Genomic DNA, 107,496 nt, shown 5'->3' with positions numbered 1-107,496 from the left:
ACACGCACTGGAGGGCCGAACCCACGCCTGTTGAAAAAGTCGGGGATGAGCTGTGGCTAGGGGTGAAAGGCCAATCAAACTCGGAAATAGCTGGTTCTCCGCGAAATCTATTGAGGTAGATCGTCTGGTATTACCCCGGGGGGTAGAGCACTGGATGGGCTAGGGGGGCCCAAAGCCTTACCAAACCTAACCAAACTCCGAATACCCGGAAGTATGAGCCAGGCAGACAGACAGTGGGTGCTAAGGTCCATTGTCGAGAGGGAAACAGCCCAGACCACCAGCTAAGGCCCCTAAATCGTGGCTAAGTGGGAAAGGATGTGGGGATTCCAAAACAACCAGGAGGTTGGCTTAGAAGCAGCCATCCTTTAAAGAAAGCGTAATAGCTCACTGGTCTAATAGAAACCCTGCGCCGAAAATGTAACGGGGCTCAAGCCACGTGCCGAAGCTGTGGGTGCATACTTTGTATGCGCGGTAGCGGAGCGTTCCGTAAGTCTGTGAAGGGGACGGGGTGACCCTCCCTGGAGATATCGGAAGTGCGAATGCTGACATGAGTAGCGATAAACAGTGCGAGAAACACTGTCGCCGAAAGTCCAAGGGTTCCTGCGCAAGGTTAATCCGCGCAGGGTGAGCCGGCCCCTAAGGCGAGGGCGAAAGCCGTAGTCGATGGAAACCGGGTGAATATTCCCGGGCCTGCCAGAAGTGACGAATGCAATATGTTGTCGGGTCTTATCGGATTGACCCGGCTTTTGGAGCATTCCAGGAAATAGCTCTGGCATATAGACCGTACCCGAAACCGACACAGGTGGACTGGTAGAGAATACCAAGGCGCTTGAGAGAACGATGCTGAAGGAACTAGGCAAATTACTTGCGTAACTTCGGGATAAGCAAGACCCGTCCGTGGGCAACCACAGGCGGGTGGCACAAACCAGGGGGTAGCGACTGTTTAGTAAAAACACAGGGCTGTGCGAAGTCGAGAGACGACGTATACGGCCTGACGCCTGCCCGGTGCCGGAAGGTTAAGAGGAGGTGTGCAAGCACCGAATTGAAGCCCCGGTAAACGGCGGCCGTAACTATAACGGTCCTAAGGTAGCGAAATTCCTTGTCGGGTAAGTTCCGACCTGCACGAATGGCGTAACGACTTCCCCGCTGTCTCCAGCATCGGCTCAGCGAAATTGAATTCCCCGTGAAGATGCGGGGTACCCGCGGTCAGACGGAAAGACCCTATGAACCTTTACTGCAGCTTTGCAGTGGCATCAGAGACATTCTGTGTAGGATAGGTGGGAGGCTTTGAAACCGGGGCGCCAGTTCCGGTGGAGCCATCCTTGAAATACCACCCTGACTGTTTCTGATGTCTAACCGAGACCAGTAAGCCTGGTCCGGGACCCTGCATGGTGGGCAGTTTGACTGGGGCGGTCGCCTCCCAAAGTGTAACGGAGGCGCGCGATGGTGGGCTCAGGTCGGTCGGACATCGACTGTTGAGTGCAATGGCATAAGCCCGCCTGACTGTGAGAGTGACAGCTCGATCAGAGACGAAAGTCGGCCATAGTGATCCGGTGGTCCCGCGTGGAAGGGCCATCGCTCAACGGATAAAAGGTACTCTAGGGATAACAGGCTGATCTCCCCCAAGAGTCCACATCGACGGGGAGGTTTGGCACCTCGATGTCGGCTCATCACATCCTGGGGCTGGAGCAGGTCCCAAGGGTTCGGCTGTTCGCCGATTAAAGTGGTACGTGAGCTGGGTTTAGAACGTCGTGAGACAGTTCGGTCCCTATCTGCCGTGGGTGTTGGAGACTTGAGAGGATTTGTCCCTAGTACGAGAGGACCGGGATGAACATACCTCTGGTGCACCGGTTGTCGCGCCAGCGGCACAGCCGGGTAGCTAAGTATGGAAGGGATAACCGCTGAAAGCATCTAAGCGGGAAACCCACCTCAAAACAAGGTCTCCCCAAGGGCCGTGATAGACCATCACGTCAATAGGCCAGGTGTGGAAGCGCAGTAATGCGTGCAGCTGACTGGTCCTAATCGCCCAATAGGCTCATTCACACAGCCACTCAACGTGGAAAACATACATGCACAGCAGTCATCCACCCACTCTATCCTCTCAGCACCAACCTCCCACACAGTCCCTCAGGACTGACTGGATGATCTGGTGGCCATGGCGGGACGTGCTCCACCCGATCCCATCCCGAACTCGGACGTGAAAAAACCCAGCGCCTATGATACTGTGCCTTAAGGCACGGGAAAGTCGGTCGCCGCCAGATCTTCCAGTCAGCCCTGAATGAAAAAACCCTTTCCATATTTTATGGAAAGGGTTTTTTTGTTGTGATGGGGAATATTAAAAAGCTGTTTGAAAACTCAGACCCAATAACAAACCAAAATCATAAAGGGTTTTGGTGAAGCTTTTTCTAAAAAGCTTCAGAAGACGCCGCCTCTTTGAAAAAATATTTGCTTTCAAACACTCTCTAAGCAAACCGCGTAAAATACGCGTCATGGGCATTACAGAAAAACACCAGAAGACAGAAGATGCGGCTTCGACCAAAGCCTTCCTTATGAGCTTCCCTTTTGCGCCAGCCGCGAGGCTGTGACTGAACGATCGTGCTGTCGATCATCAGATACGCGATGTAATCATCCCCATGATTGACAGGGACCGGATTTTACAAATTACGCGGCCATGAGAATTTGGTCCGATGATCTGGTCCTCAAACTGAAACGCGAGACGGGGATGGCCCACAGCCCTGCTGTTGCGGGAGAGTATGTTACCAGAACCTATCGTCGGCGCTTTGTTCTGGCGGCTGCACCCATGGCCATGATTGATGACAGGCTTCAGTCTCAGTTCGTGCGCTGGCCCTCGTCGCGGGAAAAGCAGCGGGGCTGGCACGTCTCGGGTGTCGAGTGCGACATGTGGGGGGCGGAATGTAGAGGGAAGGGGGGATTACCTCATGCTGACCTGAAGTAAAAGTAAATCCTTCAGGTTTTTTCAGGAAGAATGCGGCGGTGCTATCGGCAACGTCCTCTTTCTTCTCAAGAATGGTCCGGTAGCGTTATGCCGGTTTCGGACGGCTTTTACGACGCCATTGAGTCAGTTTCAGGCCATCACGGAAATTCAGACCAAGCAGCGTGATATTCGTCGCACCTGCAAGAAGTTCCAGAGCCTGCACACCATAGAATGATGCATCAAACAAACCCAATCGAGCTCTCGCGGCGAGGAACAGGGCCGACGGAATAAGGATCAGGATACCGTTCGCGGCAATGAAGGGCATGCGCCTGAGTTTTTTACCCACCAGCCCGGTGCGCTGCCCCTGTGACAGAAAGACGCCCGAACCTCCTGTTGCAGCGAGTGCCGGGACAAGCAGAAGAAATCCCCATGGTATTGTCGTCTTGACGGCAATCACAACATCCCGGGCCAGAAAAAGCTCGGAGATGACCGTAGAAAGCCAGAAGGTTGCGATGGTCAGAAGCGCCACCACTCCGGCAAGGGGATGAATCAGTCTCGGCATGATGAGAGTCTCTACCGGTTACACGCCCACACGCCGAGCGCCGATGTGGCAACAGCTAGTGCGATGCGGATATTGTGAAGACGAAGCCAGGTATCGAGTTTTCCTGATACCTGATCCAGAGGGAGGCTCCTGGAGGAGAAACCTGTATTGGCAGGCACGAACCAGCCGATTGTCAGGAAGATAACAGCGACGATGCAGAGGGCGGCACCTGTCCAGAGAAGCCGGTTGACGGGATCGGCGCGGTCAATCCAGATCATGCTCATCAGCCCGATAAGAGCTGGAAGGACGACAGGCGGAATGGCTTTCTGAATGTATCCCCCATTGTGAGCAAACCATGCCAGGAATTACTCGGGAGGGAGGCTTTTCCAGTAATTTCCGAGAATGGCCCCGATTGCAAGCATGACGCCTGCAAACATGGCGGGGCCGATAATGGCCAGCATGCGGCATAAAAGACTCATGACACGCTTCCCTGCATCAGATTGCCACGGACCAGAGGATCAGGCTGTGCAGATACCCGCGACGCCCACCTTCTGGAACAGATGCGGTCTTGCAATGGCCGATGACGGATAGGCCTTCAGCTTCGAGCGGAACTCAGGATGCGTGAAGGCAGCGCGAAATGCCTCATTTGATTCCCAGACGGCATAGTTCAGGTATGTCGGGCTATCACCCAGGGCACGGTGCAACTGGGTCGAAATAAATCCGGGCTGGCGTTTCATGAAACCGGCATCGTCTTTCCAGACTTCAAGAAACCGCTCTTCATCCGCCGCATCAAGGGTGAACAGATTGATCAGGACAACCGGAGCCGCCTCGATCTCAAGCTGGCGCTCAATCGGGAAATTATCGTCCAGCGGCTTTCGATGAGACATTTTTGACACCATCCATGTTGATTGCATAGCGACAGTTCGCTACGTCTAAAATTATATGTCTACATGACATCATGATGTCAATAAAAATGGATGATGACAAATGCCGGAAGTTCCCGCTGATCCGAAAGGTCAGGCTTTGACGGATCTGATTCTGACGGTTTTCAGGACGAATAACCTGCTTCTGCTCTGGGGAGACCGTCTGGTTTCCTCTTTCGGTCTGACCAGCGCCCGATGGCAGATTCTGGGGGCTATCGTCCATGCAGAGCGGCCCCAGCCGGTCGCATGGCTTGCGCGCGATCTCGGAGCCAACCGCCAGAATGTGCAAAGAATTGTTAATGATCTGCATCATGAAGGGTTGGTTGTTTTTGCTCCCAATCCTCACCACAGACGGGCACATTTTGTCGTTCTTACGGAAAAGGGACGTGAGATTTATGACGCCGTAATCGAGGTGTACACGCCACGTGTAAATGCCTTGGCGGAAGAAATGAATATTGATGATATTCAGGTGGCGTGTAATTTGATGAAGATATTAAAGTGTCATATCGAATGTGATTTAGATATTATTAAATTATAAACAATTTATTTGTAAATATTAATATTTTTATTGAAAATAAAAACAATAATTAATGAAGATGTCGCGTTCATTGTGTCCTGCACATAGTTCCATGCTTTAGGGCCTGTTAGGCCTTGAATGACGGAACGGATTGCATAGCTGTTTATGATGAGCATGATGCAGTCTGTCTTTTCCGATACCGCATGGTCTGTCTGGGAGCCTTTGATCGAGGAAGTCCGTCCGAAGGGCAAGACCCCACCAAAGAACCTTCGACGGACGATATCCGCGATTTTCTGGCGCCATCAGAACGGCGCGAAGTGGCGTGCCTTGCCTTGCCATCAGAGTTTGGTCCCTGGTGGATTGCAGCACAGTTGTTCATTCGCTGGTCGAAACTCGGTGTGTGGCAGCGCCTCTTTGAAAAGGCCAAAGACAGGGATCAAGACCTCGGCATGGTCTTTCTTGATGGCACGACAATCCGTGCCCATCATAAAGCGGCCGGAGCGGCTAAAAAAGGGGGCACAGAGAACGCCGAAAGGATCGTGAGGCTCTTGGCCGCTCACGTGGAGGATTTGGCACCAAGGTCTGCGTAGCTGCGGACAGTCATGGCAGGGCACTGTCCTTCACGCTGGCACCCGGACAGGCACATGAATTACCGTGTGCCTACGCCCTGCTTGACGCTCTGCCATACCCACCAATCCATGTCGTCTGCGATCGTGGGTATGCCTCACATAAATTTCGTGAAGATCTTTGGAACCGTGGATCTCGTCCTGTCATCCCGCCAAGGAAGAATGATCCAGAAGTCGCTTGTCCCAAATGGGCTTACAGACACCGGCATCTGGTCGAAAACCTGTGGGCAAGGCTCAAGGAGTGGCGGGCTGTCGCGACCCGATATGAGAAAACCGCCGCATCCTTCCTCTCCGTCATTCTCATCGCTGCTACAGCAGACTATATCAAGGCCTAACAGGCCCTAGCAGTCGGAGTCAGAAGGCTGCGCGGATTTTCGTGACGGGTTGAAAGGGCAGGAGAGAGTCTCCTGTCCGTCTGTCATGGAGTTTTTCGCCATGGCAACCGCTATTCCCAAGATCAGCCTGAGTTCTTCGCGCGACATCCCGTTCAACCGGCTGCTGCTGTCCCAGTCCAGTGTGCGGCGGGTAAAATCTGGCCTGTCTATCGAGGAACTGGACCACGACATTGAACGTCGCCGCTTGCTGCGACGTCTGGCGTGATGTTGCCGACACGCCGTAACGATACGGTCGTTGTTGAAGCAGTCTATCCCTTGGAGAGTGGCCACTCATGCTGATGACCATGGATGAAGGCGAACCTCATGACTTTTGGGTAGCTTTTTTAATGATTTCCCTCTCCTTCAGAAAAATCGGGTTCTCCAGACGAAGACGTTCAGTCTCGTGGGCCAGGTTTTCCTGAGGCTCGGATATTGGCCCGATCGGACGTGACGTGCCCCCTTTTTTGTATCCACTTAAAAGGAGAGTTCCCGTTTTTTATGGCTTGGGGTTGATGGAATGACAAGGGTCTCGGGGGCATGCCCCCGAGACCCTTGTCTGGCGATCTGATCCGGTGTCCTGCCATCCAGCTGGGAATGGGGACGCACCGTATTGTAGTCTTCCCGCCAGTCAGCCAGAACCTGTCGGGCATGGCTGAGAGACGTGAACAGCGTCTCGTTGAGGCATTCATCCCTCAACCGGCCGTTGAAACTTTCGACAAAGCCGTTCTGTTGCGGTTTCCCGGGGGCGATATAGTGCCATTCAACCTTCATCTCATCCGCCCATTTCAGGATGGCATGGGATGTGAACTCCGTACCGTTGTCGCTGACAATCATGAGGGGTTTGCCATATCGTTCCACCAGGGCCGTCAGTTCCCGCGCCACACGTCCACCTGATAATGACGTGTCGGCAACCAATGCCAGGTTCTTGCGACTGAAATCGTCGATAACAGCCAGAATGCGGAACCGGCGGCCACAGATCAGGGCATCCGAGACAAAATCCAGGCTCCAGCGCTGCCCGGGTTCCTGAGGGATGGTCATGGGAGAACGCGTCCCCAGTGCCCTCTTGCGGCCGCCCCGATGGCGGACTTTCAGCCCTTCCTCCTGGTAAAGACGGAACAGCTTCTTGTGATTGGGGCTGAACCCTTCGCGTGCCAGAAGATAACCCAGGCGGCGATAGCCAAAGCGGCGTCTCTGGCTCGCCAGATCCCGCAGGCGCTGGCGCAGGGTGGCATCATCTGCCCGGGTGGAAACATACCGCGCAACACGCCTGGCAAGACCAACAAGGGCACAGGCGCGACGCTCACTCACCTCCAGAGCCTTTTGAAGGTGTAGGACCGCCTGCCGCTTTGCGACAGGCGTCACCACTTTTTTCCAACAATTTCCTTCAACGCCGCATTATCCAGCATCGCATCCGCCAGGAGACGCTTCAGACGACCGTTTTCATCTTCCAAGGCCTTCAGTCGTTTGGCCTCAGATACCTCAAGGCCACCATAGCGGGTCTTCCATTTGTAAAACGTCGCATCACTGATCCCGTGTTTGCGGCAAAGATCAGAGACCTTGAGCCCAGCCTCCTGTTCCTTCAGCACCCCTATGATCTGCTCTTCCGTAAAACGACTGCGTTTCATTCGTCCGTATCCTTCTCGATCGGACTCTACTTTAAAATGGTTACATTTTCGGGGGGCACGTCAGACGGTAATCCACCATCCATACCAAAGTCGGCCGAAATGCGCGTGCGCGACAGCCCGCTGCTTAATGCAATTTTCACAGCCTCGCGTTTGAGATCTTCCGTATGCTTCATGGTTTTGTCGGTCTCCTGATACGAGCTTAAAACGCGCAGATGACCGGCACAAAACCATTATTCTTGACAGATTTGCATTGCGACAGAATCAAGTATGCGATCATATGATCTACGTTCCGCTTGACTCAGATGCCGCGTTTTGTGCGTATGCTCATTCATGTCAGTGCGAACTTGCTCAACGTTTTTCCATAACTGGTTTGCAGTATCTTGGGTAATGCGTCGTGCTTTGCGCACATTCCCGATATCAGCTTCCAAAATGTTGGCGCGCATTGAAATATGAGCTTGGGCTGGGTCTTTGATTGATCCTCCCATTTCACCGGTTAGCGACCGCTGTTGTGCAAGGTTGCAACTTGGATAAGCATCGAACAATGTCTCTGCGTGGGCATATGCCAGTGTCAGCGGCAAGCAGGCTACGAATATAAGGAATTTCATCAGTTAATCTTCTTTCTTATGGAACAGTAAGCCCGCCCGACAGCTTGCATTGTGTCAAGGCAACCAGCAGTAATAATTCATATATCAACAGGTGCCCCCTTGGCCTGCGCTTGGGCAATCAGAAAACGGTCAAACTGCTCTTTATGAGCAATGTTCATCTCGCCTGCCATGCGGGCATGAGTAATGCTGACTGGCAGCTTAACGACGTCCTGCCCAGCAACAATAGTCTCAAAATCCTGTGCCAGCAGGGCTGCCGCAGCAGCTTAGAGACTGTTTGAAAAGTCAGGCTGAACAACATACTGAAATTATAAAGGTTTTTGGTGAAGCTTTTTCAAAAAAGCTTCAGAAGACGCCGCTTTTTTGAAAAAAGGCAACACCCAAAAACTTTTCTTGTTTTTTATCAACGCGTTGTTTTCAAACAATCTCTTAGCGATGCGGAACTTGGCTTCATGGTCGAAGCTGTGCTCAGGGCCATGATGTTGACGTCATCCGTCATCGTAGCCTTGTAATTGGCCAGGCTTGCTACTTGGAAGAAATCGTCCATTCAGGTCCCGGCTTTGCGGCAATATCTCCCTTTTCTGCGTGAGCCGACATATTCTACGAGTTGAGCTTGCTGAAGACCTCCAATGTCCCTGCGGGCGGTCTTCAGGCTTACATTCCATACAGATACAATGTCTGTAGCTCTACATCTGCTTCCTTGCTCGAGTCTTAGCAGGAACCACCGTTGCCGTTCATTAAGTTCCCAATGATCAGGGACATTTACAGGGTCGTGTTCAAGGACATGTTCAGGGTCATTTCCTCTTACAGGCACTGCCTGTCTGCCACTTGCCACCACTCCAAGCCGATAAGCTTCTCTGGCTGCAGCAAGTGAAGAACACTCTGCCGAGTATGTCGAGAGATCAGCATTGCGTCCTGCGACCAGCCCAGAAACAAATGCCCGGATAACCGGCGACGAAACAACAAGACGCAAGAAATATATCGTATCTGGGCCATGCTGCGCTGAAAGCCAGTGTTTTACACTTTTCTCACTTGCGCCTGTCTGTCGCATAAGCCTCTTGATTATACCGTGGCTGTCTTCATGCTCTTTGCGTAACAGTTCGGCAACCGTCTTGGCATAGTTTTCACGATGCCCAAGAATACCCTTCCAAAGAGGTAGTTTCCTGCCCTTTTTCGGCAACATCTTCCGATCCTTCCGACGCTAAAATAATACTGCTTCAGAATGACGGAACGGACTCATTCTCACTGCGAGGGAAGATGTCCAGACCTTCATTATTGGCCTCGGAAAGGGCAAAACGTGACGAGCTGGAGATTCTACGATGATGATCAGACAGGGCCGATGGAACGCTTTGTTCGAGCTGCCGAATACGTCCGGATGTCAACGGATCTTCAGAAATATTCGACCGAAAATCAGTCGGAAGCAATCAGGCAGTATGCCAAGGCACGCGGGATTAAGATCGTCCGCACGTATGCCGATGCCGGGAAGAGTGGTCTTAAAATTGAGGGGCGCAATGCACTCAGACAACTTATTGAAGACGTTCAGGCAGGAAACACTGATTTCACATTAGTTCTTGTTTACGATGTCAGCCGTTGGGGCCGATTTCAGGACGCGGATGAAAGTGCTTACTACGAATATATCTGTCGTCGTGCGGGTATTGCAATCGAGTATTGCGCCGAACAGTTCGAGAATGATGGGAGTCCGATCTCAACCATCGTCAAGGGCGTTAAGCGTGCCATGGCTGGTGAATATAGCCGTGAACTTTCTACCAAAGTATTTGCAGGTCAGGGAAGGTTGATCGAGAAGGGGTATCGTCAGGGTGGGCCTGCTGGGTTTGGCTTGCGTCGAACCCTTATTGATGAGAACGGCACCATCAAGGGCATTCTTGGGCAGGGCGAACATAAGAGTATCCAGACTGACCGCGTTATCCTGACGCCCGGTCCGATCGAGGAAATCAATCTGGTCCACACCATCTATCAGTCTTTCGTTTATCAGAAACGTAGCGAGAGCGAGATCGCCGACGACCTCAATAGACGTGGCATTTTGACAGATCGTGGACGTCTCTGGACCAGAGGAACAGTACATCAATTACTGATCAATGAGAAATATATCGGCGACAACGTATGGAATCGCCGCTCCTTCAAGCTAAAGAAAAAACGAGTTCGAAATGAACCGGAGATGTGGATCAAAGCGGAAAATGCATTCGAAGCCATCGTCGAGCGTGAGTTATTTGAATCTGCAAGAAATATCATCAATACGCGCTCTTTCCGTCTGACTGATGAAGAAATGCTGCATTCCTTGAAGGAACTCTATCACCAGAAAGGCCTATTATCGGGTATAATCATTGATGAATGTGATGACTTGCCTTCCAGCGGCGCCTATAGCGCCCGTTTTGGCAGCTTGCTCCGTGCCTATCATCTTGTCGGGTTCAAGCCGGATCGTGACTATCGCTATATCGCAATAAACCGTGAACTACGCAGACTGTATCCAAAAATCATTCGACAGATAATCACTGAATTGCGGATCAAAGGAAGTGATGTATGGCAGACTCCGGAGAATGATCGCATCGTCGTCAATGATGAATTCAGTCTTTCCGTGACAATAGCGCGCTGTATAGAAACATCCACCGGACTGCTGCGCTGGAAAATGCATTTCGATAGCTCACTCATACCCGACATTACGATCGTCGTTCGTATGGACAGCGCCAATCGTAAACCTCTGGACTATTATTTATTTCCACGCATCGACATACTTTCCGGAAAGCTCCACCTGTCGGAAGAAAACAGTCTTGCTCTTGATGCCTATCGTTTCGACAATCTTGAACTCCTATATGATATCGCCACTCCTATTTCCATTGTGGAGGTCGCCTGATGTCTGTCATTCGTCCAAGCAGGATTGAAATGATCCCCATTAGCCGGATTACAGTCGTAAATCCACGCGCCCGCAACAAACGCCAGCATCGGGAAATTGTTAACAATATCGAGGCTATCGGTTTGAAACGGCCCATCACCGTAAGTCGCCGAGAGACCGCCAATGGTCCAAGATATGACCTCGTTTGCGGCGAAGGTCGGTTGGAAGCCTTTCAGATGCTCGGCCAGCCAGATATCCCAGCAGTTGTCATCAAGGCGAGCGAGAGCGAGTGTCTCGTCATGAGCCTGATTGAAAATATCGCCCGACGTACACCGCGCCCCATTGATCTCATGCGCGAGGTCGGCGCATTACGATCACGCGGTTATAGTGATACGGCAATCGGTAAAAAAATCGGTGCCGGTGTCTCCTGGGTTAATATGGCCGCTTCTCTCCTTGAACGTGGTGAGGAACGGCTTCTGACCGCAGTCGAAACCGGTCTTATTCCGATTACTCTGGCAATGGAGATTTCCCGGGCTGAAACAGAAGAAGCCCAGAACCTACTTCTTGATGCCTATGAAACGGGTAAGCTGAGGGGCAAAAAGCTGGCAGCAGTTCGGCGAATGCTCGAGATGCGCTTGCAAAGCCAACGTAAAGGCCTGCCAACAGGGCAGTTAGGACGTAAAACGAGCAGTCGTAGAATGACAGCCGCTGATCTAATGCAGGTCTATCAACGGGAGGCCGAAAAGCAGCGTCTGTTGGTCAAGAAGTCGGATTTTACTCAGACACGACTTTTGTTCATCGTTGAAGCCTTGAAGGATCTTCTGGTAAATGATGGCTTTATTAACCTGCTCAGAGCCGAGGGACTGGCGACCATGCCTCGCGGCCTAACGGTTAGAATATCGGGAAACGAGCATGACTGATGAAGTGACCGCTCCAGGGCATAGCCGTATTCATATGGCTTTCGGCATGGATTTCCTCACGATTCCTGTTGCCTCAATCATTCCACTCAAGACATTGCCGCCTGATATTAGATTGAGCCGCACATATTCACAGATCTTGACCTCCATAAAAGCGATCGGACACCCGATAGAATCTCCGGCGGTTACGCCAGATACAACGAATGCTGAACGATGGTTCCTACTCGACGGTCATTTAAGAATTGAAGCCATGAAAGAACTCGGCTTCACAGAAGTCGAATGTCTTCTGGCTCCTGATGATGATACCTATACCTACAATAAACGGGTCAATCGTATACCACCGATCCAGGAACATCGGATGATCGCACGCGCCATGGAGCGCGGAGTATCATCGTCTGATATCGCTACCGCACTCAATGTTCAGGTAGAAGCGGTATTGAGGCGTTTCCGGCTACTGGACGGTATCAGTCCCGAAGCCGCGGAAATGCTGAAAGATACCCCCTGCTCAATGAAAGTATTCGATATTTTACGCCAGATGACGGCTGTACGACAGATCGAATCCGCTGATCTCATGATTGGCCAGAACAACTTCACAGTCATGTTCGCCCGAGCCTTACGGGCCGCGACGTCAGAAAATCAGCTAGTACCGAACAAAAGAGGAAAAAAAGAGGGTAGAGCGACACCATCAGGACAGCAGATTGCTCGTATGGAACGAGAACTCGCGGCACTTCAGACACAAGTAAAATCTGTCGAGGAAACTTACGGCATTGATAATCTGCATTTAACCATGGCACGTGGTTATATCACCAAACTCCTTACAAACAATAGGATAGTACGTTGGATGGAAACCCATCAACAGGATTACCTTTGTGAATTTCAGAAGATCGCTGAAACCGACCAGCTTGGTTCGATTGCTAAAGAAACGAACACCTGAATTAGAAAATGGGGCCCCTGACCCGATAAGCGCGGAGACCATGGGAAAAGCTACACTGTGGGATGGATCAAGCATGGAGGGGGAAAGGCGGCGAACCTGCGTGATGCCTACTAGGCGCTGGCTGCATTCATGGATTCTCTTTGATTTGCAATTCTGCTTCAAGGCTGTCGATGGAAGGTAAGCCTTGAGCATACGGACATTGACAGATAAGTAATGGAGCCGGATTGAAGGCCATCTTGTGGGCGGTCGGCAATACAGAGCGCTAGTGGGCTGCCGGATGTATTTGGCAAATGGATTGCAGCCCGCGTCCGTTTTCAACGTTGGTGACATTCCGGGGGCTGGTAAAGGCTTTTCCATACTTTAGCTGATACCACGGACTTCGAACACACCCTGATCGACAGTAATATTTTGAAAGTTTATGCTGGTGCGACTGGTGCGCTGAATCTACCACTATCGACCGTTCATGTGGCAGGCTCACGATCCGAGCTGCACGCCTGTCGTCGATGCGATTTGCCCCAGATCGTCGCTCTTATATCCGGTTTACAGGGCGTCGGCCATGTCATCGCCAATACCGCTTACGATGCAGACCCTCTACGTGCCTGCATAGTTGATGATCTCGGGGCAACCGCACAGGTCAAAGCCAATCCCAGCGGCACGACCATGTCCCCGATGAGTTGAAACCTCTATAAGAAGCGCCATCAGATCGAATGTTTCATCAATAAAATCAAGTTCTTCCACAGAATCTCTCTGCGATGCAAGAAAGCTTTCCCTGGATTTATGGGGTTCGTTCACCTCGCATGCGCGATGATCTGGCGATGCTGAATGCAGGCAACCCTAGGGATTTATGCAATTCATTTTGGGCTAGCTTCCAGAGGCTCAGGAGCATCCATCAATCGTAAGGAGGCGTTTGAACCATGCAGCAGGAGCGGCAATATTCGTCTGAGTTGCTGCATTTGTTCATGGGTAATATCACGAAAAATTGTGTCATTGACTGGCACTTGGATTTCAGTCAATTTTTTGAGACTGAGACGGCCTTTGGCTGTAGTGTGAAGCAGAATGCGCCGACGATCATGTGGGTTGACTTCTTTTTTTACCAGTCCGGCCTCAACCAGTTTATTGACTTCGATCGTGACAAATGCGCCGCTGAGATGAATATGCTCAGCAATCTGTATGATACCGACTTCTTCGTTTTCCATATGTGCAATAGAAATCAGAATAGTATATTGCGTTCCGCTCAAACCAATATACCGCCCGAGGCGACTGCGATTTTCCTGAATCCTGGCTGAAAATGCCAGAATATTGTGCAGCATTTCACGGAAAATACGATCCGACCCGTTAACCAGAAGCTCAGGCCGCGATACTGTCAGGGGGTGGGCCTCATCAAGAGGAGCCGTCAGGAGCGGGGAGTGGTTACGTATTCGGGAGCCGGAGAGTTTTTTCGCTTTCATTCTGACTTGATAGCATGCCGTATCCCTCTGTCGATCAAAAAAGCAGGGCCAGACCCATTTTCCGAACGTGGAAAATGAAAGGGGCGCAATATCTGGATCGGGTATTTATGGCATGTTAATGCATTATCCCAATCAAGGTGTTTGGTCCCGGGCTTTGATGGTGCATTATTTTCACGCGAATGGAAGGAAGCACTATGGACCAGGTTCACCACGTGAGCGCCATAACGACAGCGGTGGTCCGTCGAGCGATGTAGCATAGTCAAGAGAACCTGAAAGTTCTGGCGAAACGCTACGGGATTAACCCGAAGACGGTCGCGAAATGGAAAAAACGATCAGATATGCTGGATCGTTCCACCGGTCTCCGCACTCCCGCATCAAGCGTTCTGTCGATTGAAGAAGAAGCCGTAATCGTGATATTTTGCCGTCATATGTTACTGCCGCTGGACTTGTGTGATGCAAGATGTTTTTGACGCTATGAATATATAAAGCATGTTATTCAATATTTTTAGTACAGTAAATTATGCATTATGATGACAAGGGCAGGTTTGCTGATATCAGACAGGATGTCCATATAACGATATTTCACTATCTATGATGGTTATCTGAAAAGTCGGCACCAGCAAATCACTAAAAGTATAAATATTTTTCAAATGCCTTTGAAAGAAATTACATTTTTAAAAATCATGGTAAATTCTGAAATTTTACTTTCCTATCAATTGGTTATCTTAAAACGGCCTGTAAGCAGCCAGATATGATATTAATACGCGGAGTGCATCTCCTTCAGTCAGCTCGCGGATATTCAGCTAACTCGACCGACATACGCTTATGATGCGGCTTCTAATGGATTATGCCTCATCCATTCCTCTGGAGAGATATCAGGGAATGAGTCGGCGGCATGCGCGAAAACCCCTGCGCCTCGCCATTCTTCATGATTTCCGACGATATAGAGTACACGCTTTGCCCTTGTCGCGGCGACATTGAGCAAATTGGGCGTTCCACCGGCCCATGTCCGCGATCCTGGCCGTGCGCCGCGTCCAGCCCCCAGCATGAGGATAACAGCCTCAGCTTCTTTACCCTGGAAGGTATGGACAGTGCCGACATGACGGTCAATCCAGTCCTCCCGATCAGTTTGATTCATTCCGGGGAGGATGGCTGGTGTCCGCACCAGCAATTGACGTAGACGCGTTGCTGGCACACGGAAAGGGGAAATGACATACAGGTCCGGTCCCTTGGGCTGCATCCGGCAGAGTTCGGCAATTGCAGTGGTAATAAGTTGCCCTTCTGCCTCGACCCACTTGCCACTGGAAGGTGCATCCACATCGATCCATGCACTTGGGCCAAGTTTCTCGCGGATGGCGGATTGGCCTGCGCCTGTGGCATGGACCATACGTTCAGCATATGCAATCCGGTTGGCAAGGTCGAACATCGGTTTTTCACAGCGCCGATGTACAAGCAGGGGCATGCCAGTATCCCGGCTGGTTGGACCTCCCGGCACCGGGTTCTCGACCGGAAAACGCCCCTGGATAATGCTTGCACGATCAGCCAGAACCTGTGCCGAGACCGCAGGTGCCGCCCAGGGAGTGGGGAGCAGGCCATTGCCTTGAAAGATCAGGGCCGTTGTATGCTGCGGTGTGGTGACTACTGGTTCGATTTGCAGTGGATCGCCAATCACGACGGCCCGACGGGCGCGCCAGAGGGCACCGACCGCCTGCTGTGGAGCGGCCTGGCCTGCTTCGTCAATCAGCAACCATCCGATTGATGCTTCTCGGAAGGTCTGGAACATCCGGCCGATCGATGCAAAGGTCGATGATACGACAGGCACCAGCAGGAAAAAGTATCCCCAGTCCTGCGGGCTCGCATTTGCCGCGCCATTGACAACCGCGTTCAGCGCGCGCTTAAGGGGTTGGGCGCCAGCGGCCACAAAGGCATGATGCAGGCGAACCGCTGCGATAAACAGTTCGTCGCGTGCATGGCGAAATTGCCCGCCATTCCATGGGCTGCTTTTTTGGAACAGATCGTCTGGCTGCGACCAGAACCCAGGACCGGGGAAACAGTTTCCAAGCTCCTGTTGGCCTTTTTCCAGTTGTTGTCCAAGCCGCGCAACTTTGGCCTGCAATGTTTCCAGGCGCGCTTTCGCGTCCGCATATTGTTCAGAAAACCGCGTCTCTTCGGCTGTTGCGATGTCAAGGCGCGCCCTGGCATCATGGGTTATCCGCTGCGCTTCTTCAAGTCGTACAACCTGTTCGCGGATTCCGCTTTCATGCGTCTTCCACGCCTGAGTGCGCAACATTTTTGAGAAAAAGGAGGGTTGAACGGAAGTCAGGGCGGTGAGTTTGCCAGCTTCAAGCCCTTCAATGCGTTCGGCTTCATCCACCTGACCTTTGGCCACCATTGCTGCGTGCGATGCAGCCTCATGATCCAGCCGGAACTGTTCTTGCCTCTCGTCAGCCTGTGGGAGTTCCGTTTCCGTCTTACGCAGGGCCTCTCCCGCCTGGGACAGTGCAACCAGTTCGTTCCTCAGCCTTCGGCTATGGTCAAGGGCCTGCCGGAATGCGTCCCTGGCTTCCCGCCACTGTGCCATGGCCTGCGGATTTCTTGGCGGCGGATCAACTTCCGCCAATTTGCCTGGCCGACGTTCCTTAAGATGTTGCGCATTCGGCCATGCTGCGCGATTCAACCAGTCGTTCAGGCCCCATTCCTCGTTCCACCAGACACGGTCGAAGAATTGCTGCCGGTTTTTTGCCCGACCCAAGCGGGCTGCAATCAGGCCCCAGGCCCGCTTTTCAGGTTCGGCGTCTTGCTTCAACCCGAGCAGATGGGTCGCAGTCCGCCCAAAATGATCGAGGCCTTCATCCCGCCAGACAGATTTGTCGAGTGCTTTCTCGCGAACGGGGAGTTCAAGGCTGATATTTTCGACCGCGGCATTGTTACTGCTGGCGACCACGATGGCAAAATCCATCAGGTCGAGATCCCCGACACCATCAGCCGGATTTTCAATATCGGCCAGTTTTTCTGCGCGTGTAATCATCACCTGTGCAACCAGGTCGCGCAGCAGGGTTGTTTTTCCCGTGCCGGGAGGGCCGTTGATGGCGGCAAGACCTTCCGTCGCCAGATCACGGGTGATGACGTTGACCGCTGCCTGTTGCAGAAGGGTCAATGGATGGAGCCCGGGGCCGGGCCAGCGGCCAAGGGGAAAAAGTTCTGGCGACAGAAGGGCAGCCAGTTGCGTGCGATCGGTCAGCGCGTCCCAAGGGGCGACAGGCGGGTTCAGGCCAAGATAGGCGGCGAGGGCAGCTGGAAGAGTATCCGCATCACGCAGGGCGCGACCAAGGTCGGGAAGGTAGAAGCTTGAGAGCAAGTCACCATTCGGCGCGTTGACTTTCTCGCTCTCGATCACGCATGGCACAGGGATCCAGAGATCGTTTGGCACAGATAACGCCCCGGCGAGTTCATCAGCAACGCCATGCAGGTCCGTCCATGTCAGGGAGCGCGGTTTGCCTTCACTGCCGCATGGGGTGAGAAGGTCGGCAAAACGCGATTGCAGGGCTTCTGATTGACCGTCCCATTCTGCCAGGCCGGCAGGGCTGCCACCATCAAGAATATGTCCAACACCCCAGGCAAAACTGGCAATGGCCAGTGTATCTGGCACCATGATCCCCCATTCGTCGAGTACAACGCTGGCGGCGATCACGTTGCCTTTTTTGGTGGCTCGATCAGTTTTGTCGTCTTCATCGGGGTCGTTTTCGCCAAGGGCGGAATTCAAGCGTTCGAATGATGCGCGGGTCGGCATAGCTCCGAGAATGACATTATACCAACGTCGCTTAACACGCGGTTTTTTGGCAGTTTGCGACTCTGTTTGCGACTCTGTTTGCGACTCTGTGGTCTTCTTCCGATCACTCTCAACAGACGCGACCGGAGACTCCGGGGAGGGATCTGGCAGGACAGGCCATGGTGTGGAATCGTCCGGCTGTGGTGGATGCCACAGGTCCGGGCCGTCTGCTGCCTCGGTTCTCCGGTTTTTGATGCGGCCTTCGCGATCCACGGCTATGTCGTTCCAGCCCGCCTCCCGCGTGGCTTGCGGGGTCAGGACTTCCAGCGCAATCCAGGAGCGCAGGACACGGCGGGCTGTATCTGGTGTGACGGTCATAGCTGCATCTTTGCCCTCGTAACGCAATGAAACAAGTCACAAATCGCTGTCATAGGTTATCTGATCGACAGCTTTGGGCATATTTTATATTGTTCTGGGCACAAATGAGGCAGGGGCGTTGCTATTTCTGATATTCCCTGCTGGAAAATGTGGTGACTGGGTGGGGGGATTGAAGGATGAGGGGAAATGTTCAAGTTCGCCTGTTTATGGAATTTTTACCTCCCAATCGATGTACGGGTTTCTGAAAACTCGATAGAGATCGTTGCTCCTGACAGCGTGTGCTGAGACCTGTCGGATGCGGGAAACCCTCTTGATTAGTCAGATTTTTTTTGAGGATGTTTCTGTTACTTTAAGAAAATTTCCCGATATATATGTGTGTTTTTACATGTTTATGTATAATGTTTTTTTTTGAAAAGAGAATAATCATGTAAATTTAAATATTATAATATCAATGATGATGGGTATATTTGCGATATCATCAAAAAATAATTAATCATGCAAAATATTTTATTGGAGTTTTATGCGGACGACCGCATTATTATCGTTCCCTTTAGTGGTGTTTTAAGGGGAATATGCGTTTTTTTTCCTGAAATTGCCAGCATGAGGATATCAAATGTTCGATTTACCAATCCTTCATAGTCCTGGGCAATTGTTGTAAGGTCCGGGCTGGTAAAGCGGCTTAATGGATGATCGTCATGTCCTGCTACTTTTAATTGACAGGAAGGGCGAATGCCAACCGATATGTTATATTTATAAGCTGCGGAAAGCACCCCAAAGGCAATGCGATCATTGGCGCATAATAAAGTATTGGCGGGGAAACCATTATTTTCAAATGCCATGCAAGCGATTTCAAACCCGATTTGTTCGAAATCCCACGAGCTCTTTTCTATGCCAACAATCATGGGGGGCACACCAGCTTTGTGTGCTGCCACCCGATAGGCAGCAAGGCGTTCTGTTGCATTCTGGTTTATCTTGGGCATATCAATATAGCATGGTGGTTCACCGGTTCTTATTAAATAGTCATATAAAAGACCTATGCTCTGAAAATTATCATTTCCAACAAATGGTATATCAGTCCCAATATGGCTATCCATAAATACGAGGGATGTCTTCTCTTTAAGTGCCGTGAAAAGAGACGTATTTTTTTTGCTTCCCAAAGGGGCCACGATCGCGCCAGCCAAAGGCAGTGAACGAAGTGTTTCGATCGCTTTGCGTTCGGTATCTTCGTTTCCGTAAGAGCAAAGGATAATTGACCAGTATCCCTCTGCCGCGCATCGTTTTTCAATTTTCGATACAATCTGGGCATAGAATGGATCGGTAATAGTCGGTACCAGAATTCCAATATTTTTGGGTAATTTTCGGTTTAGATTGGTGGCAAACAGATTGGGCCTGTAATCATGTTCATGTAAGGCATTTTCAATTTTTTTTCGTGTCGTGAGCTTAACACTGTCTGGATCGTTAAAATACTTTGATAATGTTGGGCGAGAAATGCCTATTACTTCAGATAACTCATCCATGGTGCGGATATTTTTTGCCACTTCGACCCCAGGTTAAACTTCATAGAGCTATTTTCCTATTTTGCCTATCGGGAACATATTTGCAATCCGATAAACCATATTTTTTCGCGCGTAAATTTTTATGTTGATGCGCGGTGTAATATCGTTAAAGAATGCGGTATCGGATTTCTTGATTCCGGTTGGGGCAACGCTGCGGAGACAGCGAGAGGAGATAAACGTGAAACAACCATGTCGATCCACGCAGACGCATGATGGCTTTCCTATCGGGAAAGCAGCATGACAAAGCGAGTGCTTGCCATTGGCGAGGTGATTGTCGAAATCATGGCGACGAGTTTAGGCAGGGGATTTAGCGAACCAATTGCATTGGTTGGTCCTTTTCCGTCGGGCGCACCAACCATCTTCATCGATCAGGTTGCCCGGCTGGGAGTGCCTGCATCAATGGTTGGTGCTGTTGGCAATGATGATTTTGGCCTTTTGCTGCGTGAACGTCTTGCGTGTGATGGGGTTGATATCGTCGGCCTTCGATCAATTCCGCACGCAGCTACCGGCAGTGCGTTTGTGCGGTATCGCCCTGATGGAGATCGGGATTTTGTATTCAATATCCATGATAGCGCTGCTGCGCGCGTCGTGCTGGATGAAAAAACACGCTCAGTAATCGCGCAGTGTCACCATGTGCATATCATGGGCTCATCGTTGTTTTCTCCTCAGATGGTGTCCGTTATCCAGGCTGCGGTTGATGACGTGAAAAAACGCGGGGGCAGTGTCTCCTTTGACCCCAATGGTCGTAAGGAAATGCTTGATAAGCCCGGAATGCGTGATGCCTTGATGGGATTCCTTGCCCAGACTGATCTGTTTTTACCCAGTGGTGAAGAACTGACCGCATTGACACAGGCTCAGGATGAAGCGGGCGCTTTGGCTGAACTGCTGGATCTTGGCATTTCGGCAGTCGTCATCAAACGTGGCGGAGCGGGGGCGAGCTATTGCGATCGGCAGACAAGAATTGATGTGCCGGGATTGAAGGTAAACGAAATTGACCCGACGGGGGCAGGGGACTGTTTTGGGGCGACGTTCGTTGCCTGCTGGTTGACTGGCAGGATACCCGAAGAGTGTCTGCGTCTGGCAAATGCGAGTGGTGCCATGGCGGTTACCCGGCGCGGCCCAATGGAAGGGACCGCCAGCATGCTGGAACTGGAGGCCTTTCTCGCTACTCGCATGATGGAAATGAATACATGAGTTCAGAAATGTTAATGAAACTGGTTCAAAATAGGCGTGCAGGAAAGTGCTCCGGGATTGTATCTGTATGTTCGGCACATCCTTTGGTGATCGAAGCGGCTTTCCGTCAAGGATTGATGGAAAACACGGCTGTGCTGATCGAGGCGACCTGCAATCAGGTTAATCATCGTGGCGGTTATACCGGCATGACACCTGAAAAATTCCGTATTTTTGTAGAGAAAATCGCCCGGCAAGTCAGTTTTCCGGTGGAACGGATCATAATGGGGGGAGATCACCTGGGTCCTAATCCTTGGAAGAACTTGTCAGCAGATGCGGCAATGACCGAAGCACGGGCCATGGTTGAGGCGTATGCTAAAGCTGGATTTACCAAACTCCATCTCGATACAAGTATGGGGTGCAGCGGCGAGCCGATTGCCCTTTCAGATTCATTGACAGCATCCCGAGCGGCAACGCTGGCAAAAGTTGCGGAAGATACCGTTCGTGAAAGGGGTACGGAAGCACCAGTATATGTGATAGGGACCGAAGTGCCGGTTCCGGGTGGCGCTCTCGAAGCAATTGACAGTCTGGAAGTCACCAAGCCAGACGCGGCAATAGCAACGCTTGATATACATCGTAGGGCTTTTGAGGAGGCCGGTCTATCAGATGCCTTTATTCGTGTTATCGCTGCTGTTGTGCAGCCTGGCGTCGAATTCGGCAATGAGAACGTCATTGTATATGATCGTGAAAAAGCACAGGCACTGAGTGCAAGTCTTGATAGCATGCCGATCCCGATTCTATTTGAGGCACATTCAACCGACTATCAGCCGGAAAAAGCGTTGGCGGCATTGGTGCAGGATGGATTTGCCATCCTGAAAGTCGGGCCTGGTTTGACGTTTGCCCTGCGTGAAGCCCTGTATGGATTGGATCATATTGCCATAGAATTGCAGTTGGAGACTGATAGTACCGGTCTGCGCGTATGTATGGAAAAACTGATGCTGCGTGAGCCGGAATACTGGCAACGTTACTATCATGGATCGGATCAGGCACTTCGTATCCAAAGGCATTTCAGCTATAGCGACCGTATCCGTTATTATTGGACCCACCCTGACGCTATGGCTGCTGTTTCTCGGCTTTTCGGTATGCTGGAAGATGTTGCGATCCCGGAGACGTTGATCAGTCAATATCTCGCACGTGTATATCCCCAAGTTATGAGTGGTCAGTTGGTCCCTGCGCCCCGGGAACTTGTTATTGCGTCAGTCCAGCAGGTATTGGCGGAATATGCAGTTGCGGTGGGATAGGCCAGAGTACCATCGTAATTCATTGTCTGAGCAGATAATGGAAACTGCCTGAATGCATAAAATGCATGCATGATTTCCTAGAGAGCTATGCTTTTGTATGGAAATGCATTCAGGTTTCACTGAATTGGGATCAGGAAAAATAGATATCCAGTTCAGAATAATAAATATGCAACACGGATAAAAAAATGAAACTAAAATCAAAAGTTGCGATTGTTACTGGTGGGGCACAAGGGATTGGTGCCGCTATGGTGCGTGCCCTTGCGAGTGAGGGCGCGCGGGTCATGATTGCGGATCTTGCGCTGGAAAAAGCCAATGCCCTCGCTGGTGAACTTGGCGATGCCGCGCACGCAGTGAAGGTCAATGTCAGCGATAAAGCCTCTGTGGAGGCGATGGTGGCAGAGACCATCCGGGTTTTCGGCCGTGTGGATATCCTGATTAATAACGCCGCTGTCTTTGAACTTTTACCAATCCTTGAGATTACGGAACAAAGTTTCGATAAGCAGTTCAACGTAAATGTCAAAGGTACGCTTTTCTCAATCCAGGCTGTTGCGGCACAGATGATTGTACAGGGCCAGGGAGGAAAAATCATCAATATGGCATCGCAGGCAGGGCGTCGGGGGGAACCGCTGGTTGGAACATATTGTGCCAGCAAAGCAGCCGTTATCAGCTTGACCCAGTCTGCCGGTCTGGCCCTGATCAGCCATGGCATCAACGTTAATGGTATTGCACCAGGGGTGGTCGATACGCCCATGTGGGACGAGGTCGATGCCGGATTTGCAAAATATGAAAACCTGCCATTGGGTGAAAAGAAGCGTCAGGTAGGTCTGGCCGTGCCGGCGGGACGAATGGGACGCCCAGATGATTTTCGCGGCGTTGCGGTTTTCCTTGCCTCATCAGATTCTGATTACATCGTTGCCCAAACATTTAACGTAGATGGTGGCAACTGGATGAGCTGACTGACTGCATCGTAATCCGTCGCCGTGAAGATAACCAAGAAATAAAAATCACGGCACGATCAGGAGGTTTTAACGTGCAGGATACTTGTCCAAATGACCGTAATGCACGCATTGATCTGGCTGTAAAGGCAACACAACCAAGCCCGAATGCCGGTATCGTTCTGGCCGCTGCATCCATTGCAGCGGCCATCTGTGGTGGCCTTTATGGTTATGATACTGGGATTATTTCCGGTGCGCTTTTATCGATGACATCGGAATTCCATCTTGATCATCAGATGCAGGAGATCGTGGCTGCCGCCATTTTGGCTGGTGCTGTCATCGGTGCCTTACTGTCAAGCTGGTCATCCGAACGGTTTGGCAGAAAACATACGATTCTTGCTGTCGCCGCCCTCTTTGCGGTGGGGGCTGTGGCTTGTGGTCTTGCCCCGACGGTTGATGTGCTGATTATCACACGGATCGTATTGGGCATGGCGGTCGGAGCATCGACGCAGGTCGTGCCTATGTATATTTCCGAGTTGGCCCCACATGACCGGCGGGGCACACTTGTTACCGTCTTCAATGTTGCGATTGGTGCCGGGATCGTTTTCGCGAATATTATCGGTTTTGGGCTGCATGAAGTGTGGACATGGCGCAGCATGGTTATGGTTGCCGCCATTCCGGCCGGGATTGTTTTCACGGTTATGTTGTTCATGCCTTACAGTCCGCGCTGGATTGCCGAAAAACAAGGTTTATTCGAAGCGGCCCAGACATTGCAGAAAGTCCGGTCCAGTCATGGTGAGATTCGTCATGAACTGACCCAGATTGATGATATCGAACGCACGGTAAAATCTGACGCCATGGGGTGGCGTGGCATTACCCAGCCATGGGTGCGGCCTGCTCTTGTTGCTGCATTGGGTGTGGCATTTTTTACCCAGTGTGGCGGCCTGGAAATGATGATCTACTACTCCCCGACGTTTCTGCTGAATGCGGGATTTGGCCGGAATGCCGCTCTTCTCTCCAGTGTGGGCGTGGCGCTTGTATATGCGCTGGTGACATTGGCGGGGTGTCTGCTGATTGACCGGATCGGGCGGCGACGACTGATGCTTGTCATGATTCCTGGCTCAGTCCTGAGTTTGATTGGGTTGGGTATCATGTTTGCGTTGGATACGCATGGGGGGCTGGGTGGGATTATGACAATCCTATGCCTGCTTCTTTTCATGATGTTTAATTCAGGGGGTATCCAGATCTGTGGCTGGCTTCTGGGGGCAGAGCTGTTTCCTCTTGAAATGCGAGGGCCAGCAACAGCACTTCATGCGGCGACATTGTGGGGCAGTAATCTGGTCGTAACTGGGACTGCTCTTTCCGTGGTAAATGCGGTTGGTCTCGGCGTAACGATGTGGATCTACGCCAGTATCAATTTGCTGTCTTTTATATTCGTTTTCTTTTTTGTTCCTGAAACCGCCGGTGCATCACTTGAAGATATCGAAAATGCTCTCAGGAATAAAAAATTCTCAAAAGAATTCAATATAAAACAAATTTCATAGGAGTGCATATATATAATTAATAATTAAATAAAATAATTATTGAATAGGGGGGAGTAGTGAAAATAAATAAGCCAAAAACATATACGGATTGGGCAGTCTGTGCTTTAGCCATTTTATTGGTTTTGCTGGGATTGCCTTTGTTTATCATGGGGGTTCAGCTTCTCGTATTGGGAGTGACGTGCCCCCTTTTTTGTATCCACTTAAAAGGAGAGTTCCCGTTTTTTATGGCTTGGGGTTGATGGAATGACAAGGGTCTCGGGGGCATGCCCCCGAGACCCTTGTCTGGCGATCTGATCCGGTGTCCTGCCATCCAGCTGGGAATGGGGACGCACCGTATTGTAGTCTTCCCGCCAGTCAGCCAGAACCTGTCGGGCATGGCTGAGAGACGTGAACAGCGTCTCGTTGAGGCATTCATCCCTCAACCGGCCGTTGAAACTTTCGACAAAGCCGTTCTGTTGCGGTTTCCCGGGGGCGATATAGTGCCATTCAACCTTCATCTCATCCGCCCATTTCAGGATGGCATGGGATGTGAACTCCGTACCGTTGTCGCTGACAATCATGAGGGGTTTGCCATATCGTTCCACCAGGGCCGTCAGTTCCCGCGCCACACGTCCACCTGATAATGACGTGTCGGCAACCAATGCCAGGTTCTTGCGACTGAAATCGTCGATAACAGCCAGAATGCGGAACCGGCGGCCACAGATCAGGGCATCCGAGACAAAATCCAGGCTCCAGCGCTGCCCGGGTTCCTGAGGGATGGTCATGGGAGAACGCGTCCCCAGTGCCCTCTTGCGGCCGCCCCGATGGCGGACTTTCAGCCCTTCCTCCTGGTAAAGACGGAACAGCTTCTTGTGATTGGGGCTGAACCCTTCGCGTGCCAGAAGATAACCCAGGCGGCGATAGCCAAAGCGGCGTCTCTGGCTCGCCAGATCCCGCAGGCGCTGGCGCAGGGTGGCATCATCTGCCCGGGTGGAAACATACCGCGCAACACGCCTGGCAAGACCAACAAGGGCACAGGCGCGACGCTCACTCACCTCCAGAGCCTTTTGAAGGTGTAGGACCGCCTGCCGCTTTGCGACAGGCGTCACCACTTTTTTCCAACAATTTCCTTCAACGCCGCATTATCCAGCATCGCATCCGCCAGGAGACGCTTCAGACGACCGTTTTCATCTTCCAAGGCCTTCAGTCGTTTGGCCTCAGATACCTCAAGGCCACCATAGCGGGTCTTCCATTTGTAAAACGTCGCATCACTGATCCCGTGTTTGCGGCAAAGATCAGAGACCTTGAGCCCAGCCTCCTGTTCCTTCAGCACCCCTATGATCTGCTCTTCCGTAAAACGACTGCGTTTCATTCGTCCGTATCCTTCTCGATCGGACTCTACTTTAAAATGGTTACATTTTCGGGGGGCACGTCAGGAGGGTCAGCTTACTATGCCCTTGCGGGGGCTGCCATTATCGTAAGTGGTGGGCTCATGCTGGCAGGATCTGTTAAGGGGGTCTGGCTATATCTGATGGCCGTAGCGTTGACGTGGCCTTGGGCATTCTGGGAAGTGGGTACTGATGTCTGGGCGTTATTGCCCCGTGTATTTGGTCCCTCACTGCTTGCAATTGCAGTCGTTTTGACCATCCCGGTTTTCCATCGACGTGATGGAGAAAAAACAGTCGTAACAAGGAAAGTCTGATGAAGGTGCATCCTTATTTTCTATCTGGTACGTTCCTTGTTGGATTTTGTACAATTTATTCACTAGCTGGTGTAGGAGAAATACAGGCACAGGAAGCGACGAATGTTGTTCCGCCTGAACCGGGTAATGCGATTTCCAATTCCCCAGGCCAGACATCCGATAGCCGTTTTCAGTCCCCGTCACCAGATACGCCGCAGCCACCGGGCATTAATGCGGCCAATATTCCGGATGGCCCTCCTGCCGCACCGTCCGAACCTACACCGGCAGTGTCACAGGCTGTCGATCATGTTGAACAGGGTGACTGGGTAGCATATGGTCATGACGCGACCGGACAGAAATACTCTCCACTAAAACAGATCACGACTGAAAACGTCACCAGACTCCAGAAGGCATTTGTCTATCATACCGGCAGTCTTCCTCGTCCCGGACAGCAGAATAAATGGGCGGCGGAGACAACACCCATCAAGGTGGGGGATGGTTTGTACATGTGTTCGGCCATGAACGACATGATGAAACTGGACCCTGCGACGGGTAAGGAACTGTGGCGTTATCAGGCGGGTGTAAAATACGAGAGTATTCCTTATACTGCAGCATGCAAGGGGGTGGTGTACTATACATCATCCACAATCCCGCAGGGCCAACCGTGCCATAACCGTATCCTTGAGGGTACGTTGGATATGAGGTTGATTGAAGTCGATGCGGATAGCGGCAAGCTGTGTGATGGATTTGGATATCACGGGCAGGTTAATCTGATGAAGGGTATGGGGTATTCCGTGCCTGGATATGTGTCGGTCACATCTCCACCTCCCATTGTGAACGGAGCCATTATTGCCAATCACGAAGTTCTCGATGGCCAGCGTCGCTGGGCGCCGTCGGGTGTCATTAGGGGATATGATGCGGAAACAGGTCGGTTCCTATGGGCATGGGACGTCAAAAAACCAAATAATCATGGCGAACCTTTAGAAGGTCAGTATTATAGTCGTGGAACTCCGAATTCATGGTCTATCATGACGGGTGACAATGAACTGGGGCAGGTCTATATTCCGATGGGCAGTGCTGCTGCTGATTATTACAGTGCCATGCGTTCCCCTGAAGAAAATGCAGTTTCCACGTCGATTGTAGCTTTGGATGTGAAAACAGGTACGCCACGCTGGGTGTTCCAGACAGTTCATAAAGATGTGTGGGATTATGATATTGGTTCCCAACCAATTATGATTGACCTGCCACAAGGTGATCATACGGTTCCTGCCATCTTTATTCCGGGCAAGCGTGGCCAGAATTTCATTGTTGACCGACGTACAGGTAAGCCCCTTTCACGAGTTGAGGAACGTCCTGTACCGACCGATACGGATGTACCGGGAGACGAGCGTTCCCCAACCCAACCTTATTCGCCCGATGTCCCTGCGTTTGAAGTAACACGGGATCTTAAGGAAACTGACATGTGGGGCATGTCACCGATCGACCAGCTTTACTGTCGCCTTAAATTTCGGCAGGCGCATTATGAAGGTGAATTTACACCGCCACAAATTCATAAGCCGTATATAGAATATCCTGGTTATGATGGCGGCAGTGACTGGGGGAGTATCGCCTATGACTCGACAACAGGCATTCTGGTCGGGAATTGGAATAATACTCCCATGTATGATCAGGTTATTACACGTAAGAAAGCCAATGAGCTGGGCTTGATGGCAGTTGATAATCCAAATTACCGACCTGATCCATCTGCATCGGAAGGGAACGGACCACAGGCAGATACACCCGTTGGCATCTCGGTTTCACCATTTTTGAATAAATATACCGGGATGATGTGCAATGCCCCACCGTATGGCATGTTGACTGCCGTGGATATGCATAGCCGTAAGGTATTGTGGCAGGTACCTTTTGGTTCAGCCCGTGCAAATGGTCCATGGGGATTGGCAACGCATTTACCGCTTACGATTGGTGTTCCCTTAAATGGTGGACCGATCATTACAGCGGGTGGTCTTATCTTTGTGGCTTCGACAACAGATAACCTGATCCATGCTTATAATCTGAAAACCGGGAAAGAAATATGGAATGATGTACTGCCTGGCGGCGGACAAGCAACGCCTATGACGTATGAATATAATGGCAATCAGTATGTCGCCATCATGGCGGGAGGACATCATTTCATGCAGACACCAGTAAGTGATGATCTGGTTGTTTATGCACTGCCTCACTGAATACTGTCGTCGTATATCTGATTGTGCAATAAATCCAATTTTTCAGATATAAGGATTGAAGAACCATCAGTTGATGTCTTTGTCATCGAATGTGCGGTGCAAGGAATAATGATTGATGGTTCTGTTCAATGCTATCTGTCAGAAGTGGCACCTGCTTTTTGTCGCCGGGGAACAGGCGCATTCGCGTGGGTTTGGCGAAGATGCCCATCAACATGCCGTCAAACCCCAGGAACTTTATATCGTTCCGTTTTTCGAAAGCGCCTTGGGTAGCATAGAGATTGCTTGTGATTGCAGATGTCGGGCGCGCGGCTTCACGTCGTGACCTGAGGAACGTCATGGACAGTGCGATATTGGTGCTGCGGTGCAGGTCGCGGCATCTGACCGTGACAATCGGGGCGGGCTATCCCCGAACCGGCTATCGGCTTCAATCATATATGTCCTGCATATAGCTGCGTGCCATAGTTCTGGGGGGATGTGGGGGGAGGGACATATTCAAAGGATATGCTCAGCAAGAGGAGCCTTGCGGGCCGCAATTTCCTTACCCCAACCACCGCCAAGCGCCTTGTAGAGGGTTACACTGTTCGATAGTGCCTGAAGCTGCGTTGTAATGGCTGTGAGTTCGGCAGTATACCATGCTCTTTGGGCGACAAGTGTCGCAAGATAGGGGTCATAGCCAGCCCGGAATCTCTGCAGGGCGAGGGTATATTGTCGTTGGGTGGCAGAAACTGACGCCTGTTGGGCCGTCATCTGTCCGACATAGGTTTCCCGTCCGACCAGTGCATCGGCGACTTCCCGGAATGCGGCCTGGATCGTCCGTTCATAGCGCGCCATCTCTTCTCGTTTACGCGCATGCGCCTGCTTGAGCTGGGCTGTCAGCCGACCCGCGTCGAAGAGGGGCAGGGTGATCTGTGGGGCGACGTTCCAGGCTCCCATGCCGCTTTGAAAGAGGCGGGTAATATTGTTGCTTGCCGTTCCATTGGCGGCCGTGATCTGGATTTTTGGGAAAAATTCGGCCCGGGCTGCACCGATATCGTCATTGGCGGCCCGTAACTCGCCTTCTGAGGCCGCGATATCCGGGCGTCGGGCAATCATATCGGACGGCAGGCCAGCCGGGATATTTGGGAATGCCGTGACGCGATCAAGTGATGTTTTGGCGTTCATTGACTGGATGGTGGCGTCGGACAGGGGGGTACCCACCAGCAACGTCAACTGATCGAGGGTTTCCGCACGTTGGCGTGTATAGATCTGTAGATCTGTTTCAGCATCATGCAGGGCGGCTTCGGCTTCAGCTACGTCAAGTTGCGTGCCGGTGCCGACAGTGGCCGTCTGTTTGACAAGGTCATAGGTATGGCGCCTGTTTTCCAGTACATTCTGTGTGACCGTAACTGCCTGATTATTGGCAATCCAGTTCAGCATGGCCGTCGCCACACTTGAAATAATGCTCAGGCGCATGGCCTGCTGAGTAAGTGCGCTGGCCATATAGCGGTCGAACGCTGCACGGGATGCGCTGCGGATACGTCCCCACAAATCGACCTCATAAGCGGAAACGCCAAAACCAACTGCATATTGCCGCATATAAATAGGTTCATTCGTGCGGGAAAGGCTCCAGATATGAGAATTCATTTTCTGGATATTGGCGCCTGCCGTGCCGTTCAGGGTCGGGAAGAGGGCGGCATTTTCAATGTCGAATTGTGAACTGGCGGCCCGTGTCTGCTGTTGGGCAATATGTAGGTCCCTGTTATTTTGCAGGGCCGTGGCGATCAGGTTCTGCATGACCGGGTCACGGTAAAACTCCCGCCAGTCCTGCATAAGCGCCGTATCATTCTTGAGTGGCGGAGTGCTTTTGCCGTCAGATGGCCAGGTTGTCGAAACCGGTGCGGCCGGTCTGTGATAATGTGGGATCATGGTGCAGCCGCCGAGCATCGCTGACAGCGCAATCCCGTGAAGAAAGAGCGAGGACCGCACGATCAGATCACCTTCAGGTTTTTGTCAAGTTGTGGTGCAACAGTGCTGCCGTCATGCAGTGCGGAAGGAGGATGGACCACAAGCTGGCTTCCCTCGGGAAGGCCGTCGAGGATTTCCAGCCTGTCACCGAAATCCCGCCCGACCTTGACCTTGTGGATCGTCACCTTGTTATCAGTGCCGACCGTTTCGACCGAAAGCCCGTCAGCCTCATAGTTCAGGGCTTCTGAAGGAATCATGATAACGGGCGTTGCGCGCGGGAAATCAAAATGGATTGTCACGTAAAGCCCTGCTGTCAGGCGACCATCGTGATTGTCGATCTCGATCTCCACAGGCAGCATCCGGCTGCCCTGTTCCAGGGCATGACCCGTGCGCGTCACTGTTCCACGGAAGGTCTGTCCTGGCCGTTCCGGTACCACGATGGAGGCTGGTTCGCCTACCTTGAGCGTCAGGGCGGCATCTTGGGGCACATGGACACGTACGCGAAGACGGTCGGTGCGTGTTACCACAAAGAGTGGTCGCACCTGCGTAGCGTCGGCGCTGACCAGGTCGCCCGCTTCGATATTCCTGATGGTGATAACCCCGTCATAAGGGGCTCTTACTGTCGTGTAGGACTGGCGTTGTGCCGTTTCGGCAAGAACGGCATTGGCCGCTGCCTGTTCGGCCTGGCGTGCCCGTTGGGTCAGGCGGTCCACATCGAAATTCTGTTTGCTGACCGCCCCGCCGCCGACCAACCCGCCTGAGCGCCGCGCCGTAACGCCCGCCAGGTCCAGATTGGCGCGTGCCTGTGCCAACGTGGCCTGTGCCTGTTCGACACGATGGTCAAGTTCGGGGGCACGAATGATCGCGAGAACCTGTCCGGTATGCACCGGCGTACCGATATCCACCAATCGTGTTTCGATATAGCCTGACGCGCGGGCGTTGATCGCCGAGGTTTCTAGGCCCACCGTTTCCCCTGGCAGATCGAGTGGCACGGCGCTGGTCGATACACGTGCGATCATGGTCCGGACATCAGGGATCTGCTGGCTGCGTTCGGCGGCAATGCTGCGTGCTATGGCCGCGCGTTCGACATGCAGGTAGACCCCGTATCCGATCGCGACGATAATCCCCGTCCCGGCGAGGAGGCTGGCGGACAGCGGCCTGCGCGTACGACTGGCGCGTGGGGGAACGGGGTCAGACATTCTCATATTCCTCAAGTATGCGGGTCTCGTTCCGGCGCAGGCGGCTGTAGAGCCAGGGGACGATAAAGAGGGTCGTGCAGGTTCCGATCATCAGCCCACCGATCACGGCACGACCCAGCGGTGCGTTCTGTTCGCCGCCGTCCCCAAGACCGAGCGACATCGGCAACATTCCGATTATCATCGCCAGGGACGTCATCAGGATTGGCCGTAGACGTTCCCGACCGGCCTCCATTGCGGCTTGCATGGCATTCAGTCCGTGCGCGCGGCGCTCCTTTGCAAAGGTGACGAGAAGGATGGAGTTCGCGCTCGCGACACCAACGCTCATGATCGCGCCCATAAGGGAGGGGACAGAGAAAGTGGTTCCTGTCACGAAAAGCATGAGTACGATGCCGCACATGGCTCCCGGCAGGCCGAGTATGACCACCAGCGGGTCCATAAAGGACTGGAAATTGACGACCATGAGCAGGTAGACCGCGATGGCCGCCACCAGCAGGCCGATTTCGAGACGCGTGAACGACGTGTTCATGCTGTCGATCTGTCCTGCAATCTCAATATTATTACCAGGCTTCAGCTCAGATCTATGCCGCATTACAATCCGACCGATATCGTGTGCAATGCTCCCGAGGTCACGATTTTCGGCGCTGGCATCAATGTCCAGAACGGGTTGGATGTTGCTGTGGGAAATTACGTCAGGGGCCACCGTGCGTTCAATGGTGGCGACATTCCTTAACAGGGTGGGGACAGATGTGGCCTGGGATGCGTTTCCGGCCACGACCAGCTTGCCCAGGTCATCAACGGTATTGACCTGATATTGCGGTGTCTGCACAGCGACCGGATACAGCGTTCCCATCTGCGGGTCAGGCCAGAAGTTCGGTGTGACGGTATTGGAAGAAGCCTGTGAGACCATCACGCTACGTGCGACATCGTTCATTACCAGATTGAGGTCCTGCGCGCGTTCACGGTCGATCGATACATTCAGGGCCGGCGCTGCGAGTTGCTGGTGCAGATGTACATCCACCAGACCACGCACATGACGCATCTCCGCCATGATTTTATCCATGACAACACGGTTATTCGCCTGATCATATCCCGTAATCCGGACGTCAATCTGGGAAGTCAGGCCGAAATTGAGGATCTGTGTCACCATGTCGGCGGGTTGGAAGTAAAACACGACATCAGGGAACCGCTTGGCCAGCACAGTGCGCAGGCGGCTGATATATTGCGCGGTGGGGTGATGGTTTTCCGTTAATGCCACCATAATCTGTCCGTCATTCGGGCCAATTGTGGAGCCATCGTCAAATGGCATGGAATAGCGAAAGGGAATGCCAATATCATCAAGCACCAGTTCGCGTTCATTTGTGGGAACGATTTCCCGGATTGTATCTTCGACCTGATCGAAAATCCGTTCTGTCGTTTCGATCCGGGTCCCGGCAGGTGCGCGGACATGAAGCTTGAATTCGCCTGCATCTATACTCGGAAAGAAGTCCTGCCCAACCTGTGTTGCAAGCAGCACGGCCCCCAAGATGAAGATCCCCCCCAGCGCCGGGGCTTTCCATGTGCTTTGCAGAAGGGCGGAAAGCGCATTTTCATAACGCGTGCGAAGACGTTCGAACCGGGCGTCGAATTTCGCACCGAAACGTTCGAATACCGTAGGTGGCTTGCCTGTTTCCTTGCGGCGTTTTCTGGCCTGTTCTTCGGAGCGCAGGAGAAGGGCTGCAAAAATCGGTACAAGTGTCCGGCTGATGGCGTAGGAGGCCAGCATGGCATACACTACGGCCAGTGCCATGGGTGTAAACAGGAACCTTGATGGTCCTGTCAGGAACTCGACGGACACAAATACGCATGAAATTGCCAGCGTTGACACAAGAGTTGGCAGTGCAATACCCGCGGCACCATCCAGTACGGCCCTGCGCAGTTCGGCGCCATCATGATGCAGGCGATGGATGTTCTCGATCGTGACCGTTGCGTCATCAACAAGGATACCCACAGCCAGTGCCAGACCGCCCAGCGTCATCAGGTTCAGGGTTTCACCGGTTGCAGACAGGATGGCAATCGAAGAAAGAATGGCAAGCGGAATAGACACGGCGACGATCAATGTCGAACGCCAGCTCGACAGGAACGCAAGGATCATGGCAGCAGTCAGCAGCCCGGCGATGATGGCTTCTGACGCAACCCCCTTGATTGCCGCCTTGACGAACAGGGATTGGTCAAACAGTTCGTCAATCTTCATGCCAGGCGGTGCGGCAGCCCGGGAAATCGGTAGCACGGTGTTACGCATGGCGTTGACGACGGCAAGTGTGGAGGCATTCCCGGCCTTCATGATTCGTAACAGGACAGAACGCTGACCTTCACGGCGGACAATGTTGTGCTGTACTTCCCAGCCATCACGAACCTGTGCAACATCGCGGATACGGATGATGGCGCCTGTCACGGGATCTTTGCGCAGGGGAATATTATTCAACTGTGCAGAAAAATAGGGGATGCCGTTCATCTGGATGTTATATTGCGATGGCCCGAATTTTACCGTTCCACCGGGCAGCGTCAGGTTCTGGGCATTGATGGCGTTGGACACATCCAGTGGACTGATCTTTAGGGCCTGCAGCTTGGTCGGGTCGATATCGACCATGATCTGGCGGATCTTGCCTCCGTGTGGGGGAGGCAACAGCGTGCCTGGAACCGGGGCCATCTGCTGGCGCAGGCGATACACGCCATAGTCGTACAGTTCGCTTTCGCTGAGTTTGTCGGAAGACAGGGAAAGCTGACGGACCGCAACACTTGATGCGCTGTACTGCATGATAATGGGGGGTTGCACACCGGGGGGAAGCTGGGCGCGGATCGACTGTGTCGCGGCCACTGTCTGGCCGAGTGCCACGCCAATATCCACGCCAGGTTGGAAATACAGCTTTTGAAGTACCAGGCCCGGTGTTGTCTGGCTTTCGATTGTCCGTAGGTTATTGACAAAAAAACTATGGGAAAATTCCGTATAGGTACTGATGCGCTTTTCGGTTTCTGGTGCTGACAGGCCGTCATAATACCAGACGACAGTAACGACCGGGATGTCGATATTCGGGAAAATATCGGTTGGTGTCCTGAAGATGGCCGAAATGCCAAGCAGAAGGATCAGCACTCCCCCAACGATAAAAGTATATGGCTTTCGGAGCGCAAGACCAACAATGCCCATGAATTGGCAATTTCCTCTTTTCGCATCTGGTGGGGGATAACTGTGGAAAATTGATTGCCATGTTGCGCGATGTCAGATGGCATCGGTATTGATGCATGAATGGTCATAGTAATTTATCCCATCTTCTTACGACTAGCCGCTATATTTTGAATATGATTATGAATTTCATTCATTAATCATCCACAGGATATGGAGCCCTGAAAATTCTGTCTGGATAAAATGAAGTATTGCGTCATTGATGCGCCTCTCTGATATTTGTCGAGGGAATGCATCATGAGACGGCCTGACTGTCGCATTCATGAGCACAATCGAAGGGCGTATGCGTCTACAGGGGGCTAATCGCGCTTGTGATGAAACCCTATATAGGGAAATATCAGGGATTCTGGCATAGGAACGGATATAGAAAAATCATGAAAGCAATTTATCCTCTCGTATGCGCGGTTGCCATGACCATGACAGGGCAGGCATTGGCGGCGCCGACGCTGGAACAGGCTGTTCATTCTTCCACCCGGGATGCCAAGTTTATCGCGCGCGATCCAATCCGGCATCCTGTGGAGGAATTGCATTTTTTTGGTCTGCGCCCTGATGCCCGCGTTGTGGAAATCTGGCCGGGAGGAGGATACTGGACGCAGATCCTTGGTCCCTATTTGCACGATCGGGGGAGCTATACTCTGGCGTTTGGTCCCGAAGATGGGGCCGGTTCCGCTTTTAGCAAGATGCTGGCCGCACATCCGCAACTTGCGCAGACGTTCAGGACCACACGGTTTGATGGCGAACATCTTGATTTCGCCCCGCCTGACAGTGCCGATCTTGTTTTGACATTCCGTAACCTTCATAACTGGATGGAAGCCGGGAACGCGCCACAGATGCTCGCGGCAATCCACCGGGTTCTCAGGTCGGGGGGAATATTCGGTGTTGAAGACCATCGCGGCCATACGGATGCCGTGCAGGATCCGCATGCGGGTGATGGGTATGTGCGCCAGTCTTATGCGATCTCACTGATTGAAAAAGCAGGGTTCAAGCTGGTTGGTACGTCGGAAATCAATGCCAATCCGCGTGATACGGCCAACTGGCCAAAAGGCGTGTGGACACTACCGCCGACCTTTGCCCTTGGGGACACGGATCGTGCCAAATATGCCGCGATCGGGGAGGGGGATAATTTTGTCCTCAAATTCCAGAAAATCGACCGTTAAAAATACGGAGAATGATCATGAATAACAATGTTGCGGACAAGATCGTTGTCATTACGGGGGCAAGCAGCGGTCTGGGGGCGCAAGCCGCACGGCACCTGGCTGGGTTGGGGGGCACTGTTGTACTTGGTGCGCGGCGCGAAGACCGTATCAAAACACTTGCCGACAGTATCCTTGCCAAAGGTGGCAAGGCTCTGGCGATTGAAACGGACGTGACGGACCGTGCCTCGGTCCAGAAACTTGTTGATACGGCCGTCAAAACTTATGGCCGCATTGACGTGCTTCTGAATAATGCAGGGGTTATGCCTTTGTCGCCACTCGAAAAACTGCGCGTTGATGAGTGGGACTTGATGATTGATGTCAATATCAAAGGCGTCCTGTATGGCATTGCGGCAGCTCTGCCCCATATGAAAGCACAGAAGAGCGGCCATATCATCAACGTATCGTCTGTCGCAGGCCATCGCGTTCTTGAAAACAGTGCTGTGTATTCGGCCACAAAATTTGCTGTCCGTGCTCTTTCGGAAGGACTGCGGGGAGAAGTGAAGCCGTATAACATGCGCACGACGGTCATTTCACCGGGGGCGGTTCAGTCTGAACTGCTTAATGGCATCCATGATGAAGCAACTGCCGAACAGCTCCAGAAGTTTGTGCCGAATATTGCTATTGGTGCTGACTCGTTTGCAAGATGCGTGGCATTCGCCATTAATCAGCCGGAAGATGTCGATATCAACGAAATTCTTTTCCGTCCTACCAGGCAACAGATTTAAGATGGGGCAGCTTATATAAATTTATTGTGGATGCGCCGTATGCCTGGACATTGCGGCCCATTTGCATAAGACCATGAAGAAATTATCGGCAGCTTCTGCCTGAGTGCCGGCACATGTCCTGATATCTGTCGGCACAGCATAATACCAGCCCCAGAGCATTCATGAATATAATTCATGATAGTACTCGTTTTATTGGGGCTAGTCTATATGCCATTCATTCCTTATGTCTTCTATCACACCTCACCTGCCACAATGCATGAGATAGGCTGGCACATGGCAATAATGTGTCTGATGGATGGTGCCTTGTTGATCTCTTGCATGATTATGAGGGAGGTCCATGGGTGTAAATGATCGTAATATTGAGGCAGAATGGACACTATCTCTCAAACAGCTCCTGAAATGATCCAGAATGCCGATAGTCAGGCAGGGTCTTGGGGCGCCGTGCTTGCCATGTCTCTGGGGGCCTTTGCGCTCGTTGCATCCGAATTCATGCCTGTCAGCCTTCTGACCCCGATTGCAGCGGATCTTCATATCAGTGAAGGGCAGGCGGGACAGGCCATTTCGGTATCCGGCGCATTTGCGGTCCTGACAAGTCTGTGTATTGCATCGCTTGCCAAGGGCGTGAATCGCAAGACGCTGTTACTGGCCCTCATTGGTATGATGATTGTTTCCGGGACAGTTGTGTCCCTTGCACCGAACTATATCATCTTCATGTTCGGGCGGGCGATGATCGGTGTCGTGATCGGCGGTTTCTGGTCGATGTCGGCTGCTACGGCCATGCGCCTTGTCGAAGATCATCATGTGCCACGTGCGCTTGCGATCCTGAATGGTGGAAATGCCCTTGCGACGGTTATTGCGGCGCCCGCCGGAAGTTTTCTGGGTAGTCTTATTGGATGGCGCGGTGCATTTTTCTGCGTGGTGCCTGTGGCTGTCATTGTTTTCGCCTGGCAGGGTCTCAGCCTTCCGTCCATGCCCAGTGAGCGTCACCGACACTCTGCAAGCGTTTTTGCTCTGTTGACGCGACCGATCGTCAGAATGGGAATGGTCGCGGTCAGTCTCTTTTTCATGGGACAGTTCACACTTTTTACATATGTCAGGCCATTTCTTGAAACAGTTGCCCATGTCGATGTGTCCACCCTGTCGCTGATCCTGCTGTTGATGGGGGTTTCCGGCTTTGTTGGTACTGTGCTGATCGGGGGGGCATTGAAAAAAAGTGTCTATCCGGTTCTGATCGTCATTCCGCTCCTGATGGCCATCATGGCCGTCGGCCTCATTGTGCTGGGGAAATGGGTTGTCGTTTCTGCCATGATACTGACTGTATGGGGCCTGTTTGCGACATCAGCGCCTGTGGGATGGTGGACGTGGCTGGCCCGTACGCTTCCGCAGGATGCAGAAGCCGGAGGTGGGCTTATGGTTGCCGTCGTCCAGCTTGCCATCACGCTGGGGGCGACCTGTGGGGGCCTCCTCTTTGATGGGATCGGTTATCAGGCCACATTTGCCGCCAGTGCGCTTGTGCTTGTGATTGCGGCACTACTGGCGTTTGCAACGATGAAGACAGGGCATGCCTGACCATGACGATGTAAGGCGGATGCAGGCATATCTGCCACCGGGGCAGAAAAGGTTAGGTTTTTATAGGGGGTGCAGAAATATTTCTGTATTTACTGGATATTTCCGATCAATGTCTCCCAACAGGATCGGGGCGTATACTGGTCCCATTGGTCATGCAAACAGCAAGCTGGACATTCTTACTTGGCGACGGGGCGTTGATGGAACTGACGATTAATGGTGCGCGGCACCACATTGATGTTGAGCCGGATACCCCTTTGTTGTGGGTGCTGCGTGATGACCTGAAGATGACGGGCACCAAATACGGATGTGGCCTTGCGCAGTGTGGTGCCTGCACGGTGCTTGTCAATGGCAATGCAGTCCGATCCTGTGTCATGCCGGTTGGCGAAGTGGGTGCGGCAGAAATTACAACCATCGAAGCAATCGAACAGGACAGGATCGGCAAACGGGTTGTTGCTGCATGGGTCAGGCATCAGGTACCGCAATGCGGCTATTGCCAGTCCGGGCAGGTGATGGCGGCGACATCGCTACTCATGCGGACTGCGCATCCCACGGATGAGGATATCAGGGCGGCGATGGTCAATCTCTGTCGTTGTGGCACCTATAACGCCATCAGGGCGGCAATCCACGAACTGGCTGACACGACGGAAGGAAAGGGGCTGGACAGTGACTGATGCTCCGTTCGTTGCGATGGGGATGGAGGAAATCCCGGTCAATCTCTCCCGGCGGGGCTTCATGCTCTCTTCGGCAGGTGTGGCGGCCGGAGCGTTCGTGCTGGGAATTGGCGTGCCTTTAGGGCGCGCCAGGGCAGAGGGGACGAAGCTGCGGGGTACGAATGTGCCGGCATTTCTGGAAATCCGCCCTGACAGTACGGTGCGGTTGCAGAGTCCCTTTGTCGAAGGCGGGCAGGGTACATTTACGGCAATGGCGCAGATTGTTGGCGAAGAACTTGATGCTGATCCCGCGACTTTCCTTGTCGAAAATGCACCGCCCGGTGATGAATATGTGGTCATGGATAATGGCATGCGCATCACCGGCGGCAGCATGTCCATCCGCAATGGCTATTCCGCGATGCGCCGACTTGGGGCACTGGCGCGACAAATGCTGCTGCAGGCCGGTTCACGGCATCTTGGTGTACCGGTCGGGGAACTGACGACGCAGCCTGGTCAGGTGGTTCATGCGGCCTCGGGGCGTTTGATTGCCTATGGTGAACTTGCCCACGAAGCGATGAATCTTCCTGTGCCGGTGCCAGAGAGTGTCACACTCAGAAAGTCAGGGCAGTTTCGCTGGATCGGTGCATCCGTACCGCGTGTGGATGTTCATGACAAATCGACAGGTAAGGTTGTCTACACGATTGATGTCAGCGTGGAGGGAATGCTTCATGCCGCCGTGCAGCATGCGCCACGCCTTGGCATGGATATTCAGTCCGTGCGTAATGAGGATCAGGTCCGGTTGATGAAAGGGGTGCATTCCACGCATCATCTTCCGGGCGCGTTCGCAGTTGTGGCCGAGCGTTGGTGGCATGCGAAGCGTGCTGCCGAAGCCGCCCAGATCGACTGGAAGGAAGCCGGAACGGATACGGGCATGCGTGTCATGCCTGCGGATTTCTCGACGGAGGCCTTCAGGAAGGAGCTGGCCGATATACGCGGGCCGGGTCAGGAGGCGGAAACAAGAGGTAATGTCGGGACGGCGCTGCAAAATGTGCATACGGTCGTGGAGGCGACATATTTCAGCCAGTATGTGAATCATGCACAGCTTGAACCGCCATCCGCGCTGGCCCGGTTCAATCCGGATGGCACACTGGATATCTGGGTACCCAATCAGGCACCGGATATGTTCCGGGCCGACATGGCCAGACGCACGGGTCTGTCCGTGGAAAAAATTTCTGTTCACTCACAGATGCTTGGCGGATTTTTCGGGCGTCATTTTCTTTATGACACGGCAAGTCCCTATCCTCAGGCAATTATGCTTGCAAAGGCGACAGGTCGTCCCGTCAAATTGATCTGGAGCCGCGAGGAAGAATTCCTGCGCGATACGCTGCGGCCGATGGCGGCTGTGCAGTTTCGGGGCGGACTGGATAAGAACGGCATTCCCGTGGTTCTCGAAGCCGTAAGCGTGACGGAAGGGCCCACCGAAGGCCTGAATAACAAGCGCGGTGACAAGCTGGACGAGAGTGCCCTCGAAGGATTGACCGGGAAAGCATATGATATCCCGAACAGGCGTATTGCCCAGCATTATGTCAAAAGTCCCGTAATGCTTGGTTACTGGCGCTCTGTCGGGAATTCCATGAATGACTTTCTGTATGAAACATTTCTGGATGAACTGGCCGATAGGGGAGGACAGGACCCTTATGGGCTGCGGCTGTATCTGCTGCATGATAACAGGCGCCTGACCACCCTGCTCAAGGCGGTCGGGGAACTGTCCGGTGGGTGGAAGCGCGGCCCGTTCACGGCGGAGGATGGTTCGCGTCGTGCACGTGGTGTCGCCATGGCTTCACCGTTCGGATCTCATGCAGCGGCGATTGCCGAAGTGTCGATCAAGAACGGTCGTGTTCGTGTACACGACGTCTGGGAAGCAATAGATCCCGGACAGGTTGTGAACCCCGCCATTGTCGAGGCACAGGTGAACGGGGCCGTGGCGCTTGGCCTGTCACAGGTTCTTCTGGAAGAGACGGTTTATGAAGATGGGGAGCCACGTGCGCGTAATTATGACGGGTATCCGATCCTGACGCTGGATCACATGGCACGCGTGCATGTGAAAATTGTCGAGAGTGGGGAAAAGATGGGTGGGGTGGGTGAACCCCCATTGCCCGCCATTCCGCCTGCTGTTGCCAATGCGGTTTCGACCCTGACGGGGCGGCGCATCCGTAGCATGCCACTGTCACGCCATGATTTTTCAAGCTGAGAATTCGATTGCGGAATATAAAATGAATAACCGCCTGAAGAAAATTTTCACAGTGGTGGTTCCTGTGTCAGCCGTTCTGGTTTCGGGAATGTCATGGTTCGTGACCCGGGTGCCAGCATCGCCTTTTGACCAGACAGACCCGCAGGAGGAACGCGCGACCGCACTTGTCGCACGCGGGGGCTATGTCGCGCGTCTGGCGGATTGTGTGGCCTGCCATACTGCGCCGGGTGGGACGGCCTATGCTGGGGGGCTGAAGATGGTAACGCCGATGGGTGCGATCTTAGCCACGAACATCACGCCTGATCGTGACACGGGTATCGGCACCTATACGCTGGCGGATTTTGACAGGGCGCTTCGCTCTGGCGTGGCAAAAGACGGGCATCGCCTCTACCCGGCCATGCCATATCCGTCCTATGCCCGGATATCGGATGACGATGTCCGTGCGCTTTATGCCTATTTCATGCATGGTGTTCCGGTCGTTCATCAGGAAAACCGGAAAAGCACGATCCCCTGGCCGCTGAACATGCGGTGGCCTCTAGCATTATGGAATGTAACTTTTGCCCGCTTTGGTGTTTATCAGCCAGATGCCTCTAAGGACGTCCAGTGGAACCGGGGCGCCTATCTTGTCGAAGGGGCCGGGCATTGTGGGGCGTGTCATACGCCACGAGGGCTGGCGTTCAATGAGAAGGGGGCAGACAGCCACAGTCGGACGTTTGTGTCCGGCGCGTTGATTGACGGGTGGTTTGCACCCAGTCTGCGTAATGACCCCAATACGGGGTTGGGTCGGTGGAGTGAAGACGATGTCTTTCATTTCCTGAAGACCGGTCGGAATACGCATGCCGTTGTTTTTGGCTCCATGACAGAGGTTTTTAATAATTCAACGCAGTTCTTCACGGATGATGATCTGCGTGCTGTTGCACATTACCTCAAATCCCTGCCCACCGATGGACAGCGTGATACGTCCTCGTGGCATTATGAACCGACACAGACTGCCGCCCTGGAACCTGCAGGACAACAGCGGATACCGGGTGCGCAGATCTATATGGCGCAATGTCGTTTTTGCCATGGCGTGGATGGCCGCGGGCAGGGGCAGTGGATTCCACCGCTGGCCGGGGTTGCGTCGTCTCTGGCGTCTGATAGTTCTTCGGCCATCAACATCACGCTGAATGGTTCCGCCCGTATCGTGGCAAATGGTATACCAGATGCCTATCGGATGCCATCATATCGCGCGCAGCTTTCGGACAAAGACATTGCAGATGTGCTGACATTCATCCGTTCGTCATGGGGAAACCGGGGGGCTCGCGTCTTGGTAAGTGATATTCAAAAACTCAGGGACAAGACTGTCCCGGCCAGCAGCACTCCGGTTATTCTAAAAACACAGTAATATGTAATTCTGATATCGCGTTAGTGGGAATAAAAATCTGGTCGATTGCGGTGGAAAGAGAATTTGTACATATTAAAAGTACTGACCTGTTAATATCATGAAAAATGTCAAATGTTCGTCTGTATTTCTTAGTGGACGCCACAGCGTATGATCCATTTTCAGGGAGGGGAATTTCCAGAATCATGTATTGTTCGTTTTGGGTTTTGAAAAATATTTCTGATATTTCTATTTTTATATAGTCTCTATGTTCGTCTGGTCCCCGCAATAAAAGAGACACGGCGCGCATGTACCAGAATTATGGTAAGACCATGCAGAAAACAGGTAGATTTCGAAATGCAGGCATGTATTGACTGTGTTTGCAGCCTACGGCGTGTTAGGGCTTGATCCATTCTGCTGCGGCAGCGATATGGATGACCGCGAGGAACGATGTTGCTGTTTTTCATATCTGGTTGCGACTGCACGCCATTTCTTGAGGCGAGACCAGAGGTTCTCAACGAGATGCCGACACCGATAGGCCCATTTCGAGCGGGCGACCGGTGCATCACGTCGTTTCGCGGGAATGGCTGGTCAGGCTCCCATGTCCCATGTCCCAGATCGTCCACGTCTCATCCGTAAAAGTGCCTGTTCTATCTCTTTTTTTCATCCCTAAAATATGGGAAGAATTTCAAGGTCTAACGGGTCATAATATTGCGTATATCCAGCATATGCCAATATAGGCAACAGTCCTGAAGCAAATGCAACATGACTGACTTTTTATGTGATGATGGGTGTTGGCCGTTCCGGGGGATGGATGATGACGAATGGGGATACTGCCACAGGGATGGTATCGGCCTTGGCAGTTCTGGCATTACAGTCGGCTCATGGTGGTCCGTTCACGTTTGCGCTTGCTGCCGGTGAATGCATCACAATTACCGGGGAGTCAGGCAGTGGAAAAACGGTGATGCTGCGTATGATTGCCGACCTTGACCCGCATGAAGGGGACGCACAGGTTGATGGGAAGGCCTGCTCAGCCATGCCTGCGGACCGGTGGCGTCGTCTGGTGCAGTATGTTCCGGCGGAACCTGCATGGTGGTCGGATGTCGTGACGGACCATATGGCGGATACGGACGAAGTACACGATCTGGTCGTACGTCTTGGTCTTCGGACGGATTGTTTGCGCACGCCGCTCTCGCGCCTGTCAACGGGGGAACGTCAGCGGTTGGCGCTGATCAGGGCGATACGGCTGAATCCCCGTGTCCTCCTGCTGGATGAACCCTGTTCGGCGTTGGATGGTGCAACGACGGACAAGGTGGAAACTGTCCTGCAGGCGTTACGGGCACAAGGAGTGGCCATTGTTCTTGTTTCCCACAATATGCGCCAGGCCGAGCGTATGGCTGACCGACAGTTTCAGATGAGGCATGGGCATCTGGAAGAGATACTGGCATGAGTCCGATCGTACTGACGACAGCAGATCTTCTGGTTGCTGTTGCGCTTATTGTTACCGGTGCCGCCCTGTCATTTTTTCTGTCATTGGGGCTGCATAGACTGCTGCTGGTATCCGCCGTGCGTATGGCGGCACAGCTTGCCCTTGTTGGCAGCGTGCTGTTGTTTGTGTTCGGTCACGCCTCGGTGTGGCTGACGGTCGGGTTGCTGACATGCATGTTCTGCGCTGCCACTTATGAGGCAGGGGCGCGCCAGCATGATCGGTTGGGTTCAGGCTGGCATTTCGGGATTGCCGGGGCAGCGACAGTGACAGGAACGCTCATTGTGGCGTTGATCGGGTTGAGGACAGCACTTCAGCCCCATCCATGGTATGTGGCGCGCACGGCAATTCCCCTGACGGGCCTGCTGCTGGGCAATGTCATGAATGCAACCAGCCTGTCGATGAACACGCTGCTGTCTGCCATTACACGTGAACGCCAGGCAATTGAGGCGCGGATCATTCTCGGGGCGACCCGTGCACAGGCAATGAATGGACTTATTCGTCAGGCGGCCCGTACCGCCCTGCTTCCCACGCTAAACCAGATGGCCGCCGCCGGGATCATTACCATGCCCGGCATTATGACAGGACAGATACTGGCAGGCATGAATCCTTTGGATGCATCCAGATATCAGGTTCTGCTGATGTCGCTGATCGTCAGTGGCAACCTGATCGGCGCAACGGTCGCAGCATATCTTACGGTCTGGCGATTGACGGACAATCGGGGAAGACTGCGGCTGGAACGGCTACTGTCCCGACCCGGTTGATAAAAAAGTAGAGACCGGGTTGCGTGCTCCAGGTCGCGATGCAGTCCTGTCATTGATTGTGCAGGCTATCTTGGCATGATCGATCGTCCGGGCTTTGGTGGTATCATGCAGGCACGAGTACCTCCTTGGCAGGCTGCATGATGGGCATAACTTGTTTATGCCCCTGATCGACATTTGCGATTTCACGATCGATTTCTTCGATGACCTGCCGTGAGAACGGGCCGAGATGGAGATAGAGGGCGCTTGTCATGATAACATAGGGCACGGCCTTGGGGTTATGCAGGGCACAGTCGATCAGCATGCGCCAGAACTGTCCGGCCGTGCCGGGGCCTGCGCGGTGTATGCGCAGTATCAGGCGGGCGAAACTGCGCAGGTCGCCCTTGATCATCCGGTGCACGCGCTCCCGCTTCAGCATCCGGCCCAGGCGGCGCACCCGGCCGAAATAGGCCACCGGGTCATAGATCGCCTTAAGCACCGTCCGGTAATCATTGAGCACATCCCGACGTGGCCGTTTCGTTTCGAAATTCAGGCCCGCCGTACACTGGTCCCCCGACTGCGTCTGGTCATCGGCGGGGAAAAGGCGTCCTTCGGCCAGCAGGCGGCGTGTCAGTTGCGTCGTGGGCAGGGCATAAAGCAGCCCGACCATGCAGACCGGGATTGCCGTATCCTCGATACATGCGATCATGCCGGCGGCGACGCTGCTCTTTTCGCTGTCAAAGCCGACGATGAACCCCGCATTTACGAAAATACCGGCCCTGTGGATTGTCTCGATGCTCTGTTGCAGGCTGCGCCTTGTATTCTGCTTTTTCTGCGTCATGACAAGCGTATCGGTATCCGGGCTTTCGATCCCGACGAAGATCGCAAAGAAATTCGTATCCGACAGGCTATGCAGAAGGTCTGGGTCATCGGCGAGGTTGATGGAGGCTTCGGTCGAGAACTCGAACGGGAATTTCCTTTCGGCCTGCCAGCGTTTCAGGTCCGGCAGGAACTTCTTGAGCGCCTTTTTGTTGCCGATCAGGTTGTCATCGACAAAATCCACATGGCCGCGATAGCCAAGGTTATACAGCGCATCGAGTTCGGCCATGACCTGCGCGTTCGTCTTGGTGCGCGGCACGCGGCCATACAGTTCGATGATATCGCAGAATTCGCAACTGAACGGGCACCCGCGTGAAAACTGGACCCCGACATGAAGATACTGGTCCAGTTTCAGCAGGTCAAAGCGGGGAAGCGGGCTTTTAGTGACGTCGGTCTTGCCCATGGGGGCCTGAAAAGTGCCCTCCCGCGCGCCGCGGCGCCATGCCGCGATGAAATCGCCCATGATTTCCTCGGCCTCGCCCAGGACCTGGAAATTCGCATTGCCATACAGGGCGGGACTGGATGTGACATCGGGCCCGCCAACGACCACCGGCTTGTTGCTGGCGCGGCAGAGGTCGATGATATGCTGCGTGTCATTACGCTGTGGCAGCATCCCGCCGGTCATCACCATGTCGGCCCAGCGGAAGTCCTCATCGCTCAGGTCTTCGGTATTGCGATTGACCAGCCTGACATCCCATTCTTTGGGCAGCAGGGCCGCAACCGTAATCAGGCCAAGCGGCGCGGCAGGATAACGCGCACCGGTCAGATCACAGGCTTCCTTGTAATTCCAGAATGATCCTGCATTGAAAAGGGGAAAGATCATCAGAACCTTGCAGATGTCGGTCATTATGATTGAATCCTTTTGTTGGAACCAATCGCAAGAGGAAGGTGCATTAACTGTTTTGCCGTTGGTAAAACGGTAATATTCCGGTGTATGTGCGTCATGTCTCGTCCATCTCTATGATTAAGGGGGCCTGGGGTCACAAGGGGGTATCAGGGGCGGGTTAGCTGGCAATGATCGATGAAGTGTTTCATGCGGATGCCCTATCTGCAGATAGATGATTGCTCACGAGATGCTGACCATGGATCCATACGGATCAAGTGGCAGGGCAATACGCACACACAGGCCCGTTGGCTGGTTATGGTGGAATGTCAGCCTGCCCCGATGGCGCTGCACGATGTCATGAATGATGGGAAGCCCCAGGCCCCTATCCGCATTGCCTACCGGGTTCAGCCGAGCGATGGGAGGGAGTGCAATATCATGCATGTCATATGGGATGCCGGGATCATGATCGGCAACTTCTATAATGGCTTCATGAATATCACTGAAAGTACGGACCTGCACCTGACTGCTGAATGTTCTGGCATTGTCGATCAGGGTCTTCACCACGCGGGTGATGGCGACAGATTGACAGATGCAGATCAGGTTGGAATTGCCCTGATAATTTACGTGCGTGTTGCTCGCCCGGTAAGTACAGCAGACCTCTTGCACCAGGTTACTGATATCAACCTGCTTTGTCGGTTCCGTGTCGCCCTGCCGCTTCAGGAATGACAATGTCCCATTCAGTATCCGGTTCATAAGCCATAAATCATTGCGCAGCGCGGCAGGGGCGGCGTCCGGGCTGCCCATGATTTCAATCCGCATGGAGAGCCGTGTCAGCGGCGCATGCAGGTCATGACTGATCTTCAGCATCATGTTGTGAAAGACCCGGGAGATGTAATGCGGTGCCACCGGTTTATGTCTGACCAGGGGCATGGACGTTATGCCATGGACAAAGGTTTGTCCGTTGTCTGGCCGTAAGCTTAGTGAGCGGTTAATGCGCCACAGGCACCATAACAAAAGGGAGCCCATTACGACAGGCAGCGACAGGAACATTATGATCATCGGCAATGTCGTACGTATGCATTGTGAGCGCTGATGATTGATATGGTTATGGACGGCAATGAAAATCCTGTCCTGCGGCATGTCGATATGGGTGGAGGTCAGGCCACTTGGGTCGACGATACAGGTTGAGTCCGTGATGATGGCATCCCGATTGTTTGGCTGTGCCTTGAGAATGCGCCGCAGCAGGACAGAAACATGTTTGGTCTGGATTGGCAGGCAGGGGAAGGGCGCTGTGGTTCGAAACCGTGTATCAGCCGTGGACATACTGCGTGCGATGGCCTCACGCGTGGTAGGAGAACTGGTGCGCAGGGTGTCAATTGCCGTTTCGATTGCCAGTACATTTGGCCACAACCCAGGGGGCTGGGGGCGGATAATCGGGCACAACGTCATGGCCAGAAGGGATGCGACAATCATGGTCATCATTGTGCAAAAAATTATAATTGCGATCATTGGTCGATAAAATACGCGGGAAGACAGTAAAAAATATTCCGTCATTTTACGCACTTCCCCGGTCGATATTGAGTTGTATCTTGTATAGAAATATCAACGCAATCATGAATATTCTGTCTTGTTCGGGACAGGATGACTGTTACCCGACAGGAAGAAAACATTCCATCTGGCTTCATGCAGACAAAGAGCAAGAGAATATTATTATCAGGAGCATTATTTTTTTATATACGTGAAAATTCCACCTGAATTATTTGTTGCCAATTTTATGCCCTGCGTGGATATGCTGGGTTCCTGAATGTGTCATATATATCCTACGTTCTAAAGAATAATTTGGAAATTTTTAAAAACTTCCTTTATTAAAATATAAAAAATCATGCAGGCGTGTATGAAATAATCCCAATATTGGGACTATTTTAGAAAGCAGACCCGAAGGAAAAAACTTAATAAAATCAGTGTGATGTGTTTAGATCCGATGTCAGATGGTTCCTGCTATTGGTAACCTGTTCTGGATTGATGCCCATTGATAAAAAATATGTATCAAATGGGACAATTTTCGTGGATTATGATTTCTCTGACAGGATTTTGTTTCGGTTCTGGCACATGAAATAATCCATTCATCAGGTGCGGTATGTCGTATTTTTTATCACCGTATCCTGATCGTTGGCATTGAATGGACTGAAACGCGATATATTTCATAATAAAAGAACATATTTTCATTGTATTTTATAAATTGGTAATTTTTAATACATTTTGTTCTGAATGTTGGGGTATATTTTTTATTTACGTATATCTACAGGAAGCATGACAATACATCTCAGGCCAGGATTATTGTCGGACAGGGTGATGGTGCCTTTGTGAAGCTGAATGATGGCTTTTACCATGCTCAGCCCAAGGCCATTGCCGTCATGTGTGCGGCTTGTATCCAAGCGGACAAAGCGGTCGAACACCTGGTGCATGGCCCCCAGTGGAATGCCAGGGCCGTTATCCGCGATTTCCACGCAGATCCTGTTATCCAGTGTCTGGATGCTGGCTGTTATCATGGTTTTTTCTGGTGTATGGCGCATGGCATTTTCAATCAGATTGGAAAAAGCCTGCCGCAGGAGAACGGGATGGCCCATGATGGTTGGGCAGGCATCCATGACTTTGGTAATCAATTCCTGACCACGATCTTCCATAACTGGACAATAGGGATCAAGAACTGATTCCAGTAATTGGTCTGGATCAAGCAATTCCAGTTCATCATTCCATGCGCCCGATTCAAGCTGAGCCAGTTTTAGCAATGAAGAAAATATTTCCAGTGCGGCATCCAGGTCATCGATTGCAAACCCGACCTGCTCACGCATTGTATCGGCGGGAACATGTTCCAAAATGGCGCATTCCAGATTCTGACGCATACGTGACAAAGGGCGACGCATATCATGAGCAATATCATTGGATACCTGTTGCAGGCTAACAATCAGTGCTTCATTTCGATCAAGCATCGCATTGAGGCTTTCCGAAAGGTGATCCAGTTCATCATGCGTTCCCCGCAGCGGAATGCGGCGTGACATATCACCCTGCATGATGCTGCGTGCAGCCATGCTTGTGGTTTCGATCCATTTCAGGATTATACTGCTAAGAAAAAGTCCACCCGCAATCCCGATCAGGCCGAATCCTGCAATCTCCCACAGGAGCGTTGTCCATAAGTCATGTTGCAGATGCGTCAGGGAGGATGCATCTATACCAACGAAGTAATACCCACCATCGTTGAGGATGTAACCAACCCCATAAACAATATTCTGATTCGTTTCCATGGGAAGTCGATGGGCCCATGACAGCCAGCGTTCGCCAGGAACGGGGCGCAGGTGCAGCATATTGCCAGCGACAATGTTCTGTCCTGGCCCCTGAAGCAGATAATGAAAACCGGGTTCATGTTGCACCACCCCCCTTACAACCGGGAGAAGGTGGGGAACATCGGCAATCAGGGCATCTGCAAATGTTTCATGTCCTTCGTTTTGTACCTGCTGTCGTATTTCCTGAAGCAGGGCAGCCTGACTGTAAAGGCCGGACATAACTGTCATGATCGTGCCGCCCAATATGAAAAGGCAGGCAAATAGTGTCACGATACGAAATGAGGCGCTGGCGATGATGCGGCGTATCTCTATAATACCAAATCTAGGCATCCTGTTAAAGTGCATCCTCAGGCGGTGTCATGATATAGCCACGGCCTTTTACTGTGTGGATGACGGGCGCCGCATTCCGCCCCAGTTTTTCGCGCAGGCGACTAAGGTGGGTTTCCACGATGTTGGTGCGGACGGGAAAATCCATGTTCCATACGTATTTCAGCAGCGTCTGACGCGAAAGAACAGTGCGTGGATTGCGCATAAAAAATTCCAGAAGGTTCATTTCCTGCGGCTGTAGCAGAACTTTCCTGCCATTTCGTGTAACGGAACGCGCAAGCAGATCCAGTTCGATATCTGCTATACGGATAAGCAGCGCATGATGGGTCAGTCTGCTACGCCGCAGAAGTACCTGAATGCGTGCTGCAAGTTCCCGCACGGCGAATGGCTTGACCATATAATCATCCGCTCCCTGCCGCAGACCGCCGACGCGGCTGGGAACACTATCCATGGTTGTAAGAAAAATAATCGGCGTTGCCATGCCATCCCCGCGCAAACGGGTCAGGATGGACAGGCCATCCATTCCCGGCAGCATCCTGTCCAGAAGAATAACATCCCATCGGCATTGCTGCGCCAGGCGCAGTCCTTCATGTCCATCTGACGCTGTATGAACGACGATATTTTCAGGCAACAGCCCTTCGCTGACGTAACGGGTCGTATTTTGGTCATCCTCCACAAGCAGGACATGTACTGGGGATTCCTGATTACGAGAGTTCATTTGATGACTTCACTGTGTGATTAGGTTAAAAAGCAATGCATCATGGGTATTCAGCCGGGTGGAATGCGTATTGTCATCAATATTTCAAGAATTAAGGCAGGTGTTGATGAAGCGGCCTATGTCATGGTTGGGTATGATGCCGGATAACAGGATATCAGGGCATAAAGATTGAGCATGAGAACGAATTGAATTTCATATATAATATATGGGGCTGCCATGGAGAACAAGATTGCGCTTGGCATATTGGGGCTTTTTCATAAAGAGAATATTGACTGATAATGATGGGGAGAGAATATATTATAGAAAATTAAGTGGTTGAAATAACATATTTTTTGCAAATGCTCCCTTTGGGTTGCTGTAGTTCAGGACGGCCAGGGTTGATATTTCAGGGAGTGACATTTATAAAATAATGAATATTGTGAAATATATTATATTTATATCTGAGTGTGCATAAATAAATTGTCGTATATATGGAAAATCAGGCTCTTTCGTTTATTGCCATATATAATGACTCTCGCGATGATGACTTCCACCGCATATGCACAAACGGTTCCCATCAGCGTATTAAGCGCAGGTGTTACGCCGCAACAGAATATCCCTGATCATATTGACCCGCATGCCCATCTTTCGGGTGACTGGGGTGGATTGCGGAACTGGCTGCTCAGGCAGGGGGTTGATATCCGCATATCCGATACGAACGAATTATGGTCTGATCCTGTGGGGGGCGCGCAGGCATCAAATAACTATATTGGCTCCACGGCCATTGAAATGGTGACGGATCTGCATCTGTTGACAGGTCTGCCGTTGGGAACGTTCGATATCAGTGCCATGGAGATTCGTGGACGACCATTCAGTAATGTCCCTTTGTATGTTTTCAACCAGACCTCGAATATCGAAGCTGATGATAACGGTCGATTATATGAATTATGGTACAGCCAGAAATTCATGGGGGAACGACTGGCATTCCGTATTGGCAAGCTGGACCTTGGGCATGATTTCATGGTCAGCGGCGTTGGACTGAATTTCCTGAATGCTTCCTTTTCCTGGCCCATCATGCCCGATAATGACCTGTATGATCAGGGGCCTGTATCACCCGTGACGACGCCGGCGATACGGCTGCGCTATACCCTGTCTCCACGATGGAATTTTTTGGTTGCGGCTGCTGATGATAATCCCATTGGTGCCCCTTTCATTAATGTAAGGGACCCATGGAATCAGAACCGCGATCCCGGCGGGACACGATTTAATTTCGATACAGGTGCGCTTTTCTTTGGGGAGATGCAATACCGGCGGGACATATCGGGGCGGGCAGGCACATATAAAATTGGTGGTTATTTTGATACCGGTCGATTTCCAGATCAGGCTGATTTTACAAAAAGCCATAAAACAAACTGGGCCATTTATGCCCTTGGCGATCAGACCCTGCAGCATTTGGGCAGAGTGACGGAACTCGATGCTTTCATCCGTGGGAACTGGACTGCGGATACGGACCGCAACCAGATTGTTTATGCGGTTGATGGGGGAATGGTTCTGAAGGGACCGTTTCAACGTGAAGGCGATGTCGTGGGGCTTGGAGCCGGCCTGGGCGCGGCTAGCCCCGATCTGGCACGGGCTGACCGGCGTTCCGGCCAACCCGCACAGGGAACCGAATATCATCTGGAACTGACCTATCAAATCGAGGTTACGCCATGGTTCATGCTTCAGCCTGATATTCAGGGTATCGTGTCACCCAGTGGCGGTATTCTCGATAGTAAGGGCCTGCGTGTGCATGACGCAGCTATTTTCGGGCTACACAGCAGTGTAACATTCTGAAGCAACGGAAAATGCAGGCATTTCCTGTTGCTGTCCTGCGTGACATGTACCAGGAAAACCCGGTTCGTGTGCATGCATCATCACGTTTGATCTTATCCAGTTAGAAGTTAACGTTTGTATGCAGGCCGAAAACGGCTTCGTTTCCGATGGCGCGTGCTGGATGGGATGGGTCGCCCGCACCGCCCATGGGGTGCAGGACATACTGAAAATCAGGTTGCACAACCATCCATGGCATGACCTGAGCCTGATAGGTCAGTTCAAAATGGTTTTCATTCCCTTGCACCATTGCGCCGCGCATGCGGTCATAGGCGCGTAATCCCGATGTCGCCCGGCCCATCCCCCAACCGAACCCCAAGGTGTCATTGACCCTGTTGGGAAAGGGGGCCTTCAGATTCAGGCCTGCATCAATGGCGAAGCTTATGGCATTGCGATCGCCACGATTTCCCGTCGCCCGTACAAATATACCCAACGAGCGTGATGCATCAGGGGCAGGGCGCCAGATCAACTGATCTATTATTCCGTAAATCAGCCAGTTCCCCCGATCCTGTCGCGGTGTGCCACCATCTGTGCCAAGAGATTGCCCCTGCGTGTTGTAACGGTAATCTGGAAATCGTCCTGTGTCGTAATAGCCACCAAGCTTATAGATGCCGGGCAAGCCGGACTGCCTGCTGGTCAGTCCGCGGTCACCAGATTGTGGATTCAGGGCATATTGAAGTTCAGTTATCAGCAAGGCGCCGGTCCCCATATTAAACCGGGTACCGCTGTTATCATTCATTGTCTGGCTTATGGCGATGCTCTGATTTGCGTTCGGGCGCGGAGATGAACTGTTCGATGGATTGTTGTCAGTTTCTGACGGATTGTCATCTGCTGCCGCAAACATGACCGTATAGTTCCCTTTGGGTCGATAGCGCAGACGGATCGCAGGTGAGGCGAGGGGCCATGAAGGACCACCACCGTAAAGGTTGACCGATGGTCCCATCGGCCAGCCGAAATTGGCATTCAGATAAAGGGCTGCGTAATCACTGATCAGGAATTCCGTGTCGAGATCCTGCTGACCTAGCTTGATATCCAGCGCGCCCCGTAGAAAGGATTGCTGGTACCACAGCTCAAACAGGCGGGTGGAGCAACCAGCTTCAAATCCGCTGATGGGATTGAAATCGGCCAGACGGTCCTGGGTAATGGGGCGTCCCCGAATCTGCAGGGCGCTTATGTTGAAAGTTCCCCCCTTCAGGCCCATCAGTTTTTCCAGATCTGCCGTCAGTGTTGGCATGGTCACGCCGATATAGGCCGGACCGGTGTCCGATCCCCTGCCATTGCCACTGCTGCTGGCAATCCCGCCCGTAATATTACCCCATAGCTCGTTTGTATCCTGAATGTTCAAGGCTATGCCATAGCGGCCTAGCCATGGGCGCAGCCCCCCGACGGTCCCAAGCAGGTTACTGCCCCCACCATAGGGTATGTCGCGATTCTGGCTGTTGGTGAGTGTATCGACCTGCCACGAATTACGTGCGGTTGCCGGGTCGATCTGTGCCAGGAACGGCACAGATCGACCAAGCATGGTCTGTCCATCCATAAGGGGAGTTTGGGTATAACCGGTATCGGGGGCGAAAGCGAAGAAACCTGCGACAAGCATGCCATGACATAGCCAATGGAAATATCCACGACTGGAAACTTCTGGTATTTTGCAGGATGTCAGTTCGCATACTTGCAAGTGATTCTCATATTCTTATGCAAAAATATTGCAATCAAAGACGTTATTATACAGACAGAACATCCTGCGCAATATGACGTTTTTGCTAAATTTTCAATAATTTCATGCCGTTTATTATTTATTATTTTCAAATATAATAAAAAATAAACTTAAAAATTATTTGTTTTTTGAAGAATTTATATTTTCCTCAATATTGTTGCGCGGTTGTCTTCTTGTGCGATAACGCCGTGCCATGTCTTGCGCCTGTTCAGGTTCGCGTCATGTTGGTCTGTTATACGATCAATGGCCACCGGTTCGGTGGTCTGGACAGATCGTATCACGGAAGGCTGGGCATATAAATCATGCAATGGATGGTACGTTACGGGCTGCCGGTCCTGATGATGATCAGCATGTGTGGTTGTGTCGCCCATGCCGAAACGGCGGCGGATACGGACGATATATGCCGCAATGTGGAACAGGGTGTGCGCCTGCATGTTGATGGTGCCTATGGCGGTTATCCACATTCTGTCCTGCGCGATGCGGTGCTGGACAGCGTAACCTGCCCATCAGGTGAAGGGGAATTGCGTGCGTTTCATCGCATTGCCACGCCGCCACCTCACATGAGGATCGCAGTAACGCGCCCCATGGGACAGGGGCAGCAGGGATCGCTGTCTGTCATGCTGTTTTCCCAGGGGCGTTTCGTCATCGGGGAACGGATGTCGCTTTCGGTGTTTTCGCGCAGCCAGTCTCCTTTTTCAGTGAAGGCAGATATCAACCTGGCGACGACACGCCTGTGGAACGACTTTGCCGCACGGATCGAACGTGGTGGGCCTGTTATTCCATGATGGAAGGGAACTGACAGGCCCAATGCGTCCAAAGCTGTTTATAGCCGCGGTTTTTTCCGTCATATGGGCCAATCCCGTGATGGCGATGCCGGGACCTGACACATCATTTCATGAAGCAGTCAGCATGGCCTGGGCCATAGATCCTGTCCGTACGGAATTGCAGGTTGGCCACCATTCCGCCCGTGCCCGCGCCAACGCGGCGGGGTCATGGTTTGCAGGTGGCCCGACCCTCTCGGGTGAGTATATGGATGACCATATGCTGGGCAGTAATGAAGGATACACAACCTATCAGGGTGGTGTGTCTGTGCCGCTATGGTTGCCCGGCCAGGGAAGTGCCACGCAAAAGGTCGCAAACGCGGAAGCTGCATCTCTGGACGAACAGCTCAATGTTGAACATATGGCGTTGTCCATTCGCGTGCTTGATGCTGGTGCTGCGGTTCTGATGGCGCGTGCCCGGGTGGATGTCGCCCATACATTGTACGATGCGACGGCCCGCATGGCTGGCAGCGCCACACGTGCAGTACATGGCGGCGAACTGGCCTCTGTCGATGGGCAGATGGCACAGGCTGCTATGGAAAATGCCCGTAATGAACTGGCACTGGCGCAGGAGGAGGCCGCGAATGCAGCCGCTTCTCTGGAGGTGTTGCTCGGCCATCCGGCGGTGCCGGATCTGGGTCGTTATGGGGGGGACGATGTTGCGCATGCTCGTTTCATCGCACCACGTGACATGGAAGATAACGATCCCCGTATCAAGGTGGCACACCGTAATGTGGAGGCCGCAGAGGCCAACATGAAGCTGGCGCGTCGCTCGTTCATGCCCAACCCTGAAATCGGCGTCGATGCGATCCATGAAAAGCAGTACGGCAGCCCGTGGGATGACCGTGTGGGACTGAATTTCAGTATCCCCCTGCCCAGTGAGGTCCGTAATACCCCCATCATGTCCGAAGCCCGCAACCGGCTGGCCACGGCCAGCAGTCAGGAAATACAGGCGCGACGTATGATACATCTGGAGATGACGCGGGTGCGTGAACGCCTGATTGCCGCCACCACGGCACGGCGGGCAACGCAGCTTGCCGCAGAAAACATGGAAAAGCGTGCGGCAGCGCAGGAACGGGCCTGGCGCGTGGGGGAAAGCGGCCTGGACATCGCACTTCAGGCCCGCCAGGCCGCCGCCAATACCCGACTGGTCAGTCAGAGGGCAGAGGTAGAGTGGCATGTCGCCACCATCCGTATGTTGATTGCAACTGGTGTGATGCCATGAAGCATCTGCCGACTGCCCTGCTGTTTGTGGGCCTGTCCTGCATGTCGGCGCACGCTGAACAGGTGGCGTTGCCACCGGTTGTGAAACTGGATGCCGCAGCCGTGCCCAATGAAGGCATCAGCGTCGTCCTGGCCGTGTCCGGCACGATTGCCGCCACGCAACCCGTCATAAGCCGGGTCATGCCCGACACGGCACGGGTTGTGCATATTCACCCCGCCGGAACAGGCAAGGTGCTGACCATTCTTGTGCAACCGGGAAGCGTTGTGCATCACGGGCAGGCGCTGCTGCGTTATCAGGATCACTCCTTGCATGTCGCGCGCCTGCAGGCGGTTCAGATGCGCGCGGCACTTGCGGCTGCGATTGCGGCCCGTGCCGATGCGGCAGGCGCTGTGCAGCGCGCAAGGGCGCTGGTGGGTGAAAGCGTATCCATGGCCGAACTGCGCCGCAGGCAGGATACGCTGGCGCAGGCGGATGCAACCCTGCGTGCCCGTCAGGCGGATGTTGGCACACTGGGCCATCGTTTTGCGGAGGAGTTCAATTCTTCTTCTGAGCAGGGCGGCCAGAGCGGGGAGGACGAGACCTCGACCCTGATTTCCCCAGTTGATGGTATGGTACAGGCGATTGGTACATCCGTGGCGGGCGATGTGGACCCCACTATTGATGTGGCCACGGTCGCGGATCTGTCCATTGTGTGGCTTGTCTCCGACATCCCCCCTGACCAGGCCGTCAGGGTCGCACCCGGGGGGCAGCAGGTAACACAGGTGGCAGGTCGTCCTCTGCTCTCCCATATTGATACGGTCGATGGTATGGCCAGCCCGTTGACGGGGCTGGTCCGGGTTATCAGCAATGTACCCAATCCTACAGGCGTGCTGGTTCCCGGTATGGTGCTGGATGCCACGTTGGCACAGCATGACGCTGTGACGGGCATTATCGTTCCATCAGAGGCGGTTCAGCGGATTAACGGGCAAAACGTCGTGTTCGTGCGCATGGACCAGACCGATTACCGACCTGCCGTGGTCGATGTCGCGCTGGATGACGGAACGCAGGCCGTGCTGCGGTCCGGCCTGAAGGCGGGGGAGACTGTCGTGGGGCATGGCAGTTTCGCCCTGCGGTCGGTCATCGGTCTTGCCGGGATGGATGCGGACTGATGGCGCGCAGATACCTTGAGGCCCTGTTACAGGCACGTATGCTGGTTCTGGGGGGGGTGGGCCTGGTGCTGGCGGCAGGCATCATGGCGGTGTCAGGCCTGCCGGTGGAGGCCGTGCCCGACATTTCGCCAAAGCAGGTGCTTGTCTCGGTCGTGGCGCCCGGCCTTGCGACGGAGGAAGTGGAAAAACTCATCACCTTCCCCGTGGAGGCCAGCATGACCGGGATTCCCGGCATGACCGACCTGCGCTCAGTCTCCCGCGGGGGGGTATCGGTGGTGTATGTGCAGTTCGCCGATGAAACCGATATCAATCTTGACCGCACCCGTGTGAACGAGCGCATACAGCAGGCGCGTGCGAACATATCCGTACCAGGCATTAGCGTCAGCATGGGACCGCTGGCGACCGGCATGGGTGAGATCATGCAGTTCCAGATCCGTGGTCCGGGGCGTTCGCTTATGGAACTCAACCGCATCATGAACTGGACCGTGGTGCCGCAGATGCGTCTTGTTCCCGGTGTGGTGGATGTCAATGTCAATGGTGGGGCGGAAGAAACCTATCAGGTGACATTGGACCCTGCGCGGTTGATTGGCGGCAACCTGTCGCTGGGCGAGGTTTATCGCGCGGTGGATGCCGCCAATGCGGCGTCCGGTGGTGGGTGGATCACGCATCATGCCGAACAGCAGAGCGTGGTCGGACGTGGGCTGGTCGGCAGTCTTGCGGATTTCGGCAACATCGCCGTGCGGACCAACGCCGATGGTTCCGTCGTGCGGTTACGTGATCTCGGACGCATCACCACGGCCCCCCGTACCCGGCTGGGTGCTGTCACACGCGATGGGCAGGGGGAGATTGTGATCGGTGTGGTGATGATGGAAAGCGGGGCCAGTTCCAATGCCACCCTGGCCGCGATAGGGCGCGCCCTGCCGGGTATCAGGCAGGCGTTGCCCGCAGGTGTGACGCTGGACCCCTATTACACGCGCGCCACCCTTACGGGACAGACCATCGCCACTGTTCGCGACAATCTGCTGATGGGGGCGGTACTGGTGGTGGGGGTGCTGGTGGTGGTGATCGGCAGTTGGCAGGCGGCACTGGTCATTGCCTCGGTCATTCCAGTGGCGCTTGTCTGCGCTATGGCTGGCATGCGGCAGTTTGGCATCTCGGCCAACCTGCTCAGTCTTGGCGCCATTGATTTTGGCATGATCGTCGATGGCTCACTTGTTGTGATCGAACATGTCCTGTCGCGGCGCGAGGAGGAGCCGGAGGCGCAATTCGTCCCATTGGTGGTTTCGTCCGTGCAGCAGGTCATGCGCCCGGTCGGGTTCGCCATACTTGTCATCATCATGGTCTACTTGCCCATCCTGACATTGCAGGGGATTGAGGGACATATGTTCCGTCCCATGGCACAGACGGTCATCATGGCGCTGCTTGCATCGTTGGCGTACTGCTTCGTCTGTATCCCCGTGCTGGCCACCCTTGCGCTGGGGGGCGTGCGGCCTGTGGGCGATACACGGCTGATTGCGTGGCTCCGCCGGCCCTATACCCATATGGTGACATGGGGGGAGACGCATCCACGTATCCTGTTTGGCGGCACGATTGCGGTCCTGGTTATGTCAGCATTGCTGGCCACACGATTGGGGGGGGAGTTCATACCCCAGCTTGACGAAGGTGCGCTGGCGGTTACGACGACGCGGCTTCCCTCGGCTTCGCTCGATACCGTGTTGGTGTCGGTCACGAAGCAGGAGCAGATCCTGCGTCGGTTTCCCGAAGTTCGCTCCGTGGTCAGCAATACTGGCACATCGGCCATCCCGACCGATCCTATGGGCGTGAACGAAACCGATAGCTTCATCTTTCTCAACCCGCCTGCCACCTGGAAAACCGCCCGCACGCAGGCGGGGCTTGTGGCGGCGATGGACGATGCCCTGCGGCGTGAACTGCCCGATGCGCTCTATTCATGGAGCCAGCCGGTCCAGATGCGTATGGATGATCTGCTGTCAGGCGTGCGTACCCAGATTGCTGTGTCGATCTTTGGCGATGATCTTGCCACGCTGGCTGATCTGGGTGATCGGGTGGTGGCCGCCATGTCGGGTGTAAAGGGGGCGGCGGACGTGGCGGCGGCGGGTGATGGCACCGTGCCGCTGATCGTGGCTGATATCGACCGTACACAGGCTGCCAGCCGTAATGTGGCGGTACAGGACATCCTGGATACGGTGGAGGCGATCGGGGGACACATTGGCGCAAGGCCGGTGATCGTCGATAACGCCATCATCAGCACACAGGTCCGCCTTGATCCCCATGCCGCCCGGTCTGCATCGGCGATTGGCGCGCTGCAGGTCCGGCGGATGGACGGGCAGGGGAATGTGCTGCTCTCCCAGGTGGCGCATGTGCATGAAGTCGATGGACCGCCGCGCATAAGTCGCGACCGGGTGCGCCGGCGGATGGTGGTGCAGGCCAACGTGCGTGGGCGGGATCTTGCCTCCTACGTGGCTGAAGCACAGGCCCGCGTGGCACGGGATGTGAAGCTGCCCGCAGGCTATACGATGCAGTGGGATGGGCAGTTCCGTAACCTGCAATCGGCGGTACTGCGGTTGGAAATCGTGTTGCCGATTGCACTATGCCTGATTTTTGCACTGCTGGTGGTGGCCTTCGGTGCAGTACGGCCCGCATTGCTGGTGTTTGTAAACCTGCCGGTGGCGGCAACCGGCGGTATTGTGGCACTGACATTGCGCGGCCTGCCGTTCAGCATTTCGGCCGGGATTGGTTTTATTGCGCTGTTTGGTGTGGCCATCCTTAACGGTGTGGTGCTGGTCAGTGAGATCGCGGCCCTGCGGGGGCAGGGGATGGCTGTGGCACAGGCGGCGTTCGCGGCTGCGGAATCCCGTTTCCGTCCCGTCATGGCGACGGCGCTGGTGGCAAGCCTTGGCTTTTTTCCCATGGCGTTTTCCGAAAGCGCAGGGGCTGAGGTCGAGCGTCCATTGGCCAGTGTGGTTATTGGTGGGCTGGTGACATCTACGGTGCTTACGCTTCTGGTGTTGCCATCGCTCTATGCACGGGTCATGCGGGAAAAGGTTCAGGGTTGATGCGTATTCTTATCGTCGAAGATGAACATGATCTTGGGGCGGCGGTGCAGGAGCGCGTGCGGCTTGATGGGCATGCGGTGGACTGGTTCATGACATTGGAGGACGCACGCGCGGCGATTGCGACCGTAGATTATGATTTCATGCTGCTTGACCTTGGCCTGCCGGATGGAAACGGGCGTGACCTGCTGCGTGACATCCGCAGGACGTCATCCGATATCGCCATCCTGATCACCACTGCGGAAGACCAGATCAGTGACCGCATTGCCGGCCTGTCCGAAGGTGCAGATGATTATATCGTCAAACCCTATGACCTTAATGAACTTGTGGCCCGCATTGTGGCCGTGGCGCGGCGTTATGCCGCCCCGCGTCAACGGGGGCATTGCCGTATTGGCGAGATTGCAATTGATCGGGAAAGCCGTTCTGTATCGCGCGATGGGCGGGTGCTGGATCTGACCGCACGTGAGTGGGCGATCATGGAACTGCTATCGCGCAATCCCGGCCGGATCTATTCACGCCAACAGATTGATACGGTCCTGTATGCACTGGATCAGGACGTGGAGAGCAACACGGTCGAAGTGTTCATAAGCCGCCTTCGTCGCAAAGTGGGCAATACGACCATTCGTACGATACGTGGTCGGGGGTACTGCCTGGGTGAAAAGGGCAACCAATGAAACGTTGGAGCCTGTCGACACGAATCGTCAGCGGCGTACTGCTGGTCGTCATATTGGGTCTGCTGTTGCTGAGTGCTGCTGTAGGCGGGTTCACCCGCTATGAGGTGACTGAACGGCTGGACAACTCGCTTCAGGAGGTTGCCGAACGTCTTCAGGCGGCTGTGGCCACTCGGTCGCATGATTTGAGTAATGGTTCTTCCATCGCCTGGCTGCCGGAAGTTGGCCCGCGTACGTTGGCCTATCAGGTGATGGATGGATCCGGTCACGTCGTACTGCGTTCGCAAAATGCGCCGCAGGACCCCTTTGTCAGAGGGGGGCAAACCGGCTTTGCCAATGTGCCGCATTTCCGCGTTTACATGGCAGCTCCCATTACTGGGCAATATCGTGTCATCGTGGGGGAGCCAATGTTTCATCGGCGGGAAGCCATGCGGCGGGCGATGCTGATTTCCATTGTCCCGATGGTGGTTTTCCTGCCCGTTATCTGGTGGCTGGTACGCCTGATCGTGCGTCGCGCCATGCGCCCGCTGGACCGGTTGCATGACGAAATGCGTGCACGCGGCAGTGGCAATCTGCAACCTATTCCACCGCTTGATCTGCCGATCGAACTGATTTCCATACAAAGTGCGGTTAATACATTGCTGGCACGGCTGGAAACGGCCCTGTCTACCGAACGGGCTTTTGCCGCAAGTGCCGCGCATGAACTGCGCAATCCGCTTGCCGCCCTTCTGGCACAGGTGCAGATGATGGGACGGGTCCTGCCCGCTGGGTCTGAAGCAGGTAAAAGGGTGGATATCATTGTTGACCGTACCCGCCATCTGGGACGGACAGTAGAAAAATTACTCCAGTTTTCGCGTGCTTCTGCCGGTGTTGCTTTTCGGCGTGACCGTTTTGACCTGTTGTCGGTGCTGCATGTACTGGTGGACGATCTGGAACATAACCTGTCCGATGGCCGGAGGCTTGTCCTGACGACAAATGGCATTGGCCATGTGTTCGTTCGCGGGGATATGGACGCAACAGGCATCCTGATACGCAACCTGCTTGAAAACGCATTACTGCATGGCAATCCCGCTGCACCCGTGGTGGTCGTGGTTGGCCCTGATGGTAGTATTGATATCGCCAATGACTGTACCGCCCTTGCGCCGGATACCCTGGCACGACTGACCAGCCCATTCGTGCGGGGCAGTACCGTGGCCCATGGCAGCGGGCTTGGCCTGGCCATTGCCAGCAATATCGCCGGGCAGATGGATGCCAGCCTGCTGTTGTCCTCGCCCCTTGCCGGTTCAGCACGGGGGCTTCGGGTTTCCTTACGTTTTCCCAATGCAGAGGTCATGACCATTCCTGATGATATGTGAAGGGATCGCGTTCAGGTTCGCGTCATGTTTGCAAGATAAGGTTGTCGGGATGAACCAGAAAACCCCATTTGCTGTCGTGCGGTATGATAAACCGACCATCCTGTTTCATTGGGTCTGTGCTTTTATTATCATATTGCAGTTCGTGGGTGCCAATATATGGGGTCTTTTCCGTAATCCGCTGCATCATCATCTGGTCGTACTCCACTTGACAGCAGGCATGGTGCTGAGTGTCCTGTTTCCTATACGTATGATCTGGCGCATGGGGTGGGGGCGCCATATCCGCGCGGCTGACCGCTGGTTGGACTGTGTAATGGCGCGTGGCGTGGAATACAGTCTGTACGGGCTGGTGATACTGGAAATTGCCCTGGGGTATTTGTGGCGATGGGGAAACGGACAGCCCATGAGCTTCCTGATCCTGCAGATAAGGCCACCATTCGAAAAATTTTCAGCTTCAACGATTTATCTGCTGCACCGTCTGCATCAGTGCAATGGTTGGCTGATCACGGCGTTGGCGATGGGGCACGCACTGGCTGCGTGTTTTCATTACTTCATTCTTCGGGACCATGTCCTTCAAAGAATGCTGATGACAGAGGATAGAGCAGATGAATATGGAAAATAATACTGCGCGTCGTCCCCAGGAAATCCACGCGACATCGCGGCTGGGCTGGTTGCGGGCTGCTGTTCTGGGGGCAAATGATGGTATCTTGTCAACATCAAGCCTGATTATTGGCGTTGCCAGTGCGCATGCAACACAGGCCAGCATTCTGTTGGCAGGAATTTCCAGTCTGGTTGCAGGGGCCATGTCAATGGCCGCAGGGGAATATGTCTCTGTCAGTTCGCAGGCAGATTCAGAGAAAGCCGACCTTGCACGTGAAAAAAACGAACTTGGTACCAGTTGGGATGCCGAGGTTGGTGAATTGGCCAGTATATATAGACAACGCGGCTTGGACGACCTTCTGGCGCGCAAGGTTGCTCTTCAACTGATGAAACATGATGCGTTGGGTGCCCATGCCCGCGATGAACTTGGAATTTCCGAGGCAACGGCAGCGCGTCCGGTACAGGCGGCTTTCGCATCGGCTGGTGCATTCTCATCTGGTGCCATATTGCCTGTGTTGGCAGCCCTGCTGTCACCGGCTGCAGTAGTATCATGGACAGTTTCTGCCGTATCGCTGACGGGCTTGGCTGTGTTGGGATTTGTGGGAGCCCGCGCAGGTGGCGCCGAACCCTGGCGTCCGGCAATGCGGGTTATTTTTTGGGGTATCATCGCCATGGCAGTGACGGCTGGTATCGGTCAGATATTTAGGGTTCAGGGATAGATATTATAAAAAATATATTAAATTAATATATGATATGTAAAATCATGTTTGTTTCGATATTTATATTCAGCTCAATTACCTGCGTGGTGTGTATTTTATTCGTTGTTCGAGTTTATTTTTTGAATAAAAAACGTTGATATTTCGATGAATTTCCATTGGAAGGCAGTGTTTAATGCTGCCACAGTACACACATCAGTGCAGCATAATTTCTGATAACAAAATATTCATTCATGATACTTTGGCCAAGATTGATATAGCACGAATGTATGGTCGTGGCCTGTGCAGTCAGTCGTTAGCTGAGAGGCTGCCTGCAGGTTTAACTCTGTGGTGGTTATCTTTGTTGCCAGACCGACGACATAGGGAAGATAGGTCTTTCGGCGTCAGAAGGTTAACCTGTTAACTGTCCTTCGAAAAATTTGGAGTTGGGGGTTGCTGGGTATTATGATTTTTAGAGAATTTTTGAAAAGTTATCCTTAATAACCTCCTGGAATTATAAAAATTTTGGCGAATATTTTTCTAAAAATATTCAGAATATTCCGCCTTTTTGAAAAAAGTCGACATCTAAAAACTTTTCTTTTTTCATAAATACTTTGTTTTTAAACAGTCTTTTATGATGTTTAAAGGTGTTCCAAGATTGATATGGATCGCTTCATACTGACAGATGCCCAATGAGCGAAAATAAAACTGCTGTGCTTTGGCAAGACGATGGATCGTGGCCGTAGCGAGAAGATTGACAGATTTTTTGCTGCCATGGGCCACCTCGTGGGGAATCTTATCAGTCTACGATAATTTTCAAAAAGCTTTTTAAATACCCCTTAAAAACTGAATTTTCTCTAGTTGAAAGGCGGTTTCCACGACAATTCATGAATAATATTTATGTTTTCATGAAATAAAATCATTTTTATTTATGGTATAATTAAGGCATATAGCATGAACCAATCTTAATCGCATTTATAGTGAAGGTTACCATCATGCAGAATTAGGAATTTTTAATATAGTATAAAAATATTATTTTTCTCTAAAGTGGGAGTGTAATAATGAAAAATAATTATAAGTTCAGTATTGATAGAATTTGTTTTGATGAAAACTATCAACCATCCGATAGAACGCGCCTTACGACCAATTTCGCAAACCTGGCGAGAGGGGAGTGCCGTCAGGAAAACCTGCGTAATGTTCTGTTGATGATAAATAATCGTTTCAATGATCTGGCACATTGGGATAACCTAGATAGGGATCGCTATTCAGTTGAACTTGAAATAGTCTCTGTCAGTATGGATATAAATTCTTCTAATAAGAAAATTAGTTTCCCGTTGATTGAAGTTCTAAATACAACAATCATCGATAAAAAGGAAAGCAAGCGGATAGACGGTCTGGTAGGGAATAGTTTTTCTTCGTATGTGCGAGATTATGATTTCAGTGTTTTTCTGCCAAAATATAATAAAGATAAAGCAGAGTTTAGTGTCCCAAATAATTACGGAGATTTACACGGGAATATTTTTAAAAGTTTTATTAATTCAGATTTATATAAGGAAAATTTTAAAAAACTTCCTGTCATATGCCTTAGTGTCTCAACTAATAGAACGTATCATAGAACAGGAAATCATCATCCTATCCTAGGTTTTGAATATCAGCAGCATGAATTTTCTCTGACTGATCAATATTTCGGAAAAATGGGTATGGAGGTTCGATATTTTATGCCACGTAACAGTATGGCCCCGTTGGCATTCTATTTTTGTGGGGATTTGCTGTCTGATTACTCTGGGCTTGAGCTGATTGCTACTATCAGTACGATGGAGTCCTTTCAGAAGGTTTATCGTCCTGAAATTTACAATGCCAATTCTGCAGCATCCGATTGCTATCAGCCAAGTTTGAAGAACCAGGATTATTCTATCACCAGAATTATTTATGACCGTGAGGAGCGCAGCCAATTGGCAACGGCACAGGGGATATATACTGAAGAGCATTTCATAAAACCGTACCAAAATCTTCTTGCATAAGGCTCTATCAGTGACATTTCCGGATCAATCAGAAATACAAGGTTATTCTTTATGAAAATACTTCTCCCCACTTCAACGGCTGGTAGCCTGCCTAAGCCATCCTGGCTTGCCAAGCCCAAGACACTTTGGTCACCCTGGCAATTACAGGGAAACCAACTGATCGAAGGGAAGCAGGATGCGCTGCGTCTGGCGCTGGATGATCAGGATCGAGCAGGGATTGATATCGTCAGTGATGGTGAACAGACTCGTCAGCATTTTGTCACGACGTTTATTGAACATCTTAGTGGTGTAGATTTTGAAAATCGTCAGACGGTAAAAATTCGCAATCGTTACGAAGCAAGTGTACCGTCTGTTGTAGGTGCCGTGACACGCGAAAAGCCTGTTTTTGTCGAGGATGTGAGGTTTTTGCGTACCTTGACGCACAAACCCATTAAGTGGGCATTACCTGGGCCTATGACCATGATTGATACGCTTTATGATGTGCATTACAAAAGTCGTGAGAAGCTGGCGTGGGAATTTGCTAAAATCCTGAATCAGGAAGCCAAAGAGTTGGTGGCGGCAGGGGTGGACATCATCCAGTTTGATGAACCTGCGTTTAATGTATTTTTTAATGAAGTGAATGATTGGGGTATTGCCACATTAGAAAGAGCGATTGAAGGACTTGAGTGTGACACTGCGGTCCATATCTGCTATGGCTATGGCATAAAGGCGAATATTGACTGGAAAAATGCTCTGGGGAAAGAATGGCGCCAATATGAGGAGATCTTTCCGAAATTGCAAAAATCCAGTATCGACCTGATTTCTCTGGAATGTCAGAATTCCCGCGTTCCAATGGATCTGATTGAACTTGTTCGTGGGAAAAAGGTGATGGTCGGTGCCATTGATGTGGCATCAAATATCATTGAAACACCTGAAAAAGTTGCTGATCTTCTGCGACAGGCACTTCAATTTGTCGATGTGGACAAACTTTATCCCTGCACGAATTGTGGTATGGCCCCTTTGTCGCGCGACGTGGCACGAAGCAAGCTCAATGCTTTGGGGGCCGGCGTAGAAATCGTCCGTAGAGAACTTTCTGCCTGATAGGCAGGTGGATTGGTATTCCGGTGAGGATGCGCAGCGATGCGGATATATGTTCTATCTCGTTTTACGAGAAAGTTTTTATATATGAATGATATTAGAATGTTCGGAAGTGTGAGTGGTAGATAAAGTGTTTTCGATCTATCTATTATTGTTTCATAGTCATTGTGATGATGCGAAATATTCTTGGTAAAGATATACAAGCATCGTGCACATGAATGTCTGGGCAGCACTTTGTGTGGCTTTATGGAGCCAAGGAAGCATGTGACACGGATATGCACACTGATGGGCGTATTCCCCGCTGCTACTCATGATAGGGTTTATCAGGCTCGATCAGCGGGAATGGCCAATCGCTGCATATAATGGCATATGTATCCTTGCGTGTTGTACTGATGTTGACCAGATGGATGACAATGACATGCGCATAGACATAACACTGTAGGACAAGAGAGTAGCCCGCAGATCATCGTGCGCCAGATACCACATGCATAGCTTATCTATTTAAAAGAGGATGCAGGAAATCCGTATGTCTGAATTGCATGATAGTGAATTTTCTCTTTTGCTAGGAAGTTAGCTTTTGCGTGTGCGTATCATAAAAAAAGCGACATATGATGCGCAGCCCATCCGCCTTAGGCAGTTGGTTGATTTCGTGTTCAGAGCTCTGGTAGGAGGAGGATGCATTAATAAAAATCATGCAGAGATGTTCAGACCGCGTGATAGAAGTTTATATAAATGAATTAAAATGATATATTCTGATGATTATATGAATTATGTGCATTTATGGAGTGAAGCATGGGTGTTCTGGAGCGCCATCATCTGACCATCATTCAGGAGGTCGCACGGGAGGGCTCGTTAACGGCAGCCGGAATGCGTCTGAATTTGACCCAACCGGCGCTCAGTCATGCTATTCGCAAGATCGAAAACCAGCTTGATGTAAAAATCTGGCGACGGGAAGGGCGGTCTCTTGTACTCACTCAGGCAGGTGAATGGCTGCTGTCATTGGCAAACCGCCTGCTCCCACAATTTGAACTGGCGGAAAAACGTCTTGAACAGTTCAGTAATGGAGAACGCGGTACGCTTCGTATCGGTATGGAATGCCATCCCTGCTATCAATGGCTTCTGAAGGTTGTATCACCTTATCTGGAAAGATGGCCCAGAGTGGATGTGGATGTACGTCAAAAGTTCCAGTTTGGAGGAATTGGCGCGTTATTCAGCAATGAAATTGATATTCTGGTTACGCCTGACCCTCTTTATAAACCTGGCTTGAAATTTACGCCGGTTTTTGATTATGAACTTGTGCTGGCTGTTGGTCCTGACCATCCTTTACGGAATACAAAGTTTATAGCGCCGGAGCAGCTTGCGGATGAAACATTGATTACTTATCCCGTGCCATCCGAACGGCTTGATATCTACACGCAATTTCTACAACCTGCGGGTATTGCCCCACGTCAACAAAAGCAGATTGAAACGACAGACATCATGCTTGTCATGGTGGCCCATGGACGGGGTGTTGCTGCACTTCCGCGCTGGCTTGTAAAAGAATATACTACACGCTTTAAACTTTATCCTGTAAGGCTTGGTAAAAAGGGTATTGCGAAACATATATTCCTGGGTCATCGGGAAACCGATGAGGAAATTCATTATCTGCGGAACTTTATTGAGTTCGCGGCCTCGCCTCATTCAAAAAGTTAGGATGCTTTCGTAAAGGCCATCACAATAATATTTTGGTCATATAATATCGGAGGAGATATTATCTCCTCCTTCGCTATTTCCAGAATTTATGGCGCCGTATCAACAAGGATAACTTCAGCGTCTGCAAGTGCGCTAACCTTGACAATATCAGTGCCTGAGATTGCAGCGCCATCGCGCTCTCCAATGGTTTTGCCCTCAATCTTCACACAGCCTTTAGCGACAACGAGGTATCCAAGCCTTTCAATACCAAGATGGTATTCGATGGTCTCGTTTTTTGTCAGCGTTGCGCCCAGTACGCGCGCCTCGGTATGAATGGGAAGGGCATCACCGTCGTTCTGGTAACCTGATGCCAGAGTGATGAATTTCCCTGCCCGGTCGTCTTTTGGAAAGGAGCGTGTGCCCCAGGATGGTGCATGACCGGCACGGTTCGGGAGAATCCAGATCTGGAAAAGGCGGGTGGCCACATCTTCCAGATTATGTTCACTGTGCCTGATCCCTGTACCTGCGGACATGACCTGGACATCGCCTGCTACAGTACGACCCTTGTTACCAAGGCTATCCTGATGTGTAATCGCTCCTTCGCGCACATAGGTGATGATTTCCATGTTCTCATGCGGGTGCATGCCAAAGCCTGTGCCGGGTGCTATGATATCATCATTCCAGACCCGCAGTGCGCCCCAGTTCATGCGCGTGGGATCATAATAATTGGCAAAAGAAAAATGATGCCTTGCATCCAGCCACCCATGGCTGGCGTGGCCGAGTTTGTCGTAAGGACGAACTTCAATCATGATCTGTTTTCCCCGGATCAATCGAGTGAGTTATCTAGGGCAGATTATCTATGGGCAGGCAGGCGGTATATGGCAATCAAAGAAAGGCATCGTTTCTATTTTTGATGCCCAAAAGGGCGACAGGCATAATGAAAATAAGATATAGAAATTATTGACATTAATCATTTCCAGAGATTTTATTATGCGCCTTCCTGATTTTGAAGCATGGGCCATTTTTGCAAAAGTGGCTGAGTTTGGCTCGTTTGCCAGGGCTGCAGAGGAGGTGCAGCTCTCAAAACCCACTATTTCCAAAGCTATAGGACGTCTGGAACAGGCGCTTGGGGTTGCACTTTTCAACCGCAATTCGCGTCATATTTCCCTTACGGAAATGGGACGGATGTTGCTGGGACACGCTAATCGTATCTTGGCTGAAGCAGAGGCGGCGGAAACAGAAGCCAGGGGAGGCACACAACGTCCATCGGGCCGTATCAGGATTGCAGCGCCCATGACATTTGGCATTGGGCATCTTTCACCTGTTTTGCCTGCGTTTCTTGCGAAATATCCGGACATTGATATTACAGTCGATTTCAGTGACGCACTTGTCGACCTTGTCGCCGAGGGATACGACGTTGCACTGCGTATTGCCTCTCTTGCAGATTCTTCATTGCGGGCCCGTAAGCTGTGCGAAGTTCGACTTTTGCTGGTTGCAAGTCCCGAGTATCTGGAGCGGGTGGGGCGTCCTGATCATCCTCGTGATCTGGAGACACATAAAAGTTTTGTCTATACCAATACATCCGCACCTGGAAAGGTTCGGCTTCGGCAGGTCAATAATGGGAATGAATTTGTCCTGACACAAACCCCCCGTTTCCGTGCGGATAATGCAGAGGCTTTCCTACCTGCTCTTGCGGCTGGATTGGGCTTTGGTCTGTTCCCTGAATTCATGGTGGGCGAGGGGCTGGCTTCCAACAGGTTTGAGCGGATATTGCCAGATTGGGAAGCACCCGCCATTGCACTGTATCTTGTCACACCGTCCAGTTCGTTAAGACCGGTGCGAGTGACAGCCCTGCTTGACTATCTGGTGGAATGTTTTGGACAGACCGGATGGTTGGGATATGCAAAATAGCCCTTTCTTCTCGATGATTACCTCATCGAGATCGGTGCAGATGTAGAATGTTAAAAGTACTGGGCACCTGTCTGCATTGAGTTTATCCAGATCATGGCCATAAATACATGGAGCGTTTTCTTGCATCGCAGGGCGATTCTGCGGAAGCGTTTGATTTTACTGGAGGAATATTCGACCTGATGGCGCTTTCTTATAGGGCTCCAACTCATCGGGGCATGGTGGCGCGGCTGGGCCTGATCTGGCAAGGTTCGGACAGAAGCAGATGTAGAGGACTGATACCAACTGGAATGCCCTCAATATAACCCTGGCAACAGGAGGGAATGCGCGCTGCCGGTGTCCTGCGACACGGTATGTGGGACAGGGATATCATGAATCTATTGCTGCTGTATGGCGGCAATCAGCGCAAGTGAGTGTGCATTCAGCCACTATGCGCTGTAACATTGATATTCACATCTACTTCAAGTGCAACCCACTGGCCTGTACTCCACGGGCCAATGCCGACATTGAATGCCGAGCGGACAAGCTGGAGATGGCCTTTGGCATGCGCGTCGGAGCCTGAGATGTCGATGGTAAGAGGAAGGGTCACGGGTTTACTCACTCCCTTGATCGTCAATGTACCTTCGGCGTCATAAACGTTGCCACCTTTGGCTTTGAAGTCCTTCACTTCGAAAATAGCCATTGGGAACGCCTTGACGTCAAACCAGTCGTGACCGGGTAGGGCGCCATCACGTTGGCTGTCACTGGTTGTGATACTTGCCATATCGATGATGATCTTTGCATGGCCTGCTTCCGGGAAGGCTGGATCAAACGAGATCGTGCCGTTATATTTCTCGAAATGACCTTCAAATGTCTTGCCGGTCTGCGTACCGGAGAACCCCAGTGTGCCGCTCCCTGATACGAGCGTCCAATCTGCAGCAAAGGTTGGCGTTGAGAAAAAGAGGCCAACAGCAGCGGAAACGGGTAGAAAGATATGAGGAGCCTTCATGGGTTTTCTCTCTTCTTGCGTGTTATGGAGAGCATGTAAAAGGGCGGCAGCATCTGGCGAAGAACATGATCATGCAGTACGAACTGATGCCTGAAAGAGGCTGCGACATGCAGTAAGATCAGCGCAAGTAACCCCCATGAAGCCCAGTGGTGAAGTAATTTCAAGATTGCTTCGACAGGTGCCTTGTCAGGTAGGGTTGAAAAGATTGGAAGATCCGGCCATGGCACTGTTCCAAACAGCACTGTAGGAATGCCCAGAACCGAAACCGATACCATTGCCCAGCCACTCAGGGGGAGGAGAACCTGCAGACTGTAGAGGGCAAGATGTGCCAGATGCGCGGCTGTCTTTTCCCCCTGTGGCATCTCGTTCGGCAGGTGGGGCGCCCTGTGGCTCAGTCTCCACCCGATACGAAGCAGGATCAGGAACATCATGCTGATGCCAATGGATTTATGTAACTGATAGAGCTGGAACACACGTATCGGATCAAGGTGGAGGTGGTCCATGACCAGACCCATTGCGATCAACGTCAGTATTCCCAGCGCGATCAGCCAGTGAAGGATAATCGCCACTGTGGAATACCGTGTGGTCCCGCTCGCTGTGCGTGCGGGCATCGACATGATGTCAGCCCTGCTTTTCAAAAGCACCGTTAATGCGTAACTGCACCTCATCCGACACATAGGGCACGTACATCTTCACGCCGAAGTCGCTGCGTTTGAGGGTGCCGGTGGCTTCAAACCCAGTGGTATATTTCTTGTCCAGCGCATTTATACCTGCACCGATGAAATGCACTTTGAGGGTTTCGGGCTTCGTGACGCCATGCAGCGTCAGGTTGCCGGTGACGAGTGCATCATTCCGGCCAGTGACATGGATGGATGTGGATTCAAATGTGGCATTGGGAAACTTCGCGGCATCGAACCACTGCGTTCCCTTGAGTTCATCATTCAGCTTGCTGCTGGTTGTCTGTACGGAATCGACAGGAATGGTAACAGATAGTTTGGACGTGGTCGGGTTTTTGGGATCCAGTATCAGTGTGCCCGAGACATTGGAGAATATACCAAGATAGTTTGTAAACCCGAAATGTAGCACGGAAAAACCAACCTGTGTATGGCCGGGTTCGACATCATAGGTGCCGGACTGTGCCTGTGCGGCGCTGGTTACAACCTGCGCAGAGGCCGTATTGCCAGTCACCAGGGCGAAAGCGAGAGCGGTGGCGGGGAGTGAAAGAAAGCTGTAGTTCATATGATATAACTCCGCTTCATCATAAAATTGTCTGAAAAACAGCTCCTTCATGCGCTCATAAGCATGCTGTGTGCTGTTTTGCTGACCCCTTCATTAACGCCGGAATTTTGTAGAAGGAATAACAACGATGGAAATATATAGTTTCCATATTTTCCCTATGAAGCGTGGGACGAACCGGTACGTGCCTGCCCCTGTTTGCCTTTGCGATGCCCGCGACCTGCGCTGCATGCGGCCGTTATTCTTCGTCTTGTGCCTGTTTTGGCCGGGCCGTATATACTGCGCATATGGAAGAAAAATCAGTAAATGATGCCTTCTGGCATGCGAAATGGCAACGTAACGAAATCGGTTTTCATGAACCGCAACCTAATATGTTGCTTATCGGTTATTTTTCGCAATTGCACCTCCCGACAGGGGCACGCATTTTCGTACCCCTGTGTGGAAAGAGCCTTGATATCCATTGGTTACTGGCAAGGGGATACCACGTCAGCGGTATTGAACTGAGCCACATTGCAGTCCAGCAGTTGTTTGCTGAACTTGGCCTTTCTCCCTGCATCACGCCAATGGGTGTTTTAAAGCGTTACGAAGCGGGACATCTATGTATTTTTGTTGGCGATTTCTTTGACCTGACGCCCCAGTTTCTTGGTCATGTGGATGGGGTTTATGACCGTGCGGCACTTATCGCCCTTCCTGCCCATCTGAGGCAGCGTTACGCCAAACACCTGGTGGCCATCACGAACTCAGCCCCCGAATTACTTATTTGCCTGCATTATGAGCAGTCATGTAGGGCCGGACCGCCGTTCAGTGTCGATGAAGCTGAGGTCCGGCAGCATTATGAGGGGCAGTTTTTGTTGACCCGTTTGAAAAATCATGATGTTCCCGGTGGCTTGAAAGGCATCTGTCCGGCAACGGAAACGGTCTGGAAACTTATCCCCCGTAACAGGTGTGGCCTATAGCCTGCTGCCCTGCTGCGCCAATCGAACGGCCTGAACAGATCATTCCGATAATATACGGAAACCATGAAATTTCTGTCAGGCCGCTCCTCAAGAGATTATTTTTAGACCGTTGCTATTCCCCCGGCGTGTAGCGTCGCTCGACATGACCTTGCAGCTCTTCTGGGTAGAAGTAGACTTTGCGCAGATTGCCTTCGCTATACCGTGTGGCCTGGTCAATGAAATGGCGTGAGGTCGGATCACTGCTTTCCCCACCTGTGGAGACTGCCCACGCGCGGACTTTCTGGTCGAATTCCACTACGGCGACAAAACTGTTCCCACTTGTGCCGTAATAGCGTTTTGTGCCGGGATAGCGTTTTGCCCCAAACGAGGCGAGGGATCCCCATATGGCGGACGTGAACGGCACAGGCAGACTGGGCTTGGCATCGCTGAAGTTCTGGGTCAGATCGCTGTTTATCCTCTGAAAACGGTTGAGCGTGCCCCACGGAACCTGCCAGCATCCAAAATCGTGAACCAACCGGTTTACCGCCGAATCCAATCGTTCCAGCCTTTCCCCGTCGCTGATGCGCGTGGTCAGGTATTCATAAAGTGATCCGCCCTCTGCCTTGGCCAACGGGCGTACCCGTTCCAACAACCCATCCCCCCATAATACGGCCAGAGAAGTGGCCGTGGACTGCGCCGACCAGCGATCATCCCATTTGCGCAGCAAGGCCACTGGTTCGGCTAGCCGTGATTTCTGTGGTGCATTGGTGGGCAGGTGTTCCCACGCGGAAACAAGTTGTGGCACCAATATCGCAAATTCGGGAAGCCATGAATCATAGGCCGCAGTCATTAACGACTGAGCCGTGAAATCATGTCCTTCACTCAGCAACCGTGTGGCATGGATGCCTCGTGGATTTTCGCCCACCATGTCCATATAACGTGGGAAAGAGGCCCGTCGGGGGCTATCGGGACCAGATGCAGACCAGGGCCAGTCATTGGTGTTCATGACCCAGCCACTGGATGGATTGACGACCTGCGGAAGTTCCGAAAGCGCATGTAACCCGTGCCAGTCAGTCGCCGGGTCGCTGCCATCAACGGGGCGTCGGTAATCAAATCGGTCGTTGCGACGTGGCACGAATTGCGGGTGTAAATAAGCGATCTCCCCCTTGCTGTCGGCAAAGATGGTGTTGTTTGATGAATTTGCCTGCAGCGCAGATACTTTCATGAAATGCGTGTAATCTTCTGCTTTGGTGCGCAGGAAGGACTGCTCCAGTGCTGGAACTGGTTTCCACATCAGGGCGGTGCTGACCCATTTATTTCCGTCTGTCCGGACAATGGGGCCATGATGTGTGGCGTTAACATTGAATTCGCGCACCGCCAGTGCGCCTGACGGCATGCGGATCCGCAATGTGATCTTGCGGGTTTCGACAGGTATCGTCTTGTCGCCATAACGGTAACAGGTTTGATCGCCGCAACGGGTGATTGTTTCCGCGAATTCATCAACCACGTCCACGCCACTCGATGTGTGCATCCATCCGGCGTGAGGGTTGAAGCCCTGATAAATAAAGAATTGCCCCCAAGTGACCGCGCCATACGCATTCAGCCCCTTGTCGCTGGTCATTTGCAGTTCGGAGCGGAAGAAGAAACTGGTATGTGGGTTGATAAGCAGTAGCGCGTGACCCGCTGCCGTATGGGCGGGGGCGATCGCAATCCCGTTGGAGCCTTTCGGTTCTTGCGGTTTTATGCCGCGCTCTTCCTCGCTTGGCGTGACAGGACGTTTTTCGTAAAATTCCTGAAGCCGAGAGAGTGAGATACGCTCCACATCGCCGCCGATGCTGCCTTCGGTAAAGCTGAGCGCCATCCATGGCTCGAAATGGGTAATGACACGTGGCTTTACCTGCGGATGCGTCCGGAGATACCAGTTGAGCCCATCAGCCCATGCATCCATCAGACGTTTCAGCCACCGGGGGGAGGAGGCATAATCCGCCTGCAGGCGAACCGGATCAACAAACATCCTTATCCGCAGATCCTGCCAGAGTGCGCTTTCGCCCTCTGCCTCTGCCAGGCGACCGAGTGAGACGAGGTAATTGGTTTCGACCCGGTTAAAGTCGTCTTCTGCCTGTGCATAGCTGGCGCCGAACACGGCATCGGCATCTGTATGTCCACGTACATGGGCAATCCCCCAATCATCGCGGATGATTGTCACCCGCGTGGCTTCCTGTCGCAGGCGGCCGTACTCCTCGGGGGATGCGGCGCGCGTGCATGGGGTGGGCCCCATGAACAGGGCACCAAGAAAGAGAATACGAAAGGTTGCAACACGGGGACGCACGGTTATCATCGGCAAAAATCTATCCACAGGCGCAACGATATGCAAGATCGACTGACCGTCCTCATGGGAAAGGCCGTAATGCGTTTTACAAAATATTTTCCAATCATTGGGCTGATGGTGACGCTTCTTGCGGTTCCGGCATTGGCCGATGACCTGCTGATCCGTCCTGCGCGGGTCTTTGACGGGGTTGATCCGCATCCCCACGAAGGTTGGTCTGTGCTGGTTCATGACACACGTATCACCGCCGTCGGCCCTGCGCTGTCCGCGCCTGCTGGCGCACATGTGATCGATCTGCCGGGTATGACGTTGCTGCCCGGCCTGATCGAAGGACATTCACACCTGTTCCTCCATCCCTATAACGAAACGAAATGGGACGATCAGGTTCTGCATGAATCCCTTGCGCTGCGGACTGCACGCGCAACTGTTGCGGCAAGGGCGACCCTGATGGCAGGGTTTACCACGGTGCGTGATCTGGGGACCGAAGGGGCTGGTTATGCAGATGTGGGCCTTAAGCAGGCCATAGAGCAGGGGATTATTCCCGGTCCGCGCATGCTGGTTGCGACACGTGCGCTGGTGGCGACAGGCTCTTATGGACCAAAGGGGTTTGAACCCGGCGTCCCAATTCCGCAGGGCGCGCAGGAAGCTGATGGCCCCGACCTGGTGCGCGCGGCGCGTGAACAGATTGCTGCTGGCGCGGATGTGGTCAAATTATATGCCGATTACCATTGGGGACCGGGTGAACCCAGTCGGCCAACCTTCCTGATGGAAGAAATGCGCGCAGCGGTGGAGGCTGCTCATTCGGCAGGACGGATTGTTGCCGCCCACGCGCATTCAGCCGAAGGCATGCGCCGCGCCGTTCTGGCAGGCGTTGATACTGTCGAACATGGATCAGAAGGGACGCCAGACGTCTTTCGTTTGATGCATGATCACGGTACGGCGCTGTGTCCCACCTTGTCTGCCATGGAAAGCATTGCCCGTTATCGTGGCTGGAACGGCGAGGAACCTGCCCCCAAAGCCGTTCAGACCAGTCGCGCAAGTTTTGCCGCTGCGCGAAAGGCAGGTGTTATTCTGTGTGTCGGTGGTGATGTTGGTGTTTTTCCCCATGGGACCAATGCGCGGGAGCTGGAGGCCATGGTTGCCGCCGGGATGCCTGCCTCTGCTGTTCTGCAGGCTGCGACGTCTGGCAATGCGCGGATATTCCATATTGACGATCAGCTTGGCGCAATACGGCCTGGCCTACTGGCCGATCTGGTCGCTGTTATGGGGGATCCGACTCACGATATCAAAACACTGTATGCCGTGCGCTTTGTTGCCAAAGGTGGCAGCGTTATCCGCAATGGCGAGTGAGGAAAAACAGGCGATTGGGGTTTGTTGGGAGTAATTGTGCATTGATAACTCCCATAACAGAATGATAATTCTGTATTGTCGCACTGATGTTATTCCATGAAGTATTCCGTGAGATAATTATCCATAAAAATTCTGAACATCACCTTAATTTTTTAAGGTGATGTATTTTAAAAAATCTAAAACCTATAATTATATGGATATATTTATCATACCCAAGTGTTCGTCTCATTCTCACTAAATATTTGGAAGGGGCATATCTACATGGAATGCCTATTCGGGCATTTTAATTTTTATGGATTTTATTGAGTGATTTTTTTTATCTATTTTCCCAAATACGCTAAAAGTACAAATCCCATCAGATGATAGATTGAAATTTGAACAGTTACTTCCTATATATATTTTATTTTTCTCATCAATTTCATTGTAGTTAATGATATATGAAGTATATGTATTGACTCCTGCGGAGAGGGATGCCGTATCAACCGGGGTAAAGCGGCATGTCCTTAGATTTTCGTTCAGGTCACAATGTATCTTTCCTGTTCCGATTTCCGATAAACTAAAAGTATTGGCATATTTATAAATAAATAGAGATATAATAGAAAATAATATGAATATAAAAATAACATTTGACATAAATTTAACTATATTTCTCAACTTTCTCTCCTTTGTATTGTAGCTGACTGGCAGATATATTCCTTATAATAACATATTTTTCGAAATTATATATAGATCATAGCAAGGAAAATTTATCGCAGTCAGACTATATAGCTATGTAAGGTTGAGATTTTTGTAAATTAATTATGTTTCAATATATTATATTAATATTCTGATATTTTATATCGTATTATGTATTGTTTGATTGTTGGCGAGATAAGCTTATAATGGCCAGTCACCTACGCTAGATCTTGCTTGATGATATACAGGAGGTGCGCATCGTATCGAATATGCGGGAGTTGGTTTGAAGAGAGTTCGAAATTATATATGGTAATGCAAAAGACTGGTAAATTTCGGATTTTTTATACCAGACAGTTGTAATATACTATCAGACGGGTTTTATACGATGGTGGTAAAAAATAGAGCATGTTGAAGCCCCCTAAATGCAAGGCGCTCTTCTTGTGAATAACAGGCTGTCCAAGGCTGAATGTCGCCTGTTTCTGTCGCTCATTTTATGTTGACGCACTGTTAAATTCCCGTCGGGTCAGGGGTATGGATACGTTCATCGTGGTGGCGATACATTTTAATGACTTATAATTTCAACCTGACCTTCCCGATTACGTGTTACTGGGGACAGCCTGATAATTGCAGCGAGGGTCAATGGCCCATAAAAGTGTGGAAATATCTGTCCTGCCCGAGATACCTCCCACCGCAGCGATGGTCCCAATACTTCTTGGTCAATCGCAGCGAGCATGAGGCCGGATTGTCCTTTGAAATACAGATCAACGGTTGCAGTTACTTGACCGCGGTCGACATATGTATGAATCCATCAGAAATATCCAATAAAGAGCCGGAGAAAATCCCGTCATGTACCAGTGCGGCATATTCAGATGCGGTCAGGATTTTATAGACGATCTGTTTTTTCATAAAAAGTGCCTGTCAGGTATATTTTAAATGCCATCTGAGAAGAAATTATGAAGGACCATAAAGGGTAGATGTTAGAATAATAGCAAGTTTATTGAAATCCCAAACAGCACCATACTCCATAGCGTAACAAGAATAAATTTTCTCTTTATGATATTAATTGAAAGAAGGGACATAAGTGGATCATGAATATTTTTGCGTATCTTATCCTCTTTTTCCTTATATATCCCATTATTTTCACATATTCCCATAGAATCCATCAAAAAAAGGCGAAATTTACCCAATTCATCTTTTTTATACAAAGTTTTTTTGTTGATGGAGATTGTTGGTGGCCCACATCGCAATATGCGCATAATGAATAAATGATATTTACGTATTCCAAGGTATTGTGAGGCTTCCGCAGGAGAAAGAATGGATTTCCTGGGAAAGTGTATCAGGTCCGTTGTGCCATCTTGAAGCGAAGTCATCCGAATCTTCTTTCCTGCGTATCGTGGGGAATGCCACCTGCGGCTTTGTGGAGAGGAAGATATGATATCATTTCCGGCCTTCGCCTCCAATCTAAGGTGGCATTTCTTTCTTTTCCGAATGGATGGGAATATGGACCTGATGGTCTTCTTTCATCCAGCCAGACTGTCTGGTCACAGCTCGGGCAAAAGTCCTCATGACGTATGTTTTTGTGTGTGAGTTGCAATTCAAATATAAGAATCATGTTGTTTTCATAAAACAAGCATTGACATATATATTATTTCAATTTAATTGGGATATATTGCAATTATCTGTGTGCTTTATTTTTTGAGTTCAGGGTATGGAACGGGATTTTCATGAGTAATAGATGCGGGTTGATCGCTTTTTGTTTGTTAAAATATTACAATGCAAACGTAAAATTGTAGAAAATTTTCATAAAAAGCCCTGATTATCCCTTAAACCGGCATATTAAATGCAAGATATAGTCCTGAATTCCATGATCTGGCGTATTGTAAAGTCTCCTTTTATTTCCGGCCTGCTTTTCGCTCTACTGATGGCGGTGGTCTGCCTGACATATCTTTCACCTGACCGTCAGTTTTTTGTGGCAGTGGGGGGAGGAATTCTGTTTTTTCTTGTCCGCCGACATAATGAACGATGGTCGCGCTGTTTCCTGATGATCCTCTCTATCGTCGTATCCGGTCGTTATCTGGTCTGGCGGTTTACTTCCACCCTCGATTTTGACGGAATCTTGCAAACCGTTCTGGTTCTGGCGCTGGCTGTGGGGGAAATCTACACCACCATTCGCGTCGGGTTTACATATTTCCAGCTTGCATGGCCGCTGCGGCGACAGATTCATCCCCTGCCGGACGACATGGCCACATGGCCGGTCATTGATGTGTATGTCCCGACCTATAATGAGGATATTTCCATTGTCAGGACAACGGTGCTCGGGTGCCTGTCGATGGACTGGCCAGCGGATAAATTGAATGTCTATATCCTTGACGACGGGCGGCGGCGGGTATTTCGTGATTTCGCCCGGCAGGTTGGGGCCGGTTACATCAACCGTGCGCAGAACATGCATGCCAAGGCCGGAAATCTCAATCATGCCATCGGCGTGACGACGGGTGACATCATTGCGATTTTTGACTGTGACCATGTGCCTGTGCGCGGCTTCCTCAAGAAAACCGTCGGGTGGATGCTGGCGGATCCCAATCTGGCGCTGTTGCAGACCCCGCATCATTTCTACTCGCCCGACCCTTTTCGCCGTAACATGCGCCGCGGTATGGAGGTCCCACCTGAAAGCAACCTGTTTTACGGGTTGCTGCAGGATGGGAATGATTTCTGGAATGCGACGTTTTTCTGCGGATCATGTGCGCTTTTGCGACGTAAGGCCATTGTATCGATTGACGGGTTTGCTACCGAAACCGTGACCGAGGATGCCCATACGGCCCTGCGCATGCAACGCCGGGGATGGGGGACGGGTTATCTGCGTGAACCGCTTGCGGCAGGACTGGAGACGGAAACCCTGCTGCTTCAGATCGGGCAGCGTGTGCGCTGGGCGCGCGGGATGTTCCAGATGCTGCGGCTGGATAATCCGATGTTCGGGCGTGGCCTGCGCCTGACGCAGCGGATCTGTTACATGGCGGCGGCCACGAACTATTTTTTCGCCATCCCGCGCATGATGTTTCTGCTGGCCCCACTGGCCTACCTGTTCCTGGGCGTGACCATGATTGCGGCTTCGCCGTATGAACTTGCGGTCTATGCCCTGCCGCATCTGTTTCACACCACCATGACCATGTCCCGCCTGCAAGGACGGTGGCGTTATTCCTTCTGGAGCGAGATTTACGAATCCATGCTCGCGCCGTTTCTTGTGCGTATGACGTTCGTCACAATGCTGGCGCCCCACAAGGGCAGTTTTAATGTCACGGACAAGGGGGGGCTGCTGGACCAGGAGCGTTTCGACTGGCGCGCCTCGTATCCCAGCGTGATCATGGCCGTCATATTGGCGGTGGGATTATGCGCGGGGATATGGGCGGCGATTGTCCATTACAATGAAACGCTTGTGTTTCGGGCAATGGCTGTCAATTCGATATGGGTGCTGTTCAGCCTGATTATCGTCCTTGGCGGTGTGGCGGCGGCACGTGAAACACGCCAGCGCCGACGTAACCATCGCGTCGTGGCGAACATTCCCTTCGAACTTACGGATGGGCAGGGGCAGGTTATCGCCTGTAATGCCGTTGATGTGTCGATGGGTGGCTGCCAGCTTCAGGTTCCGGTGCCATCATCCGATGCAGCAGGCGCGGAGGTATCGGTGCGCTGGTCCCTTGCGTCAGGGCAGGTGACGATGCGTGCCACAATCATTGCCCGACGCGAAGGGCGTGTGCATCTGAAATGGGTCATTCCGGGCCTTGCAGAAGAAAACGAGGTCGTGGGCCTTGTCTTCGGTCGCGATGATGCATGGGCGCAGTGGTCCGATTTTCAGCCAGACCATCCGCTTCGCAGCCTCTACCTGCTGGTTCTGAGCATCTGCGCGCTATTTCGTCCTGCCCGACGGACGAAGCCGCCCGCGCCGAGTGCGCCCGTGGAGGAGAAAAAGGCACCGCCGGAAGATCGGCTTCCGCCCCAGCAGCTTGTCATCCCGCCAGATCGCAATGTACGGTTATGTGGCATCGGCAAAACGGTTGCGATCGCCGCCCTGATGGTGTGTTCGGGTGCGCTGGTCCGTGCGCAGGCATCCCCGCCCACGGTGGATGGCGGTTCCGTTGTGGCGATTGATGATGCGCACATGACCACGGCGGATGTGGACGAAGTCTCCCGCACGCCAGTCACGTTCACCCGCACCTTTGCGGAGATGGGGCGAACGGAGGACATGGTGCTGGGCGCGGAGGCACCGCTTTATGGCCTGACTGCCAAAGTGGGCCGTGACGCCATCGTCACATCCGCGCGGCTTGATATTTCCGGGATCTCGCACATGGGGCATGCGGCAGGTCATCTTGCCATTGCCGTAAGCATAAATAACCAGGGTGTAGGCGTTATCTGTCCCGCCGCCGACGGGAATTTCGGGCCTGTCAGCCTGCCGGTCAGTACGATGTTCCTTGATACACGCAACAGGATAAATTTCCGCCTGTTCATGCGCATGTCGCAGGACGCCGGGGGGGGCTGTGCCTGCCTGCGGGCCGGATGCGCGTGGTCCGGTGGGGAATGTGGTGCAGGTCACGGATCAGTCCGTCAAAATCCTGATTTCACAGCAATCAACCATGACAGTGGCAACCGTAAGTCTTGTGCCGCATCGTCTGCTCTCGACACTTCCTTATCCGGTGCTGGACCCGGACGCGGCGCAGGTGATGCCGGTTACTTTTGTCCTGCCGGATATGTCAGACCCCGCGCTGCTTGCATCTGCCGGGATGGTGGCATCATGGCTGGGCGTGCAGTCACAGGATCGCCGGATCCATTTCAACGTGACGGGTGTCCTACCTGCCGCAGGAAACGCGGTGGCCATCGCTGCGGGCCTGCCCGGACCATGGGGTACGCGGCCGTCGGGACCGGAACTTGCAGTTGTGCCAAATCCGCAGGACAGGTTTGGCACGATCCTGCTGGTAACAGGACGAACGATATCAGAGGTCCGGACGGCGGCAGGGGCGTTGGTCCTTGGGGCGGAACATGATGAAATGGGCGCGCACGCCCTTGCGCCGAGCCTGCATCCACCAGCGCGTCAGCCCTATGACGCGCCCGGATTGGTGCGTACCGACCGACCTGTTACGTTTGGGGAACTGGTATCAACAGCTGCATTGCGTACCCATGGCCTGACGTCCAAAACCCTCAGGGTCGAGATCACGTTGCCGCCGGACCTGCGGTCGTGGCGTTCCAGACCCTTCATGGCGCATCTGCTTCTTCGCGCACCCGAAGATGGTGTGCTGGACAGAACAAAATCCCATGTAAGTGTAACGCTGAACGATACATTTGTGCATTCCTATCCCTTGGTGCCCTGGTCGATTAACCCGTTCCGCACACGTGGGACACCGGTGGAACATGCGCTGGAACTGCCGGTATGGAAAATGTCGCAGCATAATGAACTGCGGCTGTATTTCGATGTTCAAACACGCCATCCCCTCGCTGTCGCGTCCGATGCATCAGATGATGTGGTGGAATTGGATCCTGCCTCCAGCGTGGATTTTTCAAAATCACGCCATTTCGCGGTCCTGCCTGACATCAATCTTTTTGCGACTGCCGCATTTCCTTTTTCCCGTATGGCCGATCTGTCGGAAACGACCGTCCTGTTACCGCCGCATCCTGCCCCGGACACGGTGGGGGCATTTCTTGACATGATGGGGTTCGTGGGGGCGGTTAACCGCTATCCCGCAACCGGGTTGGATGTGCGGACGACGGATATGCCGGTTGATGCGTCGATTACAGGCGATATCCTTGTTTTTTCCACGCAGGCGGAACTGGGTAACGGGCAGGCGGCCCTGGCGCGGGCGGGATATGTACGTGGCCGCTCCCTCCTTGGGTGGATCTGCGATCATGTCACGCCCCCTGACGGGGCTGCGGCTCCTCACACCTATAACCTTGCCGGGGGCGCCGTGGTGGCCGCGCAGTCGCCTTTCGCTGCACATCGTTCGGTGGTTGCTGTACTCGGTGCGACACCTGCTGCGCTGTCGACCATGGTGCGTGACCTGCGCGATCCCGCTGATCTTGCACGTTTTCAGGGTGATATGGTGATCCGCCATGGGGCGCGTCTGGATAATTATCGCACGGGTGGGATCTATACCGTGGGGAATATGCCGATATGGATGCTGCCTGACTGGTATCTTGGCGGCCATCCACTGCTCTTGTGTGCACTGGCGCTGCTGGCCGCGCTGTGCGGGACATCATGCGCGATGATGCTCCTGAGCGCGCGCAGCAGGCGACGCATATTGAATGATGACCTGACTGGCGACCTGTAACAGAAGGAAACCGACCATGTATGATGGGCCTTCTGTGCCTTGCCGTCTTTTCCTGCCCGATATCCGCCGTACCGGGGCATGGATATGGAGGGGGCTTGCCCTTGTCGGGGCGGTCAGCCTTTGCAGGCCGGTGTCCTCCCTCTGCGCGCAGACGCCCGTGCGTTATGCGGAAAATATCCTCAATGAGCAGATAGAGGAGGGAGCATTCTGGATCCATCATGGCGATGACGCACATGCCCTTCATGCGCTTCAGCGTGCATTGCGGATCGAGCCGGAGAATATCGAGGCCCGTTTGATGCTTGGTGCGGTGCAGGTCCATCATGGCGACCTGATCGCGGCGCGTGCCACATTGCAGATCCTGCAGGCGCAGCAGGGGACAGATGCGCAGGTCGCGGCCCTGCGTGGCTGGATCGGGCAGGAGCCGATTGATCCGGGGGCGCTGGCGAATGCCCGTGCCGTTGCGGATCGTGGTAAGCCGTTGCAGGCAACCCTTGCCTATCGCACGGTTTTCCGGGCGGCGCATCCATTGCCGGAACAGGAACTGGAATATGACCGGGTTCTGGCAGGTTCCCTTTTGGGATATGGCGAGGCGATCCAGCGCCTGCGCGCGCTGGGTGCAATCTTTCCACATGACCTTGAGGTGCGCATGGCCCTTGCGCAGGCGTTGAGTTATCGGGCCGCGTCCCGCCCGGACGCGATCGAGGACATGCGTGTGCTGGCCACGTCCCCCACGACACCGGATTTTATCCATGACGAGGTGATGCAGTCATGGCGCAAAACACTGGAATGGATGGGAACAGACCCGCAGGCCGAACCTTATTATCGCGAATGGTTGTCCCTGCATCCAGATGATGGCGAAATGCGTCGCCGTCTGGCAACAGTGGAGGCCGCGCGGGCACAGGCGGAACGACTGGCGTTGGTGGGGGCAGGGTACCACGCGCTGTCGCATGGGGAACTGGATCAGGCAGAAAGTGATTTCCATAATTCCATGCAGTCCGATCCCCCCCATGCCGAGGCTCTGGAGGGGCTGGGTCTAGTGGCGCAGCGCCGGGGGGATTTGAAATCGGCGCGTAATTTCCTGACGCAGGCCCTGAACCTTGCGCCCGGTAATGCAGGGATTCGTGATGCCCTTGCAGGGCTTGATGCGCCGGGCGGTGATCCGCAACTGGCCCGCCTGTGGGCATTGGTGGCGCATCATGAATATGAAGAGGCATGGGCCATGTTACCTGCTGTGGAAAAGGACCATGGCAGGATTGTCGATACGTTCAGGGTCCGCGCCATCATTGAACAGTCGCGTCACCAGCTTGGCGATGCAGAGGCCGCCTGGCGCGGGGTGCTGCGCCTTGTTCCCGGCGACATGCCCGCAGCAGCATCCCTGTCCGATGTGCTGGTGGAGGAAGGTAAGATCCATGAAGCCGAAGGTTGGATCGCACGTCTGAAAGCCGCGCGTTATCCCGGCGTCACGGCATTGGAATCCGGGGTGCTTGGCGCCATGGCGGAGGCCGAGACGGACCCGCGCAAGCGCATCGTACTGCTGGAACAGGCATTGCGTGATGCCCCGCATAATGGCTGGCTGCGCCTGCATCTTGCGCAGGCATGGTTGGTGCAGGGGCAGCCGACACGCGCGCGGAACCTGATGGCGGTCCTGTGCGATCCCCTGCCGAAAATGAATGGGGACGTACAGGCCTGTTTCATCTTCGCCCTGCAGGATCAGGATATGCCACGGGCCGATGCGCTTCTGGCGCGCCTGCCACCTGCGGATATCACCGCACAGATGTCTGATGGCGTGGCGCAGGTCATGCTGTGGCACCAGATCCGTGTTCTGCCGACAGACGACGCGCGCGCGATTCCCATGTTGGAACGAATGCCCGTTGTGCCCGACCCCGAAGGAACGCATGCGCGGCTGGTGGTGGATGCAATGCTTAAACGTCATGCCCCTACCGAGGCGACAGCAGGCGTGCTGCATCGTGCCCTGACGCAAAGCACGGGACATGTCAGTGTGAATCAGAGCCTGTCTTATGCCGGTATGTTCATGCAGATTGGCGATCCCGTGGCGGCGCAGCAACTGCTTGATGCGCTTCCGTCCATCACGCAGGGAAGGCGTCTTACCCCCGCACAGGTCCGGGACCTGGGTGAAATGGAAAAAAGCCTTGCGATCGCACGTGCGGACCGCGCCGATCTGGACGGGCATCCCGACATGGCGCGGCGCCTGCTTGACCCACTATTGGCACAGACGCCAGATGATGCGGACCTGCTCCTTGCGCGGGGCCGTGTGGAAGCCGCGTTGCGCCAGCCCGGTCAGGCCATGGTTTATGACCGCAAGGCTTTGGCGCTCCGTCCGGAAGACAGGATGGCGGAGGCGGCCTTTGCACGTGACGGCCTTGCAAGTGGCCATGAACACATGGCGTTGGAGATGGCGCACAAACTGGCGGCCGGGCATCCGCAATGGGGCGATACATGGGAGATACAGGCCGAGATTGACGGCCTGCATGGGCATGACCTTCGCCGCCTGCGCGATGTGCGGCACGCGCGGATGCTGGACTGTACGCCCACGCAAAATGAGGATGATTCCACCGGTCATGGTACGCATATCGATATAGGCTGCGCCCCGTATCACGTGCATGCCGGCGATGAATGGCCCGACATAAGCACAGGGTTCGTGCCCGACATGGGGGCGACGATGCCAGAGATTTATCATTATGACCCGCATCTGACCCCTGTGCAGGCGCTCGACCGACAAAGCGATTATCTATCCCGCGCCCTGTCACCGCAGGCAGACGGGAATATCGAAATCCGCGATCGTTCAGGGCAGTCGGGACTGGGCCATATGACTGTGGTCAACATGCCCATGACAGCCACATTGCCGCTATCCTCTACGCAAAATCAGTTGTTTGTTTCGGTAATGCCAAGTGTGCTGATGTCGGGCGATCCGCTGTCCTCCACCACCACGGCGCGACAGTATGGCAGTGTTGCCAGCAATGGTGTGCGTCCGGGATTTCGCGTGGCTCCGGCTGTTGCCGGTGTGGCGTTATCTGTGCATTACCAGCGTCGGTGGCTGTCGGCTGATGTCGGGTCAACACCGTTGGGATTTGCGACATCCAACGTTCTGGGGGGGATCGAACTGACCCCACACCTGACACATGACCTGACCCTGCGCCTGACGGGGGAACGTCGGGCGGTGACAGACAGCCTTGTGGCCTATTCTGGCGCGCGGGACCCGGGAACCGGACGTGTGTGGGGCGGCGTGACCCGCAACAGGGGGCATGGACAACTGGAGTGGTCGCAGCCGGGATACAATCTCTATGCCGGCGGCGGGTATGCGGTTATGCAGGGCACGAACACGGTGGCCAACCACGAAGCCGAAGCAGGTGCGGGTGGCTCCGCCCTCGTGTGGCACCGCCATGATGCCCAACATCTGCGGCTTGGGCTGGACCTGGTCTATTTCGGATATCGCCGCAATTCGTATTTCTTTACGTGGGGGCAGGGGGGCTACTTCTCTCCGCATGCGTTCATGGCGGCGCTGATGCCGCTGACCTATGACGGACATGCGGGGCGATGGACATGGATGTTCAAGGGGGAAGGGGGATATCAGCACTATACCGAGAACGCGACCGCGATGTTCCCGCTGGGTGAAGGGGGGATCGCGGCCCGGCAGAAATATGCCGGCCAGTCCACGGGAGGATTGGCTGGTAATGTGCAGGCTCGGGCGATCTATCAGCTCACCCCGTCTTTCCGCCTTGGGGTGGAGGGCGGATATTCCCGTTCAGGAAGCTGGGATGAAGTCCATGGGATGGTTATGCTGCATTACGCGCCGGGGCATTAGGAAAGGGTATCAGGGCCGGATGCGTCTTACGCGATAGGCGTGGCGGCATGATCTTTACCTGCGTCCCGGTGCGCCATACTGGCTGCCGTAACCACCACGATGATAACCGTCATGCCAGTAAACGGGATGGCGATCACGATGGGCGGCATGGCAGCCAGCGATGGAAAGGCCAAGAGCCATGATGACGAAGATATTGAATGGGCGCATCATAAGATGTCCTGACTGTATAGATGTTTGGAACGTGCAGGATCGCAAAAGGTTCGGCATGTTCCGGGGACTGCCGGGATAAGTAACTTTTTAAAAAATAGCAAAACGTGATATTTGCCGCTTAGAGACTGTTTGAAAACAAATCATTAATAAAAAAACAAGAAAAGTTTTTGGGTGCTGCCTTTTGATCGAAAAAGGCAGCATCTTCTGAAGCTTTGTTAGAAAATATCCACCAAAAACCTTTATAATTTCAGTATGTTATTGAGTCTGACTTTTCAAACGGCTGCTTATATCCCAATGACTAGACACATCAAAACTACACTGCCCGGCAGGGTTGGGCCTGCCGGGCAGTCTGCTTATTCTCCCTTATTTTCGTGATAGCAGGATGTTGCCGCGACTACGTGCCTTGCGGCGATATCCGGATTTAGCCAACCTGCCCATCAGGTCTGATTGCCAACGATCACGTTCACTGTATTCAATGATAATATGACCGGGTAGCAGGCCGACAGGTGCGGTATCCAGAAAGGGTAGTAAGGCCCTATCCTCATATCCTTCAATATCAATCTTCAACACATCAACATGATTTACTTGGGCGTCTGTCAGGATATCAAGCAAGGGTCGAATACGAACGGTTTCTCCTTCACCCTGACCAATGCTACCACTCCCATAATCCATATTGGTCTGGATCAGGGTGCCGGGCTCATCCCTTTTACCTACGGCTGCCTTGACCAAAAAAGCTTTGATCCCGTTAAGGGCCATGTTGGTGAAAAGTCTTTCAAAGACAATGCCATTGGGCTCAATGGCGATGATTTTGGCCTTTTTGGTGGCAGCAAACAGGGAAAAGAACCCCATATTTGCCCCGATATCAACGAAGGTGCCACCAATAGGCAGGCATTTGTCCAGCCATCGCCATTCTTTGGCATTGTAGCAGTTTCCGCAGACCGCTGACTTGGCATCAGTCTGGTTATCCTGTGGATAGAACCTAACTTTCAACCCGAACAGATATGAATCCACAGGGCCTTTACATTCCTGTTTGAACCTTTCGACAAAGGGGCGTCGAAAACGCATATATCCAAACAGGGTATCGAAAAATACCGTGCGTATCCGTTTCTGTATTTGGGTTGGAGGATAAGTTCCGAAGGGGGGTGTGTTTGTGTTATGTTCCTGAATGGGCACAACAAATGGCGGTGATTCCGCCACCTTTTGAAGTATCATTATTCACCATGTTTCATTGCCCTACGACAGGCGTGCTTGCACATCAACGCCTTTTGGCGTCGGGTGGGTCGTAGCGTGTGAAACAAGGTGAACTCACGCCCTACCTATTCCCCAGACGATAAACAGCACATACTGTTCACCGCTGGACCATAGTCCGGGTGTTGTATTCGGCAGGCCACCCGACATAGGGGCCTCCTTGTTTCAACGGCGCTACGACACGCCACCTCACACTATAGCACATGTAGGGTTGCACTACTACAGTCAAATCTAAGGTACTGATTTAAAACAATATTACAAAAATATAGCCTAATTTTTTAGCAGCTATCATTAATATGTATGGGGGATGTTTGATCGGTGTTCATGCCAATGAACTACGGCGCGGACCTCACTGATGAACAGTGGGATTGAGCAGGCATTACATTCCAAGGACAGGGTCAGGCGCTTGCCCAAGGGAAACAAACATGCATCGGCATCATTGATGCCATCATGTATGTGGTAACGCATTGCTGTAAATGATGTGGGGTGTCCACGCATTTCCTGTCGTAGCACACGGTCTGTAAAATACGGGTGATGGCGAACTGTCTATTACACCTTATGCAATATGGTGATAAAATCTGCCGATGTATGAGGTGCAGCCCGCAATATGTGTAATTAACAGCCGTGGTATCGAACAGGAAAATCCGCCAATGCCGAGATCAAAAATTTTTGGAAATTTCCAGACCCTGATTGAATATTTTACCTTGTTTTGATAATTTTCCAAATGGGCGACAGGATCATGGTCGGTGATCTTATATGCTGGCATTGGGGCGGTCATGAGTGATGGAAATCAGGACAGGTCTGCACAAAAAGCATTTTGTAAAAATCCGAAAAATTCATGCCTGTCATGGTGTATTTGTAACCGGATTTTCAGATCCTCTCCTTGGCAGGTAAAAATATATGATTAAGCCTCTCCATTCCCGTAACGACAGCGCAGTGTCGCGTCTTGCGCCTACGATGGCATTAACACAGGGACAGGATGCCCTGATGGCGGAGGTGCTGTCTTTCTGTCGCGCCCATCAGGCGGATGACCACGCGGTGTTTGTGATTGAGGGGGATGCGGGTACTGGAAAAAGCCTGCTGCTTAATACCCTGTTTACCGCGATACAGCAGGCGGCACGGGGACAGGATATTCATGATCCGCTTTATGGCACCCATAATTTCCTGTTGGTCAATCATCCGGAAATGATCAAGCTTTACCGTAATATTTCACAAAATCAGACTGCACTACGTAAAAAAGATTTCGAACGTCCGACAACCTTCATAAACCGTGCATATGGTGGGGCGCGACGTGCCGACATAGTTTTGGTGGATGAAGCCCACCTGCTGTTGACCCGCAGCGATCCTTATAACCGTTTTCGCCAGAATAACCAGCTTGAGGAAATCATCCGCCATGCGCATGTTGTGGTGATTATCTTTGATGCTCATCAGGTTCTGAAATTCAAGAGTCTATGGGATGGTGCCTCCCTTGCGCGATTGCTGTCGGGCGTTCCGGTCGTGACACGGCGATTGGAACATCAGTTTCGTATGCATGCCCACACGGATGTCATGCAGTGGATACGTGCGCTGCGGGATGGCATCCTGCGGCCACTGCCCGCACCGCAAACGTTTGATTTCCGTATTTTTGATGATGCACAGGACATGTATGACGCCATCAGGCAACGGGACATGCAATATGGTATGTGTCGGATGCTGGCGACCTATGATTATCCCTACATACTGAATGGGCAGGATCATTTCATTACAGAAGGGCGTTTTCACCTGCGTTGGGATCGTGCCATGCCGCAGGCCCGCCTGCCGTGGGCGGAACGGCCCGATACGATTGACGAAGTGGGGTCGGTCTATACCATCCAAGGGTTCGACCTTAATTATGCTGGTGTCATCCTTGGGCCGTCTGTCACCTATGACCGCGCGACGGATCGTATCGTGATCGACCCCTCCCGTTACGAGGACCGTGCCGCCTTTACCGGTCGGGACGGGGTGGAGAACCCGGCAAAGGTCATGGTACGGATCATTCTCAATTCAATCAACGTCCTGATGACCCGTGGGGTAAGGGGGCTGTATATTTACGCAAGCGAACCAGGACTGCATGCCCGTCTGGCGCGATTGTGGGAGGAACGGCAGGTTTCTGATGCACCCCAATCCGGGGAATGTTTATAATATATACCATGTTCAGCGTTTCGGCGTGGCCTGCATGACAAAGCGCAGTTCTCCTCCTTTGAGGATATCTTCGTGTCGCAGATGCAGAAGGTCCTGTGCCCTGCCATTGAGGGTCACGGACGCAACATAAGGATGGCCAGCATCCAGCCCATCCGCCACCATGGTAAAGATGCGTCCGTTGGGCAGATGAATAACCGCCTTGGGCACGAACGGCCGGCCGATGGTGTAATCATTGCTGCCTGGTGCAACGGGATAAAAGCCCAGCGCGGTGAACAGGTACCATGCCGATGTCTGCCCCAGGTCGTCGTTACCGGCCAATCCGTCGGGACGGGCATTATACTGGCTGTCCATGATCTGTTGCAGACGCTGCTGTGTTTTCCATGGCGCACCGGCATAGTCATAAAGATAGGCGATATGGTGGCCTGGTTCGTTGCCATGCGCATACCATCCGATCAGCCCGCTGATATCCTCAACATTTTTGAAGCGGGCAGGATCGACTTTCGTATCAAACAGTTCGTCGAGCCTGGTGGTGAATTTCGCATTCCCTCCCATTGTCGCAATCAGGCCGGGCACGTCTTGTGGCACGTACCACAGATATTGCCAGGCATTGCCCTCGGTATAATCGCTGCCATAGGCCGCGGCGGCAGGGTCGAAGGGAGTGTGGAATTCCCCTGTGCTCAACCGGGCCCGGAGGAACCCGGTCTGTGAATCCCATTCATTGTGCCAGTTACGGGCGCGTTTTTCAAAGGTCTCGGCAATGCGTGTCCTGCCCATTGCACGTGCCATCCGCGCAAGCGACCAGTCATCATAGGCATATTCCAATGTCTTTGACCCGGCTTCGGCTTCCCGGTCGATCGGGACATAACCAAGCTTCATGTAATCTGTCAGGTCGCCGTAAACGGGTGATGTGGCAGATGCAACCATCGCATCGAGTGCGGCATCCGCGTTAAACCCCCGCACCCCTGCCAAATAGGCGTCTGCGATGATCGGCACGGCGTGATATCCGGTCATGCACCATGTTTCCAGCCCCTGATAGGACCAGATCGGCAGCACGCCAACCGGGCTGGCCTGTTGCGCCGCAAGAAGGGAGCGCACGAACTGTGAACTCATATCTGGACGCAGCAGCGCCATGAGCGGCTGTTGCGCGCGATATACGTCCCATGTGGACCATGTGGAGTAGAAGCCAAAGCCGCGCGCCTTATGGACTTCCTGATCCGGGCCGCGATAATCCCCGTTGGCATCCATGCTTAGGGTAGGGGCAAGCATCGCGTGGTACAGCGCGGTATAGAACTGTGTGCGCTGATCAGTTGAGCCTGAGACGTCAATGACCGAAAGTGCCCGGTTCCATGCGGTTGTGGCATCGGCACGGCGCGCATCGAAATCCCAGCCTCTGCCCTCGGCCTCCAGGTTGGCGATGGCATTTGTCTCGCTGATGGGAGAGATTGCGACCTTCACCCCAAGTGGCGTGGAGAGAGTGCCGAAATCGAATACAGCCTCGACAGCGCGGCCATTCTGCTCATCGGGGTCAACCGGGGCATTCCCTGGTCCACGGAACCCGTGATAGGTCAGGTTGGTTTCGCGATTATAAAGGGTCCGCGCGACCATCGGACGTGAAAAGCGCATTGCAAAACATGTGGTCCGCCCCGGTGCCCACCCACGTGTGGTGCGACAGCCCGACACGGTTCCGTCTGAACGCACGCGCAGGCGCGTCCACAGCACTTTTCCCGGATAGTCATAGATGCTGGGGCGCAGGTCCAGCAGGATATGTGCGGGTTTGTCCGTGGGAAAGGTATAACGATGCCACCCTACCCGCAATCCGGCCGTCAGTTCAGCACGGACACCATAATCATCCAGCGTTACGGAATAAGATCCGGGATGTTCCTCCTCGGTCGCATGGCGAAAGCGTGAGCGATAGCCACTTAGGGGCTTGGCCGGATCGCCGGGTTCCATGCGGACATCGCCTGCAATGGGCATCAGCAGCCAGTCGCCAAGGTCGGAATGCCCCGCGCCAGAGAAGTGGGTCTGTGAAAATCCCATGATGGTGGGGTCATTATACTGGTATCCCCCGGCCCAGTCATAGGCATGGTGGAATTCCGGCATCGCGGTGTCGGGAGAAGGCTGGATCATGCCGAATGGAATGCTTGCCCCGGGGAAGGTATGTCCGGCGCCGCCCGTACCGATGCGCGGGTCCACCATGTCGGCGGGAGAGGGGGCATGCTGCATGCTGGCATGCCCGCTGCATGGGAAAATGAAGGCGGTAGCCGCCAGCATGACGGGCAGGCCGTACAGGATCGGGCGGCGTTTCATGAATGCATCCTGTCTTGGCTGTGGATCATTACGGACACGGCATTTTACATGACATGGTGGCGGTGTCATCCCGCGCCCTGAAGGGGGCTGGTTCCGGCGGAAAACATCCTGCCCCGTCATACCGGTTTCCGCGACAGGTTCCTTCAACGGGATGAATTGTCAACCCACGTTGACAAACTCACTTTTTTTTCGATTGTCACGCTTGTGCGCCGGGGGCAAATTATGACCATACTGCATAACTCCTACACAACCATGAAAACAGTAGCGTCAGCACCATGTAATTACAAATTGCCATGACAAGGGAAACCTGATCAGAAAGCGTTGCCAGAGATATATGTCGAATGTCGGGTGCGTCTGTCATGTATGTGCCGGCAATCGGGATTGTAATATCTCTGCATCAGGCCATGGCCGCGGATCGCGGGATATATGTGTGGTTTTTACAAATACGCTCCGTAATAAAGAAATATTTAATTTTACCCCAGGATTTCTGTGTCCTTGCGGTTTTTTTCTGATGCATGGGCAGGCGATGACGTCCCGCACTGCACCGGCAAAGGGGACATGATGCATTTCCAGCGTCTTCCAGGTGGCCGGGGCTGGCATTTAGGATCGATATTGATTTTTTTGGTATCGATTGGTCTGGTTGCAGGCGTTCATATTTCCGGCGCCGTGGCAGAGGATCTTTATCGGGCGGTTGTAGGCAATGGCGTCATTGACCTCAGGCAATGGGATGCACGGCACACCATTGCCCTGGATGGTGACTGGCAGGTTTTCTGCAGGTTGGATGGGGCGCATCTGTCCATGCCTTCAGGGGATGCGCTGGTGCCGGATGCAACGCTCCACGTGCCCGGTCTGTGGAACACCACCAACATCTGTCGGCGGGTTAATGATAATCGACCTGCCGGGTTTGGGGCACTTACCTACCGCATGGTGGTGCGTCTGCCACAGAACGTACCGCAACTGACGCTCCAGATTCCGCAGATCCTGTCGGCATCGCGCGTGTGGGTGGATGGGCATGTGGTGTCCCAATCAGGGGTGCCGGGCCTGCATGCGGGTGATGAAACGCCGCGCACCCTGCTGAACCAGTACGTGTCGATTGAACCGGGGCATTCCACGCTTACCCTTGCTGTGGAGGTTTCAAATCATTTCCATTTCGAGGGTGGGATCCTTGGCCCCGTGCTGGTCGGTGGGCATGATGACCTTCGGCAGGCGCTTGAATTCCGGCTTGTCTTTGACGCCGGGGTGTTGGGTGCCCTCCTGATCCTTGCCTTCTATATCGCCGCTTTTGGTGTCACGACCCATTCACGTGGATGGGGCTGGCTTCTTGTTCTGATCATCTTCCTTGCCGCGCGTCTGGGCTGTACCAGCGGTCTGCTGGCACGGATGTTTCCTTCGCTGTCTGCTACATTCCTGTATCGGCTGGAATACCTGACCATTTACATGTCATGGCCGATCTATTTCCGGTTGCTGTGGGAGTTTTTTCCGGGGTGTCTGCATCGTTTCGCGGGGCGGTTTATACAGGTTTCGGCCGCGATGGGATGCCTGCTGACGATTCTGACCCCTGTGGCGCTGTTTACCCGGTTTCGCGATGTCTCCATCCTGTTTTTGATATGTTCCGCCTGGTACTACACATGGTGTGTTATCCGGGCGATCCGTAATAAGGAAAGCAGTGCTGAAATCCTTGGCCTTGGCGTCGTGATCTTCATTACCTGCGTCCTGCATGATGGCATGATGTATGCCCACTGGTGGCGGTATGGAACCGACCTTGCGCCACTTGGCGGGCTGATGCTGCTATTTTTCCATATCATTATCCTTGGACAGCGTTTCGTGGCGTCACTCAGCCATGTGCGTATCCTTTCGAATGACCTGGCCCTTTTGAATGCCAGCCTTGAGGCGCAGGTCTCTGAACGCACGCAGCAGATTGAACTTACGTTGGCCGAATTGCATCGCGCCAAGGACCGGGCGGAAAACGATGCGCGCAACAAGGGGCGTTTCCTTGCGCATCTGAGCCACGAGGTACGAACACCGCTGAATGCCATATTCGGCATGACAAGCCTGATGCTGCGCGATAGCCCGCGAGAGGACCAGAGACGCAGGCTTGAACTCATGCGCTTCGAGGGGGCAGGGCTTGTGCGGCTTCTGGATGACGTACTCGATATGGCCAGCCTGGAGACTGCCCGGATCGAGATTGTCCATGTGCCCTTCAATCTGGAGGATCTGTGCACGCAGTTTGCGGATGTCATGGTGGAACGCTGTGCGGAAAAGGGATTGGCGTTTACACATGAATTCGATCCCCTGCCGACGACGATATCGGGTGATCCGACACGGCTGCACCAGCTTTTGGGCAATGTCCTCGATAATGCGCTGAAGTTCACACAAACAGGTTCTATCAGGTTTGTTGTCCGGGCGGAGCGCTGCGGTCCGGGTGTGTGGGAGATCGCATTCGAACTGACCAACACCGGTCCCGGAATCCCGCCGCATGTGCTGAACCGTGTCTTTGATGAATTTGTACGTGGCCCGGATACGGAATTCGTACCGGGATCAGGGCTGGGCCTTGCCATTGTCAGCCGACTTGCTGTTGCAATGGGGGGGCGCGTTTCACTGGACAATATTGATGGTGGCAGCAGGTTCACCTTTACCTTACCCCTTGGCGAGGTCGGTGCGATCCCGGTTGCGACCACGCAGGGCGCGTTGATACCGCGTGTCGGCCTGTCGGTCCTGCTGGTGGAAGATACGCCGGAAAACCGGCTGGTCATGCTGGAAATGCTCGTCCCTTACGGAATGGATATTGCTGTTGCCGCCTCCGGGGCGGAGGCGCGTGCGCAACTCGAAAGTGGATATTTTGACGTGATGCTGCTCGACATGGTGTTGCCCGACATGCAGGGGGAGGATCTGGCACGATATGTCCGTGCAAGTGCCGACGCCACGACAGCAGCAATGCCGATCATTGCCGTGACGGCAAATGTCATGGGGCCGGATATCATGCGTTATCGGGCAAGCGGCATTAGTGATACCGTTGCCAAACCTGTTTCCTTCGATGTGCTTTTGTCCACTATCGCTACCCTGTGTGGGGGGGGCATGCGCAAGGGGGGCGAAACTTCGGATGCCGGTTTTTCCATCGCGGCTGAAATGCCTGTCTTTGCCGCTGCATGTCGGGAGTGTCTGTCGGAAATACGCGACGCCATGGCCCGGGAGGATGGGGAGTGTATACGGCGCGTGGCCCATCGGATGCGTGGCAGTGCGCCTGTCTTTGGGTTCGCGGGGCTTGGGCGTATTGCGATGGACGTTGAAAAAGTGCTGTGCGCGGACCCGGCGCGCCTGGATGTCGCGCATCACCTGATGGCGGCGCTGGAGGCGACGATTGCGCGTTTTAATCCTGCCGAACAGACCATTTCCAGAAAAGTTGTCACATGAAACACGATGGTCCCATATCTGAGGCACAAGCGATCCTGCTTGTCGAGGATGCCCCGGAATTACAAGGTGTGATGCGGCGTTATCTGGAACGGTGCGGCTACCGGGTTACGGTTGCGGGCAGTGTTGCGGAAATGCAGGAAAAATGGGGTGCCAGCCTGCCTGATCTCGTGCTGTGTGATATTAACCTGCCTGATGGTGACAGCCGGGAGGCCGCGCGCAGGTTGCGCATACATGACCATGCCGCGCTGATTTTTGTCACCGCCCGCGACGAGGTTTCTGACCGTATCCAGGCGCTTGACGATGGTGGTGATGATTATGTGGTCAAACCGGTCGTCCTTGACGAACTCGCGGCAAGGGTGCGTAGCGTCCTGCGGCGCAGGGGCAGCAGGTCTTCCTTCCTGATGGTAGGGAACTGGCGCCTTGACCTTGTGCGCAAGCAGCTCGTCTCCCCCGGTGGGGAACAGGCAGTCATGACGGGTGGGGAATTTTCGCTGTTGATGGCCATGGCTGTATCGGTCGGGAATGTCGTGTCGCGTGACGTGTTGCTGGAGGCCATCGGCAGGCGGGATGACCGTGATGTTACCGTCCGCACGGTCGATACGTTGATAACGCGCTTACGTCGTAAAATACCACCGGCCTCCACGGCGCGGGACCTGCCACGCCCCGTGATCCGTACAGTGCGGCGCAGCGGATATCGTCTCGACCTTGTTTAAAAAACGTTCGATATATCCGTTCACTATGTAAAGTTATCTGATCGGAATGACTTGTTAACGCAGGTTGACAAAATCATCGTCTTTCCGGTTGTCACCACCCTCTGTCGCGGGCAAACTTCGGGATGTGAACTGACAGGATATCTGCGCCGTAAAACAGGATGCCACCGGATATGCCCGGTGATCCCGGAATGACAGGGGTATGGAATATGGGATTGAAAAACTTTTTAAAAATATAAGAAAAATAAATTCATGAAATATCGGGTTTTTGAAAATAGATGTCGATTGCATGTCTGATATGGGGACCAGATCGGTGGTGTCCCATGTATATGCATGTTTTTCACAAACCTTTTCCTGTCAGGGAATTATCTGAATTTATGTCCCGAAATCAGGGACTGTGCCGGACGTAAATCGTTCCGATATTGCAACGTAATATCGTTGGAAATGTGTGTTTTCCCCCTATCATTTCCAATGCGATGCCACCCAGGATTTGTCTTGATGCATAACAGCCCCCTTCCTGCTCGGGTCACCCGTTTTCCTGCGGGTGGCAACCCACACTCCTATCCGCGTTTGCAGCATGTTCTGCGTGCAGGCACCAGCCTGTCGCGTGCTGTTTCATCTTCGCCGTGGTCGGTTGCCGTGCTGGCGGCCTTGATCAGTACGGGCGTGCCCCATGTGGCGATGGGACAGAGTGCTGGCGGGGTGGTGGCGTCGGCTGGATATGGCGGCGTGGGCGGTGCCGGTAATGGTGGGGGCGGCGCTGGTGGCGGTTGGCCCGCAACTTCGCTGGCAGGCGCGGGTGCCGCGTCGTCCGACGGTGTGGGCGGCGCCGGGCATGACGGGTTAAGCCTTAGTGGAGAAAGCGGTGCGGGCGGTGCGGGCGGCGTGGTCGGTTCCGCAGGTACCACGGCCTATGATAACAGCTTCAACGCAGGTGGCGGCGGCGGCGGCGGGGCTGGTGTGATCGAAAGTGCCGGCGCATCCGTTACGTCCGCCATCACGGGGGGCAGTGGCGGTGGCGGGGGAAACAGCACCTGGAACGGCGGCGGCGGCGGCGGCGGCGGCGGTGGGGCCGGTGTTATTGCGACCGATAGTGTTACGGTGTCCAATGTCGTAACTGGCGGGACCGGTGGGAACGGTGGTGAGGCGGGTGTCTCCAGTGAGGGCGGCGGCGGCGGTGGCGGCGGCGGTGGCGATGGCCTCGACCTCCTTGCCAGTGGGAATGCCACGGCCACGACCAGTACCAACAGTGCGAACATCACAGGTGGTGCAGGTGGCACCGGTGGCGCGGGGCAGGCCGTCAATGGTGCGGCCAACACGAATGGTGGCGGTGGCGCCGGTGGTGTCGGCGTGGCCTTTATGGGGCAGGGGCTGACCCTTGCCAATGCGGGATCGATTACCGGTGGTGCGGGTGGCACAGGCGGAAGTGTCGGTGCTGGTGGTGTCGGCCTTGTCATGGTTGGTGGCGATACAGTGGATAATTCGGGGTCCATTACCGGCGGGATGGCTGGTGATGGCACAACGCAAGCCGATGCGATCCTTGCCAGTGGTACCGGCAACGCACTGTTACTGGAAAATGGTAGTACCCTTTCAGGCAATATTGAAATTGCTGCGTCCTCTGGCCTCGCCATCGCGTCAGGGGGGGCGGGCACGCTGAATAACGCCATTGTAATGGATGATGCGTCGTCCGCGCTGTCCTTTACCAAGGGGACGGGCGATGCGCTCGATGTTTCTGGTGTGATTTCCGGTGCGGGTGCCGTCACGGTGGCCGACGGGGCGCATGTGGTCCTCAGTGGTGTCAATTCATACGCGGGGGGGACCACGATTGATGGCGGAAGCCTGTCGATCTCATCTGATTCCGCGTTGGGCAATACGGCTGGCGGCCTAAGCCTGACGGATAACGGGAACCTGGAGACAACAGCGAACGTCACGACTGCCCGTAGCATCACGCTTGGCACAGGGGGGGGCGAAATTAGCCCCGATGCAGGCACAACCCTGAACGTGACTGCGCCTGTCAGTGGCACGGGCGGACTTACGATGGATGGGGCAGGGGCACTGGTGCTGGAAGGTAGCAATACCTATACCGGGGTCACGACGATCAGTTCCGGGACATTGGAACTTTCGGGGGCAGGTTCGATCGCAACGTCAGGCGGAGTTGTTGATAACGGAACGCTCGATATTTCAGGGTCCTCCATGGAGGCGAATTCGGTCGCATCCCTGTCGGGTAATGGTACTGTTGCATTGGGCGAAGAGACGCTGGTGTTAACCAATGCCAGTGGCACGTTTGGCGGGGTTATTGCCGATGGTGGTGTAGCAGGCGGCACCAGTGGCAGTCTGAATCTGACGGGCGGGACCGAGACACTTACCGGGGTCAATACCTATACCGGCTCGACACAGATTTCATCAGGAACGCTGGCACTGGCGGGTGATGGAAGTATTGCGTCTTCCAGCCTGCTCTCAATGTATACCGGCGGTGTTCTTGATATTTCAGGCACATCCGACGGTGCATCCGTCACTGCCATAAATGATGCAAATGCAACAATTGCACTTGGCGGCAATACCCTGACAATCGGGGCAGGGGCCAAGGGAGTGGAGACACCGGAACTGCTTCTCGCCGGTGGTGTCAGTGGCAATATTGTGAACGGGGTTGTCGGCCCGATTGTGGATGGTGGGATCAGCGGTGGTGTCGGGGGGGGGATAACCCTCACGAATCCCGGCACGTCGGGGTCGACTGTCATCACCATCTTTGGTGGGGAGAACACTTATACCGGTGCGACGACCATCGGTAGTGGAACTGCTTTATTGCTTGCCTCTGCAAGTACACTCGGAGAGACTGACGGCTCATCCTCACAGGCCAGCATAGCATCATCCAGCCGTGTGGTGGATAATGGTATTTTTGATATCTCGCTTAACAGTACGGTGGCATCCAACACATCGGATACAAACAGCGATAGCAATAATGATACGCAGTGGACGATCGCCGCATCTTCCACCGCGATTACATCGTTGGCTGGGAATGGCGTTGTGTCACTGGGCAGCCAGAACCTGCTGCTGACGGATGCATCGGATACTTTTTCCGGCACGATTACCAATGATAGCATCGCCAATCAGCAGCTCGGCACACAGACAGATACAGTCGGCGGCAGCCTGACCCTGGCGGGGGGACATGAAACCCTGACGGGCGTCAATACCTATACGGGGGGGACCACGATCGAGGCTGGCACGCTGACGGGTACGACAGCAAGTTTCGGCAGCGGTGCGATCGTGGATAACGGCACCCTGGATATCGACCAGTCAACGAATGGAACGCTAACCAATCTGGTTTCTGGCACCGGCATGCTGTTCAAGGATGGAACTGGCACGCTGAGTGTGGCGCAAGCTGAGACCTATACCGGGGCAACGTCGATCAATGCAGGTACGCTGGCGCTGACGGGTGATGGCAGCATTGCGGCCTCAAGCGGGGTTACGCTCAGCGGCGGTACATTTGATATTTCCGGTACCACGGATGGGGCGTCGATTGCCTCCCTGTCGGGCAATAGCGGTGGCGCCGTTGCGCTGGGTGGTGAAACGCTGACCCTGACCGATGCGGCGGGGAGCTTCGCGGGCACCATTGCCGGGACGGGGGGCGTGACGCTGCTTGATGGGCATGAAACGCTGACGGGCAACAATAGCTATACCGGCGGAACCACGATTACCGGCGGTACGCTGACGGGTACGACGGGAAGTTTCGGCACAGGCGAAATTGTCGATAATGGCACCCTGGAACTCCGTCAATCAGCGGACGGTGCGTTGACGAATATGGTTTCGGGCACTGGTGCGCTGGTTATTGACAGCACGGGCAACATGACGTTGTCGGGTGTGAACAGCTACACCGGGGGCACGACGCTTGCTGGGGGGGCACTGACGGTTGCCAGCGCATCAGCCCTCAGCACGGGTGCGCTGAACATGGCACAGGGCACGACCCTCAATTTCGGTGCGGATGGGCTGGTGCTGTCAAATGCGCTGGTCCTGAACGGTGATCCCACCGTCAATGTGGCCAGTGGCCAGGGTACGCTATCTGGTACGCTTTCGGATGGCACATCGCCGGGCGATCTGGTCAAGGTCGGGGCAGGCACACTGATCCTTTCAGGGGACAGTACCTATAGTGGCGGCACCGAAATCGCTGACGGCACACTTGAAGTCGATGGCAGCATCGTCAGTCCAGTTGTCGCGGATGCAGGCACCACCCTGGCGGGCACTGGTACGGTCGGCACCACGACCATTTCTTCGGGAGGGACGCTCTCGCCCGGGAATGATGGTGATCCGATGGGAACCCTGACCGTCCAAGGGAACCTGACGATGGCCGCAGGTTCAAATTACGTGGTCAACCTTTCCGAAGATGGTGGCCATGACCTGGTTTCAGTGCAGGGTAAGGCCACACTGGAAGGTGGTACTGTCCGCAGTATCACGGCAGATGGAAGCTGGAACACGAATGTCCGGTATACGATCCTCAGTGCCACGGATGGCGTGTCGGGGAAATTCGCATCCGTGACGTCGAACCTTGCTTTTCTGAACCCGATCCTGACCTATAGCGCGGATGACGTCTATCTGCTTCTGGGGCGCAATACAGTCAGTTTCGCGTCGGTGGGGGATACACGCAACGAACGTGCCGTTGGTGGCGCAATGGATAGCATTAGCAGCGGATCGTTGTTCAATGCGTTGGTCCAGACGGATGCCAGCACTGCACGTCATGCCCTAAACGGCCTGTCGGGCGAACTGCATGCATCTGCCCGTACCGCGCTGATTCAGGACAGCTATTACATTCGCGATGCGGCAATAGAGCGTCTGCGTGGCGCGGATTGCGAGCGCGGTGCAGCCAGCGGCATGAAAACGGCATCTGCGAATGGACAGCGGACCGACGGGGCCTGCAGGTCTGAACATGCAGCATTGTGGATGCAGGCCTATGGATCGTTCGGGCATAATGCGGGCGACGGGAATGCGTCAGGCATGGGGCATTCTGTTGGTGGGTTCGTGCTGGGGGCGGATGCGCCGGTGTTGGGCTGGCATGTCGGTGGGCTGGTTGGATATGGACATTCCACTTTCGACAGTTCCGGGGTCTCGTCCTATGGTCACAGCAGCAATGTCAGCCTTGGTGGATATGCCGGGACGCATTGGGGACGTCTGGCGCTGCGGATGGGGGCGACCTATACGTGGGATATGCTGTCCATGACCCGTAATGCGCGCTTTACCGGCTTTTCCGATCGGTTGAGCAGCCGTTATAACGGCGGCACAGCGCAGGCGTTTGGGGATATTGGCTATCACCTTGACGCGGGGCCGGTTGGGATCGAACCTTTTGCCGATATCGCCTATGTTAACCTGCATACGGACCGTTTTTCCGAACATGGCGGTGCCGCTGCGCTTGCGGGACGTGCGCTTGATACCGGGGTGACTTATTCCACTTTCGGGGCGCGTTTCTCTTCCAGCTTCAATGCCGGTGGTGTTGTGTTGATGCCCAATGCAATGCTGGGATATCGTCATGCGTTCGGCCTGACCATGCCGACTGCGCGTGAAGCCTTCATGTCCGGCGGTGACACATTCGAGGTTGCCGGTGTGCCGTTGGCCCAGGATACCGCAGTCGTCAAGCTTGGCCTGCGTGCGAAGCTGAGCCGGGTTCTCGATATCGGTCTGTCCTATATCGGTCAGTATGGTCGTCGTTCGGTGGATAGCGGGCTGACGGGGAATATCCGGGTGAAATTCTGATCTTTCCCGGTCCATGGGCACCTTGTGACCCACAGGCAGGATAGGTTGGAGAGGATTGGGGGATAATTATGAAAAAAACGACCTCACTGGTCGTTGTCCTTGCCACGGGTCTTCTTGGCTGGGGTGTGGCGCGTGCTGATCGGGCGCGTTCGGGTTCTGCGAAAGGTGCCGGGGCCAGTAGCGTGGCAGCAACGTCGTCTGCATCCCCGACGGCAGTAGGCGCGAAACCCGCGCCGACCGCACCCGCCATGGAAACCCTGTCACAGACATCTGGCCCATGGCTTGCCCGTTGCATGTATCCACATGGGGGTACCAATGGTCCGGCATTATGTACGATACAGCAGCGACTGGTTGTGCAGAATGCACGGAAACAGCCGATTGTGATGGGGGCGGTGACATTCACCCGAGAACGTGTGATGGGGGCCCCTACGCTCGGTCCTTATACGTTGATGGTGGAATTGCCGCAGGGGCTGGCACTGGGCAAACCTGCGACAATTGCAGTGGATGGGGGTGCGGCGATCCCGCTGTCATGGATGACCTGCATGGGGACGGAGTGTATTGCGAACCACCCCGCGCTTTCCGATGCGATGTTGGCTGAATTTGCGCATGGAAAAACTGCACATCTGCGGTTCACCGGACTGCGCGGCAGGGATATTACTCTTGATGTGACGCTTAAGGATTTGGATACAGCCATGACGGCGCTTGCTGGATGGGCAGCCAGGAAAAGCACGATGTAGGGTGATTTTCATTTTCATAAATGACAATGGAAGTTTTATAAATGCCACCTTTTAAAGGGTGGCATTTTTTTTGAAAGATTTTCTGGCCCCTATCCATATCCCTCTTTGATCAAAGTTCTTTTGTCGTCCCAGCGGCATACAATAAGAGACAAGGGGGAATATAAAGCGTCCAAAGACCACCGTTGCGTCCTGATATGAACAGTTGCGTTGCCAGTGTCTGTGAGCGAGATTTATCCCAGACCGTTCGAGGGCGGGGAAGGTATAGCCCGATGGGAAGAGTATGCTTATATTTCCAGATCAGTACGAAATGTCATATGGGAATGATGGCAGCAACAAGAATACAGCATAAGATGCAAGAATATTCATAATAAAATTCGATGTTTATTATAATTAAAAACATTCATGTTCTGTATGTTTTCATAAATAAAATTCATTTATATTTCATATCGTAAATAAATTATAAATATTTATATAGTTTAATTTTTAACACAATATTTGAAATAAAACAAATAATTTCAATAAATATATGTGTAATATGATTTTTTTGTACATACGACATATGTTTTGTCGCTGCTGTGCATCCATTTTACAAGAGGTGCGAACAGGCATCCTTCAGCTATCATAAAAACATATAGATCATAAAGATCGTTTATATGTATCTGTTGGATATTGGCAGTAAATGACTGTTTATCATGTCATTTTATGCTTCTTTTCTCTCGTTGCGAGTAGTCGTTTCGACTTCATGATTTGTTGGAAATCTGTTCGGCACATCGTTATCGTAAAGGAACAATATGAGGCTTTGAAACCATTCATTGGCCTTCTTTCATTCTGGTGGCGAGGTAAGAAATAATGACCAAGAATACGTATTTTCTTTATACAGCACTTGTGTCTTTTATCTTGCTTCCGCATATCAGCGAAGCGCAGGCTGCCGGGCAGCTTACACGCGTGACGGGGGGCGATACACAACACTCCTCTACGGCCCGAGCCGCCGCGGCAAAGCAGCCGACAGGGATCACAGCGCAGAAAACGCCCGAAACCATTAATGTCAGCCGCAACCGGCAACCCGCATTGGCCAGTGGGCAGATGTCCTATCATACGGACCCGCGGGCAATCAGCACGGTCTCGCGTTCTTATATTGAAAAGCAGGCAGGCGCACAGAGCGTCATGCAGATGATCCAGAATGCACCAGGCGTGAATTTCGGGGCATCAGACCCGTTTGGCGTCACAAATCATTCTCTGCTGACAATGCGTGGCCTGAACCAGCAGGAAATTGCCTTTACAGTTGATGGCACACCACAAAATGACATCAATTCCGGGCAGGTTTTTGCATCACAGTTGCTGGACACCGAGAATCTGGCAGAAGCCCATGTATCGCAGGGGTCCTCTGCCATTGATACCCCTGTCTTTTCTGACCTGGGCGGAGAGGTGGCATATAAGTCCATAGATCCCACCGACAAGATGGGGGGGTATGCCGAGGCCATGTTTGGCACATGGATGTCTCGCAAGCAGTTTATCCGCCTGAATACCGGGTATATTGGCAATACTGGCATCAAGGGATGGGTATCGTTTTCGAACTTCCACGATCAGCACTGGACGGGACCAGGAACTGATAACCGCAAGCATATTGATCTTAAGTTTACGAAGGAATGGGGCGATGGTAATCGTGTTGCCGCCGTGTTCTCGTGGGCGGATCAGGAACTGTCTCAATATTACGAACCGACATTGGCGCAATGGAATGCCAAGGGGACATCTAATTATTATAACCCGACTTTTGTAAAGGGGGCCTCGGCATCGTATAATAAAAACTACTGGCAGTTAAACCATAATCCATGGGACGATATCAATGTTGGCCTCCCTATATCGTTAAAGCTGAACAAGCAGTGGCATTTCAATGCGGAACCCTATCTGTGGCATGGGTGGGGTGGCACGATTGCGGGTCAGACATTGCCATCTGGATATGCCTATTACGGATCTGAAAAGGTCACGGGCATGAGCGCCCTTCCCAATACTGTCGATGGATCGGCAGTGGTGGGCGAGCGCAGCACAGATACGCCGTGGCGCGTCGGATTCAATACCAAATGGACTTACAAGACCGGGATCAATGAACTGATCTTTGGTAACTGGTATGAATATGGTGATTTCAGTTATTGGTCTGATTTTACAGCCGTTGGTTCAAATGGGTTGGCTGCGGCGACATGGGGCAACGAATATGCCATCCGTATGCCCAATGGTAAACCATTGCGTGCAATGGATTA

General features: G+C 53.2%; 71 protein-coding genes, 2 rRNA genes and 4 pseudogenes (2 of these 77 only partly in view). 47 read left to right on the top strand and 30 right to left on the bottom strand.

From position 1 onward, the window contains the following. A 23S ribosomal RNA gene (locus FYB92_RS10470) occupies positions 1-2,043 on the top strand; it begins 698 nt to the left of the window's first position. A 102-nt stretch (positions 2,044-2,145) separates the two neighbouring features. Continuing rightward, positions 2,146-2,261: ribosomal RNA gene (gene rrf / locus FYB92_RS10465) — 5S ribosomal RNA — on the top strand. Positions 2,262-3,041: 780 nt separating this feature from the next. On the opposite strand, the gene FYB92_RS10460 is transcribed toward rrf, so the two are convergent. The 3 genes from FYB92_RS10460 to FYB92_RS10450 form a co-directional block, all read right to left on the bottom strand. Beyond that, positions 3,042-3,497 (bottom strand): hypothetical protein, encoded by a 456-nt coding sequence (locus FYB92_RS10460; protein ID WP_075631986.1) that lies wholly within the window; start codon positions 3,495-3,497, stop codon positions 3,042-3,044. A gap of 11 nt (positions 3,498-3,508) precedes the next feature. After that, positions 3,509-3,796, bottom strand: a complete 288-nt coding sequence (locus tag FYB92_RS10455) for a DUF1772 domain-containing protein (RefSeq protein ID WP_239015748.1) — start codon at positions 3,794-3,796, stop codon at positions 3,509-3,511. A 198-nt stretch (positions 3,797-3,994) separates the two neighbouring features. Next, positions 3,995-4,375 (bottom strand): antibiotic biosynthesis monooxygenase, encoded by a 381-nt coding sequence (locus FYB92_RS10450; RefSeq protein WP_225578614.1) that lies wholly within the window; start codon positions 4,373-4,375, stop codon positions 3,995-3,997. A gap of 88 nt (positions 4,376-4,463) precedes the next feature. On the opposite strand from FYB92_RS10450, the gene FYB92_RS10445 reads away from it, so the two are divergent. The 3 genes and pseudogenes from FYB92_RS10445 to FYB92_RS10435 all read left to right on the top strand — a co-directional run bounded on the left by FYB92_RS10445 (position 4,464) and on the right by FYB92_RS10435 (position 6,142). After that, entirely contained in the window at positions 4,464-4,937 is a 474-nt protein-coding gene (locus tag FYB92_RS10445) for a MarR family winged helix-turn-helix transcriptional regulator (RefSeq protein ID WP_332828608.1), read from the top strand. 156 nt (positions 4,938-5,093) lie between these two features. Next, positions 5,094-5,877, top strand: a pseudogene (locus tag FYB92_RS10440) (IS5 family transposase). A gap of 100 nt (positions 5,878-5,977) precedes the next feature. After that, positions 5,978-6,142 carry a hypothetical protein gene (locus FYB92_RS10435; RefSeq protein WP_178388372.1) on the top strand — a complete coding sequence of 55 codons (165 nt, stop codon included), beginning with the start codon at positions 5,978-5,980 and terminating at the stop codon, positions 6,140-6,142. 248 nt (positions 6,143-6,390) lie between these two features. Here FYB92_RS10435 and FYB92_RS10430 read toward each other — a convergent pair. The 4 genes from FYB92_RS10430 to FYB92_RS10415 all read right to left on the bottom strand — a co-directional run bounded on the left by FYB92_RS10430 (position 6,391) and on the right by FYB92_RS10415 (position 9,326). Next, a protein-coding gene (locus FYB92_RS10430; protein WP_237915129.1) for an IS3 family transposase occupies positions 6,391-7,541 on the bottom strand; the annotation gives its coding sequence in 2 pieces (ribosomal slippage) (positions 6,391-7,283 and positions 7,283-7,541; 1,152 coding nt in all). 26 nt (positions 7,542-7,567) lie between these two features. Continuing rightward, complete coding sequence (locus tag FYB92_RS10425; protein WP_332828607.1) at positions 7,568-7,714, bottom strand: transposase; 147 nt, start codon at positions 7,712-7,714, stop codon at positions 7,568-7,570. 57 nt (positions 7,715-7,771) lie between these two features. Then, positions 7,772-8,146 carry a hypothetical protein gene (locus FYB92_RS10420; RefSeq protein WP_075596479.1) on the bottom strand — a complete coding sequence of 125 codons (375 nt, stop codon included), beginning with the start codon at positions 8,144-8,146 and terminating at the stop codon, positions 7,772-7,774. Between the two features lie 544 nt (positions 8,147-8,690). Then, on the bottom strand, positions 8,691-9,326 hold the full coding sequence (locus FYB92_RS10415; RefSeq protein WP_075632028.1) for a hypothetical protein: 636 nt from the start codon (positions 9,324-9,326) through the stop codon (positions 8,691-8,693). 156 nt (positions 9,327-9,482) lie between these two features. On the opposite strand from FYB92_RS10415, the gene FYB92_RS10410 reads away from it, so the two are divergent. The 3 genes from FYB92_RS10410 to FYB92_RS10400 are packed head-to-tail and all read left to right on the top strand — an operon-like array spanning position 9,483 to position 12,842. After that, entirely contained in the window at positions 9,483-11,012 is a 1,530-nt protein-coding gene (locus FYB92_RS10410; RefSeq protein ID WP_075632029.1) for a recombinase family protein, read from the top strand. Further along, complete coding sequence (locus FYB92_RS10405; protein WP_062810122.1) at positions 11,012-11,911, top strand: plasmid partitioning protein RepB C-terminal domain-containing protein; 900 nt, start codon at positions 11,012-11,014, stop codon at positions 11,909-11,911. The genes FYB92_RS10410 and FYB92_RS10405 overlap by 1 nt, the downstream gene beginning before the upstream one ends. Continuing rightward, positions 11,904-12,842, top strand: coding sequence for a plasmid partitioning protein RepB C-terminal domain-containing protein (locus FYB92_RS10400; RefSeq protein WP_332828606.1), 939 nt, complete (start codon positions 11,904-11,906; stop codon positions 12,840-12,842). Before FYB92_RS10405 ends, FYB92_RS10400 begins: the two co-directional genes overlap by 8 nt. Positions 12,843-13,433: 591 nt before the next feature. Here the strand turns inward: FYB92_RS10400 and FYB92_RS15490 are convergent. Together FYB92_RS15490 and FYB92_RS10390 are read right to left on the bottom strand one after the other, a co-directional pair. After that, entirely contained in the window at positions 13,434-13,634 is a 201-nt protein-coding gene (locus tag FYB92_RS15490; RefSeq protein ID WP_139313131.1) for a hypothetical protein, read from the bottom strand. Positions 13,635-13,693: 59 nt separating this feature from the next. Beyond that, a complete protein-coding gene (locus FYB92_RS10390; RefSeq protein ID WP_075596475.1) occupies positions 13,694-14,290 on the bottom strand; it encodes a MarR family winged helix-turn-helix transcriptional regulator in 597 nt (198 codons plus the stop codon). Between the two features lie 194 nt (positions 14,291-14,484). On the opposite strand from FYB92_RS10390, the pseudogene FYB92_RS10385 reads away from it, so the two are divergent. Then, a pseudogene (locus tag FYB92_RS10385) lies at positions 14,485-14,742 on the top strand (hypothetical protein); the annotation flags it as partial. A gap of 371 nt (positions 14,743-15,113) precedes the next feature. Here FYB92_RS10385 and FYB92_RS10380 read toward each other — a convergent pair. Together FYB92_RS10380 and FYB92_RS10375 are read right to left on the bottom strand one after the other, a co-directional pair. Next, entirely contained in the window at positions 15,114-18,464 is a 3,351-nt protein-coding gene (locus FYB92_RS10380) for an AAA domain-containing protein (RefSeq protein ID WP_332828605.1), read from the bottom strand. A 491-nt stretch (positions 18,465-18,955) separates the two neighbouring features. Next, positions 18,956-19,975: a LacI family DNA-binding transcriptional regulator gene (locus FYB92_RS10375; protein ID WP_081380443.1), complete on the bottom strand. Its 1,020-nt coding sequence runs from the start codon at positions 19,973-19,975 to the stop codon at positions 18,956-18,958. Between the two features lie 255 nt (positions 19,976-20,230). On the opposite strand from FYB92_RS10375, the gene FYB92_RS10370 reads away from it, so the two are divergent. The 4 genes from FYB92_RS10370 to FYB92_RS10355 all read left to right on the top strand — a co-directional run bounded on the left by FYB92_RS10370 (position 20,231) and on the right by FYB92_RS10355 (position 24,943). After that, positions 20,231-21,187 carry a sugar kinase gene (locus FYB92_RS10370; RefSeq protein ID WP_062810118.1) on the top strand — a complete coding sequence of 319 codons (957 nt, stop codon included), beginning with the start codon at positions 20,231-20,233 and terminating at the stop codon, positions 21,185-21,187. After that, a complete protein-coding gene (locus FYB92_RS10365; protein ID WP_332828604.1) occupies positions 21,184-22,464 on the top strand; it encodes a D-tagatose-bisphosphate aldolase, class II, non-catalytic subunit in 1,281 nt (426 codons plus the stop codon). The genes FYB92_RS10370 and FYB92_RS10365 overlap by 4 nt, the downstream gene beginning before the upstream one ends. Positions 22,465-22,649: 185 nt before the next feature. After that, a complete protein-coding gene (locus tag FYB92_RS10360) occupies positions 22,650-23,420 on the top strand; it encodes an L-iditol 2-dehydrogenase (protein ID WP_062810116.1) in 771 nt (256 codons plus the stop codon). Positions 23,421-23,494: 74 nt separating this feature from the next. Then, complete coding sequence (locus tag FYB92_RS10355; protein ID WP_332828603.1) at positions 23,495-24,943, top strand: sugar porter family MFS transporter; 1,449 nt, start codon at positions 23,495-23,497, stop codon at positions 24,941-24,943. A 200-nt stretch (positions 24,944-25,143) separates the two neighbouring features. Here the strand turns inward: FYB92_RS10355 and FYB92_RS10350 are convergent. Next, positions 25,144-26,294, bottom strand: a protein-coding gene (locus FYB92_RS10350) for an IS3 family transposase (protein WP_237915129.1) whose coding sequence is annotated in 2 segments (ribosomal slippage) — positions 25,144-26,036 and positions 26,036-26,294 — 1,152 coding nt in all. Because the reading frame shifts where the segments join, the coding sequence is not laid out codon by codon here. A 329-nt stretch (positions 26,295-26,623) separates the two neighbouring features. On the opposite strand from FYB92_RS10350, the gene FYB92_RS10345 reads away from it, so the two are divergent. Then, positions 26,624-28,825, top strand: coding sequence for a pyrroloquinoline quinone-dependent dehydrogenase (locus FYB92_RS10345; protein ID WP_408902355.1), 2,202 nt, complete (start codon positions 26,624-26,626; stop codon positions 28,823-28,825). A gap of 115 nt (positions 28,826-28,940) precedes the next feature. Then, positions 28,941-29,147 carry a hypothetical protein gene (locus tag FYB92_RS10340; RefSeq protein ID WP_003619568.1) on the top strand — a complete coding sequence of 69 codons (207 nt, stop codon included), beginning with the start codon at positions 28,941-28,943 and terminating at the stop codon, positions 29,145-29,147. 170 nt (positions 29,148-29,317) lie between these two features. Here the strand turns inward: FYB92_RS10340 and FYB92_RS10335 are convergent, their stop codons facing one another. From FYB92_RS10335 to FYB92_RS10325, 3 genes are read right to left on the bottom strand one after another with little or no spacing between them, the layout of a single operon-like run. Beyond that, positions 29,318-30,790, bottom strand: a complete 1,473-nt coding sequence (locus FYB92_RS10335; RefSeq protein WP_332828602.1) for an efflux transporter outer membrane subunit — start codon at positions 30,788-30,790, stop codon at positions 29,318-29,320. A 2-nt stretch (positions 30,791-30,792) separates the two neighbouring features. After that, positions 30,793-31,968, bottom strand: a complete 1,176-nt coding sequence (locus tag FYB92_RS10330) for an efflux RND transporter periplasmic adaptor subunit (protein WP_332828601.1) — start codon at positions 31,966-31,968, stop codon at positions 30,793-30,795. Further along, positions 31,961-35,149 (bottom strand): efflux RND transporter permease subunit, encoded by a 3,189-nt coding sequence (locus FYB92_RS10325; RefSeq protein ID WP_332828600.1) that lies wholly within the window; start codon positions 35,147-35,149, stop codon positions 31,961-31,963. Before FYB92_RS10325 ends, FYB92_RS10330 begins: the two co-directional genes overlap by 8 nt. Positions 35,150-35,559: 410 nt before the next feature. Between FYB92_RS10325 and FYB92_RS10320 the strand changes: the two genes are divergently transcribed. The 6 genes from FYB92_RS10320 to FYB92_RS10295 all read left to right on the top strand — a co-directional run bounded on the left by FYB92_RS10320 (position 35,560) and on the right by FYB92_RS10295 (position 42,960). Beyond that, positions 35,560-36,342, top strand: coding sequence for a methyltransferase domain-containing protein (locus tag FYB92_RS10320; RefSeq protein WP_332828599.1), 783 nt, complete (start codon positions 35,560-35,562; stop codon positions 36,340-36,342). A gap of 17 nt (positions 36,343-36,359) precedes the next feature. Beyond that, positions 36,360-37,106: an SDR family oxidoreductase gene (locus FYB92_RS10315; RefSeq protein ID WP_332828598.1), complete on the top strand. Its 747-nt coding sequence runs from the start codon at positions 36,360-36,362 to the stop codon at positions 37,104-37,106. A gap of 450 nt (positions 37,107-37,556) precedes the next feature. Next, positions 37,557-38,675 carry an MFS transporter gene (locus FYB92_RS10310; protein WP_332829007.1) on the top strand — a complete coding sequence of 373 codons (1,119 nt, stop codon included), beginning with the start codon at positions 37,557-37,559 and terminating at the stop codon, positions 38,673-38,675. 152 nt (positions 38,676-38,827) lie between these two features. Continuing rightward, entirely contained in the window at positions 38,828-39,346 is a 519-nt protein-coding gene (locus tag FYB92_RS10305; RefSeq protein WP_275394575.1) for a (2Fe-2S)-binding protein, read from the top strand. Further along, the gene (locus FYB92_RS10300) at positions 39,339-41,576 is read left to right on the top strand and encodes a xanthine dehydrogenase family protein molybdopterin-binding subunit (protein ID WP_332828597.1); all 2,238 of its coding nucleotides are present in this window, start codon (positions 39,339-39,341) and stop codon (positions 41,574-41,576) included. Before FYB92_RS10305 ends, FYB92_RS10300 begins: the two co-directional genes overlap by 8 nt. A 100-nt stretch (positions 41,577-41,676) precedes the next feature. Continuing rightward, a complete protein-coding gene (locus FYB92_RS10295) occupies positions 41,677-42,960 on the top strand; it encodes a cytochrome c (protein WP_332828596.1) in 1,284 nt (427 codons plus the stop codon). Between the two features lie 373 nt (positions 42,961-43,333). Here FYB92_RS10295 and FYB92_RS10290 read toward each other — a convergent pair. Next, positions 43,334-43,527: pseudogene (locus tag FYB92_RS10290) on the bottom strand (transposase); the annotation flags it as partial. 223 nt (positions 43,528-43,750) lie between these two features. On the opposite strand from FYB92_RS10290, the gene FYB92_RS10285 reads away from it, so the two are divergent. Together FYB92_RS10285 and FYB92_RS10280 are read left to right on the top strand one after the other, a co-directional pair. Next, positions 43,751-44,386 (top strand): ABC transporter ATP-binding protein, encoded by a 636-nt coding sequence (locus tag FYB92_RS10285; protein WP_332828595.1) that lies wholly within the window; start codon positions 43,751-43,753, stop codon positions 44,384-44,386. Beyond that, positions 44,383-45,186 (top strand): ABC transporter permease, encoded by an 804-nt coding sequence (locus tag FYB92_RS10280; RefSeq protein ID WP_075596463.1) that lies wholly within the window; start codon positions 44,383-44,385, stop codon positions 45,184-45,186. Before FYB92_RS10285 ends, FYB92_RS10280 begins: the two co-directional genes overlap by 4 nt. Before the next feature lie 103 nt (positions 45,187-45,289). Here FYB92_RS10280 and FYB92_RS10275 read toward each other — a convergent pair whose 3' ends face one another. The 4 genes from FYB92_RS10275 to FYB92_RS10260 all read right to left on the bottom strand — a co-directional run bounded on the left by FYB92_RS10275 (position 45,290) and on the right by FYB92_RS10260 (position 51,253). Beyond that, positions 45,290-46,888: a B12-binding domain-containing radical SAM protein gene (locus FYB92_RS10275; protein WP_332828594.1), complete on the bottom strand. Its 1,599-nt coding sequence runs from the start codon at positions 46,886-46,888 to the stop codon at positions 45,290-45,292. 219 nt (positions 46,889-47,107) lie between these two features. After that, a complete protein-coding gene (locus FYB92_RS10270; protein WP_247067876.1) occupies positions 47,108-48,340 on the bottom strand; it encodes an ATP-binding protein in 1,233 nt (410 codons plus the stop codon). Positions 48,341-49,152: 812 nt separating this feature from the next. Beyond that, entirely contained in the window at positions 49,153-50,538 is a 1,386-nt protein-coding gene (locus tag FYB92_RS10265) for a HAMP domain-containing sensor histidine kinase (protein WP_332828593.1), read from the bottom strand. 4 nt (positions 50,539-50,542) lie between these two features. Further along, positions 50,543-51,253 carry a response regulator transcription factor gene (locus tag FYB92_RS10260; protein WP_247067880.1) on the bottom strand — a complete coding sequence of 237 codons (711 nt, stop codon included), beginning with the start codon at positions 51,251-51,253 and terminating at the stop codon, positions 50,543-50,545. 459 nt (positions 51,254-51,712) lie between these two features. Here FYB92_RS10260 and FYB92_RS10255 point away from each other — a divergent pair, with 459 nt between their 5' ends. Beyond that, a complete protein-coding gene (locus FYB92_RS10255) occupies positions 51,713-53,065 on the top strand; it encodes a carbohydrate porin (RefSeq protein WP_332828592.1) in 1,353 nt (450 codons plus the stop codon). 100 nt (positions 53,066-53,165) lie between these two features. Here the strand turns inward: FYB92_RS10255 and FYB92_RS10250 are convergent, their stop codons facing one another. Next, on the bottom strand, positions 53,166-54,638 hold the full coding sequence (locus FYB92_RS10250) for a carbohydrate porin (RefSeq protein WP_332829006.1): 1,473 nt from the start codon (positions 54,636-54,638) through the stop codon (positions 53,166-53,168). A gap of 479 nt (positions 54,639-55,117) precedes the next feature. On the opposite strand from FYB92_RS10250, the gene FYB92_RS10245 reads away from it, so the two are divergent. The 11 genes from FYB92_RS10245 to FYB92_RS10195 all read left to right on the top strand — a co-directional run bounded on the left by FYB92_RS10245 (position 55,118) and on the right by FYB92_RS10195 (position 69,188). After that, on the top strand, positions 55,118-55,600 hold the full coding sequence (locus FYB92_RS10245) for a hypothetical protein (RefSeq protein WP_040510751.1): 483 nt from the start codon (positions 55,118-55,120) through the stop codon (positions 55,598-55,600). Positions 55,601-55,679: 79 nt separating this feature from the next. Continuing rightward, positions 55,680-56,861 (top strand): TolC family protein, encoded by a 1,182-nt coding sequence (locus tag FYB92_RS10240; RefSeq protein ID WP_247067728.1) that lies wholly within the window; start codon positions 55,680-55,682, stop codon positions 56,859-56,861. Continuing rightward, entirely contained in the window at positions 56,858-58,009 is a 1,152-nt protein-coding gene (locus FYB92_RS10235; protein ID WP_332828591.1) for an efflux RND transporter periplasmic adaptor subunit, read from the top strand. The genes FYB92_RS10240 and FYB92_RS10235 overlap by 4 nt, the downstream gene beginning before the upstream one ends. Next, positions 58,009-61,083, top strand: a complete 3,075-nt coding sequence (locus FYB92_RS10230) for a CusA/CzcA family heavy metal efflux RND transporter (protein WP_332828590.1) — start codon at positions 58,009-58,011, stop codon at positions 61,081-61,083. The genes FYB92_RS10235 and FYB92_RS10230 overlap by 1 nt, the downstream gene beginning before the upstream one ends. Beyond that, positions 61,083-61,754: a response regulator transcription factor gene (locus FYB92_RS10225; protein WP_192264010.1), complete on the top strand. Its 672-nt coding sequence runs from the start codon at positions 61,083-61,085 to the stop codon at positions 61,752-61,754. The genes FYB92_RS10230 and FYB92_RS10225 overlap by 1 nt, the downstream gene beginning before the upstream one ends. Then, on the top strand, positions 61,751-63,106 hold the full coding sequence (locus tag FYB92_RS10220; RefSeq protein ID WP_281650042.1) for a HAMP domain-containing sensor histidine kinase: 1,356 nt from the start codon (positions 61,751-61,753) through the stop codon (positions 63,104-63,106). Before FYB92_RS10225 ends, FYB92_RS10220 begins: the two co-directional genes overlap by 4 nt. A gap of 49 nt (positions 63,107-63,155) precedes the next feature. Then, entirely contained in the window at positions 63,156-63,725 is a 570-nt protein-coding gene (locus tag FYB92_RS10215; RefSeq protein ID WP_332828589.1) for a cytochrome b/b6 domain-containing protein, read from the top strand. Beyond that, positions 63,715-64,422: a VIT family protein gene (locus tag FYB92_RS10210; RefSeq protein ID WP_332829005.1), complete on the top strand. Its 708-nt coding sequence runs from the start codon at positions 63,715-63,717 to the stop codon at positions 64,420-64,422. The genes FYB92_RS10215 and FYB92_RS10210 overlap by 11 nt, the downstream gene beginning before the upstream one ends. A gap of 1,037 nt (positions 64,423-65,459) precedes the next feature. Continuing rightward, the gene (locus FYB92_RS10205; protein WP_332828588.1) at positions 65,460-66,419 is read left to right on the top strand and encodes a DUF1852 domain-containing protein; all 960 of its coding nucleotides are present in this window, start codon (positions 65,460-65,462) and stop codon (positions 66,417-66,419) included. A gap of 51 nt (positions 66,420-66,470) precedes the next feature. Beyond that, the gene (locus tag FYB92_RS10200; RefSeq protein ID WP_075632442.1) at positions 66,471-67,499 is read left to right on the top strand and encodes a methionine synthase; all 1,029 of its coding nucleotides are present in this window, start codon (positions 66,471-66,473) and stop codon (positions 67,497-67,499) included. 789 nt (positions 67,500-68,288) lie between these two features. Then, positions 68,289-69,188, top strand: coding sequence for a LysR family transcriptional regulator (locus tag FYB92_RS10195; protein WP_075632443.1), 900 nt, complete (start codon positions 68,289-68,291; stop codon positions 69,186-69,188). A gap of 86 nt (positions 69,189-69,274) precedes the next feature. Here the strand turns inward: FYB92_RS10195 and FYB92_RS10190 are convergent, their stop codons facing one another. Then, positions 69,275-69,976: a pirin family protein gene (locus FYB92_RS10190; RefSeq protein WP_003619620.1), complete on the bottom strand. Its 702-nt coding sequence runs from the start codon at positions 69,974-69,976 to the stop codon at positions 69,275-69,277. Between the two features lie 181 nt (positions 69,977-70,157). On the opposite strand from FYB92_RS10190, the gene FYB92_RS10185 reads away from it, so the two are divergent. After that, complete coding sequence (locus FYB92_RS10185; RefSeq protein WP_075632444.1) at positions 70,158-71,078, top strand: LysR family transcriptional regulator; 921 nt, start codon at positions 70,158-70,160, stop codon at positions 71,076-71,078. 418 nt (positions 71,079-71,496) lie between these two features. Here the strand turns inward: FYB92_RS10185 and FYB92_RS10180 are convergent, their stop codons facing one another. The 3 genes from FYB92_RS10180 to FYB92_RS10170 are packed head-to-tail and all read right to left on the bottom strand — an operon-like array spanning position 71,497 to position 73,302. Beyond that, positions 71,497-72,063: a YceI family protein gene (locus FYB92_RS10180; RefSeq protein ID WP_003619623.1), complete on the bottom strand. Its 567-nt coding sequence runs from the start codon at positions 72,061-72,063 to the stop codon at positions 71,497-71,499. Then, complete coding sequence (locus FYB92_RS10175; protein ID WP_003619624.1) at positions 72,060-72,680, bottom strand: cytochrome b; 621 nt, start codon at positions 72,678-72,680, stop codon at positions 72,060-72,062. The genes FYB92_RS10180 and FYB92_RS10175 overlap by 4 nt, the downstream gene beginning before the upstream one ends. Positions 72,681-72,684: 4 nt before the next feature. Continuing rightward, a complete protein-coding gene (locus tag FYB92_RS10170; RefSeq protein ID WP_040511895.1) occupies positions 72,685-73,302 on the bottom strand; it encodes a YceI family protein in 618 nt (205 codons plus the stop codon). Between the two features lie 284 nt (positions 73,303-73,586). Here FYB92_RS10170 and tmpT point away from each other — a divergent pair, with 284 nt between their 5' ends. Continuing rightward, positions 73,587-74,255, top strand: a complete 669-nt coding sequence (gene tmpT / locus FYB92_RS10165) for a thiopurine S-methyltransferase (RefSeq protein WP_040510756.1) — start codon at positions 73,587-73,589, stop codon at positions 74,253-74,255. Positions 74,256-74,367: 112 nt separating this feature from the next. Here tmpT and FYB92_RS10160 read toward each other — a convergent pair whose 3' ends face one another. Continuing rightward, on the bottom strand, positions 74,368-76,440 hold the full coding sequence (locus tag FYB92_RS10160) for a penicillin acylase family protein (protein ID WP_332828587.1): 2,073 nt from the start codon (positions 76,438-76,440) through the stop codon (positions 74,368-74,370). A 237-nt stretch (positions 76,441-76,677) separates the two neighbouring features. Between FYB92_RS10160 and FYB92_RS10155 the strand changes: the two genes are divergently transcribed. After that, positions 76,678-77,910: an amidohydrolase family protein gene (locus FYB92_RS10155; RefSeq protein WP_231105762.1), complete on the top strand. Its 1,233-nt coding sequence runs from the start codon at positions 76,678-76,680 to the stop codon at positions 77,908-77,910. A 1,237-nt stretch (positions 77,911-79,147) separates the two neighbouring features. Here FYB92_RS10155 and FYB92_RS15485 read toward each other — a convergent pair. Further along, positions 79,148-79,345, bottom strand: coding sequence for a DUF952 domain-containing protein (locus tag FYB92_RS15485; RefSeq protein ID WP_408902396.1), 198 nt, complete (start codon positions 79,343-79,345; stop codon positions 79,148-79,150). Between the two features lie 1,080 nt (positions 79,346-80,425). Here FYB92_RS15485 and bcsA point away from each other — a divergent pair. The 3 genes and pseudogenes from bcsA to FYB92_RS10140 form a co-directional block, all read left to right on the top strand. Then, positions 80,426-82,441: pseudogene (gene bcsA, locus FYB92_RS10150) on the top strand (UDP-forming cellulose synthase catalytic subunit); the annotation flags it as partial. A 769-nt stretch (positions 82,442-83,210) separates the two neighbouring features. Continuing rightward, a complete protein-coding gene (locus tag FYB92_RS10145; protein WP_332828586.1) occupies positions 83,211-84,896 on the top strand; it encodes a cellulose biosynthesis cyclic di-GMP-binding regulatory protein BcsB in 1,686 nt (561 codons plus the stop codon). 34 nt (positions 84,897-84,930) lie between these two features. Continuing rightward, complete coding sequence (locus FYB92_RS10140; protein WP_332828585.1) at positions 84,931-88,719, top strand: cellulose synthase subunit BcsC-related outer membrane protein; 3,789 nt, start codon at positions 84,931-84,933, stop codon at positions 88,717-88,719. Between the two features lie 54 nt (positions 88,720-88,773). Here the strand turns inward: FYB92_RS10140 and FYB92_RS10135 are convergent, their stop codons facing one another. Both FYB92_RS10135 and FYB92_RS10130 read right to left on the bottom strand, forming a co-directional pair. Continuing rightward, positions 88,774-88,929 carry a hypothetical protein gene (locus tag FYB92_RS10135; RefSeq protein ID WP_167613971.1) on the bottom strand — a complete coding sequence of 52 codons (156 nt, stop codon included), beginning with the start codon at positions 88,927-88,929 and terminating at the stop codon, positions 88,774-88,776. A 363-nt stretch (positions 88,930-89,292) separates the two neighbouring features. Then, on the bottom strand, positions 89,293-90,126 hold the full coding sequence (locus FYB92_RS10130; protein ID WP_239021084.1) for an FkbM family methyltransferase: 834 nt from the start codon (positions 90,124-90,126) through the stop codon (positions 89,293-89,295). A 951-nt stretch (positions 90,127-91,077) separates the two neighbouring features. On the opposite strand from FYB92_RS10130, the gene FYB92_RS10125 reads away from it, so the two are divergent. Continuing rightward, complete coding sequence (locus FYB92_RS10125) at positions 91,078-92,337, top strand: DUF2075 domain-containing protein (RefSeq protein ID WP_332828584.1); 1,260 nt, start codon at positions 91,078-91,080, stop codon at positions 92,335-92,337. 12 nt (positions 92,338-92,349) lie between these two features. On the opposite strand, the gene FYB92_RS10120 is transcribed toward FYB92_RS10125, so the two are convergent. Further along, on the bottom strand, positions 92,350-94,644 hold the full coding sequence (locus FYB92_RS10120) for a GH92 family glycosyl hydrolase (protein ID WP_332828583.1): 2,295 nt from the start codon (positions 94,642-94,644) through the stop codon (positions 92,350-92,352). 612 nt (positions 94,645-95,256) lie between these two features. On the opposite strand from FYB92_RS10120, the gene FYB92_RS10115 reads away from it, so the two are divergent. From FYB92_RS10115 to FYB92_RS10095, 5 genes are all read left to right on the top strand, one after another. Continuing rightward, entirely contained in the window at positions 95,257-98,055 is a 2,799-nt protein-coding gene (locus FYB92_RS10115; protein ID WP_181920768.1) for an ATP-binding protein, read from the top strand. Next, entirely contained in the window at positions 98,052-98,768 is a 717-nt protein-coding gene (locus FYB92_RS10110; RefSeq protein WP_003619646.1) for a response regulator transcription factor, read from the top strand. Before FYB92_RS10115 ends, FYB92_RS10110 begins: the two co-directional genes overlap by 4 nt. Positions 98,769-99,263: 495 nt before the next feature. Beyond that, positions 99,264-104,504 (top strand): autotransporter domain-containing protein, encoded by a 5,241-nt coding sequence (locus FYB92_RS10105; protein WP_332828582.1) that lies wholly within the window; start codon positions 99,264-99,266, stop codon positions 104,502-104,504. 68 nt (positions 104,505-104,572) lie between these two features. Beyond that, entirely contained in the window at positions 104,573-105,241 is a 669-nt protein-coding gene (locus tag FYB92_RS10100) for an invasion associated locus B family protein (protein ID WP_332828581.1), read from the top strand. Between the two features lie 849 nt (positions 105,242-106,090). After that, a protein-coding gene (locus FYB92_RS10095; protein WP_192263983.1) for a TonB-dependent receptor crosses the window boundary here: on the top strand, positions 106,091-107,496 show its 5' portion. 1,006 nt of this gene lie beyond the right edge of the window; only the first 1,406 of its 2,412 coding nucleotides appear in the window; the start codon lies at positions 106,091-106,093; its stop codon lies beyond the right edge, outside the window.

Source organism: Novacetimonas sp. GS1 (genome assembly GCF_036686925.1).
Classification (GTDB): domain Bacteria; phylum Pseudomonadota; class Alphaproteobacteria; order Acetobacterales; family Acetobacteraceae; genus Novacetimonas; species Novacetimonas hansenii.
The sequence above is the reverse complement of the archived record's forward strand: the minus strand, read 5'-3'. Positions and strand labels throughout refer to the sequence as shown.

What these genes read in the sequence shown, in the direction of transcription:
- FYB92_RS10460 (WP_075631986.1), bottom strand. Translation starts at nt 3,497, where the DNA reads ATGCCGAGACTGATTCATCCCCTTGCCGGAGTGGTGGCGCTTCTGACC.
- FYB92_RS10450 (WP_225578614.1), bottom strand. Translation starts at nt 4,375, where the DNA reads ATGGTGTCAAAAATGTCTCATCGAAAGCCGCTGGACGATAATTTCCCG.
- FYB92_RS10445 (WP_332828608.1), top strand. Translation starts at nt 4,464, where the DNA reads ATGCCGGAAGTTCCCGCTGATCCGAAAGGTCAGGCTTTGACGGATCTG.
- FYB92_RS10435 (WP_178388372.1), top strand. Translation starts at nt 5,978, where the DNA reads ATGGCAACCGCTATTCCCAAGATCAGCCTGAGTTCTTCGCGCGACATC.
- FYB92_RS10425 (WP_332828607.1), bottom strand. Translation starts at nt 7,714, where the DNA reads ATGAAGCATACGGAAGATCTCAAACGCGAGGCTGTGAAAATTGCATTA.
- FYB92_RS10420 (WP_075596479.1), bottom strand. Translation starts at nt 8,146, where the DNA reads ATGAAATTCCTTATATTCGTAGCCTGCTTGCCGCTGACACTGGCATAT.
- FYB92_RS10415 (WP_075632028.1), bottom strand. Translation starts at nt 9,326, where the DNA reads ATGTTGCCGAAAAAGGGCAGGAAACTACCTCTTTGGAAGGGTATTCTT.
- FYB92_RS10410 (WP_075632029.1), top strand. Translation starts at nt 9,483, where the DNA reads ATGGAACGCTTTGTTCGAGCTGCCGAATACGTCCGGATGTCAACGGAT.
- FYB92_RS10405 (WP_062810122.1), top strand. Translation starts at nt 11,012, where the DNA reads ATGTCTGTCATTCGTCCAAGCAGGATTGAAATGATCCCCATTAGCCGG.
- FYB92_RS10400 (WP_332828606.1), top strand. Translation starts at nt 11,904, where the DNA reads ATGACTGATGAAGTGACCGCTCCAGGGCATAGCCGTATTCATATGGCT.
- FYB92_RS10390 (WP_075596475.1), bottom strand. Translation starts at nt 14,290, where the DNA reads ATGAAAGCGAAAAAACTCTCCGGCTCCCGAATACGTAACCACTCCCCG.
- FYB92_RS10370 (WP_062810118.1), top strand. Translation starts at nt 20,231, where the DNA reads ATGACAAAGCGAGTGCTTGCCATTGGCGAGGTGATTGTCGAAATCATG.
- FYB92_RS10365 (WP_332828604.1), top strand. Translation starts at nt 21,184, where the DNA reads ATGAGTTCAGAAATGTTAATGAAACTGGTTCAAAATAGGCGTGCAGGA.
- FYB92_RS10360 (WP_062810116.1), top strand. Translation starts at nt 22,650, where the DNA reads ATGAAACTAAAATCAAAAGTTGCGATTGTTACTGGTGGGGCACAAGGG.
- FYB92_RS10345 (WP_408902355.1), top strand. Translation starts at nt 26,624, where the DNA reads ATGAAGGTGCATCCTTATTTTCTATCTGGTACGTTCCTTGTTGGATTT.
- FYB92_RS10340 (WP_003619568.1), top strand. Translation starts at nt 28,941, where the DNA reads ATGGTTCTGTTCAATGCTATCTGTCAGAAGTGGCACCTGCTTTTTGTC.
- FYB92_RS10330 (WP_332828601.1), bottom strand. Translation starts at nt 31,968, where the DNA reads ATGTCTGACCCCGTTCCCCCACGCGCCAGTCGTACGCGCAGGCCGCTG.
- FYB92_RS10325 (WP_332828600.1), bottom strand. Translation starts at nt 35,149, where the DNA reads ATGGGCATTGTTGGTCTTGCGCTCCGAAAGCCATATACTTTTATCGTT.
- FYB92_RS10320 (WP_332828599.1), top strand. Translation starts at nt 35,560, where the DNA reads ATGAAAGCAATTTATCCTCTCGTATGCGCGGTTGCCATGACCATGACA.
- FYB92_RS10315 (WP_332828598.1), top strand. Translation starts at nt 36,360, where the DNA reads ATGAATAACAATGTTGCGGACAAGATCGTTGTCATTACGGGGGCAAGC.
- FYB92_RS10310 (WP_332829007.1), top strand. Translation starts at nt 37,557, where the DNA reads ATGTCTCTGGGGGCCTTTGCGCTCGTTGCATCCGAATTCATGCCTGTC.
- FYB92_RS10305 (WP_275394575.1), top strand. Translation starts at nt 38,828, where the DNA reads ATGCAAACAGCAAGCTGGACATTCTTACTTGGCGACGGGGCGTTGATG.
- FYB92_RS10285 (WP_332828595.1), top strand. Translation starts at nt 43,751, where the DNA reads ATGATGACGAATGGGGATACTGCCACAGGGATGGTATCGGCCTTGGCA.
- FYB92_RS10280 (WP_075596463.1), top strand. Translation starts at nt 44,383, where the DNA reads ATGAGTCCGATCGTACTGACGACAGCAGATCTTCTGGTTGCTGTTGCG.
- FYB92_RS10275 (WP_332828594.1), bottom strand. Translation starts at nt 46,888, where the DNA reads ATGACCGACATCTGCAAGGTTCTGATGATCTTTCCCCTTTTCAATGCA.
- FYB92_RS10270 (WP_247067876.1), bottom strand. Translation starts at nt 48,340, where the DNA reads ATGATTGTCGCATCCCTTCTGGCCATGACGTTGTGCCCGATTATCCGC.
- FYB92_RS10265 (WP_332828593.1), bottom strand. Translation starts at nt 50,538, where the DNA reads ATGCCTAGATTTGGTATTATAGAGATACGCCGCATCATCGCCAGCGCC.
- FYB92_RS10260 (WP_247067880.1), bottom strand. Translation starts at nt 51,253, where the DNA reads ATGAACTCTCGTAATCAGGAATCCCCAGTACATGTCCTGCTTGTGGAG.
- FYB92_RS10250 (WP_332829006.1), bottom strand. Translation starts at nt 54,638, where the DNA reads ATGGATGGACAGACCATGCTTGGTCGATCTGTGCCGTTCCTGGCACAG.
- FYB92_RS10245 (WP_040510751.1), top strand. Translation starts at nt 55,118, where the DNA reads ATGCAATGGATGGTACGTTACGGGCTGCCGGTCCTGATGATGATCAGC.
- FYB92_RS10240 (WP_247067728.1), top strand. Translation starts at nt 55,680, where the DNA reads ATGGCGATGCCGGGACCTGACACATCATTTCATGAAGCAGTCAGCATG.
- FYB92_RS10235 (WP_332828591.1), top strand. Translation starts at nt 56,858, where the DNA reads ATGAAGCATCTGCCGACTGCCCTGCTGTTTGTGGGCCTGTCCTGCATG.
- FYB92_RS10230 (WP_332828590.1), top strand. Translation starts at nt 58,009, where the DNA reads ATGGCGCGCAGATACCTTGAGGCCCTGTTACAGGCACGTATGCTGGTT.
- FYB92_RS10225 (WP_192264010.1), top strand. Translation starts at nt 61,083, where the DNA reads ATGCGTATTCTTATCGTCGAAGATGAACATGATCTTGGGGCGGCGGTG.
- FYB92_RS10220 (WP_281650042.1), top strand. Translation starts at nt 61,751, where the DNA reads ATGAAACGTTGGAGCCTGTCGACACGAATCGTCAGCGGCGTACTGCTG.
- FYB92_RS10215 (WP_332828589.1), top strand. Translation starts at nt 63,156, where the DNA reads ATGAACCAGAAAACCCCATTTGCTGTCGTGCGGTATGATAAACCGACC.
- FYB92_RS10210 (WP_332829005.1), top strand. Translation starts at nt 63,715, where the DNA reads ATGGAAAATAATACTGCGCGTCGTCCCCAGGAAATCCACGCGACATCG.
- FYB92_RS10205 (WP_332828588.1), top strand. Translation starts at nt 65,460, where the DNA reads ATGAAAAATAATTATAAGTTCAGTATTGATAGAATTTGTTTTGATGAA.
- FYB92_RS10200 (WP_075632442.1), top strand. Translation starts at nt 66,471, where the DNA reads ATGAAAATACTTCTCCCCACTTCAACGGCTGGTAGCCTGCCTAAGCCA.
- FYB92_RS10195 (WP_075632443.1), top strand. Translation starts at nt 68,289, where the DNA reads ATGGGTGTTCTGGAGCGCCATCATCTGACCATCATTCAGGAGGTCGCA.
- FYB92_RS10190 (WP_003619620.1), bottom strand. Translation starts at nt 69,976, where the DNA reads ATGATTGAAGTTCGTCCTTACGACAAACTCGGCCACGCCAGCCATGGG.
- FYB92_RS10185 (WP_075632444.1), top strand. Translation starts at nt 70,158, where the DNA reads ATGCGCCTTCCTGATTTTGAAGCATGGGCCATTTTTGCAAAAGTGGCT.
- FYB92_RS10180 (WP_003619623.1), bottom strand. Translation starts at nt 72,063, where the DNA reads ATGAAGGCTCCTCATATCTTTCTACCCGTTTCCGCTGCTGTTGGCCTC.
- FYB92_RS10175 (WP_003619624.1), bottom strand. Translation starts at nt 72,680, where the DNA reads ATGTCGATGCCCGCACGCACAGCGAGCGGGACCACACGGTATTCCACA.
- FYB92_RS10170 (WP_040511895.1), bottom strand. Translation starts at nt 73,302, where the DNA reads ATGAACTACAGCTTTCTTTCACTCCCCGCCACCGCTCTCGCTTTCGCC.
- tmpT (WP_040510756.1), top strand. Translation starts at nt 73,587, where the DNA reads ATGGAAGAAAAATCAGTAAATGATGCCTTCTGGCATGCGAAATGGCAA.
- FYB92_RS10155 (WP_231105762.1), top strand. Translation starts at nt 76,678, where the DNA reads ATGGTGACGCTTCTTGCGGTTCCGGCATTGGCCGATGACCTGCTGATC.
- FYB92_RS10145 (WP_332828586.1), top strand. Translation starts at nt 83,211, where the DNA reads ATGACAGTGGCAACCGTAAGTCTTGTGCCGCATCGTCTGCTCTCGACA.
- FYB92_RS10135 (WP_167613971.1), bottom strand. Translation starts at nt 88,929, where the DNA reads ATGATGCGCCCATTCAATATCTTCGTCATCATGGCTCTTGGCCTTTCC.
- FYB92_RS10125 (WP_332828584.1), top strand. Translation starts at nt 91,078, where the DNA reads ATGATTAAGCCTCTCCATTCCCGTAACGACAGCGCAGTGTCGCGTCTT.
- FYB92_RS10120 (WP_332828583.1), bottom strand. Translation starts at nt 94,644, where the DNA reads ATGAAACGCCGCCCGATCCTGTACGGCCTGCCCGTCATGCTGGCGGCT.
- FYB92_RS10110 (WP_003619646.1), top strand. Translation starts at nt 98,052, where the DNA reads ATGAAACACGATGGTCCCATATCTGAGGCACAAGCGATCCTGCTTGTC.
- FYB92_RS10105 (WP_332828582.1), top strand. Translation starts at nt 99,264, where the DNA reads ATGCATAACAGCCCCCTTCCTGCTCGGGTCACCCGTTTTCCTGCGGGT.
- FYB92_RS10100 (WP_332828581.1), top strand. Translation starts at nt 104,573, where the DNA reads ATGAAAAAAACGACCTCACTGGTCGTTGTCCTTGCCACGGGTCTTCTT.